This is a genomic window from Gammaproteobacteria bacterium (assembly GCA_041395725.1).
Lineage (GTDB): Bacteria > Pseudomonadota > Gammaproteobacteria > Pseudomonadales > Pseudohongiellaceae > NORP240.
In genome coordinates this window covers 3,523,187-3,638,529 of sequence record JAWKZW010000001.1, presented here as the reverse complement: position 1 = coordinate 3,638,529, position 115,343 = coordinate 3,523,187, and the positions used below count along the sequence as shown (strand labels likewise).

108 protein-coding genes, 7 tRNA genes and 1 pseudogene (2 of these 116 running past the window's edge) are annotated in these 115,343 nt (G+C 55.8%); 38 read left to right on the top strand and 78 right to left on the bottom strand.

The genetic code is table 11. The features are described from left to right. On the top strand, nt 1–105 hold the end of the coding sequence (mfd, locus tag R3F50_16070; protein ID MEZ5491811.1) for a transcription-repair coupling factor. It extends 3,372 nt beyond the left edge of the window; only the last 105 of its 3,477 coding nucleotides appear in the window; its start codon lies beyond the left edge, outside the window; its stop codon occupies nt 103–105. 32 nt (nt 106–137) lie between these two features. Further along, nucleotides 138–1,118, top strand: a complete 981-nt coding sequence (locus R3F50_16065) for a CsiV family protein (protein MEZ5491810.1) — start codon at nt 138–140, stop codon at nt 1,116–1,118. 44 nt (nt 1,119–1,162) lie between these two features. Here R3F50_16065 and R3F50_16060 read toward each other — a convergent pair whose 3' ends face one another. Beyond that, entirely contained in the window at nt 1,163–1,999 is an 837-nt protein-coding gene (locus tag R3F50_16060; GenBank protein MEZ5491809.1) for an S-methyl-5'-thioinosine phosphorylase, read from the bottom strand. Between the two features lie 220 nt (nt 2,000–2,219). Here R3F50_16060 and R3F50_16055 point away from each other — a divergent pair, with 220 nt between their 5' ends. Beyond that, a complete protein-coding gene (locus tag R3F50_16055) occupies nt 2,220–3,164 on the top strand; it encodes an FkbM family methyltransferase (protein MEZ5491808.1) in 945 nt (314 codons plus the stop codon). A 979-nt stretch (nt 3,165–4,143) separates the two neighbouring features. Here R3F50_16055 and R3F50_16050 read toward each other — a convergent pair. The 4 genes from R3F50_16050 to R3F50_16035 all read right to left on the bottom strand — a co-directional run bounded on the left by R3F50_16050 (nt 4,144) and on the right by R3F50_16035 (nt 7,916). Then, entirely contained in the window at nt 4,144–6,312 is a 2,169-nt protein-coding gene (locus R3F50_16050; protein MEZ5491807.1) for a molybdopterin cofactor-binding domain-containing protein, read from the bottom strand. After that, nucleotides 6,312–6,785, bottom strand: a complete 474-nt coding sequence (locus tag R3F50_16045; GenBank protein ID MEZ5491806.1) for a (2Fe-2S)-binding protein — start codon at nt 6,783–6,785, stop codon at nt 6,312–6,314. The genes R3F50_16050 and R3F50_16045 overlap by 1 nt, the downstream gene beginning before the upstream one ends. A gap of 178 nt (nt 6,786–6,963) precedes the next feature. Beyond that, on the bottom strand, nt 6,964–7,221 hold the full coding sequence (locus R3F50_16040; GenBank protein ID MEZ5491805.1) for a hypothetical protein: 258 nt from the start codon (nt 7,219–7,221) through the stop codon (nt 6,964–6,966). 443 nt (nt 7,222–7,664) lie between these two features. Beyond that, entirely contained in the window at nt 7,665–7,916 is a 252-nt protein-coding gene (locus R3F50_16035; GenBank protein ID MEZ5491804.1) for a hypothetical protein, read from the bottom strand. Nucleotides 7,917–8,126: 210 nt separating this feature from the next. Between R3F50_16035 and R3F50_16030 the strand changes: the two genes are divergently transcribed. Continuing rightward, nucleotides 8,127–8,543 (top strand): helix-turn-helix domain-containing protein, encoded by a 417-nt coding sequence (locus tag R3F50_16030; GenBank protein MEZ5491803.1) that lies wholly within the window; start codon nt 8,127–8,129, stop codon nt 8,541–8,543. 1 nt (nt 8,544) lies between these two features. Continuing rightward, a complete protein-coding gene (locus tag R3F50_16025; protein MEZ5491802.1) occupies nt 8,545–9,405 on the top strand; it encodes an alpha/beta hydrolase in 861 nt (286 codons plus the stop codon). Nucleotides 9,406–9,677: 272 nt separating this feature from the next. Here the strand turns inward: R3F50_16025 and R3F50_16020 are convergent. Continuing rightward, a tRNA-Arg gene (locus R3F50_16020) sits at nt 9,678–9,754 on the bottom strand. Nucleotide 9,755: 1 nt separating this feature from the next. On the opposite strand from R3F50_16020, the gene R3F50_16015 reads away from it, so the two are divergent. After that, the gene (locus R3F50_16015; protein MEZ5491801.1) at nt 9,756–9,932 is read left to right on the top strand and encodes a hypothetical protein; all 177 of its coding nucleotides are present in this window, start codon (nt 9,756–9,758) and stop codon (nt 9,930–9,932) included. Nucleotides 9,933–9,970: 38 nt separating this feature from the next. Here the strand turns inward: R3F50_16015 and R3F50_16010 are convergent, their stop codons facing one another. The 5 genes from R3F50_16010 to R3F50_15990 all read right to left on the bottom strand — a co-directional run bounded on the left by R3F50_16010 (nt 9,971) and on the right by R3F50_15990 (nt 13,735). Then, entirely contained in the window at nt 9,971–10,228 is a 258-nt protein-coding gene (locus R3F50_16010) for a hypothetical protein (protein ID MEZ5491800.1), read from the bottom strand. A gap of 89 nt (nt 10,229–10,317) precedes the next feature. After that, a tRNA-His gene (locus tag R3F50_16005) sits at nt 10,318–10,393 on the bottom strand. Between the two features lie 17 nt (nt 10,394–10,410). After that, nucleotides 10,411–10,487, bottom strand: a tRNA-Pro gene (locus tag R3F50_16000). Nucleotides 10,488–10,553: 66 nt separating this feature from the next. Beyond that, entirely contained in the window at nt 10,554–11,957 is a 1,404-nt protein-coding gene (gene cysS, locus R3F50_15995) for a cysteine--tRNA ligase (protein ID MEZ5491799.1), read from the bottom strand. An 8-nt stretch (nt 11,958–11,965) separates the two neighbouring features. Continuing rightward, the gene (locus R3F50_15990; GenBank protein MEZ5491798.1) at nt 11,966–13,735 is read right to left on the bottom strand and encodes a glutamine--tRNA ligase/YqeY domain fusion protein; all 1,770 of its coding nucleotides are present in this window, start codon (nt 13,733–13,735) and stop codon (nt 11,966–11,968) included. Between the two features lie 157 nt (nt 13,736–13,892). Here R3F50_15990 and R3F50_15985 point away from each other — a divergent pair, with 157 nt between their 5' ends. After that, on the top strand, nt 13,893–14,396 hold the full coding sequence (locus tag R3F50_15985) for a peptidylprolyl isomerase (protein ID MEZ5491797.1): 504 nt from the start codon (nt 13,893–13,895) through the stop codon (nt 14,394–14,396). Nucleotides 14,397–14,414: 18 nt separating this feature from the next. Beyond that, the gene (locus R3F50_15980) at nt 14,415–15,134 is read left to right on the top strand and encodes a UDP-2,3-diacylglucosamine diphosphatase (protein MEZ5491796.1); all 720 of its coding nucleotides are present in this window, start codon (nt 14,415–14,417) and stop codon (nt 15,132–15,134) included. Between the two features lie 29 nt (nt 15,135–15,163). On the opposite strand, the gene R3F50_15975 is transcribed toward R3F50_15980, so the two are convergent. Next, nucleotides 15,164–15,631, bottom strand: coding sequence for a DUF1289 domain-containing protein (locus R3F50_15975; protein MEZ5491795.1), 468 nt, complete (start codon nt 15,629–15,631; stop codon nt 15,164–15,166). 306 nt (nt 15,632–15,937) lie between these two features. Here R3F50_15975 and acnB point away from each other — a divergent pair, with 306 nt between their 5' ends. Beyond that, on the top strand, nt 15,938–18,532 hold the full coding sequence (acnB, locus tag R3F50_15970) for a bifunctional aconitate hydratase 2/2-methylisocitrate dehydratase (protein MEZ5491794.1): 2,595 nt from the start codon (nt 15,938–15,940) through the stop codon (nt 18,530–18,532). A gap of 82 nt (nt 18,533–18,614) precedes the next feature. Here the strand turns inward: acnB and pepN are convergent, their stop codons facing one another. The 5 genes from pepN to R3F50_15945 all read right to left on the bottom strand — a co-directional run bounded on the left by pepN (nt 18,615) and on the right by R3F50_15945 (nt 24,462). After that, nucleotides 18,615–21,317 (bottom strand): aminopeptidase N, encoded by a 2,703-nt coding sequence (gene pepN / locus R3F50_15965; GenBank protein MEZ5491793.1) that lies wholly within the window; start codon nt 21,315–21,317, stop codon nt 18,615–18,617. Nucleotides 21,318–21,411: 94 nt separating this feature from the next. Next, the gene (locus R3F50_15960; protein ID MEZ5491792.1) at nt 21,412–22,248 is read right to left on the bottom strand and encodes a DUF2797 domain-containing protein; all 837 of its coding nucleotides are present in this window, start codon (nt 22,246–22,248) and stop codon (nt 21,412–21,414) included. A gap of 51 nt (nt 22,249–22,299) precedes the next feature. Continuing rightward, nucleotides 22,300–22,602: a DUF1315 family protein gene (locus R3F50_15955; protein MEZ5491791.1), complete on the bottom strand. Its 303-nt coding sequence runs from the start codon at nt 22,600–22,602 to the stop codon at nt 22,300–22,302. A gap of 98 nt (nt 22,603–22,700) precedes the next feature. Then, nucleotides 22,701–23,579, bottom strand: coding sequence for a rhomboid family intramembrane serine protease (locus R3F50_15950; GenBank protein MEZ5491790.1), 879 nt, complete (start codon nt 23,577–23,579; stop codon nt 22,701–22,703). Further along, a complete protein-coding gene (locus R3F50_15945; GenBank protein ID MEZ5491789.1) occupies nt 23,572–24,462 on the bottom strand; it encodes an NAD(+) kinase in 891 nt (296 codons plus the stop codon). Before R3F50_15945 ends, R3F50_15950 begins: the two co-directional genes overlap by 8 nt. Before the next feature lie 169 nt (nt 24,463–24,631). Between R3F50_15945 and R3F50_15940 the strand changes: the two genes are divergently transcribed. Beyond that, on the top strand, nt 24,632–25,639 hold the full coding sequence (locus R3F50_15940; protein ID MEZ5491788.1) for an NAD-dependent epimerase: 1,008 nt from the start codon (nt 24,632–24,634) through the stop codon (nt 25,637–25,639). A 167-nt stretch (nt 25,640–25,806) separates the two neighbouring features. Here the strand turns inward: R3F50_15940 and R3F50_15935 are convergent, their stop codons facing one another. The 3 genes from R3F50_15935 to R3F50_15925 form a co-directional block, all read right to left on the bottom strand. Further along, a complete protein-coding gene (locus R3F50_15935; GenBank protein ID MEZ5491787.1) occupies nt 25,807–26,733 on the bottom strand; it encodes a pyridoxal-phosphate dependent enzyme in 927 nt (308 codons plus the stop codon). Between the two features lie 40 nt (nt 26,734–26,773). Continuing rightward, nucleotides 26,774–26,850, bottom strand: a tRNA-Asp gene (locus tag R3F50_15930). Nucleotides 26,851–26,915: 65 nt separating this feature from the next. Further along, a tRNA-Val gene (locus R3F50_15925) sits at nt 26,916–26,991 on the bottom strand. 976 nt (nt 26,992–27,967) lie between these two features. Here R3F50_15925 and queD point away from each other — a divergent pair. After that, complete coding sequence (gene queD / locus R3F50_15920; protein MEZ5491786.1) at nt 27,968–28,324, top strand: 6-carboxytetrahydropterin synthase QueD; 357 nt, start codon at nt 27,968–27,970, stop codon at nt 28,322–28,324. A 6-nt stretch (nt 28,325–28,330) separates the two neighbouring features. Here queD and ung read toward each other — a convergent pair whose 3' ends face one another. The 3 genes from ung to prfB all read right to left on the bottom strand — a co-directional run bounded on the left by ung (nt 28,331) and on the right by prfB (nt 31,630). Beyond that, the gene (gene ung / locus R3F50_15915) at nt 28,331–29,032 is read right to left on the bottom strand and encodes a uracil-DNA glycosylase (GenBank protein ID MEZ5491785.1); all 702 of its coding nucleotides are present in this window, start codon (nt 29,030–29,032) and stop codon (nt 28,331–28,333) included. Nucleotides 29,033–29,040: 8 nt separating this feature from the next. Next, nucleotides 29,041–30,525, bottom strand: a complete 1,485-nt coding sequence (gene lysS / locus R3F50_15910; protein MEZ5491784.1) for a lysine--tRNA ligase — start codon at nt 30,523–30,525, stop codon at nt 29,041–29,043. Nucleotides 30,526–30,534: 9 nt separating this feature from the next. Beyond that, nucleotides 30,535–31,630 (bottom strand): peptide chain release factor 2 gene (gene prfB / locus R3F50_15905; GenBank protein MEZ5491783.1). Its coding sequence is split into 2 segments (ribosomal slippage): nt 30,535–31,557 and nt 31,559–31,630, totalling 1,095 coding nucleotides; the frame shifts between segments, so codons are not numbered across the junction. A gap of 361 nt (nt 31,631–31,991) precedes the next feature. Here prfB and mnmC point away from each other — a divergent pair. Beyond that, on the top strand, nt 31,992–34,019 hold the full coding sequence (gene mnmC / locus R3F50_15900; GenBank protein ID MEZ5491782.1) for a bifunctional tRNA (5-methylaminomethyl-2-thiouridine)(34)-methyltransferase MnmD/FAD-dependent 5-carboxymethylaminomethyl-2-thiouridine(34) oxidoreductase MnmC: 2,028 nt from the start codon (nt 31,992–31,994) through the stop codon (nt 34,017–34,019). Here the strand turns inward: mnmC and R3F50_15895 are convergent. After that, nucleotides 33,994–35,292 (bottom strand): M18 family aminopeptidase, encoded by a 1,299-nt coding sequence (locus tag R3F50_15895; protein MEZ5491781.1) that lies wholly within the window; start codon nt 35,290–35,292, stop codon nt 33,994–33,996. The genes mnmC and R3F50_15895 overlap by 26 nt on opposite strands. 36 nt (nt 35,293–35,328) lie before the next feature. Continuing rightward, a complete protein-coding gene (locus R3F50_15890) occupies nt 35,329–36,024 on the bottom strand; it encodes an FKBP-type peptidyl-prolyl cis-trans isomerase (GenBank protein MEZ5491780.1) in 696 nt (231 codons plus the stop codon). A 273-nt stretch (nt 36,025–36,297) separates the two neighbouring features. On the opposite strand from R3F50_15890, the gene R3F50_15885 reads away from it, so the two are divergent. Together R3F50_15885 and R3F50_15880 are read left to right on the top strand one after the other, a co-directional pair. Next, nucleotides 36,298–36,801 (top strand): leucine-rich repeat domain-containing protein, encoded by a 504-nt coding sequence (locus R3F50_15885; GenBank protein ID MEZ5491779.1) that lies wholly within the window; start codon nt 36,298–36,300, stop codon nt 36,799–36,801. A 119-nt stretch (nt 36,802–36,920) separates the two neighbouring features. Continuing rightward, nucleotides 36,921–37,550 (top strand): hypothetical protein, encoded by a 630-nt coding sequence (locus R3F50_15880; protein MEZ5491778.1) that lies wholly within the window; start codon nt 36,921–36,923, stop codon nt 37,548–37,550. Here R3F50_15880 and R3F50_15875 read toward each other — a convergent pair. From R3F50_15875 to R3F50_15850, 6 genes are all read right to left on the bottom strand, one after another. Then, nucleotides 37,544–38,143: a tRNA-(ms[2]io[6]A)-hydroxylase gene (locus tag R3F50_15875; protein ID MEZ5491777.1), complete on the bottom strand. Its 600-nt coding sequence runs from the start codon at nt 38,141–38,143 to the stop codon at nt 37,544–37,546. The genes R3F50_15880 and R3F50_15875 overlap by 7 nt on opposite strands. Nucleotides 38,144–38,148: 5 nt before the next feature. Then, on the bottom strand, nt 38,149–39,534 hold the full coding sequence (gene rmuC / locus R3F50_15870; GenBank protein ID MEZ5491776.1) for a DNA recombination protein RmuC: 1,386 nt from the start codon (nt 39,532–39,534) through the stop codon (nt 38,149–38,151). Between the two features lie 154 nt (nt 39,535–39,688). Next, complete coding sequence (gene bamC, locus R3F50_15865; GenBank protein MEZ5491775.1) at nt 39,689–40,750, bottom strand: outer membrane protein assembly factor BamC; 1,062 nt, start codon at nt 40,748–40,750, stop codon at nt 39,689–39,691. Nucleotides 40,751–40,761: 11 nt separating this feature from the next. Continuing rightward, complete coding sequence (gene dapA / locus R3F50_15860) at nt 40,762–41,643, bottom strand: 4-hydroxy-tetrahydrodipicolinate synthase (GenBank protein MEZ5491774.1); 882 nt, start codon at nt 41,641–41,643, stop codon at nt 40,762–40,764. Nucleotides 41,644–41,809: 166 nt separating this feature from the next. Beyond that, a complete protein-coding gene (locus R3F50_15855; protein MEZ5491773.1) occupies nt 41,810–42,892 on the bottom strand; it encodes an AI-2E family transporter in 1,083 nt (360 codons plus the stop codon). A gap of 30 nt (nt 42,893–42,922) precedes the next feature. Beyond that, on the bottom strand, nt 42,923–43,159 hold the full coding sequence (locus R3F50_15850) for a sulfurtransferase TusA family protein (GenBank protein ID MEZ5491772.1): 237 nt from the start codon (nt 43,157–43,159) through the stop codon (nt 42,923–42,925). A 208-nt stretch (nt 43,160–43,367) separates the two neighbouring features. Here R3F50_15850 and R3F50_15845 point away from each other — a divergent pair, with 208 nt between their 5' ends. Further along, entirely contained in the window at nt 43,368–44,819 is a 1,452-nt protein-coding gene (locus R3F50_15845) for a M48 family metalloprotease (GenBank protein MEZ5491771.1), read from the top strand. A gap of 139 nt (nt 44,820–44,958) precedes the next feature. Here the strand turns inward: R3F50_15845 and nadA are convergent, their stop codons facing one another. From nadA to R3F50_15755, 18 genes are all read right to left on the bottom strand, one after another. Then, nucleotides 44,959–46,029, bottom strand: a complete 1,071-nt coding sequence (gene nadA, locus R3F50_15840; protein MEZ5491770.1) for a quinolinate synthase NadA — start codon at nt 46,027–46,029, stop codon at nt 44,959–44,961. Nucleotides 46,030–46,161: 132 nt separating this feature from the next. Then, the gene (locus R3F50_15835) at nt 46,162–46,812 is read right to left on the bottom strand and encodes an SOS response-associated peptidase (GenBank protein MEZ5491769.1); all 651 of its coding nucleotides are present in this window, start codon (nt 46,810–46,812) and stop codon (nt 46,162–46,164) included. A gap of 27 nt (nt 46,813–46,839) precedes the next feature. Continuing rightward, a complete protein-coding gene (locus R3F50_15830; GenBank protein MEZ5491768.1) occupies nt 46,840–47,775 on the bottom strand; it encodes a dienelactone hydrolase family protein in 936 nt (311 codons plus the stop codon). A 166-nt stretch (nt 47,776–47,941) separates the two neighbouring features. After that, nucleotides 47,942–48,016: transfer RNA gene (locus R3F50_15825), tRNA-Lys, on the bottom strand. A 113-nt stretch (nt 48,017–48,129) separates the two neighbouring features. Beyond that, nucleotides 48,130–48,816 (bottom strand): 7-cyano-7-deazaguanine synthase QueC, encoded by a 687-nt coding sequence (queC, locus tag R3F50_15820; protein MEZ5491767.1) that lies wholly within the window; start codon nt 48,814–48,816, stop codon nt 48,130–48,132. Between the two features lie 2 nt (nt 48,817–48,818). Further along, the gene (gene queE / locus R3F50_15815; GenBank protein ID MEZ5491766.1) at nt 48,819–49,469 is read right to left on the bottom strand and encodes a 7-carboxy-7-deazaguanine synthase QueE; all 651 of its coding nucleotides are present in this window, start codon (nt 49,467–49,469) and stop codon (nt 48,819–48,821) included. Nucleotides 49,470–49,532: 63 nt separating this feature from the next. Beyond that, entirely contained in the window at nt 49,533–50,444 is a 912-nt protein-coding gene (ybgF, locus tag R3F50_15810; GenBank protein MEZ5491765.1) for a tol-pal system protein YbgF, read from the bottom strand. 22 nt (nt 50,445–50,466) lie between these two features. Further along, on the bottom strand, nt 50,467–50,988 hold the full coding sequence (gene pal / locus R3F50_15805; GenBank protein ID MEZ5491764.1) for a peptidoglycan-associated lipoprotein Pal: 522 nt from the start codon (nt 50,986–50,988) through the stop codon (nt 50,467–50,469). A gap of 100 nt (nt 50,989–51,088) precedes the next feature. Next, a complete protein-coding gene (gene tolB, locus R3F50_15800; protein MEZ5491763.1) occupies nt 51,089–52,399 on the bottom strand; it encodes a Tol-Pal system beta propeller repeat protein TolB in 1,311 nt (436 codons plus the stop codon). Further along, nucleotides 52,399–53,277, bottom strand: coding sequence for a cell envelope integrity protein TolA (gene tolA, locus R3F50_15795; GenBank protein ID MEZ5491762.1), 879 nt, complete (start codon nt 53,275–53,277; stop codon nt 52,399–52,401). Before tolA ends, tolB begins: the two co-directional genes overlap by 1 nt. Before the next feature lie 20 nt (nt 53,278–53,297). After that, nucleotides 53,298–53,735 (bottom strand): ExbD/TolR family protein, encoded by a 438-nt coding sequence (locus tag R3F50_15790; GenBank protein MEZ5491761.1) that lies wholly within the window; start codon nt 53,733–53,735, stop codon nt 53,298–53,300. Between the two features lie 56 nt (nt 53,736–53,791). Beyond that, nucleotides 53,792–54,478, bottom strand: coding sequence for a protein TolQ (gene tolQ, locus R3F50_15785; protein ID MEZ5491760.1), 687 nt, complete (start codon nt 54,476–54,478; stop codon nt 53,792–53,794). Between the two features lie 232 nt (nt 54,479–54,710). Continuing rightward, a complete protein-coding gene (gene ruvB, locus R3F50_15780) occupies nt 54,711–55,742 on the bottom strand; it encodes a Holliday junction branch migration DNA helicase RuvB (GenBank protein MEZ5491759.1) in 1,032 nt (343 codons plus the stop codon). 2 nt (nt 55,743–55,744) lie between these two features. Then, on the bottom strand, nt 55,745–56,362 hold the full coding sequence (gene ruvA, locus R3F50_15775; protein ID MEZ5491758.1) for a Holliday junction branch migration protein RuvA: 618 nt from the start codon (nt 56,360–56,362) through the stop codon (nt 55,745–55,747). A gap of 30 nt (nt 56,363–56,392) precedes the next feature. Further along, nucleotides 56,393–56,914, bottom strand: coding sequence for a crossover junction endodeoxyribonuclease RuvC (gene ruvC / locus R3F50_15770; GenBank protein MEZ5491757.1), 522 nt, complete (start codon nt 56,912–56,914; stop codon nt 56,393–56,395). A 21-nt stretch (nt 56,915–56,935) separates the two neighbouring features. After that, on the bottom strand, nt 56,936–57,688 hold the full coding sequence (locus R3F50_15765; GenBank protein ID MEZ5491756.1) for a YebC/PmpR family DNA-binding transcriptional regulator: 753 nt from the start codon (nt 57,686–57,688) through the stop codon (nt 56,936–56,938). A 29-nt stretch (nt 57,689–57,717) separates the two neighbouring features. After that, entirely contained in the window at nt 57,718–59,487 is a 1,770-nt protein-coding gene (gene aspS, locus R3F50_15760) for an aspartate--tRNA ligase (protein ID MEZ5491755.1), read from the bottom strand. Between the two features lie 47 nt (nt 59,488–59,534). After that, nucleotides 59,535–59,879 carry a zinc ribbon domain-containing protein gene (locus R3F50_15755; protein MEZ5491754.1) on the bottom strand — a complete coding sequence of 115 codons (345 nt, stop codon included), beginning with the start codon at nt 59,877–59,879 and terminating at the stop codon, nt 59,535–59,537. Between the two features lie 706 nt (nt 59,880–60,585). Here R3F50_15755 and R3F50_15750 point away from each other — a divergent pair. Together R3F50_15750 and R3F50_15745 are read left to right on the top strand one after the other, a co-directional pair. After that, complete coding sequence (locus R3F50_15750) at nt 60,586–60,978, top strand: HU family DNA-binding protein (protein ID MEZ5491753.1); 393 nt, start codon at nt 60,586–60,588, stop codon at nt 60,976–60,978. Nucleotides 60,979–61,085: 107 nt separating this feature from the next. Continuing rightward, entirely contained in the window at nt 61,086–62,828 is a 1,743-nt protein-coding gene (locus R3F50_15745) for a proline--tRNA ligase (protein ID MEZ5491752.1), read from the top strand. A 90-nt stretch (nt 62,829–62,918) separates the two neighbouring features. Here R3F50_15745 and R3F50_15740 read toward each other — a convergent pair whose 3' ends face one another. Further along, nucleotides 62,919–63,200: an acylphosphatase gene (locus tag R3F50_15740; protein MEZ5491751.1), complete on the bottom strand. Its 282-nt coding sequence runs from the start codon at nt 63,198–63,200 to the stop codon at nt 62,919–62,921. Between the two features lie 105 nt (nt 63,201–63,305). On the opposite strand from R3F50_15740, the gene R3F50_15735 reads away from it, so the two are divergent. The 4 genes from R3F50_15735 to R3F50_15720 are packed head-to-tail and all read left to right on the top strand — an operon-like array spanning nt 63,306 to nt 66,028. After that, nucleotides 63,306–64,643, top strand: a complete 1,338-nt coding sequence (locus R3F50_15735; GenBank protein ID MEZ5491750.1) for a YihY/virulence factor BrkB family protein — start codon at nt 63,306–63,308, stop codon at nt 64,641–64,643. A gap of 12 nt (nt 64,644–64,655) precedes the next feature. Continuing rightward, nucleotides 64,656–65,015 carry an arsenate reductase (glutaredoxin) gene (gene arsC / locus R3F50_15730; protein MEZ5491749.1) on the top strand — a complete coding sequence of 120 codons (360 nt, stop codon included), beginning with the start codon at nt 64,656–64,658 and terminating at the stop codon, nt 65,013–65,015. Beyond that, on the top strand, nt 65,016–65,615 hold the full coding sequence (gene wrbA, locus R3F50_15725; protein MEZ5491748.1) for an NAD(P)H:quinone oxidoreductase: 600 nt from the start codon (nt 65,016–65,018) through the stop codon (nt 65,613–65,615). It abuts the gene before it with no gap. 38 nt (nt 65,616–65,653) lie between these two features. Further along, on the top strand, nt 65,654–66,028 hold the full coding sequence (locus R3F50_15720) for a DUF2069 domain-containing protein (protein MEZ5491747.1): 375 nt from the start codon (nt 65,654–65,656) through the stop codon (nt 66,026–66,028). Between the two features lies 1 nt (nt 66,029). Here R3F50_15720 and hda read toward each other — a convergent pair whose 3' ends face one another. Further along, nucleotides 66,030–66,737 (bottom strand): DnaA regulatory inactivator Hda, encoded by a 708-nt coding sequence (hda, locus tag R3F50_15715; protein MEZ5491746.1) that lies wholly within the window; start codon nt 66,735–66,737, stop codon nt 66,030–66,032. Between the two features lies 1 nt (nt 66,738). Continuing rightward, nucleotides 66,739–67,872, bottom strand: coding sequence for a DUF2066 domain-containing protein (locus tag R3F50_15710; GenBank protein MEZ5491745.1), 1,134 nt, complete (start codon nt 67,870–67,872; stop codon nt 66,739–66,741). 164 nt (nt 67,873–68,036) lie between these two features. On the opposite strand from R3F50_15710, the gene purM reads away from it, so the two are divergent. The 3 genes from purM to R3F50_15695 are packed head-to-tail and all read left to right on the top strand — an operon-like array spanning nt 68,037 to nt 70,519. Next, on the top strand, nt 68,037–69,107 hold the full coding sequence (gene purM, locus R3F50_15705; GenBank protein ID MEZ5491744.1) for a phosphoribosylformylglycinamidine cyclo-ligase: 1,071 nt from the start codon (nt 68,037–68,039) through the stop codon (nt 69,105–69,107). Between the two features lie 15 nt (nt 69,108–69,122). Then, nucleotides 69,123–69,767, top strand: coding sequence for a phosphoribosylglycinamide formyltransferase (gene purN / locus R3F50_15700; GenBank protein MEZ5491743.1), 645 nt, complete (start codon nt 69,123–69,125; stop codon nt 69,765–69,767). Between the two features lie 2 nt (nt 69,768–69,769). Then, nucleotides 69,770–70,519, top strand: a complete 750-nt coding sequence (locus R3F50_15695; protein MEZ5491742.1) for a DUF3108 domain-containing protein — start codon at nt 69,770–69,772, stop codon at nt 70,517–70,519. Here R3F50_15695 and R3F50_15690 read toward each other — a convergent pair. Beyond that, a complete protein-coding gene (locus R3F50_15690) occupies nt 70,495–72,090 on the bottom strand; it encodes a sigma-54 dependent transcriptional regulator (GenBank protein MEZ5491741.1) in 1,596 nt (531 codons plus the stop codon). The genes R3F50_15695 and R3F50_15690 overlap by 25 nt on opposite strands. 244 nt (nt 72,091–72,334) lie before the next feature. Between R3F50_15690 and R3F50_15685 the strand changes: the two genes are divergently transcribed. The 3 genes from R3F50_15685 (at nt 72,335) to R3F50_15675 (ending at nt 74,417) form a co-directional block, all read left to right on the top strand. Next, nucleotides 72,335–73,318 (top strand): hypothetical protein, encoded by a 984-nt coding sequence (locus R3F50_15685; GenBank protein ID MEZ5491740.1) that lies wholly within the window; start codon nt 72,335–72,337, stop codon nt 73,316–73,318. A gap of 104 nt (nt 73,319–73,422) precedes the next feature. Further along, complete coding sequence (locus R3F50_15680; GenBank protein ID MEZ5491739.1) at nt 73,423–73,905, top strand: thioesterase family protein; 483 nt, start codon at nt 73,423–73,425, stop codon at nt 73,903–73,905. A 179-nt stretch (nt 73,906–74,084) separates the two neighbouring features. After that, nucleotides 74,085–74,417, top strand: a complete 333-nt coding sequence (locus R3F50_15675) for a flagellar biosynthesis anti-sigma factor FlgM (GenBank protein ID MEZ5491738.1) — start codon at nt 74,085–74,087, stop codon at nt 74,415–74,417. Here R3F50_15675 and R3F50_15670 read toward each other — a convergent pair. Continuing rightward, nucleotides 74,399–75,040, bottom strand: a complete 642-nt coding sequence (locus tag R3F50_15670; GenBank protein MEZ5491737.1) for a TIGR04282 family arsenosugar biosynthesis glycosyltransferase — start codon at nt 75,038–75,040, stop codon at nt 74,399–74,401. The two genes, R3F50_15675 and R3F50_15670, sit on opposite strands and share 19 nt — an antisense overlap. A 14-nt stretch (nt 75,041–75,054) precedes the next feature. Further along, nucleotides 75,055–75,756, bottom strand: a complete 702-nt coding sequence (locus R3F50_15665) for a TIGR04283 family arsenosugar biosynthesis glycosyltransferase (GenBank protein ID MEZ5491736.1) — start codon at nt 75,754–75,756, stop codon at nt 75,055–75,057. A 633-nt stretch (nt 75,757–76,389) separates the two neighbouring features. Here R3F50_15665 and R3F50_15660 point away from each other — a divergent pair. Beyond that, on the top strand, nt 76,390–76,617 hold the full coding sequence (locus R3F50_15660) for a hypothetical protein (GenBank protein ID MEZ5491735.1): 228 nt from the start codon (nt 76,390–76,392) through the stop codon (nt 76,615–76,617). A 78-nt stretch (nt 76,618–76,695) separates the two neighbouring features. Continuing rightward, nucleotides 76,696–76,914, top strand: coding sequence for a DUF2007 domain-containing protein (locus R3F50_15655; protein MEZ5491734.1), 219 nt, complete (start codon nt 76,696–76,698; stop codon nt 76,912–76,914). A 14-nt stretch (nt 76,915–76,928) separates the two neighbouring features. Here R3F50_15655 and R3F50_15650 read toward each other — a convergent pair whose 3' ends face one another. From R3F50_15650 to R3F50_15635, 4 genes are read right to left on the bottom strand one after another with little or no spacing between them, the layout of a single operon-like run. Next, nucleotides 76,929–77,222 (bottom strand): DUF3240 family protein, encoded by a 294-nt coding sequence (locus R3F50_15650; protein ID MEZ5491733.1) that lies wholly within the window; start codon nt 77,220–77,222, stop codon nt 76,929–76,931. Next, nucleotides 77,219–80,302 (bottom strand): CusA/CzcA family heavy metal efflux RND transporter, encoded by a 3,084-nt coding sequence (locus R3F50_15645; protein MEZ5491732.1) that lies wholly within the window; start codon nt 80,300–80,302, stop codon nt 77,219–77,221. The genes R3F50_15650 and R3F50_15645 overlap by 4 nt, the downstream gene beginning before the upstream one ends. 12 nt (nt 80,303–80,314) lie before the next feature. After that, the gene (locus R3F50_15640) at nt 80,315–81,397 is read right to left on the bottom strand and encodes an efflux RND transporter periplasmic adaptor subunit (GenBank protein MEZ5491731.1); all 1,083 of its coding nucleotides are present in this window, start codon (nt 81,395–81,397) and stop codon (nt 80,315–80,317) included. Next, nucleotides 81,394–82,614, bottom strand: a complete 1,221-nt coding sequence (locus R3F50_15635; GenBank protein MEZ5491730.1) for a TolC family protein — start codon at nt 82,612–82,614, stop codon at nt 81,394–81,396. Before R3F50_15635 ends, R3F50_15640 begins: the two co-directional genes overlap by 4 nt. A gap of 562 nt (nt 82,615–83,176) precedes the next feature. Here R3F50_15635 and R3F50_15630 point away from each other — a divergent pair. Together R3F50_15630 and R3F50_15625 are read left to right on the top strand one after the other, a co-directional pair. After that, the gene (locus R3F50_15630; GenBank protein ID MEZ5491729.1) at nt 83,177–84,205 is read left to right on the top strand and encodes a hypothetical protein; all 1,029 of its coding nucleotides are present in this window, start codon (nt 83,177–83,179) and stop codon (nt 84,203–84,205) included. A 176-nt stretch (nt 84,206–84,381) separates the two neighbouring features. After that, nucleotides 84,382–86,016 (top strand): long-chain fatty acid--CoA ligase, encoded by a 1,635-nt coding sequence (locus R3F50_15625; protein ID MEZ5491728.1) that lies wholly within the window; start codon nt 84,382–84,384, stop codon nt 86,014–86,016. Nucleotides 86,017–86,319: 303 nt separating this feature from the next. On the opposite strand, the gene R3F50_15620 is transcribed toward R3F50_15625, so the two are convergent. The 6 genes from R3F50_15620 to R3F50_15595 form a co-directional block, all read right to left on the bottom strand. Further along, complete coding sequence (locus tag R3F50_15620) at nt 86,320–87,582, bottom strand: hemolysin family protein (protein MEZ5491727.1); 1,263 nt, start codon at nt 87,580–87,582, stop codon at nt 86,320–86,322. Next, nucleotides 87,575–88,939: a hemolysin family protein gene (locus R3F50_15615; GenBank protein MEZ5491726.1), complete on the bottom strand. Its 1,365-nt coding sequence runs from the start codon at nt 88,937–88,939 to the stop codon at nt 87,575–87,577. Before R3F50_15615 ends, R3F50_15620 begins: the two co-directional genes overlap by 8 nt. Before the next feature lie 39 nt (nt 88,940–88,978). Next, complete coding sequence (locus R3F50_15610; protein ID MEZ5491725.1) at nt 88,979–90,001, bottom strand: hypothetical protein; 1,023 nt, start codon at nt 89,999–90,001, stop codon at nt 88,979–88,981. Between the two features lie 9 nt (nt 90,002–90,010). Beyond that, the gene (locus R3F50_15605) at nt 90,011–91,171 is read right to left on the bottom strand and encodes an acyl-CoA dehydrogenase family protein (GenBank protein MEZ5491724.1); all 1,161 of its coding nucleotides are present in this window, start codon (nt 91,169–91,171) and stop codon (nt 90,011–90,013) included. 44 nt (nt 91,172–91,215) lie between these two features. After that, nucleotides 91,216–92,403 (bottom strand): acetyl-CoA C-acyltransferase, encoded by a 1,188-nt coding sequence (locus tag R3F50_15600; GenBank protein ID MEZ5491723.1) that lies wholly within the window; start codon nt 92,401–92,403, stop codon nt 91,216–91,218. A 110-nt stretch (nt 92,404–92,513) separates the two neighbouring features. Next, entirely contained in the window at nt 92,514–93,284 is a 771-nt protein-coding gene (locus tag R3F50_15595) for an SDR family NAD(P)-dependent oxidoreductase (GenBank protein ID MEZ5491722.1), read from the bottom strand. A 254-nt stretch (nt 93,285–93,538) separates the two neighbouring features. Here R3F50_15595 and R3F50_15590 point away from each other — a divergent pair, with 254 nt between their 5' ends. Further along, nucleotides 93,539–94,672 (top strand): CaiB/BaiF CoA-transferase family protein, encoded by a 1,134-nt coding sequence (locus tag R3F50_15590; protein MEZ5491721.1) that lies wholly within the window; start codon nt 93,539–93,541, stop codon nt 94,670–94,672. A 159-nt stretch (nt 94,673–94,831) separates the two neighbouring features. Next, nucleotides 94,832–95,272, top strand: coding sequence for an isoprenylcysteine carboxylmethyltransferase family protein (locus tag R3F50_15585; GenBank protein MEZ5491720.1), 441 nt, complete (start codon nt 94,832–94,834; stop codon nt 95,270–95,272). Between the two features lie 49 nt (nt 95,273–95,321). On the opposite strand, the gene R3F50_15580 is transcribed toward R3F50_15585, so the two are convergent. Then, the gene (locus tag R3F50_15580; protein ID MEZ5491719.1) at nt 95,322–95,810 is read right to left on the bottom strand and encodes a macro domain-containing protein; all 489 of its coding nucleotides are present in this window, start codon (nt 95,808–95,810) and stop codon (nt 95,322–95,324) included. 289 nt (nt 95,811–96,099) lie between these two features. Here R3F50_15580 and R3F50_15575 point away from each other — a divergent pair, with 289 nt between their 5' ends. Continuing rightward, nucleotides 96,100–96,462 carry a glycine zipper family protein gene (locus R3F50_15575; GenBank protein ID MEZ5491718.1) on the top strand — a complete coding sequence of 121 codons (363 nt, stop codon included), beginning with the start codon at nt 96,100–96,102 and terminating at the stop codon, nt 96,460–96,462. A 40-nt stretch (nt 96,463–96,502) separates the two neighbouring features. Here the strand turns inward: R3F50_15575 and R3F50_15570 are convergent, their stop codons facing one another. Beyond that, a complete protein-coding gene (locus R3F50_15570; protein MEZ5491717.1) occupies nt 96,503–96,724 on the bottom strand; it encodes a hypothetical protein in 222 nt (73 codons plus the stop codon). Nucleotides 96,725–96,957: 233 nt separating this feature from the next. On the opposite strand from R3F50_15570, the gene R3F50_15565 reads away from it, so the two are divergent. The 3 genes from R3F50_15565 (at nt 96,958) to R3F50_15555 (ending at nt 101,261) form a co-directional block, all read left to right on the top strand. Continuing rightward, nucleotides 96,958–97,950 (top strand): ketoacyl-ACP synthase III, encoded by a 993-nt coding sequence (locus tag R3F50_15565; GenBank protein MEZ5491716.1) that lies wholly within the window; start codon nt 96,958–96,960, stop codon nt 97,948–97,950. 60 nt (nt 97,951–98,010) lie between these two features. After that, on the top strand, nt 98,011–98,985 hold the full coding sequence (locus R3F50_15560) for a helix-turn-helix domain-containing protein (protein MEZ5491715.1): 975 nt from the start codon (nt 98,011–98,013) through the stop codon (nt 98,983–98,985). Nucleotides 98,986–100,553: 1,568 nt separating this feature from the next. Further along, complete coding sequence (locus R3F50_15555) at nt 100,554–101,261, top strand: phosphoadenylyl-sulfate reductase (protein MEZ5491714.1); 708 nt, start codon at nt 100,554–100,556, stop codon at nt 101,259–101,261. A 279-nt stretch (nt 101,262–101,540) separates the two neighbouring features. Here R3F50_15555 and R3F50_15550 read toward each other — a convergent pair whose 3' ends face one another. Both R3F50_15550 and R3F50_15545 read right to left on the bottom strand, forming a co-directional pair. Then, nucleotides 101,541–106,007, bottom strand: a complete 4,467-nt coding sequence (locus R3F50_15550; GenBank protein MEZ5491713.1) for a pre-peptidase C-terminal domain-containing protein — start codon at nt 106,005–106,007, stop codon at nt 101,541–101,543. Nucleotides 106,008–106,542: 535 nt separating this feature from the next. After that, nucleotides 106,543–106,779: pseudogene (locus tag R3F50_15545) on the bottom strand (IS91 family transposase). A gap of 317 nt (nt 106,780–107,096) precedes the next feature. Here R3F50_15545 and R3F50_15540 point away from each other — a divergent pair. Beyond that, nucleotides 107,097–107,384 carry a hypothetical protein gene (locus tag R3F50_15540; GenBank protein MEZ5491712.1) on the top strand — a complete coding sequence of 96 codons (288 nt, stop codon included), beginning with the start codon at nt 107,097–107,099 and terminating at the stop codon, nt 107,382–107,384. Nucleotides 107,385–108,133: 749 nt separating this feature from the next. On the opposite strand, the gene R3F50_15535 is transcribed toward R3F50_15540, so the two are convergent. From R3F50_15535 to thrS, 9 genes are all read right to left on the bottom strand, one after another. After that, nucleotides 108,134–108,210 (bottom strand) — tRNA-Pro (locus tag R3F50_15535). Between the two features lie 214 nt (nt 108,211–108,424). Then, entirely contained in the window at nt 108,425–108,784 is a 360-nt protein-coding gene (locus tag R3F50_15530) for a MerR family transcriptional regulator (GenBank protein MEZ5491711.1), read from the bottom strand. Beyond that, nucleotides 108,765–109,073: an integration host factor subunit alpha gene (gene ihfA / locus R3F50_15525; GenBank protein ID MEZ5491710.1), complete on the bottom strand. Its 309-nt coding sequence runs from the start codon at nt 109,071–109,073 to the stop codon at nt 108,765–108,767. Before ihfA ends, R3F50_15530 begins: the two co-directional genes overlap by 20 nt. A gap of 14 nt (nt 109,074–109,087) precedes the next feature. After that, complete coding sequence (gene pheT, locus R3F50_15520) at nt 109,088–111,478, bottom strand: phenylalanine--tRNA ligase subunit beta (GenBank protein MEZ5491709.1); 2,391 nt, start codon at nt 111,476–111,478, stop codon at nt 109,088–109,090. A gap of 11 nt (nt 111,479–111,489) precedes the next feature. Then, a complete protein-coding gene (gene pheS / locus R3F50_15515) occupies nt 111,490–112,506 on the bottom strand; it encodes a phenylalanine--tRNA ligase subunit alpha (GenBank protein MEZ5491708.1) in 1,017 nt (338 codons plus the stop codon). A 25-nt stretch (nt 112,507–112,531) separates the two neighbouring features. Continuing rightward, nucleotides 112,532–112,891 carry a 50S ribosomal protein L20 gene (rplT, locus tag R3F50_15510; GenBank protein MEZ5491707.1) on the bottom strand — a complete coding sequence of 120 codons (360 nt, stop codon included), beginning with the start codon at nt 112,889–112,891 and terminating at the stop codon, nt 112,532–112,534. Nucleotides 112,892–112,918: 27 nt separating this feature from the next. After that, a complete protein-coding gene (gene rpmI / locus R3F50_15505) occupies nt 112,919–113,113 on the bottom strand; it encodes a 50S ribosomal protein L35 (protein MEZ5491706.1) in 195 nt (64 codons plus the stop codon). Nucleotides 113,114–113,236: 123 nt separating this feature from the next. Next, entirely contained in the window at nt 113,237–113,764 is a 528-nt protein-coding gene (infC, locus tag R3F50_15500) for a translation initiation factor IF-3 (protein ID MEZ5491705.1), read from the bottom strand. Between the two features lie 87 nt (nt 113,765–113,851). Continuing rightward, nucleotides 113,852–115,343, bottom strand: partial view of a threonine--tRNA ligase gene (gene thrS / locus R3F50_15495; protein ID MEZ5491704.1) — the 3' portion only. It continues 440 nt past the right edge of the window; the window shows 1,492 of its 1,932 coding nt (coding positions 441–1,932); its start codon lies off the right edge, out of view; its stop codon occupies nt 113,852–113,854.

The window sequence follows — 115,343 nt, the reverse complement described above, 5'->3', positions numbered from 1 at the left end:
CAGCTGCTGTTTTCTCACGAGGCCCCGGACAATGCTGCGCAGCGACTGGACTTCATTGCTGCCATTCTGGGTCGCTTCCGGGTTTCCGACCAGCCGGCGGCCTGAATCACACACCTCCATCACAATGATTTGCCGACATGCCAGAAGCCAGTAATTCAAAGTCATTATTCCGGGTCGTGATGGTTAAAATCTGTCAGCGATTACCACTGATCAGCCTGCTTTTACCGGCGGTTCTGGCGCTATCGGGGTCCGCCACCCTGGCCGCCTCCTATGACGGCTTTCGCTGGTTTCAGGTGGAAATCAGCATTTTTTCCAATGAATACCCGGAGTACCGCAACGCCGAACTGTGGTCGCCGGCGAGTCTGAATCTTAGCTACCCACAACGCAGCCGGGAATTTGCAAGACTGGCGAATTTCTTTCAGGTTGAGAATTTTGAGCAGCGGGTGCTTGGCATAACCGGCAGTGAGGAATTCAGCACCGAACTGATAGAAGGCATTGCTGAGCCCGGAACAGAATCACTCCCTCCCGAAACGGGCCCTTTCCCGCACCGGCCAGCTGCCGATCTGCGGCTGCCAGACTTCGAACGGGACCCCTACCTTCTGCTGCCGCGCGAGCTCAGCAATTTCCAGACCACCAATGCCAGGCTGGAAAGCTCCGCCAACAATCGCCTGCTGTTCACCGGCCTCTGGCGACAACCGGTGGTGGGAACTGGCAGCGCAACAGCGCTGATTGTTCGCGGCGGTCGGCAATACGGTGAACATTTTGAACTGGAGGGTAACCTCACCATCCGCTTTAATCAGAATGAAGACCGCGTGGTGATCGATACTGATCTATGGCTGACTGAATTTACCGCACCTGGAACTGGTGACAGCCGCTGGCAGTTACCACCCGCCCCACCAGGCAGACCGGCAACTGAAACTGCAAACGGGATTAATGCATTCGGCATCAGCCGCATAATTCAAATGCGCCAGAGTCGGGATATGCGCAGTAACGAGTTTCACTATCTGGATCATCCAGCGCTGGGCCTGGTGATCAGCGTGCAACCTTATGATCTGCCTCCGCCCCTATCCCTGCCGGCCCCGCTGGCAGCCGACCCTCCTCAGAGTGTGGATCAGTAACCCCTGACCGGTTTGGAAGTTGAAATCTGAGGTCCGACCCGATCTCAAATTTCCGTGCGTTCCCGGTACAGTCGCACAAACACCTGCAATATATTTTTGACCTCGATAATGCCCCTGGACAAGGTATTGTTAATAGCCTCCATGGTAATAGGCATTTCCTCAAGCCCAGCGGCCCGGTTTACGGAGAGTGCCAGGCAGGCATACTGCAGCCCCAGCTCACGGGCCAGTGCCGCCTCCGGCATACCTGTCATGCCTACCATGTCGCAACCGTCCCGGCGCAGGCGGTTGATCTCCGCGGCGGTTTCAAGTCTAGGCCCCTGCACGCAGCCATAGACTCCGCGGGTCAAAGGCAATTTGTTCTCGTCTTCATCCATCTCAAGTTGTTCCTGCTCCACGGCAATAACCAGCAGATGCCGCAGACGCTTGCTGTACGGATGCGTGAAATCAATGTGCACGACCTCTTCCAGGTTTTCCTCGTAAAAGGTGTGGTCACGCCCGTACGTGTAGTCAATCAACTGATCGGGAATGGCCAGCGTACCTGGTGACAACTGGGGATTGATCCCGCCCACGGCATTTACAGCGACTATATCATTCACCCCGTGTTCTTTCAGGGCCCAGAGATTGGCCCGGTAGTTGATCCGGTGAGGTGGGAGGTGATGTTGCGCGCCATGGCGGGGCAGAAAGGCAACCGGGTACCCTTCCAGAAACCCATTCAGGATCTCCACCTCGCTATCCGCAAAAGGTGTCCGGTAGGTTGCCGAACTGACACTTGTCAAACTGTCTAACCGGGATAAACCCGAACCACCTATTACTGCCAGCAAAACGTTATCCCTCTTGAATTCCCTGATGGAACCAGCTGCCGACCCCGGAAGCGATTGCACAAACAGGCTGCCGGAGCCCACTGTCAGCCGCAACATAAACCAGCCACGGCACAATGGCAATTGCAATCAGCAGTGAGCTTGACCCAGTGCAATCAAGCCGGACTTCACTAGACCTCGCTCACCAAGGTGAGGCTGAAGGGGTTTGTTCGCACGGGATTCTTTAATAACAGTAACCGGCTATAATCACCCTCCGTTACCGCTAAAAAAGAACACCAAGACGATGCGCCTTGCCACTTCTCTCTGCAAGTTTCTCTGGAATCAGCCCTGGTTCAAGCCCGAATACGGACGCTCTGTCTACAAAATAATCTGCTCGGGTGACGAAGCCCCGGACGCACCGTTCGAAAAGGACTTTTTCGGGCTTCGCTATGCCGGCAATCTGCGCAATACCATCGACTTCAGCGTGTTCTATTACGGCGCCTTCGAGAAGCCATTGCTGTTTTTCCTGCGGGACTGTCTGGCCGCTATTCACAAACCACCGACGGTGTTCTGCGATATCGGCGCCAATATCGGCCAGCACGCACTGTTCATGTCACTGCTCGCCGAACAGGTTCACGCCTTCGAACCCTACGATAAAGTGCGTGAAAAACTGCAGCGACAGATCGCGCTTAATAACCTGACCAACCTGCAGGTCCACGCAGTGGGGTTGAGTGACCAGCCCCAGAGACTGCCCTTTTATGCGCCAACCGGGCGTAACGAGGGAATTGGCTCCTTCGACGCCGGTACCACACAAAAAGGCAATAAGAGTATTGGCGAATTGGCCCTGGAGCGTGGTGATGATTTTTTCCAGGCCCATGCGATTGAATCCGTAGACCTGATCAAGATTGATGTGGAAGGATTCGAAAAATCAGTCTTGGCCGGATTGCAGCTTACCCTGGGAAGCCAGCGCCCCGTCGTCGTCTGCGAGATCACCTACGGAGCCGATCTGTCTATTCAGTCCCTGCAGGAACTCGAGGCACTGTTTCCGCCGGATTACCGGTTTTTCACTTTCGACGTGAGAAAGGCCGATGGCAGCAAAGCCCGCCGCAAGGATGCCAGAGCGAGGCAAAGTGGCGAATATCAGCTGATACCATTCGATTTTCGCTTTCAGAAAGGCCAGGACGACATTATCGCCTGTCCGGCAGAACAGCTGGAACGATTGCCAACAAGCAACAGTCAGCAGGCCTGAATGAGAGAGTAACGAACCTCGGATTAATTGCTGCAATGAACTGGCAATTAAACAGAGATGCTTAAGCTATTTCGGGGAAATCAAGCAGATAAAATAATGCCCAGGTCACGAGGCAAGATGAATTACGGCCTGAGCAGATCGTACTTCACTTCACCTCTAAGCCTGCAACTTTGACCTGGGCATTGATCACTCAAGATGTCCGTAGAGTGATTTGTAGCACGAGGAGTGATACTACGGGTACAGAGTCTACGGGGGCAGGCCCGGGCCGTATTGATCTACATCAGAATCTGGATAATAAAGCTGGATCACTTGAGAGTCGGGTCGCGCGGCTGTCAACCCGTTCTTTTCAGAGGAAGTGGTACGCCTCAGAGGAAGTGGTACGCCGAGAGAATTTGAACCTGTAACCCTCGGCTTAGAAGGCCGGTTGTGCTGATTTGCGCGCTCGATTGATCCGCCTTTTGCTGTTCTCAGAATGAATAGCTGACCCACTTCCTGCTGCTGATTCTCTGCACCAGAGGCCTATTCCAGTGGTCATACTTAGTCAGAGGCTCCCTGAATGCAATTACCGGGTCAGGTTGCGCTGCAACGAGGTAATGAAGAGCGTCCACCTGATTCCGATAAGCCAGTTCATTTTGTATAGTTGCAAACTGAGTGGTTGGATCCCAACCCGCACGAGGAAATGGTAGTAGTTTGACAGCAAAGCCAATGCGCGACATTGGCTTCCGATCTACTGTAAATACTTTACGAAACGACTAAGGATATCCTGCTTATCGATGCGATGTTAAAAGACATACCGCGCCTTCAGGCCTCGACCGGCAAAATGGTGACATCCCAGATCTATGAAGTCGTCCGGTCCTTGGCATACCCCCATAGAGCAATATTGCAGAGCCTGCCGCATTGCTCGATTTTGATTCGCCAGCCTGCCTTGAATGATGTCAGTGCGTTTAGTTGTTAAATAATCAGTGTCCCCTGCGGGCGGTTAAACGCTCTTAAGCGGCAATCGGGTATAGGTCTTGCCCGTTGCAGCAGCCAGGGCATTGGCAACGGCTGGCGCAATGGGCGGCGTCCCCGGTTCGCCAACCCCGGTCGGTGGCAGGTCTGAGTCGATAAAATAAACCTCCACCTCCGGCATCTCACCCATTCTCAAGACCTGATAGTCATGGAAATTGCTCTGGTCCACCAGACCGTCAGTCAGGGTCAACTCGTCGCCCAGCGCCGCCGACAGGCCCAGCGCGACAGCGCCTTCCACCTGGGCTCTGACAATATCCGGGTTGACCACGGTGCCGCAGTCGATAACTGCCACAACGCGATCCACCTTGAATCGCTCACCGGACACCGACACGTCAACAATTTCTGCCACGCTGGACCCGAACGAAGAATGCACTGCCACCCCCCTGCCGGTGTTGGCAGGAACTGCCCTGCCCCAGCCGGCCTTTTCCGCCGCCAGTTTGAGCACCGCGGTTTCCTTGGGGTTGTGCTGCAACAGAGCCAGCCGGTAATCGACCGGGTCGACGCCTGCTTTGCGGGCCAGCAGGTCAATAAACACCTCCTTGCTGAATGCAGTATGGGTATTGCCCACCGATCGCCACCACTGCACCGGCACACCAACCTTCGGTGAGTGCAACTCAACCAGTCTGTGCGGCACATGATAGGCAAGCTCGACGAGCCCTTCCACCGACGACACGTCGACTCCTTCCACAACGGACATCTCCGCCAGCGGCGTTCCTTCCATGATCGACTGCCCTGCCAGTCTGGCCTTGAAGGCCTGCGGTTTTCCGTCTGGACCGAGTGCGGCGGTCAGCTTATGCATGAATGCCGGGCGGTAAAAACCGCCGCGGATATCGTCCTCGCGGGACCACACCAGCTTCACGGGCACGCCCGGGTGCTGCCTGGCGATATTGACCGTTTCCACGATGTAATCGGAAAACGGGTTGGCCCGCCGTCCGAAACCACCACCGGCAAACAGTGTGTGGATCACCACATCCTCCGGCCGGCCGCCGATCATTTCGGCGACCACCATCTGGTCGATGGTCTGAAACTGGCATCCATACCAGAGTTCGGCACTGTTGCCGTTTATCTGTGCGACGCAATTCATGGGTTCCATGGGGGCATGAGAGAGATAGGGAAACTCAAAACTGGCCTCCAGGTAGTCACCGGCCGCTGCCAGTATCGCATCGGCATTGCCTTCCTGCTCTGCCACCGTTCCCGAAGTTTCAAGCAAGGATGCATATTGCTCCCGCAACTCCTTGCTGCCGCGCATTTCCGCGTTACTGTCGTCCCATTCAATAGTCAGAGCTTCCCGCCCCTTGCTGGCCGTCCAGTAATCCCGTGCTACCACCGCAACGCCGGAATCAATTTCAAAAACCGCCTGAACACCCTGTACCGCCAGCGCGGCAGAGGCATCGAAGCTTCGAACTTTGCCGCCGAATCTGGGTGAGTGTGCGACTACCGCGGTCAGCATACCCGGCAACTGCACGTCCTGGGTGTAAAGCGCTGTGCCCCGGTTCTTGCCGATATCCTTGCGCGGCAGATCGGGGTTACCGATATAGATGAATTCGGTCGGGCTCTTCAAAACCAGCGAATCGACCGGGGGAGCCGTCTGAGCGGCCGCCGCAGCGGCCAGCTCACCAAAGGTCGCTGAATGCGGTCCGTGGCGCACTACGCCGGCGCTCACACTGATATCGGCAACCGGCACACTCCAGCGCTGCGCCGCTGCCGCCACCAGCAGGGCACGGGCCGCGGCACCCGCTTCACGCATCTGCTGGTAACTGTTGGCCATGCCGGTGCTGCCACCGGTGGCCTGCAGTCCCATACCAAGATTGGCGTATTTTTCAGTGTCTGCCGGAGCGTGTTCGCAGACAATCTGAGCCCAGTCCGCATCCATTTCCTCGGCGACACAGGTTGCCAGCCCGGTATAGATTCCCTGCCCCATCTCAAGATGCTTGATCAACACCTTGACCTGGTTATCGGAAGTGACGCTGACGAAGGCATTGTAGGTCAGTTCGGCCGCCCCGGACTGCTGGGCCAGCGCGGCTCGTGGCTCGAGGTGCAGGCCGATCACCAGCCCGGCGCCGCCCAGTCCCGCCAGCTTGAGAAACTGTCGCCTGGCCGGTGCATGGGGTTGCAGAGTTTTCTGAAATTTACCCATTACGCCACCTCCCCGGCATTGATCGCCCCGGCAGCCCGCCTGATGCCGGCCTTGATACGGGAATAAGTTCCACAACGACAGATATTGCCGGACATGGCCGACTCAATCTGTTCTTCGGTGGGATTAGGGTTCTGCTCGAGCAGGGCCGCTGCCGACATGATCTGCCCTGACTGGCAATAACCGCATTGTGGCGCCTGAACCTCGACCCAGGCATCCTGCACCGCTCGCGCCGCAGGGCTGCTGAGACCCTCGATGGTAGTGATCTGTCGGCCGGCGGCGGCGGAAACCGGTAACACGCAGCTGCGCGAGGCTTCCCCGTCAATATGCACGGTACAGGCACCGCACTGCGCCATTCCGCACCCGAACTTGGTGCCGGTCAACCCCAGGTGATCGCGAACCACCCACAGCAGCGGGGTATCGCCATCGACGTCGACCTGGTAGGTCTGACCGTTAACGTTTAGTGAATAAGACATGAACACTCCTGAGCAAACAAAAATGAAAACTGCTTGTTGAAATCCCTGCTTTGCTGACTTCTCTGGATTGGCCTGCGAATATAGCAAAATCATTGAAAGGTTTCATGAATATCACAGAGAACCCGGGGCTCCTAACGCTCGAAACAGGCGTACCCGTTGAGGCTGGCGGAAGAGGGATCTACCACTGATTTTGGCAGAGCGGCTGAAATCCGGCCCGGCAGTACCGTTTTCTCAGCGGTGGGACGAAATTACTCCAGCTAGTTCTGGGGGGATACTCCACGTAGCTCAGTACACCGAAGATACTGTCGCTCCGGAATTTCCGGGCAAATTCGAAGCCACCCTCCTCGCTGTCCTTCACGCTGTCCTTCACGCTGACAACGTTGGTAACGCCATACAGGTTATGCAGATCACCAAGCGTCTCCCGCCAGGCTCCCACCAGGGATACCGCCAGGTGATATTTCTCACCTGCCGGTCCGGACGTTCATTAAGGCATCTGCTTATCAGGACGCATTAAGGCTATCCCCGATCCTTGATTGTTTCCAGTTTCGTGAGCGGTGAAACCTGTGTAGCAGCCAGATTTCTGAGGAATCCGATAGCTTTCGCTCGCCAATTCCCTACCAATTCCCTTTCGTCACTGGCTGAGGTTGCTACCAGGCCGCAAACACCCCGGCAAACGCTCCAGCCCCCAATCACAGATTGGGGGCATTCAGTTGCGCCGAAAGCTGGCGCTTTCAACCACGCTTATCCCACCCCTTGGCAGACTTTAATTTTCCGTTGCCTCTTGCTGGTAAGTCAGGCCCCATCAAACAACCTGATCTGCGGCGGCTGTGCCTGGGGTGACAGGTGCCTTCTTTACCCTATGTTCCAGAATATGTCGGATCACCCACCGGGTCTTCCAGGCAGGCAGTTATCCTTGCCGGATCCAGGCACTTCTCGCAGGTTTCGATGTCGATTTCGATCACCCGCTTCACTCGCTGGGCCCAGATTATTGCCAGGAGTGGCATGTATGCCGTTTTTGCAGGAACAAAAACCGGTTATGGCAGCGTGGCGCTCGGCTGGCGGCCTTTCATCCAGGTCGGTTGCTGCCAGCTTTTTCTTGCTGCCCTTGCCCTTCCCTGCTGATGTGATCATTGCCCGGTGTTTACTGTTGCTCGCCCGTTGTCAGCGTGCAAACAGTCTGACACCAGGACCTGTTGAGGCCCGATTTTAGTCCCGGGAGGGACCCGGACATTCCTTATTATTCTCCATTAATCCCTATTATTCCTTATTATTTCTATTTTTATTGATTTATAGAGTTTTATAGGTAATTATACGGAGTATTCGAGACAGGAAAAGACGACTATGACCCTCTATACCACGCAACAGGTTGCCGATCTGCTGGATCTGCACGTCAAAACAGTACGCGGTTACGTGAAGGACGGCAGACTGCGTAGCACCCGGATCGGCAAGCAATACCGGATCGCACGTAAGGATCTTGAGGCGTTCCTGGGCAGGTCCCTCGACGCCAGTCCCACCAAGCTGACACCACGGGCGGAAGTTTCCAGCATTGTGGAGTTGGACGGGATCGGTAACGAAGCGGCCAGCCGACTGGCCAACCTGCTGATGACGGCAGCGCAAGGACATCGGGATGATGCGCCGTTGCGCGTGGAAACCCTGTTCGATACGGAACGCAATCGCCTCAAACTGATCGTCATAGGCAGCCTGGATGCCACCGTGACTGTGCTGCAGATGATCGATCGCCTGACCAGGGAACCCTGATATGAAACCAATTTACCGCTCTCCGCAAGGCCGGGAACTGATCCTGTCACGCTACGAGGAATTTCTGCGTGCCTGGCCCGGGCCCTTTGAACGCCTCGCCATTGAGACCCGACAGGGAAAGACAGCGGTTCTCCGCTGCGGTGACCAACACAAACCGGCATTGGTTCTGCTACACGGTTCCATGAGCAATTCGCTGATCTGGATGAACGACGCGGCACGCTGGCAACAACACTTTCAACTGTTCGCCATCGATATCATAGGCGAGCCCGGGTGCAGTGCCGAATCGCGCCCCGATCTTCACAGCGACGCCTATGCCGAATGGCTGGATGACCTGCTCGACACGCTGGGACTAACGTCGGCCAGTCTCGTGGGAATCTCACTGGGCGGCTGGCTGGCGCTGGATTATGCCAGCCGCAGGCCGGGACGGGTCGAGCGCATGGTGGTGATGTGTCCGGCCGGTATCGGCAGACAGAAACACAGTCTCGTTTTCAAAGCCATGTTCTTATTATTGCTAGGTTCCTGGGGAAAACGCCGTCTGCGGTCACTGGTAACAGGGGCGGACCACCAGCCAACTGAGCAGGGCTTACAGAAATACCTGGATTATCAGTCGTTGATTCAAAAGCACTTCAGACCCCGAGTGGTCCGTTTCAAGCGGTTCAGTGATGACGCTCTGCGGGCAATCACCGCTCCGACACTGTTGATCGCCGGCGGACAGGATGCCTTCTTCGATTTCACCGACACCAGGGAGCGCCTGGCGCAACTGGACTGCCGGATCGATGTGGCGTATCAGGAACAGCTGGGGCACATGATTGTCAATCAGACCGAACCGATCCTCAGCTTCCTGTTAACAGACGCACAATGAAAGCCAAAGACTTGCGGCGACGGCGTGGATAATGACATTCGTCGGAACAGGTGCCGACTCCAACCTGATGGCGCGCGTAGTGGAGAAGCCCAGGTAGAATTCAACGAGGAGATACAGCGCGGCGGAGGCGTAGCGTTACTTCTCAGCGATGCGCGTGAGCATTATAGATTTCCCCCTTTGCGCACGAATCGAAGGGGGCTGATCTGACTGTATTAGGAAGACATCAGAAAAAGATGCATCTCGCACCAACTAACGATGCAGCCTACTGGATATGGTACGCCCGACAGGACTTGAACCTGTAACCCTCGGCTTAGAAGGCCGATGCTCTATCCGGTTGAGCTACGGGCGCAGTGTTTAAAATTAAAACTCAGTTAGCGGAAAACCCGCCTTTCTTTCTTCGCATCGTCTTTTTATCGGCCGATGCCCGTTCCAGCCACCGAGCACAGCTCGATGGCGTTCGCCCGGCACTCAAAGCTCTCGCTTTGAAAACCCGCCGGCTCACCCGGATGAGCCAAGGTCTCTTTTGAGCAGCGCGGTATTTTACACGAAAGTCCCCGGGTTGGGACTATAAAGGCCGATTGTCTCGATCAGGACCGTAGGTGTGGTGGGAGTGGGGCACGCCGCTGCAACCGATGCCGGTGTACATCCCGGCCAGGAACAGGGCAAGTTTGCGGCGCAGGCGCATCATCAAACCGCCCGCCTTCTCCTGCTTGTCAGTTGCTTCACCCACGTTAATCTCGGTGAAAACGACCCGCTTTCCATCTACCGTGGGAACCCGCTTATCACCTGAGTCTACGCTAATCTTGTCCACAGGAACTGGCATGTTACATCCCCTCCTTTAAACAGAGAGACTCATCTTAACCGCAGTAAGTAGACAGTGCCAAGCAGGCGATAGACGGGGAAGAAAAGAAATGGGGTGACCGACGGGGGTCGAACCCGCGACAACCGGAGTCACAGTCCGGGGCTCTACCAACTGAGCTACGGTCACCAGTATGAAGAATTGATTGGTCGGGGTAGAGAGATTTGAACTCCCGACATCTTGCTCCCAAAGCAAGCGCGCTACCAGACTGCGCTATACCCCGATTCGGTACATCAATTTCAGGAGGCAGGGATAATACTCATGAGTCCCCGGACAGTCAATGATTGATTTAGCGCTCGATACGCCAGCTGCTGCCGTCAGCGGAGTCCTCCACCACCACGTTCAAGCGACTCAATTCGTCCCGGATAGCGTCCGCTTTGCCCCAATCTTTGGAGGCTCTGGCCTGCCGTCGTTGGTCCAGCAGGGAATCGATATAAGCTGGGTCAACCTCCGCAGAGACGCTGCCCTGCAGAAACTCAGCCGGCGGCGACTGCAGGATTCCCAGCACATCACCGAGGCGTATCAGTAACTCCGCAAGCTGAGCGGCCTGTTCTGGATCATTATCCTTGCGACGATTGATCTCTCTGGCGATGTCGAACAGCACCTTGATACCTTCTGCGGTATTGAAATCGTCATCCATCGCGGCATAGAAGGCTTTTTCAAAGCGTCCATTTACCAGGGACTTCACACTGCTGGTATCGATGTCTTTCAAAGCCGAATACAACCGCTCCAGAGAGCTGGCGGCCTGCTTGAGATTCTGTTCCGAATAATTGATCGGACTGCGGTAATGACTTGAGATCAGCAGGTACCTGACCACCTCCGCATCGTAATTTTTCAGCACTTCCCGGATGGTGAAAAAATTGCCCAGTGACTTGGACATCTTCTCATCATCCACCCGCAGTGGCCCGTTGTGCATCCAGATGTTGGCAAATTTCTGACCGTTGGCGGCTTCTGACTGGGCGATTTCATTCTCGTGATGCGGGAACATCAGGTCAGAACCTCCCCCGTGAATATCAAAATGCTCCCCCAGGCAGCTGTTCGACATGGCCGAGCACTCGATATGCCAGCCCGGGCGCCCATAACCCCAGGGGGAGTCCCACCCGACCTCACCGTCCCCGGATGCTTTCCAGAGGGCAAAATCACGCGGATCACGCTTTAACTCCCCCACTTCCACCCTGGCGCCGGCCAGGAGGTCTTCCGGGTTTTTCTTGGACAATGCCCCGTAGGACGCGAAGCTATCAACGTCGAAATACACATCTCCGTTATGAGCCCGGTAGGCACTCTCTCGCTCGATGAGCTTCTCGATCATGGCAATGATTTCGGAAATATGTTCTGTGGCGCGAGGCTCGATATCCGGCGGCAAAATTCCCAGGGCACGTTCATCTTCATGCATGGCCTTGATGAAGCGGGCGGTCAGGTCGGAAAACAGCTCCCCGTTCTCCCTTGCCCGCTGCAGGATCTTGTCGTCGATATCGGTAATATTGCGCACGTAAGTCACCTCAAAGCCCCTTGCCCGCAGGTAGCGGACGATAACGTCGAAGGCTACCAGCATGCGGGCATGGCCCAGGTGACTGTAGTCATAGGTAGTGATACCACAGACATAGATTCGCAGCCGGCCCGGATCAATAGGCTCCAGCACCTCTTTGCGCTGAGTCAGGGTGTTGTAAATCCTGATTTCCACGTTTTTCAGCATCAAAACCACTACCCTCCGCCACCAGAACTCCAGGAGTCACGCAGGGTAATGGTCCGATTAAAAACCAGGGCCTCACCCAACGAATCCAGTTTATCAAGGCAGAAATACCCTTCCCTCTCGAACTGAAAACCGGCATCGGTTTGCGCAGAAATTACCGATGGTTCCACAATGCACCCTTCGAGCTCGGTCAGTGATTCCGGATTCAGTCCATCCCGGTAATCCTCAACTGATTTATCCTCGGGGTTTTCGACCAGAAACAGCCGCTCGTACAATCTGACCTTCACCGGCAGACCGGCACTGGCCGAAACCCAGTGGATGACACCCTTGACCTTCCTTCCCTCCGGCTTCCTGCCCAGCGTCTCAGAATCAATCGAGCAGACCAGCTCAGTGATTTCGCCGTTCTCGCTTTTTATCACTTCATCACACCTGATGACGTAGGATCCACGCAGCCGCACCTCACCACCCGGTGTCAGACGTTTGAATCCAGGCGGGGGCTGCTCTTCAAAATCGCTTCGATCGATATAAATCTCTCTGGTAAAGGGCACTTCTCTGCTCCCCATTCCCTCATCCTTTGGATGGCTGGCCATGGTGAGCATGGTTTCCAGATTTTCGTCCACATTGCTCAGAGTCACCTTTAAAGGTGCCAGGACGCACATGACTCGCGGCGCGTTTCTGTCCAGATCCTCCCGGATGCAATGCTCAAACATACTCAGGTCGACAACACTTTCACTACGCGCAACCCCTACCATTTCGCAGAAATTCCGGATCGCCGCAGCTGTCACTCCGCGACGACGCAGGCCCGCCAGGGTGTTCATACGTGGATCGTCCCAGCCACTGACAACCCCGGTCTCGACCATGTCCTTGAGGTTGCGTTTACCACCCATGGTGTAATCGATACGCAGCTTGGCGAATTCGGTCTGCTCGGGAAGAACATACTCACCTGTCGTGTCGGCAAGGTCGCTGGCCTTGCGGATCGACTCAAGCTCAAGATTCTGCAGAATCCAGTTGTACAGAGGCCGATGGTCTTCAAACTCCAGCGTGCATAGCGAGTGGGTTATCCCCTCGATGGCATCGGACAGGCAGTGCGTGTAGTCATACGTGGGGTAGATGCACCATTTGTCCCCGGTCTGATGATGTGTCACATGACGAATCCGGTACAGAACCGGATCCCGCATGTTGATATTCGGCGACGCCATGTCGATCCTGGCCCGCAGGCTGTACTCCCCATCGGTAAACTCGCCCTGTCGCATCCGCTCGAACAGGGCCAGGTTTTCCTCTACCGCACGATCACGATCCGGGCTGTCACGACCAGGTTCAGTCAATGTCCCACGATATTCTCGCGCCTGATGTGGGCTCAGGCTGCAGACGTAGGCCTTACCGGACCCGATCAACTGCAGGGCGAACTGGTACAGCTTTTCAAAGTAATTCGAGGCGTAGCGCACCTCACCATGCCATTGAAAGCCCAGCCAGAGAATATTTTCCTTGATCGCATCCACGTACTCCTGACTTTCCTTGGCGGGATTCGTATCATCGAAGCGCAGATTGCAGTGGCCGCCGTATTCTTCGGCCAGCGAAAAATTAAGACAGATAGACTTGGCATGCCCGATATGCAGATAGCCGTTGGGCTCCGGCGGGAAACGGGTATGCACTCTCCCTCCGTACTTGCCGGATGAAAGATCATGCTCGATCAAGTGCCTGATGAAATTGGACGGCGATTTCGGGCTTTTCGAGGGGAGCTGGGAGTCTTGGGTTTTGTTGCCGGATTCGGACGAAGCCATGTGGACTTGTACTTCCTCATGATGTTCAAAAAACGTATTATAGCCTCTTCCCACACTTCCTATAAGGCCAGGATCAGCAGTTTTTGCAGATCCGCCGATTGCCCGAAGGATTCCGTAACTTTCCCACCATCACGTGGGCTGTCAGGCAGGAATAAGCATGATTGAAATGAAAACCAGTCTCGGGACTCTGATCCTGGAAATTGATTTTGAGCGGGCACCCGTTTCAGCCCGGAACTTCCAGGATTACGTTGAAGCCGGCTTCTACGATGGCACGATTTTCCACCGGGTGATCGATAACTTCATGATCCAGGGCGGTGGGTTCGAGCCGGGCATGAAGCAGAAAGCGACCAACAGCACGATTGAGAACGAGGCAGACAACGGCCTGACCAACAAGGTTGGCACCATCGCCATGGCCCGCACTATGGATCCACACTCGGCAACGGCCCAGTTTTTTATCAACATCAACGACAACGATTTCCTGAATCATCGCGACAAATCACCCCAGGGCTGGGGCTACGCCGTTTTTGGCAAAGTTGTCGAAGGTATGGATGTGGTCGATAAAATCAGACAATGCCAGACCGGCAGCACCATGGGTCACCAGGATGTCCCCGTTGAAGACGTGATCATCGAATCGGCCCGGGTTGTTGAAGCTGACACGTAAGCAATCACGGACACTACCTTGCTGCTAATCTCAGACCTGCACCTTGAAGCCGGCCGTCCCGATATCAGTGACGCACTGGTCGGCTTCCTCCGCCACAAGGCCGTCAGCGCACCGCGCCTCTACATCCTCGGAGACCTGTTCGAAGTATGGCTGGGGGACGATACCAGCGACCCCTTGGCGGAACGGGTCGCCGCGGAATTTCGGCGCCTGACCAGTCAGGGCGTGGAATTGTTCATCATGCACGGCAACCGGGATTTTCTGTTGGGAGCTGATTATGCCAGCCGCTGCGGCGCCTCGCTCCTGACTGAACCGGCAGTTCTGACGGTCGGAAACAGACGCATCGCACTACTTCACGGCGACGTACTCTGCACCCGGGACACCGAATACCTGCAATTCCGCAAGCTGGTAAGAGACCCCGCCTGGCAGCAGCAGTTTCTGGCCCAGCCACTGGCTCAGCGTCAGGCGTTCGCCCGCCAGGCGCGACAGCAAAGCCAACAGACAACTTCCAGCACTGCCGCGGAGATCATGGATGTTACACCAGCAGCCGTCACTGATCTGTTCCAGGCGTTAAAGGTCGACGTCATTATTCATGGTCACACCCATCGACCCGCGGTGCACGACTGCGGCCCACAGAGTCAGCGTGTGGTGCTCGGTGATTGGGATAAAGTGGGCTGGTACGGTGAGATCGGCCCTCAGGGCGACGTGTCACTGCACCAGTTTCCCCTTACCAGGAACTGAACTTCAAACTGGCTTTCCCACTGCTGCGTTCAATTGCAGTCGAGAGACTGCCAGCGGGAATCGGCCAGATAGCGGGTAAAGTGAGCTTCGCATAGAATCAGGATTTCCCGGTCGATCTGCTCACTGAGCTCCTGCAGGCTGAAGTGACTGTATTCCGGGCGGGTTCTGAGCCCGAATTCCTCCAGTGACAGCAGGTGGGCGGGGGCACGCTTCAACAGGTTATGAACCCAGCAATAGGGCGAGAGACTGTCGTCGAAGGGAACCCGCTGATTTCTCAACCCCTGTCTGAGCCGCTCCTCAGAGATCAGTTCCAGCCGGTTTTCGATAATCTGCACATTGAGCTTCTCGACCCGCCCCAGCACCGCCAGTTTTTCCTCGTCACTGTAGGCATTCCAATTGATAACCTCGAAAGCATAGCGCTTGCAACCCCGGCAGATGGGGTCACCGACTGATGTCGTGGAACAGATACCTATACAGGGAGTACGTATTTTTTTCATAAGACCTGGCGACTTTATGCTCAATCTGGAAATCGTAACTGGGTGCAGGAACTTTAACAACCGGCACCGGCTGGCCGGATTGCCTCCGCTCAGCTTACGCGGTGTGGCCTCAACTGGATTTATTACCTCAAATCCAGTAAAATTCCGGCCGGTTTAGTCGGCATGGCGCCGCTCTGATGCCTCCTCAGCTAGCCGTCATTTTATCCTCCGCCAGCGTCTTGTTTCTGCTCCGACAGCGGTGGCTCTGAAACTCATCAGCTGCGCCATAGAATCACTCAAGCTTGTCCACTATTCGAGGAAATTTCAGTGCTAGAAGCCTACAGACAACATGTCGCCGAACGTGCCGAACAAGGTATCGTTCCCAAACCCCTCAATGCCGAGCAGGTCGCCGGACTGATAGAGCTCCTCAAAAGCCCGCCCGCCGGGGATGAGGAGTTTATCCTTGACCTGATCAGCAACCGGGTACCACCCGGCGTCGATGAGGCAGCCTATGTGAAAGCCGGCTTCCTGACCGCCCTGGCAAAAGGCGATGCGTCCTCCCCGCTGATCGACAGAAAACAGGCTATCAAGCTGCTCGGCACCATGGTTGGGGGTTACAACATCGCGACCCTGGTGGAACTGTTGGAGGATGAGGAACTGGGTGCCCTGGCGGCGGACGAGCTTTGCCATACACTGTTGATGTTCGATGCGTTCCACGATGTGGACGCCAAAGCCAAAGCCGGCAATGCCAATGCCAGGCGGGTCATGCAAAGCTGGGCGGATGCACAGTGGTTTACCGACCGCAAAGAGCTGCCGGCAATCATCACTGTGGCGGTTTACAAAGTGCCTGGCGAAACGAATACCGATGACCTGTCTCCAGCGCAGGACGCCTGGTCCAGACCCGATATTCCGCTGCACGCCAAGGCCATGTACAAGAATCCCCGGGAGGGCGTGACCGATGCCGAACAGCAGATCAATGCGCTGAAAGAAACCGGCTTCCCGGTGGCTCTGGTAGGGGACGTGATGGGCACGGGCTCCTCCCGCAAATCAGCCACCAATTCGGTGCTCTGGTACATCGGCGATGACATTCCCCATGTCCCCAACAAGCGGGCAGGCGGCGTCTGTATCGCCAACAAGATCGCGCCGATCTTCTTCAACACCATGGAAGACGCCGGCGCCCTGCCCTTTGAGTGTGACGTTGATAATCTGAATACCGGTGACATCATCGACATCCACGTTTATGACGGCCGGGTTACACGCCACGACAGCGATGAACTGCTGGCCGAATTTTCCCTTAAAACAGATGTACTGCTCGACGAAGTACGCGCCGGAGGCCGAATCCCTCTTATTATCGGCCGCGGTCTGACCCAGCGGGCCAGGGAGAGTCTCGGGCTGCCGCCATCGGCTGTCTTCCGGGTGCCGATCAGCGGCGAAGAATCCAGCAAGGGCTTTACCCTGGCCCAGAAAATGGTCGGCCGTGCCTGCGGCGTCGATGGCGTTCGGCCTGGCAGTTACTGCGAACCCCGCATGACTACCGTGGGCAGCCAGGACACCACCGGCCCCATGACCCGGGACGAGCTGAAAGATCTTGCCTGCCTGGGCTTTTCTGCCGATCTGGTAATGCAATCCTTCTGCCATACGGCGGCCTACCCGAAGCCGGTGGATATCGAGACTCAGCACACCCTGCCAGATTTCATTCATACCCGTGGCGGTGTCTCGCTTCGACCGGGAGATGGCATTATCCATTCCTGGCTCAACCGCATGCTGTTGCCGGATACCGTCGGGACCGGCGGTGACTCACACACCCGTTTTCCTATTGGCATCTCGTTCCCGGCGGGTTCTGGCCTGGTGGCCTTTGCCGCCGCTACCGGTGTGATGCCACTGGATATGCCCGAATCCGTGCTGGTTCGTTTCAAGGGTGAAATGCAGCCGGGGATTACCCTGCGCGACCTGGTTAACGCTATCCCCTATGCAGCTCTGCAATCAGGCGACCTTACTATCGCTAAAAAAGGTAAGAAGAATATTTTTTCCGGACGGATACTGGAAATCGAAGGCTTACCGGATCTCAAGGTTGAACAGGCCTTTGAAATTTCGGATGCGTCCGCCGAACGTTCGGCTGGTGGCTGTACTATCAGGCTCAACAAAGAACCGATCATCGAGTACTTCAAGTCCAACATCACTCTGCTGCGCTGGATGATCTCCCAGGGCTACCAGGACGCGAGAACATTAGAGCGACGGGCCCAGGCTATGGAAGAGTGGCTTGAGAACCCGCAGCTGCTCGAGCCGGATCCCGATGCAGAGTACTTCAAAGTGATCGAAATCAATCTCAATGAAATCAAGGAGCCGCTGCTGGCCTGCCCCAACGACCCGGATGATGTAAAACCCCTTTCGGAAGTACAGGGCACCAGCATCGATGAAGTTTTCATCGGCTCCTGTATGACCAATATCGGGCACTTCCGGGCCGCCAGTGAAGTCCTTAAACAGGTAGAGGGAGGTTTGCCAACGCGCCTGTGGGTTGCGCCCCCAACCCGGATGGACGAGCACCAGCTTACGGAGGAAGGTATCTACAATATCTTCGGCGTCTCAGGGGCACGGACCGAAATGCCGGGCTGCTCTCTGTGCATGGGTAATCAGGCGCGCGTAGCGCCCAATTCGACCGTTGTCTCCACTTCGACCAGGAACTTTCCAAATCGTCTCGGCCAGGGTGCCAATGTCTATCTGGCGTCATCTGAACTGGCTGCCGTCTGCGCGGCATTAGGCAAAATACCCACCATGGAAGAGTATCTGGCCTTCATGCAGGATATCGATACCATGGCTGACAACATTTACCGCTATCTTAATTTCAACGAGATTGCGGATTACATGAAGGCAGCTGAACAGGCTAAGAACATTCCCGTGACCAACATACAGGTTATGGCCTGAACGTCAGTTTTGACCAATAAAACGAACAAGGAGGCGGGCCGATCGGCCCGCCTCCCTTGCTCCATATAAAAGTGCTGACGACTCAGGCAGTGCTCTTATCCACCACTTCGAATACGTCCTTCGACAAATCGGACTCTGCCTTTATCCGCTGCAGCTGCTCCTGCATCAGGGCCTGACGCTGGGCATCGAATTTCTTCCAGCGGGTTAACGGTGCAAGGAGGCGGGAGGCTATCTGAGGGTTCAGCTTGTCCAGCAACAGCACCTGATCGGCCAGAAACCGATAGCCACTGCCGTCGCGGTTATGAAAATTAACATGATTCGCCCCACAGAATGCGCCAATCACTGAGCGCACCTTGTTAGGGTTTCGGATCGAGAATTTTTCATGCTCGAGCAAACGCTTGACCCTGTCCAGATTCCCTGCCGCCGGACAGGTTGCCTGAATCATGAACCACTGGTCCATAACCAATGGCTCTTCAGACCATTGCTGATGAAAATCGTTAATGACACGACCCCTGAGCCCGGACTCGACCAGACTGGAATGATCCAGCAATCGCAACGCGGCGTGCTGATCGGTCATGTTGTGCGCTTCCTGGAATTGTCGGTGACATGACTCGATGGCCGACCCCTGACCGGTCCTGAGCAGATAGCCCAGCGCCAGATTTTTCAGGCTGCGCCTGGCAACCGACTGGGCATCAACCGAAAATATCCCGCTCTCCCGATTGGCCTCATACACCTGCTCAAATTGAACTGCCAGTTGTCGCGCCAGATTGTTACAGAGAAATTCCCTCGCCCCATGGATGGCATCGACGTCGGCCTGCTCTGCCAGTTCAATGAGGTAGCTCTCGGAGGGCAGAGTCAGCAACTGCGCCACCATCGCCTTGTCCAGTTGCGGGTCATCCAGCGTAGCCTGCAGTACACCGGCGAAGGCCTGAGTCAGAATGGCAGGAAAATTCTCTTCATTCAATGCAGCGCCCTGAGCAACAAAGTCTTCGATAATTCGTACCGACAACTGCTGAGAGGCATTCCAGCGATTAAAACCATCACTGTCATTGACCATCAGAAAATAAAAATCTTCCAGCGAATATTTGAACTGTAAGCGTACCGGCGCACTGAACCCCCGCAGCAGCGAAGGGACTGGCTCCGACTCAATGCCGACAAAGGTGAAAGTCTCCTCGGGCCGCGTTATATCGAGCACGCGGTCAACTGCGCCCTCATCAGACTGCTCGTGCTCGAGAATCAGGGGTATCTGCCCGCCGTCGGCATCCAGCAACCCCATCCGCAGAGGGATGTGGAAAGGTTCTTTTTGAGACTGACCAGGCGTGGCCGGACAGCTTTGCCGCACAGTAAGAGAATAACTTTTCTTTGCAGAATCGTAGTGGGATTCCACAGCGACAACCGGAGTTCCTGCCTGGGTGTACCAGTTGCGGAACTGAGTCAGGTCGATCCCGCTGGCGTCTTCCATCGCCTTCACGAAATCTTCGGTGGTAACGGCCTGTCCGTCATGACGCTCGAAGTAGAGATCCGAGCCCTGCCGGAACTTATCCGGTCCGAGAATGTGACTAATCATTCTAACAACTTCGGCACCTTTCTCGTAAATTGTCAGCGTATAGAAATTGGATATCTCCATATAGGACGCCGGTCGAATGGGATGTGACATCGGCCCTGCATCTTCGGCAAACTGAGCGGTTCTGAGCAGGGTCACATCTTCTATTCGTTTGACAGTGCGCGAACCCATGTCGGCGGAAAATTCGGAATCCCTGAATACCGTAAAGCCTTCCTTGAGACTCAGTTGAAACCAGTCGCGACAGGTCACTCTATTCCCGGACCAGTTGTGAAAATACTCGTGGGCCACCACTGCCTCCACCCGCTGAAACGCTGCATCGGTCGTGGTTGCCGGATTGGCAAGCACGCAGGAGGTGTTGAAGATGTTGAGCCCCTTGTTTTCCATGGCGCCCATATTGAAGGCGTCAACGGCAACGATCATAAAAATATCCAGATCGTATTCCCTGCCGTAAACCTCCTCATCCCAGCGCATGGCATTTTTCAGAGAACGCATGGCATGGTCGCACTTATCGAGATCCTTGGCTTCGACAAAGATGCGCAACTGAACCTCCCGCCCGCTGGCGGTGATAAAGCTGTCCTCGATATGTTCGAGGCGTCCGGCCACCAGGGCAAACAGATAACTGGGCTTCCTGAACGGGTCATACCAGGTAACCCAATGACGGGCAGGATCTGCTTCGTCCTGGCCGCTCGCGACCTGATTTCCATTGGACAGCAGCACCGGGTATCTGTCCCGCTCAGCGACAATGGTAGTGGTAAAAACACTCATCACATCGGGACGATCCGGGTAATAGGTAATCCGTCGAAATCCCTCGGCTTCACATTGAGTGCAGAACATGCCGCCGGAACGGTAAAGCCCCTCCAGCGCGGTGTTTTTCTGCGGCTCTATGCGGGTATGGCAGGTAAGGAAAAATTCGGCCCGACTTCCATCTAACAGCTTCATCAGATTAGGTATAGTCAGCGTTTCAGCGTCTAACAAATACTCCTGCTCCGATAGAGGACGACCGTTCAAGTACAGCTTTTCCAGCTGCAACTGCTGGCCCTGCAATACCAGCGATTCTTCCCTGTAACTTTCTCCTTCCTGCTCATTAGCGCGCATGGTCAGTTGCGCGATCACCAGCGCATGCTCTTCGAAGAGCTCAAAGCGCAAATCGGTTCTGTCCACCAGGAATGCCGGTGGACGATAGTCCTTCAGGTGTACGGTTCTTGCCTGGGAATCTCTCATGACGAATTCACTCACTTCTCATTACGGGCCCGTGCTGCCTCAGCAGCACACCTGCGCAAGCCCTGCGGGCCTACGCCTGTGCCGGGTGTACTAATCAATTTCTCTTGACGCGAAGTTCAATACAGTAACCACCGAACCTCCGCAGATTTATAACTCCGGTGTCAAAAATAAGGTACTGGCCCTTGATACCGGTAAGCCTTCCGCCGACCACTGCTTCTTTGTCAAAGCTGAGGCTGGGGATCTTCTCAGGTATCTCTTGAACCGGGTAATTAATGGTCAACGCTTCCACGCCGTTGAGAACGCTGATGCCGAAAAAGCCGAAGCGGTCGTGCATCTCCTGCAGATCCTCCTGGCATTCGGCCAGCAGGCGTTCCTTTTCCGCATCCAGATCAAGCAGTTCACCATCTGATTTCAACATGGCACGCCAGTTGGTTTTGTCGGTGATATGCTGCTTGAACATGACCTCCAGCAAACCTGATTGCAGCCTGCTTCGGACCCGGAGTATCGGTAGCGCCTGAATAGCACCCTGATCTATCCAGCGCGTGGGTATCTGGGTTGCCCGCGTAATGCCCACCTTGATAGCCGATGAATTTGCCAGGTAGACAACATGATCCTGCATGCAGAACTGTTCGCCCCACTCCGGTTCGCGACAGGTCCCCTGCTGGAAGTGACATTTTTCCGGATGAATAATACAGGAATCACATTGTGCCAACGTTTGAAAGCAGGGGTAGCAGTATCCCTGGTTGAAGCTTTTCTTTGTCTCTCTGCCGCAATGCACGCAATGGATCTGACCATTGAATACCAGCGTCAGCTCCTTGCCAAGCAGTGGGTTGGCCGGCACTTCCTCATCGCCAAGCCTGATCCGATAGGACACCGGATCCTCCAGCCTGCTGCGCATCTTTCGCAGCGTGCCTTTACCTAAGGTTTCCATAGGTACGTTTCCAACTTGCCGACTTCCGCAACCAGCTGTCCGATCAGAAAATCAGGTTTCATCGGTGCCATTGCCCTCCCCCGCTGTCCGATCGGAGGCGATGGTTTCAATGCCTGTCGCACAGGCGCTCTTATTCGCAGGCTTCGGACGGATATACCCGGTCCTCTGATCGACCGGCACCTTCCTGTGCTCGTAGGCGATGACAGCCTGCAGGCAGTGCTCAAGCTGTTGACTGCTGAGCAGTTGGCCGTTCTCCCACTTGCCCAACTCTATGGCAGTCTTTAACCTGGCATAGATTTCTGGCGTTATACCCTCGATCAAAGCCTCCAGGCTGTCAGGTTTTTTCTCCAGCATAAACTCCATTCCTGAACCTTCAAGTAATTCGAAGTAACTCGATGACGCTGACTTAATCTGGCAGCGACCAGGCTCCCCTGCTGACAGGCGGTCCCGCTCTAGGTCTGACGCCCGTTACCAACCCGGCTGGCAAGCAATACGCACAGGCCGCCAAACAGGCCGGCGAGGAGACCGCCCAGATGTGCCGCGGAAGCAATCCAGGACGAGGCCAGCACCTCCATCAGTACCAGCGCGACCAGAAAGACGACAAACAGCGATTCATTGACCTGCAGTCGTTTGCCGGGTACGAAATTGTGCAGTATCCAGGCATACCCTACCAGACCGTATACAACGCCGGACATGCCGCCAAAGTTGGAGGCTCCGCCGGAAAGATACTGGGCTGTGTTGCCGACAAACGCCGCCGCAACCACCAGCACCAGAAAAATCCAGCTGGACTGAATGACCTCCAGCTGCCTGCCAAAGTACCACAGCCAAAGCAGGTTAAAAACGATATGCAGACTGCCAAAGTGCAGAAATATTGGCGCCAGGGTCTGGAGAAACAGCACAGGGTTGTTTATCGCACCCAGCAGGCTGAGAAGATCGGTGGCGGGCAAGGCCGGATAAAACAGAAAGTCCATGCGGTATACAGCGGCACCCATCTGAGTTACCGCGGCGACAATCAGACAGATCAGGGTAAGCAATGAACTGACGGGGGCTGTAAATATCACCCGTAACACTCGATAGAGCCAGCTGTTTTCAACCGCTTCACCCCTACCGTCATGACCCGCGGCTGGTTTGGCGGCAGTTTTGATCTGCAGTTGGCCGCTGAGAAATTTCTGTACCAGTTCCCGGACCGGATCAACCTGGTATTCATCCCTGACGAAGATGACCTGCCTGCCCGATTCCTCGATTATTCGGTGTGGTATGCCCTGTTGCCGGAGATAACGACTGAGGTCACGCAGGTTTTCGTCGATGCTGACGTCGAGAACCCTAATCATCCTTGCGTTCCAGCCGGCTGCCCCAACCCAGCTTGCTTCGATAGGCCTGATAGACGCTGTGGTCAGGCGGATGTATCAGCCGCAGCACCTTGGATTTTTTTCTCACGATCAACTGATCGCCGGCATGGGCGGAAAATTTTACTTCGCCGTCGCAACTGACCTGGGGCAGTATGGAATCATTCTCGCCGATGACCAGCCGGATTTCACAATCACCGGCGACCACGATCGGCCGACTGCTGAGAGAATGCGGACAGATAGGTACCAGCGCGATGGCGTCGAGGTCAGGATGCATAATCGGCCCGCCCGCTGACATGGCATAAGCGGTGGAGCCGGTGGGCGTGGCAACGATCAGCCCATCGGATTCCTGACTGTAAACGAAACGGTCATCGACAAACAATTCAAACTCGATCATCTGAGCCGCCTTGCCCGGATGCAGAACCACGTCGTTCAGAGCGCAGCCAAGGTGCTGTCGCTCACCGTTATGCAGGACCTCGAGCTGCAGCAGAAAGCGTGACTCCACGCTGTACTCACCGGCCAGCACCTGCGACAGTCGAAGCTCGATCTCTTCCGGCAACACATCGGTCAGAAACCCTAACCTACCCCGATTGACACCGATGACCGGCACGTTTTCCGACGCAATACTCTGGGCGGCATTGAGCATACTGCCGTCTCCGCCCACCACAATTACCAGGTCGCAGTGCCGAGAAAGTGCCTCGCGACTGGACACCTGCTGCCCGTGGTCCGGTACCAGCTTGCCAGTGGCATCATCCAGAATGATCTCAACATCCCGGGCTTTGAGAAACGCCAGCAGGCGCCGCAGGGAATCTACGACGCCCGCATGCCCCGGACGCCCGATCAGGCCGATTTTCCTGAATTGCGACATGTCCCGTCCTTCATGATTCGCGTGAGCGCAGTATAGCACGGCATCTGCGTCGCCAACTCCGCCGTTCCAGTGAATGGTACCTATTCCACGGAAATACCCTGCCGATAGAGGTATCATTCAGACCAATAAAGCTCTACCACCGCACAGGATTAACAGGAGATTTCCAACAATGAAGGTACTGGTCACCGGAACCGCTGGCTTTATCGGCCACGCCCTTGCACGCCGGCTGTTGCAGCGTGGTGACGAAGTCATCGGCGTCGACAATCTCAATGACTACTACGATGTGCAACTCAAGAAAGACCGCCTTGCTCGCTTGACCGATCATCAGGCTTTTACCGATTGCCGCCTGGATCTGGAGGATGCTGAAGGTATCCGGTCACTTTTTAAGCAGCAGCAACCCCAGCGGGTTGTCAATCTTGCCGCCCAGGCCGGAGTCCGCTACTCACTTACCCACCCCCAGGCCTACGTGAGCGCCAATCTTGCCGGCTTCGTCAATATCCTGGAGGGCTGCCGCCACAATGGTGTTGAGCACCTGGTTTACGCCTCCAGCAGCTCCGTCTACGGCGCCAACACAAACATGCCGTTTTCCGTCCATCACAACGTCGATCATCCGGTAAGCCTTTACGCCGCCAGTAAGAAAGCCAACGAACTGATGGCCCATACCTACAGCCACCTGTTCAATCTGCCCACCACGGGCCTGCGGTTCTTCACCGTTTACGGGCCATGGGGCCGGCCCGACATGGCGCTGTTTCTGTTTACACGCAACATCCTGGCCGGTAAACCCATTGATGTATTCAATCATGGTAACCACCTGCGGGATTTCACCTTCATAGACGATATCGTCGAGGGCGTCATCAGGACACTCGACCGGGTTGCCGAGCCGGATCCGGATTGGTCCGGCGACAATCCCGACCCGGCAACCGCGGCGGCACCCTACCGGGTCTACAACATCGGCAGCAACAACCCCATCAAACTGATGAGCTACATCGAAACCCTGGAGAAGTGCCTGGGCAGGACCGCCATCAAGAACATGCTGCCTCTGCAACCGGGTGACGTGCCGGCCACCTATGCCGATGTCAGTGATCTGGTCAGAGATATGGGCTATCAGCCCGATACGCCAATCGAAGAGGGCATTGCGGCATTCGTGGCATGGTATCTCGACTACTACGGACACTAGCCCGGACGGACGGCACCTCGAATACGCGGGCTGGCCGCGCAGAATTTAAAAGCTTCAAAAAATTTTTAATTAAATCATTTATCTTATTGATTTATATTTAATTTAAAGAAATTTAAAACGCACCGCGCAGGCCCTGCAAAGGGGAGCTTTTCGACCCGGGTCGCAGTTCAGGCCTCCCCCGGATAGGTTCCACCGGTGTGGAGACAGATTACCCGACTGCCCGCCGGAATAACTCCCCTCGCGACCAGGTCGTAAAGCGCAAACAGGAGCTTGCCCGTGTATACCGGCTCCAGAGGGATTCCCGTCCGGTCGGCGAACTCCGTTATAAACGCCAGCAGACGGGCATCCTGGCGGGCATAGCCACCGAAGTGATATTCCTGCGCGATCTGCCAGTCCGGGTACCTGATTCCATTGTCCAACCAGGCCGTCACTGAATCCGTGAGAAACCCTGCACCCTTCAGTACCGCAACCCCCAGCAGGTCAGCAGCCAGTCCGCTTCTTTGCACCCCGCGAATCAGTCCCGCCAGAGTGGCTCCGGTGCCACAGGCCAGCGCAACCAGGTTTCTACCACTGTCTGTACCGGGAATAGAAGCCTGCAGGTGAGGTGATAACAAGTCGACGATGCTTTCACAGCCCGCAACACCTTCGGCATTGCTGCCGCCCTCAGGGATCAAATAGAACTCGCCAAACCTTTCGTGCAGAGATTCAATGAACCCGGCATGCTCTTTAAGTCGGTACTCCGCGCGGCTCACAGGACAGAGAATCATTCCCTGCTCCCGGGCAAAGGCGAGCACCGGGTTCAGTGGCTCGGGCGCTTCCCCTCTGACCACGCCAATACTGCGAAATCCGAACTGACTGGCCGCCGCTGCCAGAGCGCGCAGGTGGTTGGAATAGGCGCCACCGAAACTGAGCAGGGTGTGGTGTCCGGATTTTCGAGCGGCCTGCAGGTTCAGCTTCAACTTGAACCACTTATTGCCGTTAATGCGCGGGTGAATGGCGTCCAGGCGCAGCACGTCCAGACTGACCCCGTGTTGTTCGAGGAGCGGATCTTTGATGGAGTCCAGTGCCGGATTGGCTGGTAGAGACTCTAGCATGAGGAATGGCGGTGTGGGGTTGTTTCAGGTGTTTGAAAAGTGGCGGACCGGACGGGACTCGAACCCGCGACCTCCGGCGTGACAGGCCGGCATTCTAACCAGCTGAACTACCGGTCCGCATTTCCTTTCAAAGAACTCTTACCAGATACCAAGAGTTCTGCCCTTGTTCAAAGAGCCCCGATTGGTGGGTGGTGAGGGATTTGAACCCCCGACATTCGCCTTGTAAGGGCGACGCTCTCCCAACTGAGCTAACCACCCGCTGCAAAGGGAGAGCGCATTTTACCGACTTGCGGGTTTATGTCAATAAATCTTGGCGTTATGAAGCGCCTTAATCTGGATGTTTTGCCGAATTACTGTGCGTTTATGAGGGTGATTGGCAGATTTTTGAGCGGGGGCAGACTTGAGGTACGGGTTTTGGCTTTTGGGGGGGACTGGGACGAGCGATGCGGCTTCGAGCGGCGTGGCCGGCAGGGGCTTCTGCGTGCTGCGGACCGCGCCCGTCCCGGGTGCCTTCACTCTGAAAAATGCCCTGGTAAACGGTCATTTTTCGCCGTTCAGCGCTGGTCCTTGATTGCAGCCCGCAGAAGCCCCTGCCGGCCACGCCTTGATACTAGATGGCTCCCACTATTCTGCGACTTCGAAGGAGACCGAAGTAATCGTGAATTACCGAATTCGCAGTGGTGTCGAACAAGACGCGGGAAATGAATGTGGTTCGCTGATCGGCAATAGAGTCAAAGAAAAACTGTCGCGTTTTTGCATGAATACATATTGCTTCAAATCTCGCACCGAGCGCCACCCCGGGGGAAGCTGTCGACGGAGCGATCAAAACGCAGCACCGACTGACCGAGTGAGACCGTTTTTCAGGGCTCACGACCGAGGGAGGGAATCCCGGAGGGATGCGCGTTGCTCCGTCGGCAGCTTCCCCCGGGGTGGCGCGGCCTCGGAAAAAGCTTTGCAAAGTACTACAAAAAACTAAAACAAGAACCAGATTCCCTCCCGTTAGGGCGTTCCAGAACACACCTCATGGGGAGGAACAGACTCAGATTGCAACGCTTCCCGGCGACAAAAAACCAAAAGAATACGACATCACCGTCTCAGTAAAGCCGACTCCGCCGCAGGCATCCGGCATCTCTGCAAATCAAATCATAACCTGTTGATAAACCTATACATCTGCAACCCACGCAGGTAGTATGGCGCGTCTTGAACGCTGCCAAGCTCTAACCTGACTGAGACCATGAAAATCTACAAGGAATTTACCTTCGAAGCCGCCCATCGCCTTCCCAACGTGCCTGCAGGCCACAAATGTGCCCGCCTGCACGGCCATTCGTTTCAGGTGCGCATTATTGTAGCGGGGCCGGTAGGCGAAGAGTCCGGCTGGGTGATGGATTTCGCTGATATCAAAAGCGCCTTCAAACCCGTCTGGGAACAGCTTGATCACTATTACCTCAACGAAATAGAAGGACTCGAAAACCCGACCAGCGAAAACCTGGCCCGCTGGATCTGGCAGCGATTAAAACCCTCCCTGCCCCAGCTGGATGAAATAGAAATCCGCGAAACCTGTACCAGCGGCTGCCGTTATCGGGGCGATTAAAATCCGTCAGGACTGTGGCGGCAGGGCCCAGTCAATTGGCTGCTGGCCATGGGCTTTCAGATAGGCATTGGCCCTTGAGAAGTGTCGACAGCCAAAGAAACCCCGGTGGGCAGACAGGGGGGAAGGATGGGGCGCTTTCAGGACCAGGTGCCGGGAGGGATCGATGATGCTGCCCTTGCGCTGGGCATAGCTCCCCCATAGAAGAAATACCACGTTCTCTTTTAAGGCATTAACCCGTTCTATCAACGCATCAGTAAAAGCTTCCCAGCCCTTCCCCTCGTGGGAGGCAGCCTTGCCCGCTTCCACGGTGAGCACGGCATTCAGGAGCAGGACGCCCTGCCCGGCCCAGTGGGACAGGCAGCCATGGGGAGAGCGATCGATTCCCAGGTCCGCCTGCAGTTCCTTGAATATATTCTGCAGGGACGGCGGCACAGCCACCCCCGGATTCACCGAGAAGCAAAGCCCATGAGCCTGCCCGGCGCCGTGATAAGGATCCTGGCCGAGAATCACCACCTTCACTTTGTCGAACGGCGTGGAATTCAGGGCATTAAAGATCAGCGGCCCCGGTGGATAAACAGTCCTGCCCTGGCGCTTCTGCTCCGTAAGAAACTCCCGCAGGGCCTGCATGTAAGGTTGCTGGAACTCGTCCAGCAGCAACTTCTTCCACGACTCGTGCACTTTCACCCTGGAGCCGTCGAAGTCTGACATGACCGCCACTAGTCGTCCTGCTGAGGACGCATGTGAGGGAACAGCAGAACATCCCGAATGGAAGGCGAATCCGTGAACAGCATGACCAGCCGATCAACACCAATACCCTCACCGGCAGTCGGAGGCATGCCGTATTCCAGCGCAGTAATATAATCGTCATCAAAGTGCATGGCCTCATGATCGCCGGCATCCTTGCGCGCCACCTGGGCGTGAAAACGCTCGGCCTGGTCTTCTGCGTCATTCAATTCGGAGAAACCGTTGGCCATCTCCCTGCCCCCGACTATGAGCTCGAAACGGTCGGTGACGTCCGGATTCTCATCACTGCGCCGTGCCAACGGAGACACTTCGGTAGGATAGGACGTGATGAAGGTCGGCTGGTCCAGCTTGTGTTCAACCTGCTCCTCAAATATCTCCATCACGACCTTACCGACTCCCATCTCATCGTCGACAGCGATACCGAAACGTTGCGCCACGGCGACAGCACCTTCGCGACTGCTCAGGTCATCCTCGCTGACATCCGGGCAGTGCCTGAGGATTGCCTCGTGTACTGTCAGCCTGGCAAACGGCCTCGACAGATCATACTCCGAGCCCTGATAGGAGATGGCTGGAGTGCCAATCACTTCAACCGCCAGGCGTCGGAACAGGTCCTCAGTCAAATCCATCAGATCACGGTAATCGGCATAGGCCTGGTAGAACTCCAGCATGGTGAATTCCGGGTTGTGACGGGTGGACAGCCCTTCGTTACGAAAACTCCGGTTGATTTCGTAAACCCGCTCGAATCCTCCCACCACCAGGCGCTTTAGAAACAGTTCCGGGGCCACCCGCAGATACATCTCCTGATCGAGCGCGTTATGATGGGTAACGAATGGTCTGGCCGTGGCGCCGCCAGGAATGATATGCATCATGGGTGTTTCAACTTCCATGAAACCATGCCCGTTGAAATACTCACGCAGAAAGCCCACGATTCTGGAGCGCGTGGTGAAAACCTTTCTGGACTGTTCGTTTACTATCAGATCCACATAGCGTTGCCGGTACCGAAGTTCCGTGTCGGTAAGCCCCTTGTATTTATCTGGCAGTGGTCGCAGTGACTTGGTCAACAATGTGAATCTGTCCACCCGGACCGTCAGCTCACCCTTGCCGGTTCGAAACACACTGCCCTGGGCACCGATAATATCCCCAAGATCCAGTAGTTTCAGTTCCGCCGCCTGTTCTTCCGACAGGGTTTTGTTGCTCATATAAAGCTGCACGATGCCGGTATGATCCTGGATTACCACAAAGGGGCCGCGCATGCGGATGACCCGGCCGGCGACCCGCGCAACATGATCGATGGCTTCCAGTTGTTCACGATCCTTGTCGCCGAACTGGTTGTCCAGGTCCACGGCGACGATGTCTCGGCGAAAGTCATTGGGAAAGGCGTTGCGCCTTTCTCTTATACTGGCCAGTTTCTCGCGCCGCAGACTGATCAGTTTGTTGTCGTCCAGGTGTTCCGTCATTCTTGTTGCCTATAATCCCATTTTCAGACTTGCTTCTATGAACCTGTCCAGTTTGCCGTCCAGCACTGAACCGGTGTTGGTATCTTCCACCCCGGTCCGGAGATCCTTGATACGGGACTGATCGAGCACATAAGAGCGAATCTGGCTTCCCCACCCGATGTCCGCCTTGGAGTCCTCGATCGACTGCATGTTTTCCTTCCGTTTCAGCTCTTCCATTTCGTAAAGCTTGGCCTTCAGCTGCTTGATCGCCATGTCCCTGTTCTTGTGTTGAGAGCGCTGACTCTGACACTGCACGACGATCCCGGAGGGCTCATGGGTCAGCCGGATCGCCGAGTCGGTTTTGTTGACATGCTGCCCGCCAGCACCGCTGGAACGATAGGTATCCACCCGCACATCGGACATATCCAGATCAATCTCGATGTCATCTTCTATCTCTGGCGAGACAAAAACCGAAGCAAACGATGTATGGCGCCTGTTTCCTGAGTCAAACGGTGATTTACGAACCAGTCGGTGCACGCCGGTTTCCGTTCGCAGCCAGCCGAAGGCGTATTCGCCACGCACATAAACCGTGGCACTCTTGATACCTGCGACCTCGCCGGCGGAAACCTCAACCAGCTCGACATCGAAACCTTTGTCTTCACCCCAGCGCAAATACATGCGCAACAGCATTTCCGCCCAGTCCTGGGCCTCGGTGCCACCGGAACCCGCCTGAATATCCAGGTAGGCATTTGCCGCGTCCATCTCCCCGGCAAACATACGACGGAACTCGAGCTTTTCCAGCTGTTGGCCCAGAGAGTCAAGATCCTTGACTGACTCCTGCAGAAGTTCCGGATCATTCTCCTCGTTGGCGAGTTTCAACAGCTCCTCGATATCCGCCAGTCCGGTGTCCAGTACATCAATTGTTCTGACTACCAGTTCCAGGTCAGACCGTTCCTTTCCCAGCGCCTGGGCATTCTCCGGGTTATCCCAGACTGATGACTCGCCTAGCTCCAGCTCCACCTCGGCAAGCCGGTCCTTCTTCTCAGCGTAGTCAAAGAAACCCCCTGAGAGAATCTGTTCTTTCGCGGTAGTCTTTGACCAGTGCCAACTGTGTGTTGATTTCCATGGGTGACAATCCTGTAAAGCGATGAGGCGTGAGGCGAACAAGGCGGCATTTTACCGTATTAGGGATGATAATCTACTGCTGCGTCACGCGCGCCAGGCTAAGCCCTGTCCACAGCCCGGCCAAAAGAATTACCGGCTGTGTTATTGTTCAGGGAAGCTTTGATTAATTACCACGATGTCCGGCCTCCGGGCGGGGTCGGTCGGGCGCCACAGCGAAGTTGTCGCGCTTGGCAAGGGAACAGCCCTTCTCTGCACGCGACGCCTCTCAGCAGCGCCCGGCAGATTTCCGCGGAGCGTTGTAGTGATTAATCAGAGGCTCCTTAGAATTTCCGCCGTCAACCCCAGCCCTGGAGCTACCGCCTTTGCACGATCTGAAAAACGCCAGGCTGGCCTGGCTGGAAGACGGGTCTCCGTTCTCGACTCAATTCAAGGATATCTATTTTTCCAGCCAGGGAGCCCTGCAGGAAAGCCAGCACGTGTTTATAGCCGCGAACCGGCTGGCGCAGAGATGGGCCGCACAAGCCGACTCTGCGCGGCCGTTTTCCGTGGTCGAACTGGGATTCGGGGCCGGACTCAATTTCCTGCTGTGTTGGCAGTTACTCGAACAGCTCAATCGACAGGGCCTTCGGCTGCACTACCTGGCATTCGAAAAGCACCCCCTGACCCGGGCCGACCTCAACAGGGCTCTTGCCAACTGGCCCGAGCTGTCTCCCTTAAGCAGTCAGCTGCTGGCAGTCTATGTCGACCACACCAGCGGCCTGCACAGATATCAGCTTACTGACAATCTGATCCTTGATCTCTACCTGGGTGACGCGATCACCGGCCTCAATGAGATTCTGGGCAGCGCGCCCGGCAGCGTAGACTGCTGGTTCATGGATGGCTTTTCACCGACCAGGAATCCCGATCTGTGGGATCCCCCGCTGGTGGCCCGGATGTGGCAATACAGCCGCCCCGGTGCCACGGCCAGCTCCTACAGCGTCGCCGGCCAGGTCCGTCGTAATCTGCAATCCGCCGGGTTCTTGATTGAAAAGCTGCCCGGCTTCGGTAACAAACGGGAGATGTTGCTGGCCAGCAGACCGGACAGTGCCGGCCTGCCAATGGATTCTCGTGCCGAACCTCCTGCATCAACGTTACGGGCTCGTTCACCCAGGCCGACAATCAACCGGGCAACGGTGATTGGGGCAGGCCTTGCCGGATGCAGCACCGCCTACAGCCTTGCCCGCAAAGGGTGGCAGGTAACCCTTATTGATGAGGCAGCGCAGATAGCCACTGGTGCGTCGGGTAATCCCCAGGCCGTGCTGCAGCCTCGTCTGGCAGCAAGCCGGGATTTTCAGTCCCGTTTCTACCTGCACGCCCTGTTGTACGCACACAGGCAATTTACCACGCTGCAGCAACAGCAGGAGCTTAACTGGCACCCCTGCGGCGTACTGCGGTTGCCACAGCAGGGCCGTAAAGGCCTCGAGAAACTGCTTAAACAACCTGGTGAGTATTACAGTGAGCGAGTGTTATCGCGAGTGAGTCAGCAACAGGCCAGTAAGCTGGTCGGTTTACCGGTCAACGGGGAAGCCCTGTGGATCCCTCATGGCGGCTGGCTGGAGCCTGGCCGTCTCTGTCAGGCTTATCTCACAGCCATCCCGGAGACCCATCTGACACTGGTCACCGGCAAGCGCGTCACGGGTCTGGAATCGACAGGATCCGGTTGGCGTGTTACAGGCAGCCAGGGAGTGCTTTCGGAGTCGAACGTAGTGGTCATCGCCAACAGCTATCAGGCCCGGAATCTGGCCCAAACCGCCACCCTTCCCCTGGATCCAGTCGCCGGACAGATCAGTCGCCTGACGGCAACCCCGCAAAGCGGGCGCTTGAAGTCAGTCGTCGTGGCGGAAAAATATATCTGCCCGGCAACGGACGGAATGCATAGCCTGGGCGCCAGTTACGCCCCGCAACCGGTAAATCTGACCAGCAGCGCGGTGGCAGACCAGGAAAACCTCCGCGGTGTGAATGCCGCACTTGCCCAATTGCCACTGTCCGGAATCTGTGGTGCGAGAGTGTCGGTAAGATGCAGTGCCAGTGATTACTTCCCCATCGCAGGTGCGGTACCCGATCTTGATGAGTGCATCCGGGTGTTCGGCCCATTGAGCCGAGACGCCAGTGCCAGGATCGATGCTGAACCCACTTGCTTACCTGGCCTGTTTGTTAACGTTGCTCACGGCTCCTATGGTCTGACCTCCTGTCCGCTGACGGCGGAACTGATAGCCAGCCAGGCCAATGGCGAATCTCCCCCGCTGCCGGCGGCACTAGTCGAGAGCCTGAGTCCCGCCCGTTTTATCCTTCGTGATCTGAAACGCCAGCGGGATCCCGACCGGCTCAATCGCGATCAAAGAACGCCCTGACGACCCGGAACAATCGTTCTCCGTCGTCTGCACCGGCCAGTTCCCTGATGGAATGCATGGCAAAAGTGGGAACGCCGATGTCAACCGTCGCAATACCGGTCTCGGCCGCTGTGATTGGCCCGATAGTGCTGCCACAGGCCAGGTCACTGCGCATAACAAAGGCCTGGGACTTCACCCCTGTTTTGTCACAGTATGCGCGAAACCTTGCTACCGACTCGGTATTGCTGGCATAGCGCTGACTGGCATTGACTTTGACCACCGGCCCGCCATTGAGGACCGGCCCGTGGGCCGGGTCGTGAAGATCGGCATAGTTGGGGTGGATACCGTGGGCATTGTCGATTGAGAATAGCAGAGAGTTTCTAAACACCCGCTCTAAAGCCTCCGTGTCCGAGGATTCCGCGCTGACCAGCCTTTGCAGCACTGATTTCAGAAACGGCCCCTGGGCACCCGATGCCGAGCCACTGCCGACTTCCTCATGATCGTTACAGACCATGACCGAGGTGTGGGTTCCCCCGCTGGCCAGCAGACTGCGGGTTATGAGGTAGCAACTGAGAAGATTGTCCAATCGGGCGCTGGCAATGAACTGATCCTGCAAACCGATAATGGCGGGTGGCTGAGTATCATAGAAAAACAGTTCATGGGACATAACGCGCCTGGCGTCAGGATGTCCGGCTTCCGAACGCAGGTATTCCAACAGATAGGCCTCGAAACTCACCGCTGTCTCGCCTTCCTGGCGCAACAGCACCGGCGGAAGATGTTTCTGAGCGTCGATGCTGCGATTGCTGTTGGCTTCTCGGTCCAAGTGGATAGCGAGACTGGGTATCGTTGCCACCGGCCGCCGCATATCCACCAGGCAGGTATTCAAATCTCCGGTCTCGTCAAGGAAAGAGACCTTGCCGGCCACGGAAAGGTCTCTGTCAAACCAGGGATTCAGCAGCGCGCCGCCGTAGACTTCAACACCCAGTTGCAGGTAGCCCTGTGAATGACGCTCGGCCACGGGCTTTACTTTGAGGCAGGGGCTATCGGTGTGAGCACCGGCCAGATGAATGCCCTCTTCCAGCAGCGACTGCTGGCCGAAGCGGAAAGCAATCAGAGAGCCGTCCCGCCTGACCAGGTAGTTCCCACCCCGATGGAGGTCCCAGCGGTTCCTTTCATCAAGGATCTGGAACCCCTCATCCTGCAGGAGTGAAACCATGGCTTCGACGGCATGAAATGGAGTCGGCGCCCGCCCAATGAAGGCCAGCAGCCCCTCATTGAATGCCTGCTTGTTCATCTGCTTTGTGCCCTCAGCATGCAGCCGGGATAAGACTTAGCGAACTTCCAGCAGTTCCACGTCGAATATCAGCGTGGAGAACGGTGGAATTGCGCCCGGAATACCCTGCTCGCCGTACGCGAGTGTGTAAGGTATGAACAGGCGCCATTTGTCACCTTCTTTCATCAATTGCAGCGCTTCGGTCCAGCCTGCGATCACCTGGTTCAGCGCGAACTGTGCAGGCTCGCCCCGCTCGACGGAACTGTCAAAAACCGACCCGTCGACCAGGGTACCGTGATAGTGTGCCAGCACCGAATCGGCGATGGTGGGCGATGTCGCTCCATTGGCACCGGATTCCAGGATCTGGTATTGCAGCCCGGAGTCCAGGACCACTACCTGATCATTTTCCGCGTTGGCGGCCAGAAACTCTTCACCGGATTGCCGTGCGGCTTCCATCTGCGCCGTCTGCTGCGCAGCCATACGCTGCTGGAAGGTTTGAATAGCGGCCATCATTTCTTCAGGGCTCAGTTGCTCCTGGCCATTAACCAGATCGCTCACACCCCGCATGAATGCATTGAAATCGAGACCGTCGAGCAAGCCCTGTTGCATCAGGCTCTGCCCGATGTTGACTCCTATGCTGTAAGCGATCCGGGCGTCTTCATCCTGCAGATCCACATCCTGGGCGTGACCGAAACCTGCCAGACTCGAAGCGGCCAGCAGTGTAGCAATCCGAAGTGTTTTAACCATATTCATAAAAAGATTCCTTGCCCTTGCAATGGGGCGGGTGTAATGAGCCGTATGCACAGAGGCGGCATACTACCCGCCCTGAGCACGAATTGCCAGTGCCCGCCGAAGACCTGATTCACAGATCGGGTCGCTATTTTCCCCCGCCAGGATGGGATATTATCCCGTCCCGCCCAGGCAATTTCAGGCACATTCATGGTTCAAGAAAGCATGCCCGCAGCACCCGGTGCAGACCCAGGCGCACCCGCGCGTAAAAGCAGAAAAGCGACTGGATATTCCTGGTTGCTGTATTCGATACAGGTTGTGGCCGTTACCGCACTCCTGGCAGGCTGTACCCGTCAGTTCGCCATTACGGTCAATGAGAAGTCGGTCTACGATCCGCGCCTGCCGGAAAATGCCCGGCAGGTATCAGATCCGGATCTGCAGGGCTGTATCAATCTCGCATTACGCCAATCGGGCGTAACAGATCCAGCCAACCTCACCGTGCTGTCCTGTGCTGCCGCACAGGTAGAGGATCTGCGCGGCATCGCGCAACTGGCCAGTCTCCGTTTTCTGGATCTGACCCGGAACGCCATTACCGATCTGCAGCCCCTTGCCTCGCTGCCCCGCCTGAGCGGTCTCAGCCTGGCCGACAACGCTATCACCGATATTTCGCCATTACTCGCTATTAACAGTCTGACGGCTGTGGTCCTGAGCGGAAACACGCAAATTCCCTGCTCGCAACTGGATCGCCTGGAACAACGCCTGGGCCATAACCTCACCCGACCAGCCAGTTGTCAGGATTAACCGGCCGCTCGCGGCACGGGGTTTATCAGTGCTAGGATAGCTGGTAGAGTGAATCTGGTTGAAAGCCTGGCTATTCGCCCCCACATGATGAGCATGACAAGCAGTGAAAGGGTAATGACATGATTTTTGCTTCCGGGCACAGCATTTTCTGGCGACTGACCGACGAAACCGGAGAAGGCAGTGACGTTGTCAGTATCGTACTGTCCAATCAGAGCCGGCGGGAAATCGCCGAAGTGGAAATCGAAACGGACATTATTTCGCCCCCTCACAAGTCTGTGCAGCCGGATCAACCGGTCGATATCGAATGGAACAACTCGGATCTGGATCTGTTTATCACCCTGCTCCGCAATACCCTCGGAGAGAACGACAGCAGCGAGGAATATGAGCAGATTGAACTGGATCTGACCGACGAATCCGTGTTGCGCATCATGCACATCGTGGCCGCCGCCAGATTTGCCACACCTTATCCGGCCGACGGGGTTATTAAGCGTTCCCACGCGACTTTTGGCGGTAGCGCTGAAATAAAAGTTGGGGAAAGAGTCAGCCTGGACACCATCGATGGATTCAAGCCTGCCGTCATCGTATCACTGGACGAAGACATCAGCTGTGTACTGCTGGACCAGATCACCGCACCCAGTGGCGACAATATCCAGCTTGATCGCCATGACCTGGTGGTGGTGGAGAAAGAGTGGGTGCTGCCTGGCAGTCTCACAACCACCCAGCCGAGTTTTGCCGATACCATTCACTGAAGGGCGGGAACGCCGCTGTGAAAACGCAGCTGCGTGTCACTGGAAAGCACCAGGTCAGCCTCTATTGAGAGAAAAAAGTCCAGCCTCGCTTCAATGTCCTCTTTCGCGTACTTTCGCGCCAGCCGCAGGTAGTCCTGAAAATGCCGGGCCTCCGATCTGACCAGCCCCCGGTAAAATTTGGCCAGCACGCCATCCAACCTCGGAATCAGCTTTTCAAAACGCTCACAGGAGCGCGCTTCCACGAGAGCACCGATTATCAGAATATCCACCAGACCACCTTGCTCGTCGTGCTGGATATACTGGCGCAGACTGGCAGCATACCGGGAGGGACCAAGGCGTCGATAGCTGATCTGTCGTTCGGTCAATAATTCCACTACCTGCTGAAAATGCAGCAGTTCCTCTCTGGCAAGACGAGACATGACAGTCAGCAGCTCCGCCTTGTCCACATGACGATACAACAGGTTCATGGCCGTGGCCGCGGCCTTCTTTTCGCAGTTGGCGTGATCGATAAGCAGCGTATCCAGATTGACGACCGCGGCATCAACCCAGGACTGAGGTGTCGGGCAGGGCAGAAAGGAATGTATCTCGTCCATCCGTGTTACTCCCCGCCCCCGTCTGAGACAACCTCAGAGGTACCCGGCAAAGCATCCTGCTGCATCTCGAGATCGGCCGCCTGCAGGACTTCTTTGCTGTGCTGCTTGGATGTCTTCGCACCCAGCGCCTTGAGTTTTTCGACCCTGCCAATCAGATTGCCGCGACCGCCCAGTAATTTGTTATGGGCCAGATCATAGCTTCGGCGCGTAGCGTCGATCTTTCCACCGATGTCCTCCAGATCCTCCACAAACCCGACAAATTTGTCGTACAGCGCACCGGCCCGGCTGGCAATTTCCAGCGCATTCTGGTTTTGCTGTGCCATGCGCCAGATATTCTGCACGGTCCGCAGAGTAGTCAGCAGGGTTGATGGGCCGACTATGATAATGTTCTTTTCAAACGCGCTCATGAATAACTCGGAATCCTGCTGCGCAGCTACGGAAAACGCTGCTTCGATCGGCATGAACAACAGAATAAAATCCAGCGTTTTGACCCCGGCCAGATTCTGGTAATCCTTGCTGGCAAGCAGCTTCACGTGATTGCGAATCGACTGGATATGCTGCTGCAGAAGGTCCGCCTTCCTGCCCGGCTCATCCTCATTGCAATAGGCCTCGTAGGCTTTCAGGGAGACCTTGGCGTCGATAATAATATCCTTTGACCCCGGCATGTGAACGATGACATCCGGCTGGCTGCGGCTACCATCTGCAGCTTTCAGACTGACCTGTATCTCGTACTCCCGGCCCTTCACCAGCCCGGACTTTTCCAGAATGGATTCCAGGATCATCTCACCCCAGGTACCCTGGGTCTTGTTGTCACCCTTAAGTGCATTGGTGAGATTGACGGCGTCCTCGCTCAGACGTGTATTGAGCTCCTGCAGAGCCTTGACTTCCCGTGCCAGGGAAAAACGCTCCTTGGATTCCTTGTCATAGGTCTCTTCCACCCGTTTCTCAAAATGCTGAATCTTTTCCTGCAAAGGCTTCAGAATCTGTGCAATGTTTTCCTGATTGCTGACAGTAAAGCGCTTGCTCTTGTCCTCCAGGATTTCGTTAGCCAACTCTTTGAACTGCAGGCTCATCTGCTCTCTCGCCCCTTCCAGTAAGGCGAATTTCTCTGCAAACCGCTGTTGTTCTGAAGAGAGTTCCGACTGCAGTCTGGCTATCTGCTCGCGTAGCCCTGTATTGGTCTGTCCGAGTACCGACGATTGTTCGTCCAGCGTACGAATCTCGCCCTGCAAGGTGCGCAATTCCTCTTCCTTACCCTGCAGACGTTCTGACAATGCGGCAATCTGCCGTTCCCGCTGATTGAGATTTCTGCTTACCAGCAGATAGGTGATCAGTCCAGCAACCGCGGCTGCAGACATGGCAACCAGCAGATAAGGGAGAAGTTCCAGCATGTTGATTATGCTCCGGTCCTGTCAAAAGGATGCTGTAGAGAGTTGCAGAAATTGCCTGATGGAAAACTGCCGCCCGGAGCGGCGAAAACCGGCAGGCCCGTCCAGCATTTCTGCCCTGACCAGGCAGCCCCGGAACAGTGCGTTCCGGACTCGATCAGAGGTTGGCGAGGATGGACCGCAAGAGGTCGGTTTCCATCCCGGTGAGAGACTCCTGCCCAATCGGCTGCGCCGTCACTCTCACCAGATCACGGCTTGCATCAAGACTGATCCGAAACAGCTGATTCGTAGACTCCTCTCCATCCTCACCGCCGAATACCCGGGACAGAAAGCCGCCGGAATCTTCTTCCGCAGCTGCCCCGGAAAACTCCACCTGGAAAACTGAATTCTCCCGGTCCCGTTCGACGATAGTGAGATTTGCTTCGCCTAGCGCCTGGGCCACCTGCCCCCAGGCCCGATTCAGGCTCACACTCAGCTCAAGCACCGGACCCAGGCCACGATCCTCGATAAGATTTGCCTTGCTGTCCCCGGAAAGGCTGCCGGCCAGCAGGCTGGACGATGAGGAACTGTAAATGTCAGTCCGGTCAGCCAGATACTGGGAAATCTCCTGCAACAGACCATACTCCCGGTCCTCTGACTCAGACAGCTGTGGCCAGATGACCAGCTCGGTGCCCACCGATGAATCAGGACGGGAGATCTGCACCAGAGACACTTCCGAGCTGCCGCTATGGATCCCCGGCTCGATGCGAAGCCGGTATTTTTCTCTTTCATCGGCGCTGACCGGAGAGCGGAGCCAGACTGTCTCCATGACCCCGTCGACCGGATTTTCATATTCCAGCTCGGTCCCCTGTTGCGTCCAGAAATCCCTTATCCGCGGCCATACCTGGCCAGGCGCTGCCGCAATGACGATCCAGTTCTCTCCGGAAAAGCGGCGAATAACCACCCCTTCCGGTCGATTGGTATCCAGCGGTTTGGGGCGTGGAATAGTACCAACCAGATCCTCGGCACCTGGGACTACCTCTTCGGGAACGACATAAAGCTGGTCGAGCGTATAACTGTCCAGGCTGTCTGGTACCCGGATTTCCGGCACCACCGGTGCCACTAGATAATCGCCTTTGCGATCACGAAAATACCCCTCGTCTCCGGTGAGATAGGAGCAGGAAAACTGCGTCAGGGCCACAATCACCAGGACAGGTATTTTTCCAGTTTGAGCTCGCATTGTCAGAATCATCACTCCAGTTCTATGCCCGCTGCCAGCAGCGCTTCAGTTACTTGGTCATGAAATTTTTCGTTTAGTTCCACCAGGGGGAGACGAATGCCGCGTTCGATCATTCCCATCCGATACAATGCCCATTTGACGGGTACCGGATTGGACTCCAGAAACAGCCGTTCGTTCAGCAGAGTAACGCGATCATTCAGTGCCCTGGCAGTCTCCCGATCGCCGGCCATGGCCGCTGCACACAGACTGCTCATGATGGCCGGAGCGACATTGGCGGTGACCGAAATATTCCCACTGGCGCCACCCAGCATCAGCTCCATGGCGATGGGATCGTCGCCGCTGTAAACGCTCAGGCTGTCGCCGCACCGCTTGATCAGCTCCAGACCTCTGGCAACGCTGCCCGATGCCTCTTTGATACCAACGATGTTCGCCAACGGTGCCAGCCGCTCAACTGTTTCAGGCGCAAGATCGCACCCTGTCCGGCCCGGCACGTTATACAGGATCTGTGGAATTTCGACGGTTTCAGCTATGGTGCGGAAGTGCTGGTAGAGCCCTTCCTGGCTGGGCTTGTTGTAATAGGGTGTCACCAGCAGGCAGGCGTCAGCGCCGTGCAGCCTGGCCGACTCGGTGAAAAACAGGGCTTCTTCTGTTGAATTTGACCCGGTGCCAGCGATCACCGGCACGCGACCGGCGACTGTCTTGACGCAATGCTCCACCAGGCTGCAGTGTTCCTGCACTGTAAGCGTGGCAGATTCTCCGGTTGTACCTACCACGACAATCGAGTCGGTACCCGATTCGATATGCCATTGCAGCAGACGATCAAATGCGGGAAGGTCGATTTCCCCACCCGCATGCATCGGTGTAACAATGGCGACAATGCTGCCTTTGATTATTTCCTGGCTACTCACCTTACCCCCGTAGTCCTGTTTTCCTGTGGCCACGTAACCCTGCGCCGACCGGCCCCGGCTACCACAGTGACCTCTTGCCGGTTACCTACCCCACCAGTTTGCCGCCAGACTTCAGGGCATCCTGACTTACAGAATTCCCGTCAACAGCCTGTCAGACCGTGTCAGGGTCTTCGGCAGCGAGCGATTGTACCTTCGATGGCCAGGCATTGATAATAGCCTTGACGAAGGTCGCCAGCGGGATGGCGAAGAACACGCCGGCCAGACCCCAGACGCCGCCGAAAACCAGCACCGCGGCGATGACTGCTATAGGGTGCAGGTTATTGGTTTCGGAAAATATAATCGGGGCGAGCACATTGCCATCGAGTATCTGAATAACCATGTATGCCACCGCGACAGTATAGAACTCCCCGCCTATTCCCCACTGCACATAGGCTACCGCCAGGACCGGCAGCGTAACAACGGTAGCACCGATGTAAGGAATGACGACAGACAGTCCGACCAGCACCGACAACAGCAGCGCGTAGTCTATACCGATCAGTGTGAGCACCACGTAGGTACCCACCCCCACCAGAAAGATCTCCAGCACTTTACCGCGGATGTAGTTGGACAATTGCAGATCCATCTCCTGCCAGATTTTAATCATCAGGGGACGGTTCCGGGGCAGAAAATTAGTCGCCCAGCGTATCAGCTGCTCACGGTCTTTCAGTACAAAGAACACCAGGATCGGCACCAGGACTACGAATATCACCAGCGTCACCACCCGGGGAATGCTGGCGATGGAATAAGACACCACCGTCTGGCCCAGCACCGTGAGTTCCCCCCGGGCGCTCCTGACCAGCTCATCCACCTGTTGCTGGGTGAACAGATTGGGGTACGACTCCGGCAGCAGCATCAACGACTCCTGCCACTGGCTGATGAGGCGGGGCAGTTCGTTCAGCAAGCGGCTGAGCTGATTCCAGACCGCCGGCAGAATGACCAGCAGCAAGCCGAGAAACGCGCCAACGAAAACCATGTAAATGAGACCAAAGGAAGCGAGCCGGGGAACCCCCAGCGCCGTCAGCCGGGCAATGGGTCCCTGCATCAGATAAGCGAGAATAATTGCCGCAAACAAGGGCGCCAGATCGTCACCGAACAGGTAGAGGATCAGCAGCGCCACAGCCAGCAGGATGAGCAGAATCAGGGATTCGTCATCGTGGAAATAGCGTTGGTAAAAATCGTGCAGCAGCTTGCGCATCAGCGGTCTGTCATTTCAGATGGGATTCCGTCAACCTTTCCTGATCCAGTAATAATAACTTTGATCATCCTTTTTGAAGTCCAGTATCTGGTGGTCACTCTGTTCGACGAACAGGTGGAAGTCCTTCTCGGACCCGGGGTCAGTGGCTGTTACCTTGAGTATCTGGTCGCTGGAAAGACCATTCAGCGCCAGCTTGGCCTTCAGCAATGGCATCGGGCACTGTAAATTGCTGACATCCAGCTCCAAGTCTGCTTCGTATTCTGACATAGGGGTAGTTTACCAATCCTTGCCCCGCTGTGCCCAGCTTATCGCAACGCGAGGGGGCTTTTACGAGGATTTCAGACCGGGAACCGTGTCAGAACCGGCAAATCCGCCATAAGTGATTGATTGACGCAAAAAAACGACCATTTCACTTAACGCCCTGACGGAATTTTTCTATGATAGTGACGGTCAACTAGACTTGATGAGTATGCTTATGCGCAGATCCGCCAGTTTCAGCCTCGCCTTGCTGCTAGCCGCCCTGCTGGCGACCCCGGCTAACGGGCAGAATGCCCTGCCCAGCCTGGGCGACCGGATATCCGGGTACGTTACCATGGAAGAGGAACACCGACTCGGGCGCCAGTTTCTACGCTCTCTGCGGCGCTCGACACCGACCATTTCCGATCCGCTGCTGAATAATTACCTGGAAAACCTGTCCTACCGGCTGGCGTCAAGAAGCGAGCTGCGGGACCACCGGCTTGCCTTCATCATTGTCGACAGCGAAATACTGAATGCCTTTGCGGTTCCCGGTGGTGTAATAGGCGTCAACACCGGCCTGTTCCTGAACGCGGAAACCGAGGGAGAATTTGCCTCGGTCATTGCTCACGAGCTGGCGCACGTGAGTCAGCGCCATTTTGCCCGCCGGATCGAACAGGCCGAGACCGCGCGAGTCCCTCAGATGGCCGCCCTGCTTGCGAGCATCGTGGTCATGGCCACTTCGGATGCACAACACGGGCAGGCAGCGCTGATGGCAACCCAGGGCCGGGCTATCGAGAACCAGCTTCGCTTCAGCCGCAGCAATGAGGCGGAAGCCGACCGGGTCGGCATCAAGACCCTGTTCGATGCAGGCTACGACCCTTACACCATGCCGGCACTCTTTCAGCGCCTGGCTTCCGCCAACCGCTACGGTACCCGACCACCGGAATTTCTGTTATCGCACCCGGTAACGGAGTCCCGTATTGCCGACAGCCGCGGACGGGCCTCACGCTACCCCCAGCGTCCCTATCCCGAGCATCTGGAATATCTCCTGATGCGCGCCCGGGTGGTCACCCATTACGCGCCGAACAAGGAAGACGCCATCATTGAATATCAGCGCCTGCTTCAGGCGGCGACCACGGAGGTCGCACAGGATGGCGCCCAGTACGGACTGGCTATGGCTTATTCGGAAGCCGGTAACAACCGCATGGCAATCGACACGCTCACACCCCTGCTCGACAAGGATCCAAATCGCATCAGTTATGCAGTGACGCTGGCGGAGTTCCTGACAGCTCAGAACGAAGCCGGTCAAGCGCTGAATTTCTTGCAGCGACATCTGACCATCAACCCGGGCAATCACCCGCTTACCATGGCCTATGCCGATGCCCTGATCGAGTCACGACAGTATCAGGAAGCTACCCGACTGCTTGAAGATCACGCCAAGACCCGCCCGGAAGACTATTCGCTCTGGTATCTGATTGCGGAAACTCAGGGGCAGGCTGGCAACATCAGCAAAGTCCACCAGGCCCGGGCCGAGTATTACGTGCTGATCGGGGATTTTCGCAGGGCAAGAGAGCAACTGCAGTTTGCCTTGAGCATCGAATCGGAAAAACCCTCCAATGGTGCCGTAGTCGCCGCGGTACGGCAACGGATCAGGGATATCCAGGCTCTCGAGGCAGAGTTGGCGGGTTAAGCGCCAGCCGGATGAGAATCAGCTGGCTGAAAGCCTGCTGGCCATGAGCCGGCTGAGCCCACGGAAACCACTGTCTTACTATGAGCGGGCTGCCTGCCAGTCATAAGCCTCGATCGACTCGATCAGAAAGCGAATCGATTCAGGCCCCTGCACGGGGCGACAGCTGTTGTTCCTTGGCGAAATCAAGCATGCGCTGCAAAGGTCGCATGGCCCGCTCCCCCAGCACCCGGTCCACCAACACTTCCTGGCTCCCGTCTCTCAGGGCGTCGTGCAGTCGTGGCAGTGAATTCATCGCCATCCAGGGGCAGTGCGCACAACTGCGGCAGGTAGCGCCGGTGCCCACGGTAGGTGCCGCGATAAACGTCGTATCCGGCACCAGTTGCCGCATACGGTGAAATATTCCCTTGTCTGTGGCGACGATAAAAATGTCATTGGGCAATTGTTGCGCGGCCTTGATCATCTGCGACGTGGAGCCGACGAAGTCAGCGATTTCAAGCACCGCTTTCGGGGATTCCGGGTGGGCCAGCACCGCTGCCTGCGGGTAAAGCTTGCGCATGTCCTGTAAGCCGCGAAACTTGAATTCCTCGTGCACAATACAGGCACCATCCCACAGTAGCATGTCGGCACCGGTTTTCTCGCGAATATATGAACCTAGATGTTTGTCCGGCGCCCAGATAATCTTCTCCCCCTGATCCACCAGATGCTCCACTACGTCCAGACCGATGCTGGAAGTCACGACCCAGTCTGAACGCGCCTTAACGGCAGCCGAGGTATTGGCGTAAACCACTACGGTACGGTCCGGATTGGCATCGCAAAAAGCGGAAAACTGATCGATGGGGCAGGCAATGTCCAGTGAACAGGTTGCCTCCAATGTGGGCATGAGTACCTTTTTATCCGGCGCCAGGATCTTGGCTGTCTCGCCCATGAAGCGCACCCCCACGACCACCAGGATATCGGCATCGGCCTCACTGCCAAAGCGGGCCATTTCCAGGGAATCACCAACGAAGCCGCCGGTTTCGTCCGCCAGATCCTGTAACACACCATCAGTGTAGTAATGGGCCACGATCACTGCATTGCGGGCTTTCAGCAATGCCTTGATCTTGTCGCGATAGGCCTCGGCGGCGGCGGCATCTAGCGGTGCTGATATATTGACTGCATCCAGATGCTTCCGGACCAGCTCTCGGTCAGCGGCGTATTCTGTAACACCCATTGCTGCTTTCACCCTAAGACGTGGATAGGCTGGAGATCATAACACAGACAGGCAATCCCGGATCTGCCAACCCGGTAACCTGTTGTCGAATACTTCGCCCGCGTCAGGGCCAGCCAGGACTTGCAACGACTCCTAGGGCCCGTTCAACTCGACCGCCTGCACCAGGTCGTCTCCTTCATTTCTGGCATTATTGACCCGCCTGCTCACCGGAAAACTCTGAATCCCCAGCGTCACAGGTTTTTCCAACAGACTGCGCCCGGATTCAACTTCCATCCCCAACCAGTCACGGCCATCTTCAAGTGACAGAGTGACCGGCATGCGTGGGTGAATAACCACCAGGTCTTCTCGTGCCGGGCGGGTCAGCAAGGTGCAGGAGGCCGGTATGGCATCACGACACGGTTCATAAAGCCCGGCAAACAGCAAAGGCTGACCATCGGTACGGCAGATAAAATAAGGTTGTTTCCCGGACTTGTCGGTTTTCCACTCGAAGTAGCCAAGTGCCGGAATAAGGCACCGGTTCCCCTGTCGCCAGGCATGGCGGAAGGCAGGTTTTTGAGCGACAGTTTCCAGGCGCGCGTTAAAGGTCGCGTACTTGCTTGAGGCTTCTTCAGACCAGGGGGGGATCAGTCCCCAGCGCAGGCCCAGACCGCCTGTGTGAGTGAACCCGGCGATCAGCTGACCGGGAGCGACATTATGACTTTCCGGGACCTGCTCTGGCCAGTCCCCTAACAGGGCGGACCAGTCCAGCATGGATTTCACGTGGTTAGAATAACGCCCACACATGGACTGGTCCGAAAACGAGCCGCTCAATCAGCGACTGGCGTCAAAACGGGAAAATTTACCCTCGTAATCCCCTGCCTCGCCACCATAGATGACGGCCTCGTACTGGGGCTGGGAATCCAGGTGAAACTTGAGAAACGCCATGGCATAGCGTCCCATTGTGACAAGATCCTGGCCACTGCTGGTGGCCATCATGTGATCACCTTCGGCGAACTCCATGTACACCCTGCTGGTGGAGTCCGCGATCGCGTCATACAGTAACCTGGCATGCTGTGCGGGTGGAGCGATGCTGTCTTCTGCGGTGGCCATGATAAGTGTCGGCACATTCAAGCTGGCTAAGTCGCCCCTGAAGGACTGGCCCAGTTCACAACAGTACGGCAGGAGCGGGATAACAGCACCAACGCCGTCACTACCCAACTCGCTGGCAGCCTGCAGGGCGGCGCCGCCCCCGAGGGAATGACCCATGATGGCGATCTTGCCGGTATCGATACGGCCTGCGATAGGGCTGTCCGACTCGGTGTTCTCATTACGCAGAAACTCCGCCGCCGTCATCAGCGCCTGCTTTCTGGCTTCCAGGTTATCCTCCGGTGTATTGGTGTTCATGATCAGTACCGCGTAACCAAAGGAAGCCAGCATCGGCCCCCACCATTCGTAGTTTTCCGCCGCTCCCCGATAACCGGGCACAACCGCCACTGCCCCGATGGGTGGCGCAAAGCTCAGAGTCAGCGGGTAAAAAATTGTGGCATCCGCGAATTCGTCAACCCGGGGCTGCGGATCATAGGTGCGTACTTCATACAGCCTTTCACCGAACATGCGGGAAATTTCAGCGGCAATCTGCCTGCCGTCAGGCCGGTAGCGGCCCTGAGTGTTGTCCTGCGCCAGGACTGACTGGCCAGCCAGCAACACTGTCAGTGCCACCAGCGCAGCGAAAGGTTTGATTACGGTATTGATCTGAGTTTTGAGCATAGTGGTTCACCTTTTGTATTACTGTTGTTCGGTAAACATCAACCCGCAACGGGCCGAAAAGCCAAGCTTAGCGGTATCCGGCACATCCGCCAAGAGTAAAAACCGGATCAGTTATCTTCAGGCAACAAAAAGGGGCTGGCTGATTGAATCAGCCAGCCCCTCAGACTGGTGGGTCGTGATGGATTCGAACCATCGACCAATTGGTTAAAAGCCAACTGCTCTACCACTGAGCTAACGACCCAGGAAAGGGCGGTATACTACTATCAAATCAGAAAAACTCAAGTAGTCTGTAAGGGTAATCGAGAGCCTCGTGGAAAAAAATCCTGAGGCAGTAAAAACTTCGGGCAGCCAGGGTCATTCCTGATAGCAGGTAGGATCCTCCAGACCGGCATCGAGGAATCCTTTGCGGCGGAAACGGCAGCTGTCACACCGGCCACAGGCACGCCCTTCCGGATCGGCCTGGTAACAGGAGACTGTCAGTCCGTAGTCCAGACCCAGGTCTGTTCCCAGGCGCAGAATCTGCGCCTTGCTCTTGGCAATCAACGGGGTCTCAATTACCAGAGACTCCCCTTCTATTGCTGCTCGGGTCGCCAGATTCGCCATGGCCTGGAATGCCTGGATAAATTCCGGTCGGCAATCAGGGTAACCGGAATAGTCCAGGGCATTGACACCGATGAACAGCGTATTGGCTGCGGATACTTCTGCCAGAGCCAGACCGTAGGACAGGAATATCGTGTTTCTCGCCGGCACATAGGTGATCGGGATTCCGGCGCTTTCCTGCTCCGGCACGGCGAGGCTTTGATCCGTCAGCGCCGACCCGCCCAGCGCTCCGATATCGAGCCTGATAACCCGGTGTTCCTCCACACCCAGCGCTGCCGCCACTCGGCTTGCAGCGGCCAGTTCGCTGATCGCCCGCTGACCGTAATCAAAACTGAGAGCCGTGCAGCGATACCCCTGTTCCCGCGCGATAGCGAGACAGGTGGAGGAGTCTACTCCGCCGGACAACAGTACCACGGCACGGTTTTCACGCTGGGTCGTCATAATCAATGTCCCGGTAAGTCTCCCCAGATCAGTTTGTGAAGCTGAAGCTGCAGGCGCACAGCCAGACCGTCCTGGAGTATCCATTCAGCCAGGTCGCGGGCCGGCAGCTGCCCATGCACCGGAGACAGAAGAACTTCCGCAACCCGGTCCTGCAGGTCATATTGTTGAATCTTAGCCCGTGCCCAACGGTAATCCTGCTGGTCACAGATGACGAACTTCACTTCATCGATCGGCTTTAAGAACCCGATATTCTCTTCCAGATTACGGTGGGACTCTCCGGAAGCCGGCGTCTTGAGATCAAGAATCACCACGACCCTGGAATCGATGGCTTTGATGGGCATGGCGCCGCCGGTTTCCACGCTCACCCGGTAGCCCTGCTCACAGAGCGCCTCGAGCAGTTCCAGACACTCTGGTTGCGCCAGGGGTTCGCCGCCGGTAACGGTCACATGGCTGCAGCGATAATCCGCTACACGGTCCAGTATTTCTGCCACCGGCCTGATTTGTCCACCACTGAATGCGTAGGCCGTATCGCAGTACTGGCAGCGCAAGGGGCAGCCGGTCAGCCGCACAAACACGGTCGGAATACCTGCTGTGCTGGTTTCACCCTGTAGCGAGTGAAAAATTTCAGTAATCCGCAGACTGCTGGAGGTCATGAAACAGGTACCGGTCCCGGGTATCGGGTTACTTGCCTTCGGGCATAGCAGGATTAATGTGGATCAGTTGAGGGAACGCAAGCGGGTATCAGCGAGATTGGCAACACCGGTGTTCGGGTAACTGCGCAAGATCTGCTGTAACAGACGCCTGGCACGCTGGGTATCTCCCATGCCTTCGTAGGCAACCGCCTGGCCGTACATGGCGTCGGGGACCTTGGCATCATCGGGATACTGACTGAGAATCAGCTCATACTCGGCGATAGCCTCATCATACCGTGTCAGGTAAAGGAAAGACTGCCCCTTCCAGTAGTGAGCGTTGGTAGTAAAGCGACCCTGGGGATAGATGCCCAGGTACTGGTCGAATTCAGCGATGGCTCGCTCGAACTGGCTGTTGATCGCCGAATCGTATGCCATCTGGTAAAGCTGCTGCTCGGTGAGGACCGCTGGCTCCAACACCGGCCTGGTGCTGCCTGTACGAGGTATAACGCCCGGCGCTGAAGCCGCGGCACTGCCGGCACCAACACCGGAATTGTCGACCAGACCGCGCCTTGGCATTGAGGGGTCCGACACGGCAGAACCCCCAGTCACCTGCACAGGAGCACTAGCAACTGCGCCGTTTGAAACAGTGTCAGAAGGAAGAGCCGGGATCGTCAGGTCTGGAGCGCCACTGCCTGGCGCACTCAGGGTGCCGGCGCCACTGGCGAGAGACTGCTCCAGGTTTCTGAGTCGATTGTCCGTGTCCGTGTAGCGATCCAGTGACTCCCGCTGCAATTTGCGAATCTCGTAACCCTGCTCTTCCACCAGCGCTCTGAGCGCCTGCACTTCCGCCTGAAGATTACGATTCTGTTCCAGCAGCAACAGCATTGCATCATTACTGCCGCCACTAACCCCCTGCCCGTGCACCCCCAGGCTCCAGACTGTCAGAACAACCAGTAAGCCCAGGCGGGCGGGTATGGAACAATGCTGCCTATTCATAGCGGCCTTTTCATAGCTGGAGTTATCGATCAATGATCTCTACGCGCCGGTTGGCCTGGTAGGCCTGTTCCGTGGTACCGCTGCGGGCAGGTCGTTCTTCACCGTAGCTGACGGTTTCGATCTGGGAACGGGATGCCCCATTCACAATAAGGAAATCCCGGATCCCATTGGCCCTTCTCTCACCAAGTGCCAGGTTGTACTCTCTGGTGCCGCGCTCGTCTGCGTGGCCTTCCAGGCGTACCCGCTTGTTTGGGTCAGAGGCCAGATCCCTGGCATGAAACGTCAGGGTCGCCCGATCTGCAGGCCTGAACTCCGACACGTCAAAGTCGAAATAGAAAACCCGTGTGCGCAGCGCCTGCTCCCGGGCTATCTGTTCAGCACTCGGCTGGCTGGGCGTAGAACCGGTGTTTGTCGAGGCTGGAGGGCGGCTATCCGCGACCTCACCGGCACTATCGTCTGCCTCGCCCGACGAGCGGCAGGCACCCAGCACCAGCAACGAGGCCAGTAGTCCGATTTTAAAAAAATATGAAGTTTGCTTTCCCACTGATTTCGTCCTCCAAAGACACCTGGTATTTTTATCTGAACAGTTTCTGAACGTTCGAGACTTCCCGCTTCCGCGCTTCAACCGCCTGAAATTCAACCGCCTAATTGAAGAAAGGAGACCACGCTGGTTCGCGCACGTCTCCCTGCGAGGATGGTAAACGGAACTTAACTTGCCCGTCAATGGACACGGCGTCGAGTACGCCTCTGCCATTGAACTTGGTGGCATAGATAATCATGCTGCCGTTAGGCGCGATGCTGGGCGATTCGTCCAGACTGGTATCGGTCAGGGTGATCACCCGCAGGGTCTCGATATTCAGAATCGCAATGCTGTAGGAGTTACTCTGGCGGGTCTGTCTGCGCACGTGCACCAGATTGACTCCGTCCGGTAAAAATCTGCCCTTGGCGCAATAGAAGCAATCGTAGGTCAGTCGTTCCACATCCCAGGAATCTGCTCCTACATCAATCTGGTAAATCTGGGGCTGCCCGGTCCGATCTGACATGAATACCAGGGACCGCCCGTCACTACTCCAGCTTGGCTCTGTTTCCACTGCCAGGTGATCGGTCACCCGGATCAGCTCATTGGTTCTGAGATCCTGAACGTAGATATCGGGACTGCCATCTTTGGACAGCACCATGGCCAGCCTGGTGCCATCGGGTGACCAGACCGGAGAGCTGTTGATATTGGGGTAGTTGGTGATCTGTCTTCGTTCGCCGGTGGCGATTGTCTGTATATAGATGCGTGGCAGATCTGTTTCGAAAGACACATAAGCCACCTGGCTGCCATCCGGCGACCAGCTGGGGGACATAATAGGTTCACTGGAACTCAGCAGCACCTGGGCCCGTCGGCCGTCGTAATCGGATTTCTCCAGGCGGAACCGCATCTCGCCGGGTGCCAGGGTCTCTGCAACCACATAGAGTATCTGGGTAGTAAAGGCCCCTCTGATGCCCGTCACCTGTTCGAAAACCACATTGCTGATCTCGTGACCGATATCCCGCAGCTGCGCCACACTGCCGGTGAGAATCTCACCGGCCAGTTTGATTTCCCGGTTTACATCGAAAAACTCGTACTGCACCTGGACCAGCTGGCTGGACGAAGTGCGACTGATCTTCCCGATCAGCAGATAATCCTGGGCCAGAATGCGCCAGTCTCTGAAATAGACTTCACTCTCCTGCGAGGGCAGGCTCAGCATGTTGGAGCGGGACAGGGGCAGAAACTCGCCAACCTGCTGCAGGTCGTTGGCCACAATATCAGCGATATCCTCACTCAGCGCCCCACTCCCCTCCCAGGCAAACGGGATCACGGCTATCGGCACCGGGTTGTCAACGCCCTGAGTTATCTGAATATTCAGCTCGGCCAGGGCCAGCTGGCTGTAACAGGCCAGGATTACAAACAAAATTTTGGCTTTCATCATCAGTTCAACAAGTCCTCGGGTCTGAATGTCAGCAACAGACTCCTGAAATTCGCATTAAAGAGATTGATCGGCATACCCTGTAATTCCTGGAATCTGCCGACCCGGTAAATCGCAGTCTCGGCTGCGCGATCGAAAGCATAGTCACCACTGGACTGAACCAGTTCTACATCGAGAATATCCCCGGTCGGAACCATCTGAATGCGAAAGACAACCGTCATGCCATTGCGGGCGCTCGGGGGTCTCGACCAGTTACGCTGGATAAGATTGTGAATCACACCGGTGTAGGCCATCACCATTTCCTGCTCGGTGCGCGCCACTTCTGCGGCCGAAGCCGCAGCAGCTTCGGCTGCGGCGCGCTGTTGAGCAAGTTCCTGTTGTCGCAGCCTTTCGGCGGCCGCCGCTTCTTCGCGGCGCTGCCGGTCCAGTTCTTCCTGGCGGCGCCGCTCAGCGGCAACTGCTGCTTCGTTTTCCCGACGCTGCCTGTCCAGTTCAGCCTGACGCTGCCGCTCTGACTCGGCGGCTGCTTCGGCCTGTCGGCGCTCCTCCTCTTCCTGACGCCTGCGCTCCGCTGCCGCCGCTTCCTCCCGGCGCTGGCGCGCCAGATCGTCCTGACGTCGTTGCTCCGCCGCCGCGGCGGCCTCGGAGGCGGCGGCCCGCTCCCGCTGAACCCGCTCATTCCGCAGCTGTGGGTTCTCATCCAGCGTAAACGCGCGAATGGACGGCTGGACAATTTCAGGGTTCGCCGGTGGTCGTGTGATGCCGGAATAAACCAGCGCCGCCAGCACCATAAAATGCAGGGCGAGGGCTACAACCAGCGACACCGGATAGCCATTATAGACATCCATGCTGAGAGGAAATCTGAAACGCGGTCCCACCATCTCCACGATTTACTCTCCCGTCACAGGCTTTGCAGGGGTTGAGTAATAAAATTAGGGTTGGCTACACCGGCATTCTGCAGCGTGGTTATCAGCGCGATCATGGTGCCCCAGCTGGCGTTGGTATCACCCTCGATCATAACCTGGATGCCGGGATTAGCACCGATCACCTGCGCTACCTGTTGAGCGATGGTCTCAAGGGTCACCGGTTCACGATTCTCCGTGGTGGCGCCCAGGCTGATGTAGTATTCCTGCTGCTCGGTGATAGAAATCACCAGGGTTTCCTGGTTTTCGTCTATGTCCAGCGGCTCATTGTTAGCCTGAGGCAGGTCCACGTCAATACCCTGGTTCAGTAACGGGGCAGTCACCATGAATACCACCAGCAGCACCAGCATCACGTCAATGTAGGGAACCACATTGATGTCGCTCATGGGCTTGCGTTTTTTCCGAATAATATCCATTTTTGCTCAACAGATTGATTCTGTACCGGGGTCCACTGACACCAACCAGGCGACCATCAGCCGCTGTAAAGCTGGCGATGGAGGATGCTGGAAAATTCGTCGGCGAAGGTGCTGTAGGAACCGGTGATCGATTCTACGTTCGCCGCATAGCGGTTATAGGACACCACCGCAGGTATTGCCGCAAACAGCCCGATAGCGGTCACAATCAGCGCTTCGGCAATACCCGGAGCCACCGCCTGCAATGTCGTCTGACTCTGAGTGGCCAGCCCCAGAAAGGCGTTCATGATACCAATGACAGTACCGAATAGCCCGATATAGGGGCTCACTGAGCCAACCGTTGCCAGAAATGGCAGATGCTTCTCGAGCTTTTCCTCTTCCCTGGAATAGGCCACCCGCATGGCCCGCTGTGCGCCGTCCATAACGGCTTCCTTGGCAACGTCATTCTTCTGACGCAGACGCATGAACTCTTTAAACCCGGCGCGGAATATATTCTCCAGCCCGACAACCGGCTGATTATCCTTCTGCATCTGACTGCCTTCCTTATAGAGCTGGCTCAGATCAATGCCCGACCAGAAGCGCTGTTCGAAGCTGAACACGCCCTTTGACGCTGAGGACAACACCATCCAGCGCTGAACGATCATCACCCAGGAAACAATGGAAAGCAGCAGCAAAACATAAATAACCAGCTGTACTTCGAAGCTGGCGCCGAAAATCAATTCCACAGGACTAATTGATTCATTCACTGCTTGTTCTCCAACTGGCCCGTTCAATCAACCACGGGCAGACAAATAGCCGACTCGTAACACAACCCTTGCGAAAACCAAGAGACTATCCTGTTAGTTCGGCAGAAAACTCAAATAGTTTGGTAAAACCCTATTAAATACGACAATTGTAACGCTCACGGGGGTGAATGCTGATCAGGAGATGACTAATTATGGCGCAATTGTGACGCCTGGGAACCTGGCACTGCCAACTTCATTCCTGCTCGAACAGATCCTTTGCCGATCTGGGCGGCTTGATTCCGAAGTGGGAATAGGCGTGCTGGGTGACCATGCGTCCCCGCGGCGTGCGCATGATAAACCCCTGCTGGATCAGAAACGGTTCGACCACGTCTTCCAGCGTTTCCCTTTCCTCACTCAGTGCGGCAGCAAGACTGTCTATGCCCACCGGTCCACCAGCGAACTTTTCTATCAGGGTGAGCAACAGGCGTCTGTCCATCTGGTCGAAACCGCTTCGGTCTATGCTCAACATATCAAGCGCCCTGTCCGCATAGTGACGATTGATTGAGCCCTCCCCCTTCACCTCTGAATAATCACGCACCCGCCGCAACAGGCGGTTGGCGATCCTGGGCGTGCCGCGGCTGCGTCTGGCGATTTCCAGGGCGCCCTCAGGTTCAATGGCCGTGCCAAGAATACCCGCCGAGCGGGTGACAATCCGGCTGAGCTCTTCCACGCTGTAGAATTCCAGGCGCTGAATGATGCCGAATCGATCCCGCAGCGGCGAGGTCAACAGCCCGGCCCGGGTTGTTGCTCCTACCAGCGTGAAAGCCGGCAGGTCCAGCTTGATAGAACGCGCTGCGGGCCCCTCACCTATCATGATATCCAGCTGATAGTCTTCCATGGCCGGATAGAGAATTTCTTCGATGGCTGGATTGAGTCGGTGTATCTCGTCAATAAACAGCACATCCCCCTCATCCAGGTTGGTGAGCATGGCAGCCAGATCACCAGCTTTTTCCAGCACCGGCCCGGAAGTGGTTTTTATGGATACGTTCAACTCGTTGGCGATTATATTTGCCAGCGTGGTCTTGCCGAGACCAGGGGGGCCGAATACCAGGGTATGATCCAGCGCTTCTGCCCGGTTACGGGCGGCATTGATAAAAATATCCAGTTGGTCCTTTACTTCCTGCTGGCCGATATAATCCTGCAGGTAAAGTGGCCGGATGGCGCGGTCCACCCGCTCTTCGTTGCCCTGTGGTGCGGCATCTATCAACCGATCTTCGTCGTGTATCATCAAGCCATACTCTTCAATGCCAGCCGAATTAACGATCCACTGTCCGGTATGTCCGCGTTTTCCTTCAATACCCGGGCTATGGTGCGGCTGGCTTCAGCGGGTTTATAACCCAGGCTGACCAGGGCGGTTTCCGCTTCACTGGCAATCCGCACCTCTTCTCGACCTGACGCCGCTTCAAGACTGCCCGCCCCTGCTCCTGATGCCGTGGGGCCCCACTCTGCCAGTCGGTCCCGCATCTCGATAATCAGCCTTTCGGCGGTCTTCTTGCCCACTCCAGGCATTCTCACCAGCGAGGCGACGTCATTGGCATTCACGGTACGTACAAACTCATCGACCGCCATCCCGGAGAGTATTGCCAGGGCCAGTTTGGGCCCCACCCCACTTACCTTGACCAGCGCCCGGAACAGTTTTTTCTCAGCCAGCTCCATGAACCCATAGAGCGTCTGAGCGTCCTCCCGCACCGCCAGATGCGTGTGCAGCACCAGTCCCTGTCCGACTTCCGGCAGCTGATAAAGCGTGCTCATGGGCACGCTGATTTCGTATCCGATACCGTTGACATCGACCAGGATCTCAGTCAACTGCTTGTCTATCAGGGTTCCGCGAATTCTACCTATCACAATATCAGTGTCCCGGGATGCGCCAGGTCCCTAGATTTTCAGACGCTTGTTGCTGTAACGCCTGGCGCCGGCAATGCGCACCAGATTGGCCTGGGTGTTGGCGTGACAGATGGCAATTGCCAGGGCATCCGCCGCATCCTCCTGCAGTGTCTGGGATATACCCAACAGCACCTTTACCATGTGCTGCACCTGCGGCTTTTCCGCCGCACCGCGGCCGACGAGAGCCTGCTTGACCTTCCTGGCCGAATATTCCTCCAGGGGCAACTGATGCTGCATACAGGCAATAATAGCGCTGCCGCGGGCCTGGCCAAGCTTCAGCGCGGAGGCGGCATTGCGCCCCATGAACACCTCTTCGATAGCGGCCTGCTGGGGGCAGTATCGCTCGATCACTTCATTCAGGCCGACGAAAATCTGCTGCAGACGCTCTGGCAGGGGACCGGCGTCGGTTTTTATGAACCCACAGCCGACATAGGCAAGTCGGTTACCATTTGCATTAACCAGGCCGTAACCGGTAACCCGAGAACCTGGATCTATCCCCAGGATCAGTGCCATGTAAAGACCATGACCAGGAAGTCAGCCGTCTGACAGCTGACCCATGACCTCGTCCGAAATATTCGCATTGGTATAGACATTCTGAACATCATCAAGGTCTTCCAGATGCTCGACCAGTTTCAGCAGAGACTGGGCGGCTTCAAGATCCAGGTCCAGCTCATTGGCCGCCAGCATGGTGACCTCGGCACTGGCAGGCTGCAATCCTTTTTCGGCCAATGCGTCTTTTACTGCACCGAAAGTTTCCAGTGTGGTCATCACATCGACACTGCCATCGTCATTGGTCACCACGTCGTGGGCGCCGGCTTCCAGAGCCACATCCAGCAGCTCTTCTTCATCACTGCCCGGGGGAAAAGAAACCACGCCGGTGCGTTCAAACATATAAGATACTGAACCTGACGTTCCCAAACTGCCCCCGAATTTGGAAAATCCGTGTCGCACTTCTGCCACTGTGCGGTTTTTATTGTCGGTGAGGGTCTCAACCAGCACAGCGATACCACCGGGCCCATAGCCTTCGTAAACCAGCTCCTCGAGATTATCACTTTCGGCGGTGCCGGCGCCTCTGGCGATGGCGCGGTCGATGGTGTCCCGTGTCATGTTCGCAGCCAGAGCCTTGTCCATGACAGCTCGCAGGCGCGGGTTATCCGCTACAGCGCCCCCACCCATCTTGGCTGCCACTGTGAGTTCCCGGATTATCTTGGTGAATATCTTGCCCCGCTTGGCGTCCTGTCCCGCTTTGCGGTGCTTGATATTCGCCCATTTGCTATGCCCGGCCATAACTTACTCCACCCTCCAGTCGGTTGCTGTTATTCCTTCACCCGCTCCCTTACCCGGATGCTGAGCTCCTTCAACTGCTCACTCGACACCTGTCCGGGCGCATCCGTCAACAGGCAGGCAGCCGACTGGGTCTTAGGGAAGGCTATCACCTCGCGAATCGATGTGGCCCCGGTCATCAACATAATCAACCGGTCCAGCCCGAAGGCTATTCCACCATGGGGTGGACAGCCAAATCTCAGCGCATCCAGCAGAAATCCGAATTTTTCCCTGGCTTCTTCTTTACCGATGCCAAGAACCTTGAACACAACCTGCTGGGTCTCCGGCACATTGATACGAATTGACCCTCCGCCCAGCTCGGTGCCGTTCAATACCATGTCATAGGCCCGTGACAGGGCTGACGCAGGATTGGCTGCCAGTTCCTCGGTACTGCAGGAAGGAGAGGTGAACGGATGATGAAGCGGCGTCAGGTTGCCAGCGCTGTCTTTTTCGAACATGGGAAAATCGATTACCCACAAGGGTGCCCACCCGGCAGCAACCTGGCCGAGATCGTGACCAACCCGGACCCGCAGGGCCCCGATTGCCTCGTTGACCACATTGGCCTTATCGGCGCCAAAGAACACGATGTCGCCATCCGCCGCGTTGAGACGCTGCATCAACTCCCGGACAGTATCCTCCGGCATGAATTTAATAATCGGTGACTGGAGACCTTCCAGACCCGCTGCCACCTCGTTGACCTTGATCCAGGCCAGCCCCTTGGCGCCGTAAATGCCCACAAATTTGGTGTAATCGTCGATTTCCTTGCGGCTCAGCTTGGCGCCGCCAGGCACCAGCATGGCCACAACACGGCTCTCAGGGTCCTTGGCCGGCGCACTGAACACCTTGAAATCCACTGCCTGCATCAGATCGGAAATATCAACCAGTTCCAGCGCGATGCGCAGATCCGGCTTATCAGACCCATAACGAAGCATGGCTTCCTCGTAGGTCATGCGGGGAAACTCACCCAGATCCACATCCAGATGTGCCTTGAACACCTGCCTGATCATTTCCTCCGTCACCGTCATGATCTGGTCCTCGTTCATGAACGAGGTTTCGATATCCACCTGAGTAAATTCCGGTTGTCGATCGGCTCGCAGATCCTCGTCCCGAAAACACTTGGCGATCTGGTAGTAGCGATCCATCCCTGCTGCCATCAGAATCTGCTTGAACAGCTGCGGTGACTGGGGCAGGGCAAAAAACCGCCCCTCATGGGTCCTGCTGGGAACCAGGTAATCCCGCGCCCCTTCGGGAGTGGCCCGGGTAAGAATCGGAGTTTCAATATCGAGAAACCCGTTGTGATCGAGAAAATTACGAATACTGCTGGTTACCCTGGAACGGAATCGCAGTTTCTCGACCATCTCGGGGCGACGCAGATCAATATAGCGGTAACGCAACCTGATGTCCTCGTGAACATCCACGTGAGCATCCAGCTGAATGGGTGGGGTCTGAGCGGCATTCAGTACCGTTAACTCTTTTCCCAGCACTTCGATTCTGCCCGTGGGCATGTCCGGGTTGACCGTCCCTTCAGGACGCTCTCTGACGCGCCCTTTGACCTGGACCACGAATTCACTTCTAACCCCTTCAGCAACGGCAAAGCTGTCACGGGTATCGGGGTCAAAGACGACCTGGGTAATACCGTCTCGATCACGCAAATCAAGAAAAATGACGCCACCGTGATCCCGTCGCCTGTGCACCCAGCCGCAGAGGCTTACCTCCTCTCCCACCTGAGTTTCATTGAGTTCTCCACAATAATGACTGCGCATCGTCTATCCGTCCTGTTCCTGATTTGTCCACTTCAGCTGACTGGCTTTTACTGTTTACTGGTTGTCCCGGTCTGCCCGCTCGTAGCGGCGGCCTTTTTATCGCCGCCGGTTTTTGACTCCGCCTTCGGTTGCTGTTTCGCGGCGTCATTGCCCGACTCAGACTTGCTGGCAGGGGCCGAATCGCCACTATCGGCGAGGTGTTTCTTATTACCCTTCTTGAAATCCGTTTCATACCACCCGCCGCCTTTGAGGCGAAAGCTGGCGGCCGATACCAGTTTCTGCAATCCATCTTCCTGACACGATGGACAATGCACCAGCGGATCCTCACTCATCCTCTGCAGAACCTCCAACTGGTGACCACATTTGGAGCATCGATACTCATAAATTGGCATAACGCTGTCTCACCATTTTGACTCATCGGCCGAGTCTCGTCCGTCTACAGAAACTCGCGCCTGGGATAAAAAAATGCATAAAACACAGTGCCTGAACACAAATAGAGCTAACAGCCAGGCCCCGGATCAAAGGCGCTGGATTATACCCCAATAAGTAAAGCCCCGGCATATTTCTTTTACCGGAAAACCCTGCCGGGCGGGGGATTCGCAATGACAGCCTGGGAGCAGGAAAGGCAGTAACCCGCGTAACGCTCGCCCGGTATGCACGCGTGCGGCACGCCCAGGCCAGCACCTTGCACTGGATTTGCAATCAATGCCTGATAATTGTGCAGGCACTCAGATTTTTGCGCCTGCAGCAAAGGTGGTATTTCAATTCAGCAAACAGTTCGGCGCCGCGAGCGACTTCTTTGAAGTTCAGTCTTGACTTTTTAAAAAGCCAAAGGTTCATGTCCAGCATGGCTTTTTTGCAAAAAACACCGGTTTTTTCAGTCTGAAATTAACATTATTACTTGCTTGCCGTTTATGAATGATTTATAAATGTCGACCCTGTGGAAGGCAGTATTTTTTGCTGACCCACGCAATGACTTAACTCATCCAGGGCGAATAACTTTAGACGATATTCAGTCGCGCTTTCCCGGCAGGGTCGACCGAAGAATTGTTAAAGAACACTGTTTGTTTTCATCTATCAAGAGAAAGAGATTCCACTATGGCTGTCAAAAAAGCACCTTCTAAAAAAGCCGCAGCGAAAAAATCAGCTGCCGCAGCGCCACGACGAGCTCCTGCTGTAGCAAAGAAATACACCAAGACTGAAATTCTGAATGAAATTGCTCAGAATACCGACCTCTCCAAGAAACAGGTTTCTGCCGTACTTGATGAACTGAGCACCGTCATAGAGCGCCACATTCGCAAGCGTGCGGTTGGTGAATTCACTCTGCCCGGCCTGCTTAAAATCAAGTCTGTCGTACGCCCGGCGCGCCCTGCCCGCAAGAACGTCCCCAACCCGTTCAAGCCCGGCGAAACAATGGATATCCCGCGTAAAGCAGCGTCAACACGGGTTAAAGTTCTGCCTCTGAAAAAGCTGAAAGAATTCGCCCAGTAAGGGTTCAATCCACTCAATGGCATTGATGGTACCGTCTGTAAAGTACCATTTTGCCCGAGTCACAAAGGCAGCCCAGAGGGCTGCCTTTCTGTTTTGAGGACAGCATAATGCGCGCTACCCATTACCTGATTGCCACCGTGAAAGAGACACCCGCCGACGCGGAAATCATCAGCCACCAACTGATGTTAAGGGCCGGCCTGATACGCAAGCTGGCAAGTGGAATGTATACCTGGCTGCCCATGGGCTGGCGCGTCCTGCAAAAGGTAACGCACATCATCCGCGACGAAATGGACAAGGCAGGCGCCATGGAGGTCTCCATGCCTGTCGTTCAATCAGCCGATCTGTGGCAGGAGTCGGGGCGTTGGGAAGTCATGGGTCCTGAATTGTTACGCTTCGTGGATCGTCACGAAAGGGAATTCTGCCTTGGGCCGACCCACGAAGAAGTCATCACCGACCTGGTACGGAACGAGTTCAACAGCTATAAGCAGCTGCCTGCCACTTTTTACCAGATTCAGACCAAGTTTCGTGACGAGCGCCGCCCCCGCTTCGGTGTAATGCGAGCGCGGGAATTTCTCATGAAAGATGCCTACTCGTTCCATATTGACCAGGAGTCCCTTGACTCCACCTATCAGCAGATGTACCAGGTCTATTGCAACATCTTTGACCGCCTTGGTTTTGAGTACCGGGCGGTGCTGGCAGACTCTGGAAACATCGGCGGCGCCCTGTCACATGAATTTCATGTGCTGGCCGACTCGGGCGAAGATCAGATAGTTTTTTCTGCCACAGGCGACTACGCCGCCAATATTGAAATGGCCGAGGGGACCCCTGCGCTACCAGCCGATACGCCGGAAGGCAATCTGACTGCCGAGCTGGTGGAAACCGGAGATGCTCACTCGATTGAAGAATTAGCACAACGTCTGCAGCGTTCAGCCCGGGGCATGCTGAAAACGCTGGTTGTCCATGGCGCCGATCTGGGTGAGAAAGATAACCCCGCACCCCTGGTGGCCCTGGTGTTACGGGGAGACCAGGAGCTGAATGAGACCAAGGCCGCGAAAATTCCGGAAATTCGCTCACCGCTCTGTTTCGCTAGCGATGAGGAGATCGAGCTGGCCATCGGCTGTAAACCTGGCAATCTGGGCCCCCTGCGCAAGGATATTCTCACCCTGGCCGATCACAGCGTGAGCGCCATGCAGAACTTCGTCTGCGGGGCAAACCAGGCCGGGCGACACCTGGTCAATGCCAATTGGCAGACTGACTGCCACTTCGATCGCAGCGCGGATCTGCGTTCAATTCAGGAAGGCGATTTTACCCTGGATGGCAGTTCCAACCTGTCGATCAAGCGTGGCATCGAGGTGGGACACATATTCCAACTGGGCACCAAGTACAGCGAGGCCATGAAAGCCGATGTGCTGGACGAAAACGGCCGCAGCGCCACCATGACCATGGGTTGCTATGGCATCGGAGTGACCCGGATCGTAGCGGCCTGTATTGAACAGCGCCATGACGACAGGGGCATTATCTGGCCGGAAAATATTGCACCGTTTCAGCTCGTGGTGATTCCCATAGACGCGCATAAATCAGAACAGGTCACCAGCATTTCGGAGCGCATCTACCAGCAGGCTGCGGAGTCCGGCATCGAAGTTCTGCTTGATGACCGTGACAAGAAAATCAGCGCCGGGGTAAAGTTTGCCGATGCTGAGCTGATCGGATTCCCGCATCGTGTGGTGATTTCTCCCCGCTCGCTTGCGGATGGGGTAGTCGAATATAAAAATCGCACCGATCCTGACAAACACATGGTGCCGGTGGAAGACTTTCTGGATTACATCCGGGAGCGAGCAGGAAAGGTTTGAAACTGCAATTCTCGTCACAACGATCGGGCAGTGACTGATCTGCCTCCTGCGGGGGCCTTTCCAGTCGCTGGTGGCAGCCCCCGGCAGAAATCACTCCCGCACAACAAACCCCTGCCCGGGTGCTGAGTTGACAGGCTGCAGACTCAACTCATCAACCCTCGCCAGGCGGGGGCCCCGGCGCAGCCAGTCCTGCATGTTCGCCAGCCTGGCAGCTGGCCCGCTGATAAGCAGCTCGACGCGACCGTCAGCCAGGTTTCTGACCCAACCGTCCAGCCCCAGTTCCTGGGCCTTACGTCGGGTCTCGGCGCGAAAAAACACACCCTGGACTCGGCCGGCCACGAAACCATGTAGTGTCAAGTGCGTCTCGTGCATAGCGGATTCCCCGGTTGTAAGTGGGATATGTGCCGCAATACGGCCACTGGTGATGACATCCGGATACCGTATAATGACCTCTCTCTTGCATCCTGACAACCAGACATGGCCTTCGACAAACTACAGATATCCCAACTAAGCCACTCACTGAAGCAGCGGGCTGACCAGTTTCTGTGGGGACAGGATCTGAAGACTATGCCGCTGTGGAGACGCATTCTGGTCAGAAGCGCGCAGATCCTGTTCGCCATCGGCCGAGACATGTCGGAGGGACAGTTGAGCCTGCGGGCCATGAGCCTGGTGTACTCCACAGTGCTTGGATTCATTCCCACTCTGGCACTGATCTTTGCGGTACTGAAAAGCCTGGGCGTGCATAACGCCATGGAACCCGCACTGAATACGCTGCTGGATGCACTGGGAGACCGCCGCGAAGAAGTAGTCAGTCAGATAATCGACTTTGTTGACAATATTCAGGTGGGCGTCATCGGCATTACCAGCATGGGAGTGCTGATCTACCTGGTGCTGGAGATGATGCGCAAGATTGAATCGTGCTTCAACTACATCTGGAATGTCAGTCAGGGGCGATCCCTGTCCAGCCGCATCAGCGAGTACTTGTTTGCCGTAATAGTGAGCCCCCTGCTGATCTTCATTTCAATCAGCATCACCTCCTCGTTCAATACGGTGTTTGTCACCAACTACCTGGACCGACTGGCCTTTGGTGGACTGATTATCAGCTTGTTTGCCTTTCTGTTTCCGTTACTCTTTATGTCACTGGCGTTCGCCTTTGCCTATAGCTTCCTGCCCAACACCAAGGTGCGCTTCTCCTCCGCATTCATCGGCGGAATCGTAACCACTATCAGCTGGAAATTGATGGGGGCGATCTTCAGTAACTTTTTGATCGGCGCGGCACGGGAGTCTATCTATCTGGCATTTGCCACCGTCTTGGTAGTCATGATTTTCGCCTATGTAGGCTGGCTGGTCGCACTATTGGGAGCGGATATTGCCTACTACCATCAGCATCCCGGTAAAACCCGAACCGGTCGCAAGCCTCTGCCCATGAGCATCAACCAACAGGAACAGTTGACCCTGGCGGTGGCTGCCCTGGTGATCCACCGCTTCCAGAACCGCAAATCCCCCCTCAGTGACGAGGCAATCGCCACCCGCCTGGGAATCGGACAACTGGTCAGTGAACGTATTCTTCGCCATCTTGTACAGACTGGTTTGCTGGCACGGACCGGTGATGATCCACCCCGCTACCTGCCCGCCGTCAGCGTAGAGGATTGCACCTTATACGAAATCTGGCGCAGTCTGAGGTCTGCCCAGGCCGGCGATTTACAGGAGAACTGCCAGCTGCCTGAATATCAGCAGGTACAGGAATTCCTCCGCAAGGTTGACCTGGTTGCCGAACAGCAACTGGGCAGTCAAAAATTTGTTGACAGCGCTTAGAGAACAAACCTTATGACCACTGTGACGCTTTATCACAACCCGGACTGCTCCAAGTCCAGAGCCGTCCTGGCACTCCTGGAGCAGAATGACATCGAGCCGGAAGTTATCTATTACATGGATAACCCACCTGACGTACAGACCCTGAAGAGTCTGCTGAATAAACTTGGCCTGAATGTCCGTGATGTACTGCGCCGAAGCGAACCCGAATTCGAGCAACTGGGGTTGGATGACAGCAGCCTGGCGGACGCCATAATACTGGATCTGCTGGCTGAGCATCCGGTACTGTTGCAAAGACCGATAGTCATCGCGGACAGCAAAGCTATTATCGGCAGACCACCGGAAGCCGTGTTACCGTTTATCGAGGAGCTGTAAATGGACTCGCCCTACGTGCTGGTACTCTACTACAGCCGCCATGGCGCTACGGCAGAGATGGCCAGGCTTATCGCCCGGGGTGTCGAACAGGTGCCGAACGTCGAGGCCAGAATCCGGACCGTGCCAGCCGTATCCCCCAACAACGAAGCCACTGAAGCCGCCATTCCGGAGCAGGGCGCGATCTACTGCAGCGAAGAGGATCTGCGTGATTGTGCGGGGCTGATAATGGGAAGTCCGACACGGTTCGGAAACATGGCGGCGCCCCTGAAATACTTCCTGGATTCCAGCGGCGGCCTCTGGGTTTCCGGCGCGTTGATCAACAAACCTGCGGCCGTATTCACCTCCACCTCCTCCTTACACGGGGGCCAGGAAAGCACTCTGCTCTCCATGCTGAACCCCCTGCTGCATCACGGCATGATCGTTTGCGGGCTTCCCTTTACACACCCGGAACTTAACAACACGACGGGAGGGGGTACGCCCTATGGCCCAAGTCATCACGCCGGCCCGGACAGTAATCTAACAGTCAGCGAAGTGGAGACCCGGCTGTGCCTGGCCATGGGCAGGCGTATTGCTGAACTGGCCATTAAGCTGGGTAACTGAACAGTTATCAAACCGTCAACCACCAACCTGAAGGTATCATGTCAATTTCTTTTTCTCCAACCCGGGACAACTGCCGCTTTCTCGTCCTCACCGGATACTACGGTTTAATCCTGAGCCTGTTCTTCAACAGCCTCGCAATGACGACCGGACTGACCATAACGACCCTGGTGATCTGGCTGATTCAGACAGCGCCATTGTTGATCTTCGCTCGCGGTCTGCATCACTCCCGTGTGCGCGCCTATGTCTGGCTGAGTTTTGTTGTACTGATGTATTTCATACATGGCGTACTCGCTGCCTTCACGCCCGGCAAACTGCTCATTGGTCTCGTTGAAACGGCCTTCTGCTGTCTGCTGTTCGTGGCACTGATCGTATTTATCCGGGTTAACCGCCCACCAGCGGGGGCTGACTCCTGATTTACCAGCCCATAACTTCCTTGACCAGTGGGACGGTAATCCGTCTTTTAAGCGCCAGTGACTGACTGTCCAGCTCCTGCAGCAATGACACCAGGGCGCCAGTGCTGCGGCTATGGCGTTGCAATACATAGTTCACAACTGCATCGGGAAGCTCAATACCCAGGCGCCCTGCCCGTTCCTTGAGGAGCTGCGATCTCTCGCTGTCTGTCAATTCATGCAGTTGAAACACCACGCCGGACTGTAACCGGGACTGCAAATCCGGCAGGCCCAGCGTCAGGTTCGCAGGCGCCGAATCTGCCGCAAGAACCAGACGCAGCTCACCATCCCGGGCCCTGTTGTATAAATGGAACAGCGCCTGCTCCCACTCTGCCTGGCCGGTTATTTTTCCCACATCATCGATACACACCAGATCGAGATCCTCCAGCCCCTCGAGCATTGCCGGTGCGAGCTGCTCGAGGCGGGAAAGCGGCAGGTAAATCGGCACACCGCCGGCGCTGGCGACTTCATGGCAGAGAGCCTGCAGAAGGTGGGTCTTGCCGGTTTCCGGATTCCCCCACAGAAAAGAAAGCGGCTCCGTGGATCGAATCACCCGCGTGCGTAAAAAATGCAGTACCTGGGTGTCCTTGCTGCTGGGCAGGAAATTCTGCAGAGTCGCGGCATTATCCAACTGAAAAACCAGCGGCAGCTGCCGCGCCCTGTCACGCCCCATGTCAGTGCATCCAGCGATAGGTTAATACCGGCCGGCCTTCAATACCACTCTGATCCAGAGGGGTCAGATTACGGTCCAGGCTGAGCAATTCAGACAGTTGCCCCCGGCTGCCCTGCAGTGACAGATTAAGCTCCAGCACCTCACCTTGCAGGGCTGCAACAGTCACGGTGTCTACCAGCACCAACTCCTCCAGGTAGGTGACAAGTTCCCCGTAGGCAGCAAGGCCATTAATGCCTTCAATGCGCAGCCGCGCCACATCCCGGTTGACGCCGGTCTGCGTTATCGCGAAATGTCGCGCCAGATCATTGGTAATTCTATTCAATGGCGCCGAAATATAGCTGGCCAGCTCCGTGTCCAGGCTATCGAAAACCTGCACCTGATCCTGGAACTGAAACTGCCACATTCCCACCAGGTCCCCACTGGCGGAAAACAGCAGCCGCCCTGCCAGGATACTGTCCGGTGCATAGCGTGCGCTGGCAGCGGCTATCGCCTGCTCATCCAGGGCCCAGAGTTGATCAGCACTGAGATTACGACGATCTTCAAAATCCAGCACCGGAAAGATGATGGGTAATCCCCGCTGCTGCGCGAACTGTTGCATCAGGCGGATAATCCCGGGGTCGCTGTCCGCGCTGAGCAGGCTGCGCTCACCCGCGTCGTTCTGTAATGCCATCCACACCAGCACACTGGGCCGATTGCTGTCCCATACCGGAATGGCGGCCTGTGCCAGCAACTGGTCGATGAGCCCGCGGGCGAAACTGACATTGAGTAGCTCCTGTTCCACAGAAATCGGCTGCCCGGGTGACACCGTGTCATCTGGCACAGGAGTGGAGTCGTCCGGCATCACCAGGCGGGATTCCGTCCGGTAGGCGATAGCCTCCACATAGTTCGCTGCAGTCTCCAGCGCTCGATCAATGCTGGGGTTTTCCAGCCAGCGGTTCTCCCCTGACACCTTGACAATTACAGCCGCCAGGGCTTCACGGAATGCACGACTCCGCTCCAGGTCACTTTGATTCGCCACGGCGACCTCGTACGTGTACAGGCCGGTGACCGGAAGTGCCGAAAGCGATGCCGGCATGCCCAGGCAGGCCAGCAGGAATAAAAGCAGAGCTACTTGATTGTATTGAGGAAGTTTCATGGCCACCAATGATACTTTAAATTCCCGGCAGATAGCACAGCTCCGTTTCAGCTGAGGTTAAGCGGGTAATTGCTAGCGTCAGACAAGACGCACTCTCTCACAACTGGTAAACTGACGGCTCTTCAGTGACCCGCTTGCCGATACGAAACACCAGGTATTTATTTATGGTTGACCAGATCAAAACTCCTGCTCAGAAATCTCAGGCAGGCAGCCTCAGTTACCGGGACGCCGGTGTCGATATCGACGCCGGTAACGCCCTGGTCGAAAAAATCAAGGGCATTACCGAACGCACCCGGCGCAAAGAAGTTCTGTCAGGACTGGGCGGATTTGGCGGCCTGTTCGCGCTGCCCGAAGGCTATCGTCAACCGGTGCTGGTTTCGGCTACCGACGGTGTCGGCACCAAGTTGAAACTGGCCATGGAACTGGGCCAGCACCAAAGCATCGGAATCGATCTGGTGGCCATGTGTGTCAATGACCTTATCGTCTCCGGCGCCGAGCCGCTTTTTTTCCTCGATTATTACGCCACCGGCAAGCTTGATGTGCAACTGGCTGCCGATGTGGTCAGTGGCATCGGCCAGGGCTGTGAGCTGGCGGGGTGCGCACTGATCGGCGGAGAGACGGCTGAGATGCCCGGCATGTACTCCGGCAGCGACTATGACCTGGCCGGTTTCGCAGTCGGCATTGTTGAGAAAGAGGAAATTATTGACCACAGTCGGGTAAATTGCGGGGATGTACTTATTGGTCTGTTATCGTCAGGCCCACACTCCAACGGCTACTCGCTGATCAGAAAGATTATCGAACGGGCCAATGCCGACCTGGCTCAACCGCTCGAAGAGACCACCCTGGGGCAGGCTTTGCTGACCCCCACCGAGATCTATGTTGCCGCGATACAGGAGCTGTCCCGCCACGTGCGCATCAATGCGCTGGCACACATCACCGGCGGGGGTATTACGGAAAATTTACCGCGCGTTCTCCCTGACGATGCCTGCGCCCGCATCGACCTCTCCAGCTGGCAGATGCCGGCGGTTTTTGAATGGTTACAGAAAAATGGCAATGTCAGCGAGCAGGAAATGCTGCGTACTTTCAATTGCGGCGTCGGCATGATCATCGCAGTTGCTGAACAGGAAAGCGAAACCGCCATGGGGATACTGCAGGACCGCAATCGGGGCGCCGTTGTGATCGGCAGAATTGAGGCGGGAAGCAACGCCGATGCCCCCGTGGTCTTTGTCCGCTAACCAGCAGGAGCAAGCGTGATGGAAAAACCCTGTTCGGTCGTTGTACTGATCAGCGGCAACGGAAGTAATCTGCAGGCATTGATCGATGCCAGTCAGACTGAGAATTTCCAGGTTACCGCAGTGATCAGCAACAACCCGGAAGCATTCGGCTTACAGCGCGCCGCCAATGCCGGGATACCGACGATTACCATTGATCACCGTGACTTTACCGACCGGATCTCCTTTGATCGTGCTCTCATCGCCAGACTGGAGGAACTGAACCCGGATCTGATCGTGCTGGCAGGGTTCATGCGGATACTGTCCGAAGAATTTGTCCGCCGCTTTGCGCACCGCATTCTCAACATCCACCCGTCCCTGCTACCCCTGTACCCAGGCACCAACACCCATCAGCGGGCGCTGGATGCCGGCGATCAGGAGCATGGCGCGTCCGTGCACTTCGTTACTGAAGAACTGGATGGCGGACCGGTAATCGCCCACGCCGCCGTTCCCGTCAGCCATGATGACACCGCCGCTTCACTGCAACAGCGGGTGCATGTCGAGGAGCACCGCATCTATCCCCAGGTTGTTGCACTGTTCGCCGCCGGCCGCCTGAAAATGCACGATGGCAAGGCCTGGCTGGACAACAGGGAATTGCCGCGCAACGGCATTCGTCTGGAGTGAAAATGTCCCTCACTTCACGCTGTCAATCTGCCGTGTTGCCCGCCTCCCTGGTGGTGATTCTGTTGCTGGCCTCAACCACCGTGGCGCAGGAACCGCTGACTTACGAAGCCGTGTATGCGGCCAGATCCTCCGGCCTGTCCGCTACCGCCGAGCGTCGACTTACGAGACTGGAAAACGGTCACTACCTGCTTAACCAGAGCATGGAGGTCAGAGTTCTGGGGGCACGCCTGGGGACCGTGGAGGAAACCAGCCAGCTGCACTACGTCGGCGATACCCTGGTACCCGATGCCTACACATACAACCAGTCCGGCATCTCCAGCCGCAAAGAGAGCGTTGAGTTCAATTGGCAGGAGGGCACGGCAGTAAGCAGGGACGATGATGAGGAGTGGCAGCTGGATTTGACTTCAGGCGTGGTGGACAATCTGAGCTTCCAGTTACTGCTGCGCCAGAAGCTTGGCATGCCAGGCAACGACACCGTCGAAATCCGGATGGTGGACAAGGACGAGGTCGAAACCCACCTCTACCGCGTCACTGGTTCCGAAATCGTGGAAACCAGACTGGGCAGGCTTGACACTATCAAGGTTGAGCGAATCAGGGCAGCGGGCAGCAACCGGCACACGACCTTCTGGCTGGCCCGGGACTGGCATCTGTTACTGGTGAAGTTCCTGCAGGAAAGCGGATCCGGGTCGGATACGGAACTGTTACTGGTAGAGGCCGTAGTGGATGGTCAGGAAGTTACACCGCTGCCCTGAGCGCCCCGGTTTTCCGATTCTTCCTCTCTTTCATCCCCGTTATTTTCGGCAGGCTGCCATCCTTCGGCACGCTGATCTTCTGCATCATCCGGTTCGGGCCCGCTCTCAATTTCCGCACCGTCTTCAGCTTTTTTAGGTAAGTTGTATTTGCGCAGTTTTTCCACCAGGGTGGTGCGTCGCATATGGAGACGGCTGGCCGCTCGAGCCACGACTCCACTACTGTCTTCCAACGCCTTGCTGATCAGATCCTTTTCCAGGCTGGCCAGGTATTCTTTGAGATCCAGTCCGCCCAGCGGCAGAGGCACAGATTCTGCGACCTCCTGCTGCTGATCCTGTTCCGCCGGGCTGCCCTGTGCCGGCTCCGCGCCTTCTGTCTCCTCCCGCCGTCCACTGTCACGCAAGTGTGCAGGCAAATCTTTCTCACCCACGATGCCATGGGGGTACAGTATTGCCATTCGCTCCACCAGATTGGCCAGTTCCCTGACGTTACCTGGCCAATGATAATGGGTAAGCGCTGCAATAGCCGCGGAATTAAACCGGACTGACCCGCGGTTCTCACTCTCCATGGTGGAAATGAGTTCGTTAAGCAGTAGCGGAATATCTTCCCTGCGCTCACGCAATGGTGGCATCTCAATGGGAAAGACGTTAATTCGATAGTAGAGATCCTGTCGGAATTCGCCCTTTTCGATCATGGCTTCCAGGTTCTGGTGAGTGGCAGCGATGATACGCACGTCCGTCGAGATGGTTTTGATACCACCGACTCTCTCAAAACTTCGCTCCTGCAGGACGCGCAGAAGCTTTACCTGCATGCTCAGCGGCATATCCCCGATTTCGTCGAGGAACAGCGTGCCACCGTTCGCCAGCTCAAAACGCCCCTCCCTGGAAGAGGTAGCCCCCGTAAAGGCTCCCTTTTCATGACCGAACAGTTCACTTTCCAGCAGTTCTCTTGGAATAGCGCCACAGTTGATGGGCACGAACGGTTCTTCGGCACGGGGAGAGTTCAAGTGGAGATTGCGGGCTATTACTTCCTTGCCAGTCCCTGATTCCCCGGTTACCAGAACCGTCACTTCCTTGCTTGCCACCTGCCCCATAAGCTGGCGCACTTGTTGCACGCCGGCGCTGTTACCGACCAGGCTGCGAAACATGTTGTAGTCGCGAACACCCCCCAGATCCCGCAGCCGATTGAAATTGTCGCGAAACACTCTGGCCTGGTGCAACGCATCCAGCAGTGGCTGGTAGGTCAGGGGAAAACTGAGCTCCCCCGTAACGTGCTTGTAAGACTGCCCCTCCTCCAGGTTGGCCAGGCGACCTTCGCCGAGCAACACAATCGGCAGGCCACGGTCCCACTGAGTCAACTGCTGCAACAGTTCGGCCAGAGTAAGCTCCTGGCATCGCCCCACCATGACCAGGCTGAACCTGGCCGGTGCGGTGTAATCACTGCCGCGGGATGCCAGCCAGCCCCGACTGTTTCCTGCGATCATTGACTCGCCGAGAAAACCGAGAATCACTTCCAGGTCGCGTCGTGACCTGTCGTCATCATCAATCAACAGAATATTGTTATGCTCAGCCAATGGTTTTGTCCGATTATTACTTTGATGAAATCTGATCAGGATGTCTCGTTGGGCGGCCTTGATAAACCAGGCGGCCAGGCTCTCCAACACGCCTGGAGTGAACAGGAGCTTAACAAATTATTTACGCGCATGCTCCACCCATCTGGCCCTGCAGGCATTTCTGTAAACCACCCCCGAATCGGCTACAATAGTGCCCAGTTGCAGGCATAGATTGAACCAGCCTGATGTAAACAGAGGAACAAACATGAAAACCGGATTATTAGCTGCTGCCGTGGCATTCGCCGCCTCATCTGCACTGTTCGCTGCCGATGATTACCAGGTGCCAAAAACCGAGTGGGGACACCCTGACGTGCAGGGCGTATGGAACTTTGCCTCCAATGTACCCATGAACCGACCACGGCAGTTTGGTGACCGCGAATACATGACGGTAGAGGAAGCCGCTGCCCTGGCAGCCGCTTCCGAGCGGCAGTACGACGCCATAAACTCCCAGGGCGTCGGTGGCTATAACACTTTTTGGGTAGAGAGCGCGGGCCGCGGTGACAATCTGCGCACTTCGCTGATCACGTACCCGGAAAATGGCCAGCTGCCACCCACGGTGGAAGGCGCAGTAATTCAGATCGGCGGACTCGGCCCTGACTTCAAAGGTACCCGACCAGTGCTGACGGCGGTCGGTGGCATCGGCAAAGACGGCCCTGAGGACCGCGGCACTTCGGAGCGCTGTATACAGGGATTCAACGCGGGGCCGCCCTTCACCCCCAGCATGTATAACAACAATGTGCAGATCTTTCAGAATCGCGACACTGTGGTTCTCATGACCGAGATGATCCATGACGCGCGTATTGTGCCCCTGGACGGGCGTCCACACCTGGACGACGACCTGCGTTTCTGGTCCGGTGATTCCCGGGGCTACTGGGACGGAGACACGCTGGTAGTGGAAACCCGCAACTTCAATAACCTCACCCAGAGTTTCAGTGTGTTTGGAAATTCCGCCGGCAAGACCCTTACCGAGCGGTTTACCCGGCGTGATGATTACACCCTGGACTATGAGTTCACGGTCGACGACCCAAGCACTTTTACCGATCGTATCGAGGCCAGAATTCCAATGGCCAAGGTGGACGGCCTGATGTACGAATACGCCTGCCACGAAGGGAATTATGGCATGGTGAACATCCTGCGCGGTGAACGAATTGACGAACAGCGTGCCCGGGAAGCCGAAGGCGGCCGCTAGAACCCCGGCTGGAAGCAGAGCGGTCGTAATCCCGCCGGTCTTTCAGAATACGGCAGCCTCAGCGCTGACCAACTCAATGCAGGTGGTTGTTCCCAGGAGTCCTGGTGAGCAACCACCCCTGCGGCGGGACCACTGCCATGCTCTATGAATGGGACTTCCCCTCCCCCTTTACCCTCGACATCGAAGTCCGGCAATCCGACATTGATGGTATGGGGCACGCCAACAATGCCAGTTATGTAGTCTGGTGTGAACGTTGCGCCTGGCGGCATTCCGAGTCCCTCGGCCTGTCCGTGCAGGATTACCAGCGACTCGACCGCGGCGTGGCAATCCAGCATGCCGAATATGACTATTTTCTGCCAAGCTTTATTCACGACCAGTTGATCGCGGCCACCTGGCTGGTTGGTTGTGACGGTAAGCTGCGGCTGGAACGGCGCTTTCAGATGGTAAACAGACAGACCGGGACAACCGTCCTGCGCGGGAGCTGGAGGCTTGTCTCAGTAGTCCTGAGTACCGGTAAGGTTACCAGACTTCCTCCTCTGTTCGTGGATACCTATTTACCGGCTGTGATAGAGAATCTGACAGATTGAGTCAGCTTCCCCGGCAGGATCCCGTCAATTTCTTACGAGCGGCCTGTGATCCAGATCACGCTCTGGTCAAGTGCTTTAAAGATATGAATTTAACAGTCGTTATAAGTGGAACCCGGCACGGACAACCGTGACAGCAGCAGGCCAGCCTGAATAAAGCCGGCCTTACAAAAGACAGTGCAGTGGATAAATTCGATTCGCAGTCCAAGAACAAGAAAACAACCCGTGACCGCGAAGCAGACAAGGTGACGTCTCTGCCATTGCAAAAAAAAGCGGACAGGCCCGCGCTCAAACAACCGACAGCACCCGATAGCCTGCACGATGAAGAGCTGCAGAAGGATCTTGAATTGTTAGCGAAAATGAGAGAAAGGATCGATCAGTTACCGGATATCGACACCGCCCGAATCGTGCAGCTTCATGAGCGCATCATCCGGGGCGAATACAATATCGACACCAAAAGCCTGGCGAAAAAACTAGGCCAGTTTGAGTCAGACCTTCACGACCCGTCCAGCTGAAAATCCAGCGGCGGCTCCAGCTCCGCCAGTCTGGCAAGATCATCAGCCCGGTCCACGTCCCAACGGGCTGGCAGCCTGCTGAAGGGCAGGCCCAAGCCCTCCAGTCTTTCCAGAGTAAGCTGCAATACCTTATCGGTACCCCACGGCATATCGACAAACAGTTCCCTGACGCTGCGCGTCAGCCCCAATAACACGTACCCGCCGTCTTCTGCAGGGCCAATAACCACCTGTGACCCAGCCCGCAACAGGCGCGAAGCCTCCCGTAGATAATCGACATCGACGGAAGGACAATCTGTGCCGACCAGCAGCACTGAAGCCGAGCCGACCAGTGATGCCTCCGCTGCAGCCCACATGCGTTCCCCCAGGTCATGCCCCCGCTGCTGCCGAAGCGGGACGGGCAGCTTCATCCCGGTCAATAATGGGTTATGCGGATCGCCGCTGACCCAGACTTCCCACGGCGCCAGGTTCGCGTCCTGCAATTTCTTAGCCTGGTAACGAAGCATGGCGCAATGCAACTGAAAAGCCTGTTCAACTCCGATGGCATCATGCAGCCGGGTTTTCACCCGCCCATAAACAGGCTCTTTGGCGAACAGGAGGATCCGGGATTCAGGAAATTCATACATTGCAAAGCATCCGCTCAGGAGCCGTGATGATCATATTTTTTAGCCAGATACTCGGGGTTTACACCCAGGAAATACAGCAGCCTGAGCCACCACATCAAAAGAATCGTTCGCACTGTACCGTGCTTTTCCCATCGGCGGCTTGAAGTAGTCGCCTTGTGCCTGATACGGGCCGGCCAACTGAGACGGCGCAGCAACTTGCTGAGCGCCACATCTTCCATTAGCGGGATCGGCGGGTAGCCACCAATCTGCCGGAATGCCTGGGCAGTCACAAACAGAGACTGGTCGCCGGTCACAACGCCAGTAAGGTGCGAGCGCAGGTTGATCATTTTTTCAATGAGCCGGAATCCTGCCTGTCGGCCGCTCAAGCGCACGTCGAACCTGCCCCAGACCGCCCCGGACTGCTGCAGGCAGACGGCGATCAGATCGATGGCCTGTTCAGGCAGGCAGGTGTCGGCGTGCAGAAACAACAGCACATCGCCGCTGGCAAGCTCGGCGCCTCGATTCATCTGCAAGGCGCGACCCCGCTCGGCAACAGTAAAAAAATCCGCCTGCCCCTCCTGTACCTCAGCCGTACCATCACTGCTGCCACCATCGACAACGATTACCTCATGTCCTTGTTTCCGGTAATCCTGCAGCCTCTGCAGTTGCCTCAGCAAGGAATCGGAATCATTAAACACCGGAGTTATTATGCTTATTTTCAATAGGATACATGCCACTTTTAATAATCGTTATGTGCCGCCAGGCACGCTCGGGTGAGAAATTCACGGGGAGCTGATCTGCGCAGTCAGCTGCTGCCGACCTGCTGGGCTTTGCAAACCCTGACCCTTCATGCTGCCTGGCCTGCCTTACCTGGTTACCGCAATTGAGCACCTATCCCTCTGATTCTTCTGATTCTTCTGGACATCCAAAGCTGGCTTCCAATCGTACTCACCAGTAGTCATAGTTTATGACTGGCAGCGTAGTGGTGCAGACCAGCCTCACTCTCGCAAGTTGTAGTCTCTCTGTCCCGCCTCTATCGGCGAATTAAGCTCTGGTTAAGCGATAATGGACTACTTTACCCGAGGTCGCACTGCTGAGTCATTGCTCGATACCGGCATTCAATCGTCGCTGCTCTGACAGTCCGGTGCCGAGGACGTTGGGCCTCTATGCGCAGACCTGCCCGATTACGCAGCCGTAACAGTCAAGTTTAGCGCATAACAATCTTGTAATATGAAGACTGATGGTTTTAAATACGCGGCCGATAGCAGCCGTATACAGAGGGTCACACCCGCCGTCGAATCAGTATTGCGCGGCAGGGCAGTAGTTGCTGCAACTGCCCATTCGCTTCGAGCAAGTGAGATATTCAGACTATGAAGGCTGAGAATTTTTATATCATAGCTACGTCACCGGAAGAGCCGAGCTTGCAGGTCAATATTTCAGGCCCCTACCTGACCAGACAAGCGGCTCAGGCCGACCTGTCGGCGGCAATTGACGAAGCAGCCACCATCGATCCCAGTGCCAGGCACTATGTTTACAGCATTTCGAAGATTCAATGTCGCAAGCCTGGCGTCATTCAACATATGGCCAGCCACGCCTGATCCGGACCCTGCCCGGAACCCAAATATCTGAGCCCCGGAATACCGCCCACCCGGCAAAAATGTAGTAGCCTGCACCCCATGAAAGTTGTCTTCAATGCCAATAATCCCCTGGAAGCGCACCTGTTGGTGGGTCTACTCAAGCAGGCAGGCATAGAGGGGACAATCAACGGCGAATTCCTGCATGGCGCCATGGGCGAGCTGCCAGCCTTTGGGCTGGTGACAGTGCTGGTGTTCGAGCGGGACTTTCGGGAAGCAGCGGAAATCGTCGCCGACTGGCAGCAGTCCATGCTGGCCTGAAGCCTGGATATCCGCTACTCGATCCGGCCCACGTTTGAGACAGTCTGCTGCCAGTAGACAATGTCCCTGCCTACAGCGGTTCCAAGCTGAGCAAGGATGTCGGGCACATAAGTCTCATCAACCAGCATCTCAAACTGCAGGCGCTTGCGGCGACCGCTTACCTGTTCTGCCAGGGAAAGATTTTCGTGCACGCCATGACCCCGCACACGATAGGACGTAAACCCAACGACCCCTTCCCGACCAAGCAGGTAATCCACCATATCCTCTTCCAGTTCAGGGTGAATATTCAATACCAGCAATGTCTTCATACCGTTGCCTCTCCCTGCCGGCTGTGGAATTTGTTATAGATGATTGGCAGTAGAAACAACGTCAGACCGGTCGAACTGATGAGACCGCCAATCACCACGATCGCCAGGGGCTTCTGTATTTCCGAGCCGGGCCCGGTCGCCAGCAACAGGGGTACCAGTCCAATGGCGCAGATCGAGGCAGTCATCATGACCGGTCGCAGTCGCCGCGCAGCTCCCTCGCGCACAACATCGGCTACGCTCAAGCCCTTGGCCAACAGATAATTAAAATGAGACATCAGCACGACACCATTAAGAACAGCTATCCCCAGCAAGGCGATAAAACCAACCGATGCCGGCACCGACAGGAACTCACCGGTCAGCCATAGCGCAATGAGCCCGCCGGTCAGGGCGAAGGGAATATTGGAAAGTATGATCAATGTCTGCTTTACAGACCGGAAGGTTAAAAATAACAGGAAAGCAATCAGCAACAGCGCCACAGGCACGACCAGGGCCAGTCTGGCCGCCGCTCGCTGCTGATTCTCAAACTCGCCACCCCACTCCAGCGTATAGCCCTCCGGCAGGTCGACATTGGCTGCAACAATCTGCTTGGCCTCATCGACAAACCCCACCAGATCCCGGTTTTCAACGTTGGTTCTTACGACCGCGAATCGCTGCCCGGATTCACGAGAAATGCTTACCGGCCCCTCGACACGGCGGATGTCTGCGATTTCTGAAAGCGGTACATTTCCACCGTCGTCCAGGCCGATAAACTGGTTACTCATCTGATTGAGACCGTCACCCTGCAATTTTGCGTAGCGCAGCATCAGCGGCACCCGGGCCGCCTGCTCAATCACTGTTCCCACTCGCAAGCCTTCTATCTGGGACCGTAGACGCGACTGCAGGTCATCGGCATTGATCCCCAGCATGCCACTTCGCTGTCTGTCCACTGTCACCTGCAGGTACTGAGCACCCTCGTTCAAAGTCGCGATCGTATCCACACTACCTGCTACCTGAGCAATCTGTTCAGCTATGAGCTGGGCATAGGTATTCAGCTGTTCCAATTCCGGGCCGAACAGCTTGATCGCCACATCTCCTCTGGAGCCGGTCAGCATTTCTGACACACGCATATCGATAGGCTGGGTGAAGCCGTAGTTGAGACCGATGAATTCATCCATGATCACTCGCAACCGTTCCTCCAGCTCGGCCTTGTTGCGAACTGTCCATTCAGCCGGTGGCTTCAGTTGCAGAAACATGTCTGTTTCGTTCAGCCCCATGGGATCCATACCAATTTCATCGGAACCGCTTCTGGACACTACCCTGATTATTTCCGGCACCTCCTCTAACAAAGCACGCTCCACCCGCTGCACCATGCGCGTGGTGCTTTCAAGGTTAATCGACGGAATGAATTCCAGTTGAATGATGATGTCGCCCTCATCCATGGTAGGCATGAAGGTTTTTCCCACCAACGGGAAAATAGCCCCGGTAACAACCAGTAACACGGCCGCAACACCCAGTACATAACGTGGTTTCTGCAGCGCCCATTCCAGCGCGGGCCGATAGAGCCGCAACAGGTTCCTGCTCAGCCAGGGTTCATCGTGGCTGGCGGATTTGATAAAGAATGAAGCAATTACCGGGATTACCGTGAGCGAAAGCACCAGGGAGCCAAGCAGAGCGAAAACAATTGTCAGGGTTACCGGACCAAACAGTTTACCTTCCAGGCCCTCCAGGGTCAGCAGTGGCAGGAAGACGATGATAATAATCAGGATGCCGGAGGTTACCGGCACTGCGACGTCCTTTACTGCCCGATAAATAATGTGCAGACGCGGCAGCCGGCGCGTTGCCTCATCATCTTTTGCCAACGAAGCGACAATGTTCTCCACAACAACGATCGACGAGTCCACCAGCATTCCGATGGCGATGACCAGACCGCCAAGGCTCATCAGGTTGGCACTCATGCCCATGAAGCCCATCATCAGGAATGTAAACAGCGCCGCAAAGGGCAATACTGCCGCCGCCGTCAGGGCGGCGCGAACATTGCCCAGAAACAGGCCCAGAAGAATCACCACCAGCACGACCGCCTCGATCAGCGCCCTTGAAACCGTACTGACCGCGCCCTCGATCAGCACACTGCGATCATAGAAAATTTCAGTGGTGGTGCCGGGTGGCAGCGTTGCCTCGATCTCCTCCAGCTTGTTTCTCACGCCGGTCACAACCTCCCTGGCATTGGCGCCCCGCAATCCTATCACCAGTCCCTGCACCACCTCAGAGCCACCATCAGCTGTCACCGAGCCATAGCGCTCCATGGAGCCCAGGGAAATATCCGCCACTTCGAATAATGGAATTTTCTCGCCCAGGTTGTTTTCAACCTGGATGTTGCCAATGTCCGCCAGGCTCCCGATTGCCCCCGCCACTCTTACCAGCATGGCCTCCTCACCCTGGTCGATCCGGCCTGCCCCGTCGTTCTTATTATTACTCTGCAGTGCGGCGACAATCCTATCGTTGTGCACGTTCAGCCTAGCCATTGCATCGGGTCGGGGAATAACCTCGTAGGTCTTTACGAATCCTCCCAGAGCATTCACATCAGCGACGCCAGGTACCGTTCTAAGTGCCGGTCTTAATGTCCAGTCCACCAGAAAACGCTTTTCCTCCAGGGTCAGCGTGTCGCTTTCGACGGTGAACATGAACATGTCACCAAGCGGTGTACTCATGGGAGCCAGGCCACCACTGATATCTCCGGGCAGATCCTCCCATACATTATTCACCCGTTCAGCAACCTGCTGCCTGGCCCAGTAAATGTCAGTACCCTCTTCGAAATCCAGGGTTATGGAACTCAATGCGTACTTCGAGATCGATCGCAGAATGGTTTTGCGTGGAATCCCCAGCACTTCCACTTCGATAGGCTGAGTGATCAGTGACTCAACCTCCTCTGGGGTCATACCAGGAGCCTTGATAATAATTTTTACCTGGGTGGGCGAAATATCAGGAAAGGCATCAATGGGCAGTTCCAGCAAAGCGCGCCCGCCAAAACCCACCAGCAGCAGGGCGACCAGCAAGGTCATCAGGCGCTGGCTCAGAGCATATTGTATAAGATTCGCTAACATGATTATTGACCGCTATTCGTCCTGTCCCAAACCCAGCTGAACGCCCTTCAGCACCGATGCACCCTGAATGACCAGTTGGTCACCGACCCGAAGCTGAGGCCCGGCTACGTAATTACTTCCGGCTGGCTCCAGATCCAGCACCCGTGCCTCCACGCCGTCTACGGTCCTGACGAACACCACGGTGTTATCACCGCTGTGAACCACCGCATCGCCCGGCACCAGCATTCCTGCCTCGGAAGCCGGCAGGATCAGATTCAGGACCTGCCCCGGCAGATAATCTACTGGCTGATTGAATTCAGCCAGCACTTCTATTGTCTGGGTTGTTTCATGTACTGAAAAATCCCGATAGCGCAAGGTTACCGATGCTGAGACACTGGAAAGATTCAACACTCGGCCAGGCTGCAGCCTGTCAGCATACCGGGCTGGCACTCTGGCTCGCAGCCAGGGCTGGGCACCACTGCCCAGAGAGGCGACTACCTGATATTTCTCGGCTGTTTGTCCGGCATTTATTGACCGGGCGGTTAACGTGCCACCAATTGGAGCGCGCAAGGTAAACAACCCGAAATCCTCCGGAGAATCCATCAGCCTGGCCAGAGACTGGTCGTTGTGACCACCCCTGGCCAGAATGCCGGTCAGGCTGTTCAACGCTGTGCGCACCTGGGACAGGTCATGTTCAGCCTCCTCGAGACGTTGCCTGGCTACTATGCCTTTCTCATAGAGTTGTCGGTTACGTTCCACCATATACTCGGCCAGTTCGATCTCCGAGTAGGCAGCCAGCCAGCGGTTCTGTAAGTCCACCACTTCCTGGCTGCGCAGAGTGGCCAGCAACTGGCCGATTCCCACGGTTTCCCCGGGTACCGCATGCCACCGCTCCAGCGTGCCCTGAAAAGGCACAACCACGTCAGAAGCTGATTCTGGAGAATTAATCACCGTGGCCGGATAGCGATTTCCGGACTGGCGATCAAGATTAGTCACTGGCGCAAATACTATGCCCAGCCTTGCAATGTCTTCCTCGCTGAGGGGAATAAAACCCTGTGCCTGTGCCAGCGCATTGCAAAGCAACAACATTGACACCACCAGTTGATTGACTCTCATGGTAAAACTCCGATTATCTGATTGTATTCAGAACTGATCCGCTGACGTCGAAGGCGCAGCGTTTCCAGATCCATGCGCGCCTGCGTGGCCTGCTGCTGGGCGATGACAACCTGCGTCAGATCGATTTCCCCGACTTCAAAGGCCGCAATGCTCATCTCATAACGCTGCGCCGTAATTGCCACCTGCTCTACCCCGAGCTGCACAGATTCGCCGAGCAGGGCCAACTCCTGATCGATCTGAGCTCGCCGCTGCTCCAGTTGCCGCCGCGTTTCAATTAACGTCACTTCGGCGTCCACCTCATCACTCCGCGCCAGACCGACACTCGCGGCAGTGGCCGGGCTTTTCCCGATTGGGACACTGACCGAGACAGCAAGGCTGTCAATATAAGGTTGAAGTCGATCCCCCCGCTCGCGCCTCACCCCCAGACTCAAGGCTGGTCGACCACTGGCTTGATGCCTTGCCAGATTCACTTTGGCTGACGCGATCGCCAACTGCGTCTGGAGAAAATGCAGGGTCGGGTGGGACTGGGGAATGGCGACAGCTGGCTCAATGACCTCGACGAGCCGGGCAGCCGGTCTCATTGCCAGACCTGTCAATACGGCATAAGCCTGCTCGGCACTGGCGAGCCGGGTCCGCGCCTGTATCACAGCCTGTTGCCGCTGCAGTCGCAGCGTGCGGGCCTGCAGCACATCACTCTGTGCGCTCGCTCCTGCCTCTGCCATGTCTGTCGTAATCGTAACCAGGCGTTGCGCTTCAGAGTCCGCCTGGCGTGCGATGTCCAGCAATGACTCCGCGGCAGCCAGTTCCGCAAGCACTGCTCTAACCTGACCGGCAACCATCAGCCGTAAGTGTCCCTGCCAGGCCTCCAGCCGCTCCTGGTGACGATCCCCAAGCGTTGCTGTGTCGTCTCTCTCGCCAGGTCGCCACAAGTTAAAACTGACACCCGACTCGATTTCCCGCAATCCGACATCGTCCAGGGGGGAATCATCATAATAGCTGAGTTGCAGACTGGGCCGACTCGAGACCCAGCTATTGCCGAGCGCATCGTAGGCTTCTGCTGTAGCTCGAAGATTGGCCTCGCTCCTGGCTGCCGGTGCGTTGCCGAGGGCTGCTTCAAGAACCGTTTCAAAGGCCAGCGCTTCGCTGACCACGAGTGAGCCTCTGGAGAGACTCACCTCCTCCTGCGCTACCGCTGCACCGGCAGTAAACTGGGACACCGCAACTATTACCAATAGCCAACAGCGTAAACCGAGTCTATAACTGCGTCTGATAAATTCCGCCAGCACCTGAATCCCTCTCTGTTTCCTGGTTAATCTTATCTTCACTGTGTATTCTGCCAGAATTCTGCAGGCCTATTCTTATGACAGGCTTAAATTTGCCTTACAGATCTCTGTTACTTTGAGACTGATCAATATACGGGCTGTCTGAACGCGTGAAGGCTGACTGTCAATGTGAATGCAACGCATTCCTGCAACCCTGCAACAGAGAGTGGATGTTTGAACTGGCGCTGCAGCATCGGTGGAAGCGGGACACCTGGGACCAGGAGCCCGGAATGGGCTGGTCTGGCGGTTTGCCAGCAGGATAAACCTTGTCAATGAATCGATGGGCAGCCACTATTTATGCCCTAACCTCTCTATACTGACTACTCCCTGGCGAAAGGTCAAAAACAAAATGTCAGTGGCCTGTTAGTTTTCCCCGTGAATCCCGCTATAATCTAGCCCGACCACAAACCCCGACGCAATACCTTCCAGGTGTTGACTACATGAAGAGGTTTTCAAGATGAAAAAATCACATTATCTGCTCTCTGGCGCCATCATCTGTACACTCGGAGGGAACTGCCTGGCCCAGGAGTACGACGCGCCGAAGACCTCCTGGGGAGTGCCTGATCTGCAGGGCTATTGGCGGCACAATACTGTCATGCCTTTTGAAAGACCACAGGCCATGGGGACCAAACAATCCTATACGGAAGAGGAGGCGCTGCTTTTAGAGCGCGAGGCACAGCGACAGGTGGAAGAGGATAACGAGCCGCTCGACCCGAACCGCCCCGCACCCGAAGCCAAACCTTTACCACCGGTTGGCAATTACGATCTGTTCTGGACCGACCGCGGCATGTTTCTACCCACGATAGATGGCGAATTCAGAACCTCCGCAATCATTGACCCACCTGACGGCCGGGTCCCGCCCCGGGTGGAAGGCTTTCAGGAACGCATGAGACAAGTCTATGCCAGCCTGCCAGACCGCAATGACGGTCCGGAAGGCCGTAGCCTGGGAGAACGTTGCCTGCTCTCCTTTGGCAATAATTCCGGCCCGGTTATGACGCCGGTCATGTACAACAGCCACATGCAGATTGTGCAATCTCCCGGTTACGTCACCATCACCGTAGAGATGGTACACGACGCCCGCATAATCAGGATTGCCGATAAACACTCCACGGTGGCAGAGGCGCACCAGAAATGGATGGGTGATTCCATCGGACGCTGGGAAGGCGACACGCTGGTGGTGGAGACTCGGCATTACAACCCAAGCCAGAACTACCGGGGCGCCCCGGTGGAGAATCTCACGGTTATTGAGACTTTCCGTCGCGAGTCCCCCCGTAAGATTATCTATGGCTTCACAGTTGATGACCCGTCTGTTTACAGCGCACAATTTTCTGGCGAGTATGCATTGACCGCCATGGACGAGCCCATTTTTGAATACGCCTGCCACGAAGGAAACTACGGTCTGCCCGGCATACTGGCTGGCGCCCGGCGCCTGGAAGTGCTGGGTGAAGTGAATAACGAGCGAACCGACGGCTCAGACATCCAATAAAGCGGTCGCGCACCCGCTGAAACCGACCGGCACAGCTGCAGAGAGCTGTCCGACAGAAGCACCCGGGGCCCCGGGTGCTTCGTTTCAATTCACTCAAAACCACGCCAATTGAATCCGCCCGCCAGAATCGGCTATGCTCCCTGTCTCTCTTTCGGAAACAGCACAGGAACTCAAGAATGACAATGCAGAACACCCCGCTCCTCATGTCCCGGATTCTGGGCCGAGGTGCCATGCTTGATCCCGAAGTCGAAGTCGTCACCATGATGAAAGATGGTACCCATCGGCAGACTGTTAAACAGACATGGGACAGAGCCAATCAACTGGCCCACGCTCTGAATGAACTGGGTATTGGAATCGGCGACCGGGTCGCCAGCTTTATGTGGAACAACTACCGCCATCTTGAGCTTTACCAGGCAGTACCGTCCATGGGTGCTGTTCTCCACACCCTGAACATCAGACTTTCACCGACCGATCTGGAATACATCATCAACCATGCCGCCGATAAGGTTATTTTCGTCGATGAGGACCTGCTGCCGCTGCTGGAACCTCTCAAGGGGAAGATACCCTCGGTAGAGAAACTGATAATCTGCCGCTACGGTGATGACGGCCAGAGCAGCTACGAAAATCAGCTTGATTATGAAGATTTTATAAATGGCAAGGGAACCGTTTTCGCCTGGCCCGAGATCGATGAAACCTCACCCATGGGGCTCTGCTATACAAGTGGTACAACAGGCAAACCCAAAGGCGTCATGTACACCAACCGTTCTACCTACCTGCATACTCTGGCCGAGTCCCTGACCGACTCCATCGGCTTGTCCTCCCTGGACTCCCTGTGCGGTATCGTACCGATGTTCCACGCCATGGGCTGGGGATTGCCTTTCTGTGCTTCCATGCTGGGCTGCAAACAGGTGATGCCGCATCGATTCATGATCCCTGATGCATTCCTGAAGCTGATGCATGAAGAAGAGGTCACTATTTCTGCCGGTGTACCCACCATCTGGCAGGGCGTCAAGGCGGCACTGGAAGCAAACCCTGGCAAATACGACCTGTCTAAACTCTCCCGTCTTACCTGTGGCGGTTCTGCGCCACCAGTTTCACTGATGCGCTGGTATTGGGACCAGTACCAGGTGGAAATGATCCAGGGCTGGGGCATGACTGAAACCAACCCCCTTGGCACCCTGTCTCGCAAAGTAGCAAAACGCTCCCATGTAGCCCTTTCCGAGGACCAGCAATTTGAGAATATCGCTAAAGCCGGCCTGCCGATGCCGGGGCTGGAGATAGAGATCTTCGACGAGGAATGGAACCCGCTACCCCACGACGGCGAATCGGTCGGTGAATTGTGTATTCGTGGCCCATGGATCGCCTCAGCCTATTACAACGACCCTCAGCCAGACAAATTTCATGATGGCTGGCTGGTTACCGGCGATGTCGCCAAAATAGACCCTGAGCAATACATTATCATCTCCGACCGCTCCAAAGATCTGATCAAGTCCGGGGGTGAATGGATATCGTCGGTAGACCTGGAAAATCACATCGTGGCCCTTAAGGGGGTCGCCCAGGCAGCGGTCGTGGCCCAGCCTCACCCTAAATGGGATGAGAGGCCCGTTGCCCTGGTGATCCTCGAAACGGGTGCTCAGGTGAGCAAGGAACAGATTCTTGACCATTGCAGCAGCCTGTTTGCCAAGTGGCAATTGCCAGACGACGTGCTCTATGTTGACGGTATCCCGCTCACGTCAACCGGCAAGATTGACAAAAAAGTCATCCGTGCCAGACTGGAGCAGGAAGACTATAAGCTGCCCGATCTGAGATAGAAGGAATATTGACGCAACAGCTGAATATAAATAAGGGGCCAGTTGGCCCCTTATGCTCCTGCTCCAGCTCCCGCCTCTGAACTTTTCTCTTCTTCTTTTTCTTTCCCTTTCCTTTTTTCCCGCCCGGGTACACGACAACGCGCAACTGTCTGTTCAGCAACTCCGACCCGACGCTGCACTGCCCGTTCAATTGACCGCTTCTGCGCCGAGAAATTCTGGCTTAACAGCTGCCCCCCGGGACTAAACCCTGTGACAATTGACAGGATGTTGGTCAGAGGCTTTTTAGAGCATTGAACAGCCCCCCTAAAGGGGCTCAATACGAATCCGGGACGGCGCCCTGGAGGACCCTTCCTCCACGACAAACCGGTAGCCAAAGGCCTCGACAGTGTCCCCCTTCCCAGGGATGCGGCCAAGATGACCGGTCAGAAACCCACCCAGGGTATGAAACTCTCCCGCAGGCAGTTCAAGATCCAGCAACTCAGCCGTATCTACCAGGCGCGCCTGGGCATCCATCAGAATAACGCCCTGCCCGAGTCTCGTGATTTCCGGCGGCTGACCCCACCCTCCCGGTCCGAGATGAACTCCTCGGGCTACCTCGCCCAATAGAATCATCATCAGGTCCTCCACCGTTACAATCCCGGCAGCGGAGCCAAATTCATCAACCACGACCGCCATTCTGTCCTTTCGGGCCAGCAGCACGGGCATCAGATCGTCCAGTCTCTCAATAGGAGAGGTAAAATGCGGCTGCACTCTGAAATCTGTGACCTGTCTGCTAATGAAATCAGGCTCCAATTCATCCCAGATCGACCACACCGCGATGCCGGTGATATTGCTGATATTACCCTCGAACAACGGGATCCTGCGGTGCCCGCTAGTGCGGCTTGCAGCCAGCAGTTTCTTAAGTGACGACTGACTGGCCGCTCCGGTCACCCGCGCCAGCGGTACCATTGCCTCACCCACAGTCATACCCGAGAGCCTGACAGCGCGCTGAATTCGATCCCGATCCAACACCGGCAGTTCATCCGACTGATCTGCGCTGTCCAGCATCAGACGCAGACGCTGGCGGGTGATAAAGGGGCTCGGCGCACTGGCAACAGGGCCAACCAGCCTGGAAATCTGTTTTCCCACCCAGCCAAAGCAGAGCGAAACGGGCAACAGTGCCAGTCGTATAACAGTCAGGACACCGGAAACACGGGGCGCTATGGCATCAGCGTATTGCTGGTAGACTGACTTGGGAACTATCTCACCGAAAATGAGCATCATGGGCGTGAGCAGCAGGATGGCGTACAGTTCTCCTCCCGGGCCAGCAACTCCGATCATAGTGGCGGTACCCAGCACTGTAAGACTCATGGTGGAAATATTGGTGCCGATGAGCGTTGTCGCCAGAGTTATCTCGGGCCTCTCGAACAGTTTGAGAACCCGTTTAGCCCCGCGATCACCGCGCTCCGCCCTGCTCCTTAGCTTCAGCTTGTCGCAACTGACCAGTGCAATTTCGGAGCCGGAAAAAAACCCCTGCGCCAGCAGGAGCCCCAGCATTACCGGTAAGATAGTCAATATTTCAGCCATTATCATCGAGCTCCTGAGAAGCTGATTCACGTAACAGTCGAACCCGCGAGATTCGCAGGTTTTCCATTTCCATCACCTCCAGGGTATAGCCCTCAATATCGATACGATCACCGACTTTGGGTACTACACCAAAATTCCGCAACGCCGTCCCGGCGATGGTTGTCATCATCTTTTCCGGAATATCCATTCCAGTAATATCGCGTATTTCCGACAGTGGAGTACTCGCCTCTATTTCGTAACCTCCCTCCACTTCTTTGATCTCATTCACATTAATAACAGGCTCGCTATAGACCCCGTTAAACAGAAACCGGGTGACATCATCCAGGGTAACAATCCCATCTACGCCCCCGAATTCATTGACCACCAGCGCCGCTCGAGCATCGTGCTCAGAAAAGAAATCGAGCATCTCATCAATCTCCTTGACAGGCGGCACCGCAAGCGGCGGATGCAATTCGGGAATCTTGAGACCAGCATTCCCGCCCGCTGGCATTTCTGTCGTCACTGAAGATTCAGCCACAGCGATAAAATCCTCGACATAGAGGAAGCCTACGATATTGTCCCGATGCCCGGTAAATACCGGCACGCGCGGGTGGCGAGCCCGGAGGAACGCAGCGCGCAACTCATCAGGTTCCAATTCACCGTCCAGAAACTCAACCTGCGGTCGCGGAGTCATGATCTCTCTGACTTGAGTAGCGCCGGCACTTAGCAGGCTGTGAACCAGGGTACGTTCAGTCGCTGTAATCTCGCCGGTTTCAACACCCTCTTCGATCAGGGATCGAAGTTCCTCGATATAGAGAATGTTTTCACGCGCTCGCTCCGGACCGATTAAAAGAGTCGTAATCTGGTCAGCCACCGCCCTGACCCCATTGGCCAGAGGACGGACGATCCTCATCCACAGACTGACAGGCCTGGCGACCAGACGCGTGCTGACCCAGACCGGATTGCTGACCGCCAGGGTCTTGGGGGTCACCTCGCCAAACAGGAGAATCAGGGGAATCATAATCAGGGTAGCCAGCAGAGCGCCAGCTTCAACACCCGTCAGTTTCACCAGAATGGCTGTCATGTTCGCGGCAGCGGCTATGTTCACCAGTTCGTTGCCGCAGAGAATCGATACGATCAGACGCCGGGGTTGCTCAAGCAGGTTCTGCAGAGAATCGGCAGCAGGGTGCCTGGCTCTGGCGAGCTTCTGCAGATCGTAACGTGTCAGGGAAAAAAGCGCCGTCTCGGAGCCCGAAAAAAAGGCTGACGCCATGAACAGAAACACCTGCAGCAGAAGACGCCAGAGTATATCCAGTTGCAGTATCCGCGGAGCGTCCGCCAGCAGCCCGCTTAGATATGCCGCTACCTCAGTAAACACCTGAAATACTCATCCTAAGGCTGATGCTGAAACTCCCGTTCAGTTTGTTGGCGCGTAGTCGGCACCTTCGACTTCAGCGCGCCTGGCCCCGGCGAGGATGCCGGGCAGTGCGTAATTGCCTTCGTGACAGGCATACTCAAATACCTGATCTTCCGTGCGGTTCATCGGCAACTCGCCACTCCAGCTTTGCGTGTAATTTTCGTCATCGCTCACGGTGAACTGATACAGAATGACGTCCTCACTGACGCGGGTAAAACGTTCCGTCACCTGCATTTCTGTGGAGCCGTAGAATCGATGCTCCAGAGATGAGCGTAAACCCTGCTGGGGATGAAAATTGGTCGTCTCGACAATCAGCGTATCCCCCTCCCAATGACCGATTGAATCCCCCGACCAGGGGTTGAAGGAAAACGCCGGAAACTCCGCATTCAGCCTGATAATACGGGCGTCGTGATTCATTTCCGCCAGCAGCACAACGTAGTCACGGGTCTGTACAATTTCTGTGAGGTTGTTATAGAGCACCGGTAACTTGGGCGGCCCCCCGGTGGAACCGAAACCGACCACACATCGCTCTCCCAGCGGACGTACTTCAGGCCCGTCATAGCTTTCCCGTCGCGTCATGGCCGCCTGGAAGTTTTCCCTCCCCTGGGCGCTGTAGGGAAGCTGACCGTCAGCGGGATCGACCAGTATGGAAGTCCGGATTTCTCCGTCAACAACCGCCAGCCTTTCACCCGGGTCCATCCAGAATGTATTGTAACCGCCTACGTTACGGCCGGCGCTGGGCGCTTCCCGGCTCGGATCGCTGGGAGCCAGACTGGCCTCATTACGTGCTGCCACCAGGGCCTCAATCCGGGCCGCGTCCTCGGAAGAAATGACCAGCCTACCGTCAAACCGAGCGGCCCGCTCAAGATTAGTCTGGGTAGCAATCGACCACGTGCCCTGCAGGTCGGGCACGCCCCATTCGGTGCGAGGCAACTGGAAATCCTCCGCCGCCTGCAGCACCGGCACGGTGGCAACCACTATGACACCGAGGCCAAACCTGACTTTTCCGTAACTATTCATCATAGCGCCTCCTCAAATTTCCCGGGCAATCAGCAGCTTCATAATCTCATTGCTGCCACCGTATATTTTCTGAATGCGACTGTCAGCATACATTCTGGCTATGGGGTATTCGAGCATGTAACCGTAGCCGCCAAAAAACTGCAGGCATTCGTCGATGATCTCCACCTCTTTCTGGGTAGTCCACCATTTCGCCATGGCGGCGGTCGTCGGATCCAGCTTGCCCTCTGCCAGTTTCATTGCACAGTCATCCACGAAAGTCCTGGCTATACGCGCTTCAGTATAGCGTTCCGCGAGGCGGAACTGGGTATTCTGAAAGTCCAGGATGCGCTTACCAAACGCCTTGCGCTCCTTCACGTATTCACTGGTCAGTTGCAGGGCTTTCTCCATCATGATGCAGGCACTGGACGCAATGATCAGACGCTCCTGGGGCAGCTGCTCCATCAACTGCACAAACCCCTTACCTTCCTGCTGCCCCAACAGAAAAGAACCTGGAACTCTAACCTGATCGAAGAATACTTCCGATGTATCCTGGGCCTTCATGCCTATCTTTTCCAGGTTTCTTCCTCTGGAGAATCCACCGTCTCTCTCCACGGAATCAGTTTCCACCATAATCAGCGAGGTGCCTTTCGCACCGGCTTCCGGATCAGTCTTGACCACAACGCAGATCAGGTTTGCCGTCTGCCCATTCGTGAGAAATGTTTTTTGACCTGAGATTACATAATCATCCCCGTCCTTACGGGCACTGGTAACAACCCCCTGGAGATCCGACCCTGTTCCAGGTTCGGTCATGGCTATCGCAGCCACCAAATCACCGGTAGCCATTCCTGGCAGCCATCTGCGCTTCTGTTCTTCGGTACCATAATGCAGGATATAGGGCGCCACGATACCGGAATGCACGGAATTGCCGAAACCGACCACCCCCGCCCGACCCAGCTCTTCGGCGATAACCATTTCATGGCGAAAGTCCCCGCCGCTGCCGCCAAACTCTGCAGGAATGGAAGCACAGAGGATCCCGGCCTCGCCAGCCTTGTACCAGGCATCACGGTCCACAACCCCCTGCTTTTCCCATTTTGGCATCAAGGGTACAAATTCCTTCGCATAAAATTTCGCGACCGAATCCCTTAGAAGCGACAGCTCTTCATTCATCCAGGGTGAGGTATAGCCTTCGAACATCGCATTCATTCCTGCAGCATTGATTTAGTCAACAGCCGGCCATTTCAGGCAGGCAGTGCATTCATTCGCTCAATCAACATGGCATTAGCAGTTCCACCACCTTCGCAGATGGCTACCAGCCCGTAGCGCCCCTGACGTCTTTCGAGCTCATGCACCAGCGTCGTCATCAGCTTGGCGCCTGTGCCGCCCAGAGGATGCCCAAGGGCCTGGGCGCCGCCATTTACATTGAGCCGGTCCGGATCCGCGTTGAGCGCCCTGGCCCAGGCCAGGGGCACGGAGCCAAAGGCTTCGTTAACTTCAAAAAGATCGATGTCATCGACACTTATCCCCGCCCGCTCCAGCACTTTTTGTGTGGCCGGGATCGGCCCCTCAAGCATTATGACCGGATCTGACCCCACCACTGCCATGGTGTGTATTCTGGCGCGCACCTGCAGACCATACTTTCTGACTGCCGCGGCATTGGCAACCATCACAGCCGCTGCACCATCACTGATCTGGCTGGCGGTGCCGGCAGTTATCACGCCGCCCTCACGCAAAGGCTTGAGCCCTTGCAAAGCCTGCAGCGATGGGTTGAAACGAATGCCCTCGTCAATTCTGTGCACATCCGGTTTACCGTCCTCCAGCACGATGTCCACCGGTACCACCTCACGCTCGAAATAGCCGTTACTGGTGGCTGCGGCCGCCAGCAGGTGACTGCGGCAGGCAAAGTTATCCAACTCGTCGCGGGTTACAGCGTATTTGGCTGCCAGCAGTTCCGCGCCATCAAACTGGCTGAACTGGATACCCGGGTATTGCTGTTCCAGTCTCGCGCCTTTGGGGACTCCGCGACCGTGTGCCAGGCCATCCTTGACATTGGAGCCGATTTCAACCGTACTCATCGCCTCAACGCCACCACAGATCACCAGGTCCTGGGTGCCAGACATAACCGCCTGGGCGCCGAACTGAATAGCCTGCAGGGAGGAGCCGCATTGACGGTCTACCGTTGTGCCAGGTACTTCCAGTGCCAGCGCGGATGCCATGGACACATTGCGACCGCAATTGCTGGCCTGGGCGCCGATCTGTGAAACAACCCCCCAGATAACGTCATCAACCTGGTCCGGCGGAGCGCCGGTACGTTCCAGCAGCTCATCCACTACCAGAGCACCAAGATCAATAGGGTGAATGTGACTCAATCTGCCGTTCTTCCTGCCGGTTGCGGTGCGGACCGCTCCGACTATATAGGCTTCGTTCATGCTGTTCTCCAACAAGATTCAGTGCACCTTTTTTCAACTTCATGCGGCCCCGCGGACCAACAGGAGCGCTCAGGAACATACCTTTCAGCGCTGGCAACTTGGCGATAGTGCTAAATTGCCGGCATGCGAATTCCCGCATCCAGCCTGATCACTTCAGCGTTGAGGTATTCACATTCGACAATATGGGCTGCCGTCTGTGCGAATTGCTCCGGCTTGCCAAGGGTTTTGGGAAAGAGCGTTATAGCCTCCAGACCCTTGCGCACTTCATCCGGTAACTTACCCAGCATCGGCGTCTCAAAAATACCCGGCGCGATCGTCATGACACGAATGCCCTGCCTGCACAAATCCCTGGCAACCGGAAGAGTCATGGCGATAATGCCACCTTTTGAAGCGGCGTAGGCTGCCTGGCCTGTCTGCCCGTCGTAGCCAGCCACCGAGGCGACATTGATTATCACACCCCGCTCACCCGCCGTGGTTTGCGGCTCATTGTGCTGCATGACCTCTGCGCACAGTCGCAGCACGTTAAATGTCCCCACCAGGTTGACCCGCACGACGGCGGCAAATCTGTCCAGCGGCATAGGGCCATCCTTGCCGACAGTTCTGCTTGCCCCGCCAATACCCGCACAATTAACATTGATGTGAATGGTGCCAAACAGTTCCCTGGCTCTGGCTATAGCCTTCGCCACGCTCTGCTCGTCCGCTACATCGCCTGCTGCCCAGCCGGCCTTTTCCCCCAGCTCTGCGGCCAGTTCCCTGGCACGGTCTGCATCAAGATCAAACAGCAACACATTAGCCCCCGCCTCGACAAAATGCTTTGCCGTTGCCATCCCCAGTCCGGAGCCGGCACCGCTGATGAAAGCGGTCTTGTTAGTGAGTTCCATATCCTCCCCCTCAAATTCTCATAACCGTGTCCAACTTCAGGCTGACCCCCTTGCCTGCCACCCTGATGCGTCTGCTTCCCGATTGCAGAATGCACCTGTTCAAGGTGAAGCAAGGCGTGAATTCGGGACCGGCCTGCCTGGAATTTGCTGAGATTAGCATAGAAACAGACCCCATTGAGACGCTTTTGAACAAGCCAGAAAATTACCCTACTATCCGCTCAGCCGAACCACTTTATGATGACGGGGAAAACACCATGGGACCATTGCAGGGAATACGGGTGCTGGAAGTCGCCAGTATCGGGCCAGGACCATTCTGCGCCATGATGCTCTCGGACATGGGAGCGGAAGTCATTCGTATTGACCGCAAGGATCTGGCGGGTACCGGTGATCCCCGGCTCAGCCTGAACCGCGGAAGAAAATCTCTGGCTCTCGACCTGAAGCACCCTGCTGCCATTGCAACGGTCCTCAGCATGGTGGCGAAAGCCGATCTGTTGATCGAGGGATTCCGGCCCGGGGTCATGGAAAGGCTGGGGCTGGGGCCGGAACCCTGCCTGGCTCGAAATCCCAGACTTATTTTCGGTCGCATGACCGGCTGGGGACAAACCGGGCCGTTAGCGCAGGCTGCCGGCCACGACATCAACTACATCTCCCTGGCTGGCGCTTTACATGCCATGGGCAACAGCGACCGCCCCCCCTCTCCGCCCCTTAATCTGGTTGGTGATTTTGGTGGTGGCGCCATGTACCTGCTGGCCGGACTGCTGGCTGCCTATATCGAGGCGCAACAATCCGGCCACGGCCAGGTGGTTGATGCCGCCATGACCGACGGAACCGCAAGCCTGCTTACTGCATTTTACGGCTTACGCGCCATGGGGCGCTGGACCGACAAGCGCGCCAGCAACTATCTCGATGGCGGCGCCCACTATTACGGCTGCTACACCTGCGCGGATGGCAAATTTCTGTCAATCGGCTCCATCGAACCCAAGTTCTATGCTCTACTGTTGGAAAAGCTGGGTATCGACGACGAGGAATTCCAGGCGCAGAACGATGCCGCCGCCTGGCCCGACCTGCGCGGCAGGCTGGAAAAAGTTTTTCAGACCCGCAATCGCGACGACTGGTGCCAGCTGCTGGAAAACACCGATGTCTGTTTTGCCCCAGTCTTGACGATGGAGGAGGCCCCCAGCCATCCCCACAACGCAGCCAGAAAAACGTTTGTGGAAGTTGACGGCGTCGTGCAGCCTGCACCGGCGCCCCGCTTCAGCCGCACACCGGGCTCTATACAGGGACCTGCGGCAACGGTCGGCCAGCATAGTGAGGAAATTTTGTCCGCCTGGGGGTTCGACAGCGAAGAGATCGAACGTCTGCGAAAGTCTGGTGCAGTTCAGGCGTAACTCTCTGACAGAACCAGCGTCTAAATTACCGGGGTCTTAATTCCCTGTGTCTTAATTCCCTGTGCCTTAAATTAGAGAAGCGACCAGTTTTTCCAGATCTGGCTGACCGTCTAAGCGACCGGACCGCCGGGGCGCCTGGACATGAACAGGGGAACCGTTATGAGCCTGAACCCGCCACGCCTGTATCAGGGTTGTATCTTAGCCATGGTGGTAATTTATGTACTGCTGCCGTCAACCCGGTTAGTGTTTTTTCCTGCCAACCTGCTGGGTCTGCCGGTATTTCTGGGTGGTGCCTGGCTGGCCGTAGTAGCCAAACGCCAGTTTCAGAAAAGCCGGACTCCGCTGTCTGTTAATGCCACTTCCGAAACCTTGCATACCAGCGGAGTTTATCGCCTTTCGCGCAACCCCATGTACCTGGGGATTACTATCGGCCTGTCGGGGCTGGCCCTGCTATTGAGCGCCTGGCCAAACTTGCTCTTTCCTGTCCTGTTTATTCTAGTGATGGACCGCTTCTTTGTTCAACAGGAGGAAAAATCCCTGCAGGAGCACTTCGGGCAGTCCTACAGGGATTATCAGCGGCAGGTCAGACGCTGGATCTGAGCAGGACCCGATCCATCGCCGTCCGGTACGGCTCGTAAGCCGCTTAAGTTCAGATCCCGGGTTCGCTGGCTTGTTGGCCGGCATGAAACACCGTGTAAACAAAGATCGGAATGTCCAGATCACCAAGCTGCGAAGCTATCAGAGGTTTCACCTCTTCCCAGTCCAGTCCACCTACGCCGGTCGCCAGCCTGGGCAATGCCAGGGATGTGAGGTTTTCTTTTTCGACCAGCTTCTTCAGGGAGCGTAAGGCATGATTAACATTGGAAACTGTTGCTTTGCCAGGTTTGCCGCCATCGTACCCGCCTTCCTGGGTAATAAGGTTGATTACCCGAACGTTTTCCGGCCCGCCCCACAGCCATGCATCACCGGGCTTAGGACGCTGCTGATGGCACCAGTGATGGTAATCCTTGTGCATAGCCGGATAGCGCTCATGAAGCGACAAGGCCAGCCCCTGGTTCATCGGATCATTAAATGCAACCCCGTGAGCAATGGCGTGAGCACCGCTTAAAAGAATGTCGCCTTCCACTTCATGAATCATTTATCAGTTTCTCCACTATCACTTTAGGTATTCACTACACCTTTCCGCGCAGCCGAATGGCGTCGCGGGGGTAATGATACATAACATACTAGCGCCAACGCCATCCTGGTCGATTGATCGACGTCAGACCTGGTGAAGGTTGCGAGCTTCGAACACCCGGACCTGACCAAAGTTTGCATTTTTACCCGGTTAATGGCCGGTTAAGGTCGGACTGCTAAACTGGTGCCCTGTCAACCTGACGTCTCAGAATGCGTTAAACCGGCAATGTTTCTGTTTTTGGAGAATCTGAATGAAAAATCTAACCTTGTCTCTGCTTACCCTGACCCTGGCAATCGGCTGCAGAGCCACCGATGACCGGCCGATCGTTGACATGCGCGGAGTCAACCAGGCGCAATATTACACGGACCTGTCTGAATGTCAGGCCTATGCCGACGAAGTGGAAGCCGGGCGGCAGGTGGCAAGAGGCGCAGTAGGCGGTGCTGTTGTCGGTGGCGCAGTGGGTGCCGCAGTGGGCAACAGTGATACAGCGCAGCGCACCGCAGGAGCCGGCGCGATACTCGGCGCGTCACGAAGTGCCCGGGGCGCCATGACCGAACGGGAACGGGTAATCCGCAACTGCCTGCGGGGCCGGGGCTATCGGGTTTTAAACTGAAAAACAGTTGATCTTCCTTAACCGGTCAGATCAGGCCTGACTAACCACCCAGCACGGTGAAAAGCACAGCTTGTGGCTCTTCCTGCCCGCTGCAACACTCGCCAGAAGCGATTATTGAAGAACCTGCCCGGCAGCCTTCCAACAGGCAGGATAACCTTTCATTCCATTGCCGGGCCTTCCGGCTCTCTATATTGCCCTGCCGCGGCAAAGTATCGTCCAGCACCAGCGTCTGACAGCCGGTCATCTCGGCTAAGTGACTCATCAGTCAATTAACTGGAAACCACCAGTCAACTCCAGCCAGAAGCCCCTACCACCTATATTCCCCTTTAACAGGCTGGTTTTGCCAGCACGGGGCGATTTTTCTACCGAACTCACGTTATTTATTAATGAATATATGAACCAGTCCGATATTTTGACAAGTGTTTCAGAATCTAATCGTTATTGGGCCAATCCCATTGGCAACATCGGTTTCCAGTGCCTTCAAGGTGACTTAACATGCAATCAGCACAGATCTATTCAGTGGGTTCCGAGCTGGCCGAATCGACCATTCTGACCCGGGATATTCTTGATCAGGCACGATTTGAAGATTGCACGCTGGTGGAGAAAAGCCTCGGCATCTCGGAGGTCCGGCAGGCACCGGATTCTTCAAGGCCATCGGACCTGGCCATACCGGCGGCACGCAAGGCCCTGCAGGAGAGCACGCTGAACCCCCGGGATGTCGACGCGGTAATCTACTGTGGCATCGAGCGCGATTGCTCAGAACCGGCCACTGCCCACATTATCGCCTCGGCGCTGGGACTGCGCCCGTCCATCTGTTTCGACGTTGCCAATGCCTGTCACGGTTTTGTCAGCGGTATCCATGTGGCCAACGCCATGATTCGAACCGGCGATATCCGCCACGCCGTGGTTGTTACAGCCGAATTGTCCAGCAAGGTGACGCGCAGAGTTGTAGACCTGTTCCGCTCCAATAAGCTCGGGCCAGCAGATATAAGAACCCATGTCGGCGCATTTACTGTGGGGGATGCCGGCGGGGCCATGGTCCTTGGGCCCGCTGATGAGGGCAAAGGGATTCGACAGATAAAATCCGGTGCTGTCAGCGACCATCACCAGCTGTGCTCCTATAAAATTGATCGGGGCAATCTTTCTTTTGTCATGGACATGGGCAGAATCAGTGCGGTAACTCTGAAGTTGGTTAAGGATCTGATCGATCCGGCTTATGAGGCCCTGGGCTGGACGCCCGATGACGTGGATCAGTTTATTCCCCACCAGGTCGGAGAGCGACCTTTCCGTAAAACTCTTGAGATAGTGGGCGTTGGAGAAGAGAAATCGATAGCAACCTACCCCAGACTTGGCAATCTGGCTTCTGCGACAATTCCGGTCTGTTACGACCTGATGCAGAAGCAGGGCCGTCTCAAGCCTGGTACCAACCTCCTGATCGGCTCTTCCGGAAGCGGTATCGCCGCAACGTTTATGGGGCTTTCGCTCTAGAGCTCCGCTCTGTAGGAAGCTTCCTGATAGCCGAATGTAGCGATTGGCATTTTGTGGAGATTGCGCATAGAATCCTATCCCACAAATAACAAGATAGATTTCTTCCTTAATGCCATGAACCCTGACATCGCTGTTTACCTGGGCACCTTTGCCGCCATTGCATTCGCACTGAAAAGCGCGATTCTATTTAACATTGAGATTAAAAACCGGGCCTCCCAAGCTTTCGTAGTTGTCTGTCTTTGTTTCGTGCTGCAGAACGCCGCCGAGTTTCTGGGCTATTTCACCTACCTGAAATCTAACAGCCTGGGTGAATTTTTTATTCATTTCTACATGATCTCGCTTTTTTATACATTTACGTCAGTTGCTGTTTTCGCCCTGGCCCTTACTAATTCTGCCTGGTTCCGTCAGGGCCGCCTGGCTCTGTACCTGGCCGCGACGCTGCTTACGCTGACCTACATGAGCAATCAGGTGGTAACCGGATTTCAGTTTATCGGCTGGTCGGTCATCACAGAACCCGGTCCTCTCTACTGGGTCGCCATGGGCTTTGTCCTGCTCTGTGGTGCATTCGCCGTAGCGCATCTCCTCTACCATTACCGCAACAATACCGACCTGGAAGTCCGGCAGAACGCCCGGGTAACCCTGCAGGCTCTCTCACCGGTCATGGCCGTGGCGGTAGGTGTACTCGGCCTGCGGCTTCTGGGGTTTAACTCCTCGTCGGTGATCAGCTTGCCGATTGCCACGCTGCTATTTCTTTACATGATGCTACTGCATACCAATGGCAACCTGTTCTGGCTGTCCACCAAACTGAAGTCCCTGCTGGCGATCATGAAAATGGATCGTAATGCACCACTGGAAGTGATATTCAGGGAAATTGAAAAAATCAGAATTCAGGAGGCGCTCAAACTTACAGACGGACAACAAAAAACCGCCGCCGAAATTCTCGGAGTTCCCCCTTCAACCCTGAACAAGCGTCTCAGCAAATACAACATAGACGCTGAGCAGTACAAAAAACAGACCGCTGCCGAGCCGCTGTAGCAGCTCAAATAAACCCACAAGCTTTGTCGCCCGGCACGCCCTTGCGCAGACTGTTGTAGCGACACCCATCCGACAACCCATTGCAATCTGTTTCCGCGCCCATTCGCCACCTAAAGTACTCCAGTAGCAGGGATCGCTATCGGGTTACAAGGACGTAACCACCCCCCCTGAGGCTTTTATCCCGAACGCCTATAGCCAGCCCAGGAATCCTATCGACTGCAAACGATGACGCTATTAAGGCAATCTCGCACATTTTGCTTATAACATGCTGAAATATTTATTTTTTACAGCCTATCTCCAGCCCAGAGTGCAGTGGCAGTTACGTGCTAAAAATATTTTCGCAGGGCCCCAGCTATGGGTCGGAAGCCGGCTAAACAAACTTTCTGTTCCTGATGCTGTCTGGTGCCTGTCAGCAACCGGCCCGATTGACTGCGCCTTCGAAGAGGCGGCCATGCAGCAAATAGAATCACCAGGGGTAAGGCTGATACCCCTGAAGGGCACTGAAGAAACCTGGCAAGCGAAATTCCGGCCGGCTTCTCAGAAATACACACAGGCATCAGAAAACTCCTAGAGCATCAATCAGCGACCTTATCCACAGTATGTTGCGTGCAATGCACAGATTCGTGGATTATCATTCGAAATCAATGAAGCATCCCATACCACTGCAATTTATCCTCCTGACAGCTTGCCTGGCTATGGCAGGATGCGCCTCAAGCCCGGACGTCGTTCAGGTGGGAGCCGACACCTATCTGATCGAAAAAACAGCCAGAACAATTCGTTTGGGACTCGACGGCTTGACAACTGCAGCCCAACAGGACGCCTCCGCTTATTGTGAAAGCTACGGGTCTTCTGCAGAAATATTGGAGCAGGCCGAATCCGACCGGCCCTACATTCCGGGGAATTTTCCCCGGGTTGAAGTCAGATTTCGCTGCATTCCGTGGCAGTAAGGGGATTAGAATCCCCCAGAAATGCTGTCACGTTGCCCTGGCGTTTCGATTTGCACAATCGCATGCCCCACCCTGTTTAACTCACCCACTTTCATCATGACTGCACCGTTCAGGTGATCCAGCGCCCGCCTTGGCTGCGAAGGGCTGAGGGCGACTTGCGAGAAAATACAGAGGCTTCCCGGATTTTTTACCACCAATCACCGGCATGTCAGCATAACGCGTGAAACTCTCACAATTATCCCTGGTCGGTTTTGCCAGGCTATTTCGGTAGTGGGTTGATTGTGCTGATCTGCAGAGCCGCATCATCCAGCTCTGAATGTTTTTTATATTACCCTCTCAAGCCCGCTGGAGCTGCTGGATACCTGGACCCTGTTGACGGTCAACAATGCGATGTCAGAACGTCGAGAAGCGGGTCAATCAAGCAAGGACTCAAACAGCAGAATATTATTGGCAGTTTTATTTCCTCTGTCAGCAGAAGTGCTTTTTCCACAGTGAATTTGGTGGAATATCAATTTCTTCATATAACTAAATTGAATTATATATTTATTTTTTATTCTTTTGAGTTAATTCTGATATGCGCTAAGCTCCGCAGTCCAGTATATTTAGGGGGCTTCAAAGATGATGGCAAGTACCGACAACGTCTTGTCCAGCAATAGCAGTGCCGGACTCAACGCCGATGAGATTGCAGCGCTGAACGCGAATTATGCCCCACTGAAATTCGATGAGCGGATCCGTCGGCTGTACCAGGACTTTCCCGCAGATAAAGTGCTGGTCACTTCGTCATTTGCCGCTACCTCGGCCTATTTTTTACATATCATTGCAAGTATCCGCCCCGATCAACCAATCAGCTTCGTTGACACTGGTTTTCATTTCCCTCAGACCCTTGCCTATAGAGATGAGTTGATCAACCGGTTTAACCTCAAAGTCCAGGACCTGCGTGGTGACGATTACCAGCATGAGTGGAGTGTAAAGAACAAACTTTACGAATCTGACCCGGACTATTGTTGTTCCATAAACAAGGTACAACCTCTTGAGTCCATCAAGCTCAACTACCACGTCTGGGTCTCCAGCCTGATGCGCTGGCAGACGGATCACCGCTCGCGACTGGAAGTCTTTGAAGAACGGCGGGGGATTATCAAATTCAATCCCATGATGGATGTCTCCAGGGAAGAGCGGGACGCCTACATCGCCGAGCACAACCTGCCCTTTCATCCATTGGTGTCAGAGGGGTTTTCTTCTATAGGATGTACCCATTGCACCGTACCCGGAGAAGGCAGGAGTGGACGTTGGGCCGGTAAGCCAAAGACAGAGTGCGGTTTACATTACTGATTGGGATGCCGGCAGTGTAACTCGGTTGCGACGATCATATTACCCTGACTTGATCATATTACCCTGACTTACTGACCAGCAGCGTGTTGAATTGCATGGTCAATTGACCCACTACCAACCCTATTAGCATTGAATAGTTGAACCACTAAGTACTAATGGTTTGGAGTGATTCAGATAGATTTGAAGGGTCAAATTTAAATGCAATTGCTGGGGTCAAAATTGCCTGCAAATCAACAGTGAAAGTAAAGAAAGTCGAAAACAGTTGGTCATCCTGACAGGTCAGATAACGAAATATTCAACGCCGGTTACCGCCAGCATGTCCAGGCCGACATTGTCATGGTTAAGCGGGTGTTCCATGGCCTCCAGGGTCAGGCCCAGGCTGGAGTAGGTGTCGTTTTCCAGCAGGGCGACATACGTGTCGATGGCATGGGCATCGGGTTCGACGCCCACCAGGTTGGTGTACAACAGGCTGATCAGCGCGACATCGTCGGTATCCGGACCCAGCACGGCCTGCATGCCAAGCTCTGTAAGCTCGGCGAGACCCAAGCCGGAATTGTCCAGCAGGTCCAGGCCGATACCGAGAAATTCGCGGTTGTACCAGTTGTTGCCACCCAGTAGTACCCCCAGCAGTTTGACCACATCGCCGGCGTTGCCGTCCAGATCGAAGGCCAGGGCGATGTCATCGAACAGCACGCGTTCGATGCCCGAGTGGTGATCGCTGCCGTGCAGGCCGGTGCCGTCGACGACGGTGGCCTGACTGTCCTCCGGGCTCACGGTAAAGTCAGCCGACTGTCCTGCGTAGACCACGGCGTCGATGCCCGACCCGCCCGTGTAGCTGTCATTGCCGGGTCCGTCGATGAAGACGTCATTGCCGGCACCCAGATCCACGTAGTCATCGCCGTCACCGGCAGCGACGGTATCATTGGTGGGTTGTACCGATACCACCTGTATCTGGTTGTCGCCATCCAGAAAATCGCGACGCCAGTCGCTGACCACCAGGTCAACGTCTTGCGGGGTTTCATACCGCAGCGAGGTCAATACGGCAAAATTCCCAGTGAGAAAGGCGATTTCATCCACGGTACCCTTAACATTGAACAGGTCGTCGGGACTGTTTTTCTGGAAGTTTCCGGAAAACCTCACCAGTCGACTGCTGTCCGTGGACGTATCGACAAAGTAGATCGTGTTCTCATCGGCGCTGACTACAGCGCCAAGCAGTTCTTTCTGATCGATGCCGGCGGACAGGTTCAGGCCGGTGACATCACTGTAGGTGTACACGCTGCCCGAAAAACCTGCGGTGATGGCCCTGACCAGGCTTCCGGTACCGGCCTGCAGCATGGCGACAGTAGCTGCATATGGACTGGCGTCCGGATTGGCGGAAAGCGCCCCGACCAGACTTGACGAACCGGATACCTGGTAGTTGTCCGCGGAAGAAAAATCAACCTCGTAGCCCAGGTCGGCAAAAGCGGCGATGGTAAGAATGCTCAGCGGCATTGGCGGGCTGTTGGTGTAGCCGGTCATCAATTCATTGGCGAAAATATCCTCTTCCCAGTGACCCAGTGCCGTGCCGGCTCCGCCGCCATCCTCCAGGGGAACCCGGTCCACCGTGCTGTCGCCAATCAGGTCCGCGTAGGCCGCGACGGCGGACTCCCCGATAAAGCTGAAGCCATCGATCAACCCAAGCTGCTGAAACGTGTGGCTGTTGAATCCCAGCACGTGAGCCATCTCGTGCAGGATGGTCTCCACGATGATGCCCTGCTTTTCCAGATCGGCGAAATCGGCGACGTCAAAAAACATGGCGCCCTGGTAGGGCAGGGCATTTTCCGGCCGTACCCGTTCGGGACCGGCATAGCCCAGGGTTCCCCCGAGCCCGTCTATGGCCACGACGCTTGCGCTGATGATGATATCGTCGATCAGTTCACCGGTTCCCGGGTGGATAACATCCGCCACGTCGCCGGTAATTACCTGGGCCCAGCGGAGCAGAGCCTGTTCAAAATACGGCAGGTAGTGCAGGTCACCGTCGAAATCGATCACCAGGTTGTATTCTGATGTTGAAATGGTGGGCGAGACATCGGCAACGGTAAGATTGTAGGTACCGATGCCAAGCTCGTAGGCACCGGCCTCAAGGAAGTACGTGCCGGTTTCCGCTACGGTAAACTCCAGCCTGCTGTTCAGCGATTCACCGCCATCGTCATTCGCGGTGCCCAGTATCAGCTCCCCCGCCATATCGTAAATACCGTAGAACAGCGGGTCCGGCAAAGTGCCTGCCGACGTGGGACGGCCCTCCAGGTCGATCCGGTAAGTGCGCCCGCCCTGGAGTTCGATGGCAAACCAGTCCCGGTCTTCCGCCGTTTCGATTTCCCCCTTGGCAATCTCCCCGATGACGACAGTACCGGCAGTGGACGTGGTAATGCCGTAGTCGTCAACGGCCCCTTCCACGTCCACGATGCTGAGCTGGTAGGTGCCGGTTCTACCACTGAATGCACCTGCCTCCAGGTAGTAGGTCCCGTTCACCGGGGCGGTGAACACCGTCCTGCTGTTCAACTGCTGGCCGCCATCGTCATTGCCGGTACTGGCGATGAACACCTGGTTGGCGTCGTAGATGCCGATAAACAGCGGATCGGACAGGGTGCCGGCGGAGGTCGAACTGCCTTCCTGATCGATCCGGTATGTTCGTCCACCTTTCAGTTCAACGGCAAACCAGTCCGTATCCTGCGTGGTCTCGATTTCGCCCAGGGCAACCTTGCCCGGTGTGATCAGGCCCGCGGTGGATGCGGTGTTGCCGAAATCATCGACAACGTTGTCGATGTCCACAATGCCGAGTCGGTACGAACCCGTGGAACCGGCATACGCCCCCGCCGCCAGAAAATAAGTACCGGTCTGCGGGGCGGAGAATTCGATGCGGCTGTTCAGCAGCTCACCGCCGTCGTCATCGAGGCTCCCGGGTATGACGTTCTGTGCTGCATCGTAGACCCCGAAAAAAATCGGGTCCGACAGCGTGCCCGCCGACGTGGAACTGCCTTCCAGGTCGATCCGGTACCTTCGGCCCTGGATCAAGTCGACGGCAAACCAGTCCTGGTCAAGGGTTGGGTCAATAACGCCTTCCACGAAGCCACCAACATTCAGTGTGCCGGCCGTGGCTGCGGAATCACCGACGTCATCCAGTCCCGTGGCCAATCCATCCACCTCCAGCACGTAGTCTGACCTGGCACCTTCCCAGGGAGTGACCAGCAGGAAATAAGTCTCGCCAGCCGTCACCTGGTACGTAATGGTTTCGTCAATGGCACCGACATTGGCACTGACGGTGAGCGTTTCTCCGGTGGAATCCCCCAGCACCAGGTCCAGGTCGTCACTCAGCCCGGTGAGGAGAATGGCAAGCTCCCCGCTGCTGGTGGGAACGAGACGGAAAAAATCCGATTCGTCCGTACCGAACCCGGTGGAGCCGATCACCACGCCACCCCCGGGACCTTCTAAGCCGATTACCGGTGCGTCGTCACCAACATCACCCCCGGGCACGGCGACGCCGTTGATGAAGTCTTCTGCCCCGGTGTAACCACCCCCGGAACCGCCGATGGGTCCCTCGACATTCAGCGTGTAGGCTGATGCGGCCTCTTCCCAGGGACTGACCCACAGCAGGTAGGTCTCGCCGGCCGTCACGGCGTAGGTGAGACTTTCGCTGGCAGTGCCGATATTGAAACTGGTCGAGAGAAATTCACCGAACGGGTCGGTCAATAACAGGTCCAGGTCGTCGCTCATCCCGGTAAGAAAAACCGACAGATCACCGCTGGCTGCCGGAACAATACTGAAAAGATCCGACTGGTCCGCCCCGAACCCGGTGGCGCCGGTCACGATGCCACCTTCTGGACCGTCATAGTCGATTACCGGGGCATTATCACCGGCATCGCCTCCGGCAACGGTGATGCCGTTGATCACCTCGTTCACTCCCGGTCCGCCGGCGGATTCCTCTACGGTCAGGGTATAGTCCGACTGAGCATCAATCCACGGGCTGACCAGCAGGAAGTAGGTCTGACCAGCCGCTACTTCGTAGGTGAAGCTTTCGCCGGCCGTGCCGTCCTGAATACTCGAGGTCAGCACCTCACCGTAGACGTCGCCCAGCACCACGTCCAGGTCATCGCTCAGCCCGCTTAGATAGACGGAAATCTGACCGCTGGTCCCGGGGATGAGTCGAAAGAAATCCGACTCGTCTGTCCCGAACCCGGTGGAGCCGGTAACCACGCCACCCCCGGGACCGCCAAAGCGGATTGCCGGGGCATCGTCAACAACATCACCCCCGGGAACGGGAATGCCGTTGATGACATCATCCGCCCCTGTGGCTCCGCCTCCATATCCGCCGCCGGACGTGCCGGTGGGACCCTCCACGGTCAGGGTGTAGTGTGATTCGGCGTCTTCCCAGGGGCTGACCACCAGGAAATAGGTCGCGCCTGCCGACACCTGGTAGGTGATGCTTTCATCGGCCGAGTCAATGTTGATGCTTGAGCTGAGCAGTTCGCCGACGGCGTCACCGAGATGCAGATCCAGGTCGTCATCCAGTCCTGACAGCACGACGGAAAGCTCGCCGCTGGCCGCCGGGACTATGCGAAAGAAATCAGCGTCATCCGTGTCGAACCCGGCGGAGCCGGTAACCACGCCACCCCCGGGACCGTCATAGCCTATTTCCGGGGCGTTGTCACCGACGTCACCGCCTGGCACGGTGACCCCGTTGATACTGTCTTCAATCTGGGTTGACATAGTACTGCCCAGCTTTTTGTTTTCAGGGAAAGGTGTTCTCAAAAGAGAAGCCGGATTGACGTGCAAGCTCCTGTTCATGTCAGCTTTCAGGGCAGCCTGCACCGGGTTTACCGCCTGTGGTCAGCCAAGCCCGGTTGACTTGCCCCTGCTACTGCTGGCAATCCGTGCAGGAGCAGAAAACGCAGTTCAAGATCCCTCGTCAATCTGATAATACAACATCCCCAGGCAAGGCGGTAAGCATCGACCGGTTGAGACAACTGCTGACTCTCACCCGGGTGGACGCTGCGGGCTTAGAGGTAAAACAAAAGATATCTCCAAAGTAGGTTGCTGTCCAGTTTGGTGAGTAGGCGGCACACTGAGAGCCACAATAAGCCCAATACCAGTCAGAGTCTTTGTGAATTCAGCCGCGTTCCAGCAGTAATAAGGCCGTCCTTCGCGCTTATGTACCACATCCACCTCCACCAGGCCGAGAGCTATCCGCCCACCTTCCCTGGCAGGCTGTAATATTCCCTTTTTGTCTTTGTTGTTCAGTGGGTCAGGTTTCGTCAAACAACCCGATCTGCGGCGGGGCGCGCTCGGGCGGACGCTGCGTCTGGGAATCTTCCGACTCCTTCTTCCGCAAATGTTCCAGAATCTGCCGGATCACCGCCGGGTCTTCCACGCAGACAATTATCTTCACCGGACCCTGGCACTGTTCGCAGGTTGCGATTTCGATGTTGAAGACCCGTTTCAGACGCTGGGCCCAGGTCATGGCGGCGTGGCGCTCGGCTGGTATTTTATCTTCCGGGTGTGAGCGGACTATGCACTTGTCTATTTTTGATCCGCTACACCTGAGTAAAATATTCCCGGGAACCTTTCAACATACTGCATACTTACACAGTAATTCCGTGTGGTGATAGTCAACTGGTTAGACCGCGGATTTAAAGGCTGATAGTGAGTGATACCGAGGTTCAGAACCTTGATAACTTCTATGAAAGGGCGCAGCGATTCCTAATTGTTGGGCCTATCTATACGCCTGGGTGTACGCCACAAAGAGCTGCGCTGCAATTACATGGATGCATGCAAATTCAATGAGTTAGGAGACTAAAAATGGCAAAAATAGGTAGGCCGAAAGGCAGCCATGACATAGCCCCAATGATTCGTGGCGCATTCAAGCGGGCAGTCCTTCAGCCAGAAGACAAGGGCACACCGCTTTCTGATTTAATCGCCCAGGAAATAGAGAAGAATGTGTTTGCAGCCCTGCGAGCTATATCCGGATTCATTCCAAGGGAAATGCTAGTTGGTGCTATGGAGGGCGATGAACTTACGGAAAACCTTCAAAGCATCATGAATGAGGCTCCTACGTTGACACATGAGCAAACTAATTCAACTCATTAGGGTGAAGCTTACCCACTCGCTGATAAATCAGAGCTACACGGGCGATACCAAATAGCGTTGGAGTTCCCGGCTCTGGAATACTCATATAGGCAGAGAAGCTATCAATCCTCGAGTTAATTTGTCCGCTTTAACTGAATTGGTTGCTGAATAAACTACTAGTAAACGGTGCATTGAGCGTAAAATCTGCAGCTCCCATAAGGGTATCGTCAGATAGCGCTGGCGTGATTGTATTGAACAAATGGGAATTGAAGGTATTAAGCTGAAAGCCATCGAAAAGAATTTGTTCAGGAAATGACATAGACAATTCCAATTGGGGCACCGTTGTACGTCCCGGGCGAGTTGTCAGGAATCCAGTTGGCGGGTAACTTGCGTTATCAAGTATTACGGTTGATGCACCAACACTGACTTCTCCAAGCCAGCTAACTCTCTAAACACCTGAGCTAGAGTTGGTGGGATTAACATCTGACGAAGCATTAATAATAGTTAGCTCCGCTGAGGAAAAATCACCCACATCGACTGAAGTAATACCGCTCTTGGTGATTTCAATACTTTCACCGCTAAGCTTGTATGTACTCAGCCCGGCGTACACTTGTTGGAAGGGCAGCATGGCCAGAAGAAGCCAATTCTTGGAACGTGCTTATAGGAAGAAGATTTATCTCGAATCTTGTCTGAAGTGCTGTAAATAGGCTGTATATTTATTTTTGTGCCTTTCATCAATGTGAGATTCTCTCATAACCCATTGATTTAGTTGGTCGGGACGACAGGATTTGAACCTGTGACCACTACACCCCCAGTGTAGTGCGCTACCAGACTGCGCTACGCCCCGACGCAGGAGCGCATTGTACCAGAGTCTGCGAATCAGAAAAGGCGTTTACGTAAAGTAAAAGACAGTAATCGTTCCACCCCTGGCTGTCTTAGACCAGACAGGCGGAATTGCAGGTCTGGAGCAAGGACCTGAGTCGGGACATGACAGAGTATCTGAGATAAGAAGAGGTTCAATGGCCGATCGCCGGGCAATCGACCAGTCTGGCCCGGCGCAGTTAGAGACTGGCTACCAGGTTTTCCAGTTCCTTGATGACTACCTTCAACTCACTGGTGTTGATGGCATGCCGGGTGGAATCCTCGTCCTTGTCTTTTCCGGTCAGTTTCTGTCGTGCCCCACCAATGGTGAACCCTTCCTCATAGAGGAGCGACTTGATCTGACGGATAAGAATGACGTCCTGTCTTTGATAGTAACGTCTGTTACCCCGGCGCTTGACCGGCTTGAGCTGAGGGAACTCCTGCTCCCAGTAACGCAGCACATGAGGCTTGACGTCACACAGCTCACCCACCTCGCCGATAGTGAAATACCGTTTTGGCGGGATCGGGGGTAACTGATCGTTATTCTTTACTTCCAGCATATTTCTCTACCCTTGCCTTTAACTTTTGGCCCGGACGAAAGGTCACAACTCGGCGTGCCTGAATTGGAATTTCTTCCCCGGTTTTAGGATTTCGACCAGGACGCTGCTTCTTGTCCCGTAAATCAAAATTCCCATAACCGGAAAGCTTTACCTGCTCGTTGTGCTCAAGCGAAAGACGAATTTCTTCGAAAAACTGCTCGACCAGTTCCTTGGCTTCTCTCTTGTTCAAGCCCAGATCATCAAACAAACGTTCTGCCATCTCGGCTTTTGTCAGCGCACCTTCCGCCATAAACACCCACCCAGCTAGTTTCTCAGTCGTGCTTCGAATTTATCTTCTAGAGCCTTGATACAACAAGCAATTATCTCGTTGACCTCTTCGTCGTTAAGAGTGCGCGAAGGATGCTGCCACGTCAAGCCCAAAGCCAGACTTTTTTGCCCGATTTCGACTGCATCCCCTTGATAAACATCGAATAATCTTAGGTCTGTGAGGAAATCACCGGCATTTTCACGTACTGAGGCGAGAATATCTGCGGCAGAAGTCTCATTATTGACCAAAATTGCCAGATCTCGGCTCACTTCCGGGTACCTGGAGAGTGGTGAAGCGGCCGGAATAAGCCTGCGGACCAGCTCCTTGAGCTCCAACTCAAACAGGAAAACGTTACTATTCAGCCCCATTTCCCGCTTTATTGCTGGATGAATGGCACCGACATGACCAATTAACCCGCCATTGTGCCGCAGCTCCGCGCATTGCCCACTGTGCATGGCCGGGTGCTTCCCGGGCACAAAACTGAACTCCTGCTCTGATCGAGTCAGCGACAACAAAGTTTCTACATCGCCCTTGATGTCATACAGATCAACCAGGTCAGGGTTATTACTCCAGTTGTTTGGCATTCTCCTGCCACTGATAAGTCCCGCAATCCGCTCAGGCTGGCTGAATTCGTCACCCTTAGCCTCGAACGCCTGGCCGGTTTCAAACAATCGCAGGCGCTCCTGCTGCCGGTTCTCGTTGTATTTCAGGGTGGTTATCAGACCCGGTAGCAGGCTCGGTCGCATCACCGACATCTCGGCAGAAATTGGGTTCTGCAACGGAACCCGGTTGCAATTTTCACCGCCCAGCAGCTCAGCAATCCTGGGATCGATAAAACTGTAAGTAACGATTTCCTGGTAACCGAGACTGACCAGGTGCTGCTTTATCCGGCTCAATGGTAAAAGCCCTTCCCGGCGGCCAGTCAGACTCTGCCGTCCCAGACCTCTGCCGGGAGGTATATTGTTGTAGCCGTAAACCCGGGCCAGTTCCTCGATCAGATCAGCCTCAATCTCGATATCAAACCGGTAGGACGGCACGTCAAGCGTAAGAACCTGATCCGACTCTGCCCTGATCCCCAGGCCGAGACGGGTAAGAATGGACTGGATTCGCGCTTCGCTGATCTCTATACCCAGAAAGCGTGGCACGGCATCGTATTCAAGCTTGACCTGGCGTGGCTCCGGCAGGTTACCCAGGGTCTCGGTTACCGGCCCTGCCTCACCGCCGACAATTTCCAGCAACAGTTGGGTTGCCCTTTCGGTAGCCCGCTGTTGCAGTTCATAATCCACACCCCGTTCGTAGCGATGGGAGGCATCCGTATGCAACCCATAGGAACGGGCTCTCCCTGCAACAGCCAGAGGTGAGAAAAAAGCGCACTCGAGAAAAACATCCCGGGTCTGCTCACTGACTGCCGAACTCAGCCCCCCCATAATACCAGCCATGGCGACCGCGCCTGCCTGATCGGCGATGACCAGTGTATCCGGCTTCAGCGTGACCTCTTTACCATCGAGCAAAGTAATTTTTTCGCCCTCGGCCGCCAGCCTGACATCGATGCCACCTTGCAGCTTGCTCAGGTCGAATGCGTGCATGGGCTGGCCCAGTTCAAGCAGCACATAATTAGTTACATCGACCACTGGATCAATGCTGCGCAACCCACTGCGCCGCAATCTTTCCTGCAACCACAGCGGTGAAGTCGCACTGGGATTGATACCCCGAATTACCCGACCAAGATAACGCGGACAGGCATCCACGGCGGTAATCGAGACCGGGAAGGAATCCTGATGGGAGGCTGAAACCGGGTTGAACTCGGGCACGCAAACTTCCGCCTCGTTCAGCACACCGATCTCTCGCGCCAGTCCAGCAATGCTCAGGCAATCCCCTCGATTAGGGGTCAGGTCCAACTCAATACTATTGTCGTCGAGCCGCAGATATTCGCGAAAGTCCGTTCCAACCGGCGCATCGGCCGGCAATTCCAGCAGCCCGTCTGACGACTCTGCCAGCCCAAGCTCTTCAGCCGAACACAACATCCCATTTGAGTCCACGCCACGCAATTTTGCCCGCTTGATCACGAAGGGCTTGTCAGATTCCTGCGCTATTATGCGCGCATCCAGCCGGGCAAAGGGTGCTTTCATGCCCTCCCGTACGTTAGGCGCGCCACAAACCACCTGCGACTCGCCTGCGCCGTCTCTGACCCGACAAATTCTGAGTTTGTCCGCATCGGGATGCTGTTCGACAGACAGCACCTCACCGACCACAATTCCGCTGAACTGATTGGCCACGGGATTTATACGATCCACTTCCAGCCCGGCCATGGTCAACTGCTCGACCAGTTCGTCGGTATCGACCGGCGGATTGACCCACTCACGCACCCATTGTTCGCTGAATATCATTGCCAGCTACCCTATCTGAACTGCTTCAGAAAACGCAGGTCGTTTTCGAAAAATGTGCGCAGGTCACCCACACCGTAGCGTAGCATGGCCAGGCGTTCGACCCCCATACCGAAAGCGAATCCGTTGTATTTCTCTGTGTCTATGCCCGACATTTCCAATACTTTGGGGTGCACCATCCCACAGCCCATCACTTCCAGCCAGCCGGTGTGACTGCAGATTCTACAGCCCTGCTGCCCGCAGCTCACACAACCCATGTCGACCTCCGCAGAGGGCTCCGTGAATGGGAAGTAGGAGGGGCGAAAGCGCACGTCCATATCGGCTTCGAAAAAGGCCCGAAGAAACTCCACTACCGTACCCTTCAGGTCAGTAAAACTGACTTTCTCGTCAATCAGCAAACCTTCCACCTGGTGAAACATGGGCGTATGAGTCAAATCCGAATCACAGCGGTATACCCTGCCTGGACAGATCATGCGGAATGGCGGCTTGCCACTCTCCATGACGTGCACCTGAACTGGCGATGTGTGCGTTCGCAAAACCGTGCCAGGTCTAATATAAAAGGTATCGTGCATGGCACGCGCCGGGTGGTGACTGGGGATATTCAGTGCCTCGAAATTGTGGTAATCATCCTCAATCTCGGGCCCCTCGGCGACATCGTAGCCCGCCGACTCAAAGATGGCGGTGATTCGATCGATAGTCATGGTGACGGGGTGCAGGCCGCCCTGAGACTGTCTGCGCCCGGGTAGTGTAACATCAACTTTTTCGCCAGCCAGCTGCGCCTCTAACAGCGAGGAAGCAAGCTCCTGCTTGCGTGCCTCGATGGTATCCTGGACTTCTCGCTTGGCCCTGTTGATGCTCTCCCCGGCGGCAGGCCGCTCTTCAGCAGGCAATTGGCCGAGGGTCTTGAGTAATGCTGTCAGACTGCCCTTTTTCCCCAGGTATTGCACACGCAAAGCCTCCAGTGTCTTTTCGTCACCGGAGGCTTTGATTGCCTGAAGGGCTTCCGTCAGGAGTGAGCTGGTATCAGCCATACAAATGACCTGCTTATCAGGCAGATCAGGCGGTAAGACTGGCCCTGGCCTGATCCACTACCGCAGCGAATGCTGCCTTGTCATGTACCGCCAGATCAGCCAGTACCCGTCGGTCTATATCGATGTTGGCTTTCTTCAGACCAGCAATCAGCTGGCTGTAGGAAATGCCGTTCTCACGGGCCTGGGCATTGATCCGGGTGATCCAGAGCGCGCGAAAAACCCGCTTCTTAGCCCGGCGATCCCGATAGGCATACTGGCCAGCCTTGGTGACCGCCTGATTCGCGACGCGAAAAATGCGGCTACGGGCTCCGTAATAACCCTTGGCCTGCTTTAATACTTTTTTATGACGGCGATTGGCGACAACGCCTCGCTTTACTCGAGCCATGATTTAATCCTCTTAAGAAATTGTTGATTAGGCGTCACGCAGCATGCGCTTTACAGCCGGGACGTCAGACGGATGAACCGCTGAAGTACCGCGCAGCTGGCGCTTTCGCTTGGTGGTCATCTTAGTGAGGATGTGACTCTTGTAGGCGCTTTTACGCTTGTAGCCCGAGCCGGTCTTTTTAAACCGTTTCGACGCGCCACTGTGAGTTTTCAACTTACTCATTTTCAATACTCCGCATTTGTGAAGCCGGCCCTGTGCACGGATCACTTTTGATTGACATAAACAGGCTGTCAGCGGGACAAAGCCGCTTAATGACTAGATTCCGGTGAGGGATTAGCTAGCTGATCAGCCCTTCTTTTTAACCGGCGTCAGTACCATGACTATCTGCCGGCCTTCCATCTTGGGCTCCTGCTCCACAGTGCCGTACTCGGCCAGATCCTCTTTGATCCGGTCGACCAGCTCCTGGCCAAGATGTTGATGGGCCATTTCCCGACCGCGGAATCGAAGTGATACCTTGGCCTTGTCCCCATCTTCAAGGAAACGTATCAGGTTGCGTAGTTTTACCTGATAATCCCCTTCTTCCGTCCCTGGGCGAAACTTGATTTCCTTTACATGAATTCTGCGCTGCTTCTTTTTGTTCGCTGCTTTCTGCTTCTTGATGTCAAACAGGTACTTCCCGTAATCCATTATCTTGCAGACTGGCGGTTCAGCCTCTGGCGAGATTAACACCAGATCCAGTTTTGCCTCAGTCGAAGCTTCTCTTGCTTCCTCAATGGAAACAATACCTAATTGCTCGCCGTCAGCCGCGATCAGACGAACCTGATCGGCCTCAATGTGTTCATTGATAACGGGCTTTTTGGAACTACCTCTCATAACCGGCGCGAGCGCTCATTCTCCTCTTCTAGTTAAAAATAGCCTCGATACTGACCCCATTTCTGGTTGTCATCTCGAGCTGAACTGTCAGCTTTCTGTTTTCGTTTCATTCCGCCCGTATCGGGCGACATCGGCTTCCAGCTGTTCACTGAATGCCTCAAGGCTCATTACGCCAAGGTCTTCGCCCGATCTGGTTCGAATCGCCAGTGTTCTGGCTTCAACCTCTTTATCGCCAATAACAACCAGGTAGGGAATCTTCTGTAACGTGTGCTCGCGGATTTTAAAGCCGATCTTTTCATTTCTCAAGTCCGAAATGACTCTAAACCCTTTATTTTTCAAGGATTCTTTGACTTCCTCGCAATAAGCGGCCTGCCTGTCGGTAATATTCATGACCACCACCTGCTCCGGTGCCAGCCAGGTAGGCATGGCGCCGGCATAATGTTCGATCAACACGCCGATAAATCGTTCAAAAGAACCAAGGATCGCACGGTGCAGCATCACCGGCACCTGTCGGCTGCCGTCTTCTGCCACGAACTGAGCGCCGAGACGCTCCGGCAGGAAGAAATCCACCTGTATGGTGCCACATTGCTGAACACGTCCCATGCAGTCTTTCAGGGAATACTCGATCTTAGGACCGTAAAAAGCACCCTCTCCCGGCGTAAGCTCCCAGGGCAGGCCAGTTTTGTTCAGCGCCTGCTTCAGGGACTCTTCCGCCCGGTCCCACAATTCATCAGATCCGACTCGCTTTTCCGGTCGCGTGGAAAGACGCAGAATCACGTCGTCGAAGCCGAAATCCCTGTACACCTCGAATAGCAGACCCATGAAATCAGACACTTCCTGCTGGATCTGCCCTTCCGTACAGAAAATATGCCCGTCGTCCTGCACGAAGCTGCGCACCCGCATCAGCCCATGCATGCTGCCAGATGGCTCATAGCGGTGGCAGGAACCGAACTCCGCCAGCCTGAGAGGCAGATCCCGGTAGCTCTTGAGGCCCTGGTTAAACACTTGAATGTGACAGGGGCAGTTCATGGGCTTGATTGCATACATCCGGCTGTCAGATTCTACCGTGAACATCTCCTCGGCAAACTTTGAGGCATGGCCGGATTTTTCCCACAGGCTGAAATCCACCAGCTGCGGGGTTCTGATTTCCTGGTAATTGTTGGCATCCTGAACCTGCTTCATGTAGTTCTGGATAACCTGGTAAACGGTCCAGCCGCGGGGATGCCAGAACGCCATGCCTGGCGCCTCTTCCTGGAAGTGAAACAGCCCTAGCTGTTTACCGAGCTTTCGGTGATCCCGTTTTTCGGCCTCTTCGAGGCGCTGCAGATAGAGCTCCAGATCCTTCTTGGAACCCCACGCGGTGCCATAAATGCGCTGCAACATCTCGTTGCCGGAATCGCCGCGCCAGTAGGCGCCTGCCACCGAAGTCAGCTTGAAGGCCTTGAACTTACCGGTGCTGGGCACATGAGGCCCGCGACAAAGATCCAGAAACTCCCCCTGCCTATAAAAGGACAGCTTTTCGTCACCAGGGATCGATTCGATGATTTCTACCTTGTAGTCCTCACCCATCTTCCTGAAC

Coding starts and splice junctions, on each gene's coding strand:
- R3F50_16065 (MEZ5491810.1), top strand. CDS start 138: ATGCCAGAAGCCAGTAATTCAAAGTCATTATTCCGGGTCGTGATGGTT.
- R3F50_16055 (MEZ5491808.1), top strand. CDS start 2,220: ATGCGCCTTGCCACTTCTCTCTGCAAGTTTCTCTGGAATCAGCCCTGG.
- R3F50_16050 (MEZ5491807.1), bottom strand. CDS start 6,312: ATGGGTAAATTTCAGAAAACTCTGCAACCCCATGCACCGGCCAGGCGA.
- R3F50_16045 (MEZ5491806.1), bottom strand. CDS start 6,785: ATGTCTTATTCACTAAACGTTAACGGTCAGACCTACCAGGTCGACGTC.
- R3F50_16035 (MEZ5491804.1), bottom strand. CDS start 7,916: ATGATCACATCAGCAGGGAAGGGCAAGGGCAGCAAGAAAAAGCTGGCA.
- R3F50_16030 (MEZ5491803.1), top strand. CDS start 8,127: ATGACCCTCTATACCACGCAACAGGTTGCCGATCTGCTGGATCTGCAC.
- R3F50_16025 (MEZ5491802.1), top strand. CDS start 8,545: ATGAAACCAATTTACCGCTCTCCGCAAGGCCGGGAACTGATCCTGTCA.
- R3F50_16010 (MEZ5491800.1), bottom strand. CDS start 10,228: ATGCCAGTTCCTGTGGACAAGATTAGCGTAGACTCAGGTGATAAGCGG.
- cysS (MEZ5491799.1), bottom strand. CDS start 11,957: ATGCTGAAAAACGTGGAAATCAGGATTTACAACACCCTGACTCAGCGC.
- R3F50_15990 (MEZ5491798.1), bottom strand. CDS start 13,735: ATGGCTTCGTCCGAATCCGGCAACAAAACCCAAGACTCCCAGCTCCCC.
- R3F50_15985 (MEZ5491797.1), top strand. CDS start 13,893: ATGATTGAAATGAAAACCAGTCTCGGGACTCTGATCCTGGAAATTGAT.
- R3F50_15975 (MEZ5491795.1), bottom strand. CDS start 15,631: ATGAAAAAAATACGTACTCCCTGTATAGGTATCTGTTCCACGACATCA.
- pepN (MEZ5491793.1), bottom strand. CDS start 21,317: ATGAGAGATTCCCAGGCAAGAACCGTACACCTGAAGGACTATCGTCCA.
- R3F50_15960 (MEZ5491792.1), bottom strand. CDS start 22,248: ATGGAAACCTTAGGTAAAGGCACGCTGCGAAAGATGCGCAGCAGGCTG.
- R3F50_15955 (MEZ5491791.1), bottom strand. CDS start 22,602: ATGCTGGAGAAAAAACCTGACAGCCTGGAGGCTTTGATCGAGGGTATA.
- R3F50_15950 (MEZ5491790.1), bottom strand. CDS start 23,579: ATGATTAGGGTTCTCGACGTCAGCATCGACGAAAACCTGCGTGACCTC.
- R3F50_15945 (MEZ5491789.1), bottom strand. CDS start 24,462: ATGTCGCAATTCAGGAAAATCGGCCTGATCGGGCGTCCGGGGCATGCG.
- R3F50_15940 (MEZ5491788.1), top strand. CDS start 24,632: ATGAAGGTACTGGTCACCGGAACCGCTGGCTTTATCGGCCACGCCCTT.
- R3F50_15935 (MEZ5491787.1), bottom strand. CDS start 26,733: ATGCTAGAGTCTCTACCAGCCAATCCGGCACTGGACTCCATCAAAGAT.
- queD (MEZ5491786.1), top strand. CDS start 27,968: ATGAAAATCTACAAGGAATTTACCTTCGAAGCCGCCCATCGCCTTCCC.
- ung (MEZ5491785.1), bottom strand. CDS start 29,032: ATGTCAGACTTCGACGGCTCCAGGGTGAAAGTGCACGAGTCGTGGAAG.
- lysS (MEZ5491784.1), bottom strand. CDS start 30,525: ATGACGGAACACCTGGACGACAACAAACTGATCAGTCTGCGGCGCGAG.
- R3F50_15895 (MEZ5491781.1), bottom strand. CDS start 35,292: ATGAACAAGCAGGCATTCAATGAGGGGCTGCTGGCCTTCATTGGGCGG.
- R3F50_15890 (MEZ5491780.1), bottom strand. CDS start 36,024: ATGAATATGGTTAAAACACTTCGGATTGCTACACTGCTGGCCGCTTCG.
- R3F50_15880 (MEZ5491778.1), top strand. CDS start 36,921: ATGATTTTTGCTTCCGGGCACAGCATTTTCTGGCGACTGACCGACGAA.
- R3F50_15875 (MEZ5491777.1), bottom strand. CDS start 38,143: ATGGACGAGATACATTCCTTTCTGCCCTGCCCGACACCTCAGTCCTGG.
- rmuC (MEZ5491776.1), bottom strand. CDS start 39,534: ATGCTGGAACTTCTCCCTTATCTGCTGGTTGCCATGTCTGCAGCCGCG.
- bamC (MEZ5491775.1), bottom strand. CDS start 40,750: ATGCGAGCTCAAACTGGAAAAATACCTGTCCTGGTGATTGTGGCCCTG.
- R3F50_15855 (MEZ5491773.1), bottom strand. CDS start 42,892: ATGCGCAAGCTGCTGCACGATTTTTACCAACGCTATTTCCACGATGAC.
- R3F50_15850 (MEZ5491772.1), bottom strand. CDS start 43,159: ATGTCAGAATACGAAGCAGACTTGGAGCTGGATGTCAGCAATTTACAG.
- R3F50_15845 (MEZ5491771.1), top strand. CDS start 43,368: ATGCGCAGATCCGCCAGTTTCAGCCTCGCCTTGCTGCTAGCCGCCCTG.
- nadA (MEZ5491770.1), bottom strand. CDS start 46,029: ATGGGTGTTACAGAATACGCCGCTGACCGAGAGCTGGTCCGGAAGCAT.
- R3F50_15835 (MEZ5491769.1), bottom strand. CDS start 46,812: ATGTGTGGGCGTTATTCTAACCACGTGAAATCCATGCTGGACTGGTCC.
- R3F50_15830 (MEZ5491768.1), bottom strand. CDS start 47,775: ATGCTCAAAACTCAGATCAATACCGTAATCAAACCTTTCGCTGCGCTG.
- queC (MEZ5491767.1), bottom strand. CDS start 48,816: ATGACGACCCAGCGTGAAAACCGTGCCGTGGTACTGTTGTCCGGCGGA.
- queE (MEZ5491766.1), bottom strand. CDS start 49,469: ATGACCTCCAGCAGTCTGCGGATTACTGAAATTTTTCACTCGCTACAG.
- ybgF (MEZ5491765.1), bottom strand. CDS start 50,444: ATGAATAGGCAGCATTGTTCCATACCCGCCCGCCTGGGCTTACTGGTT.
- tolB (MEZ5491763.1), bottom strand. CDS start 52,399: ATGATGAAAGCCAAAATTTTGTTTGTAATCCTGGCCTGTTACAGCCAG.
- tolA (MEZ5491762.1), bottom strand. CDS start 53,277: ATGGTGGGACCGCGTTTCAGATTTCCTCTCAGCATGGATGTCTATAAT.
- R3F50_15790 (MEZ5491761.1), bottom strand. CDS start 53,735: ATGGATATTATTCGGAAAAAACGCAAGCCCATGAGCGACATCAATGTG.
- ruvC (MEZ5491757.1), bottom strand. CDS start 56,914: ATGGCACTGATCCTGGGGATAGATCCAGGTTCTCGGGTTACCGGTTAC.
- R3F50_15765 (MEZ5491756.1), bottom strand. CDS start 57,688: ATGGCCGGGCATAGCAAATGGGCGAATATCAAGCACCGCAAAGCGGGA.
- aspS (MEZ5491755.1), bottom strand. CDS start 59,487: ATGCGCAGTCATTATTGTGGAGAACTCAATGAAACTCAGGTGGGAGAG.
- R3F50_15755 (MEZ5491754.1), bottom strand. CDS start 59,879: ATGCCAATTTATGAGTATCGATGCTCCAAATGTGGTCACCAGTTGGAG.
- R3F50_15750 (MEZ5491753.1), top strand. CDS start 60,586: ATGGCTGTCAAAAAAGCACCTTCTAAAAAAGCCGCAGCGAAAAAATCA.
- R3F50_15745 (MEZ5491752.1), top strand. CDS start 61,086: ATGCGCGCTACCCATTACCTGATTGCCACCGTGAAAGAGACACCCGCC.
- R3F50_15740 (MEZ5491751.1), bottom strand. CDS start 63,200: ATGCACGAGACGCACTTGACACTACATGGTTTCGTGGCCGGCCGAGTC.
- R3F50_15735 (MEZ5491750.1), top strand. CDS start 63,306: ATGGCCTTCGACAAACTACAGATATCCCAACTAAGCCACTCACTGAAG.
- arsC (MEZ5491749.1), top strand. CDS start 64,656: ATGACCACTGTGACGCTTTATCACAACCCGGACTGCTCCAAGTCCAGA.
- wrbA (MEZ5491748.1), top strand. CDS start 65,016: ATGGACTCGCCCTACGTGCTGGTACTCTACTACAGCCGCCATGGCGCT.
- R3F50_15720 (MEZ5491747.1), top strand. CDS start 65,654: ATGTCAATTTCTTTTTCTCCAACCCGGGACAACTGCCGCTTTCTCGTC.
- hda (MEZ5491746.1), bottom strand. CDS start 66,737: ATGGGGCGTGACAGGGCGCGGCAGCTGCCGCTGGTTTTTCAGTTGGAT.
- R3F50_15710 (MEZ5491745.1), bottom strand. CDS start 67,872: ATGAAACTTCCTCAATACAATCAAGTAGCTCTGCTTTTATTCCTGCTG.
- purM (MEZ5491744.1), top strand. CDS start 68,037: ATGGTTGACCAGATCAAAACTCCTGCTCAGAAATCTCAGGCAGGCAGC.
- R3F50_15695 (MEZ5491742.1), top strand. CDS start 69,770: ATGTCCCTCACTTCACGCTGTCAATCTGCCGTGTTGCCCGCCTCCCTG.
- R3F50_15685 (MEZ5491740.1), top strand. CDS start 72,335: ATGAAAACCGGATTATTAGCTGCTGCCGTGGCATTCGCCGCCTCATCT.
- R3F50_15670 (MEZ5491737.1), bottom strand. CDS start 75,040: ATGTATGAATTTCCTGAATCCCGGATCCTCCTGTTCGCCAAAGAGCCT.
- R3F50_15660 (MEZ5491735.1), top strand. CDS start 76,390: ATGAAGGCTGAGAATTTTTATATCATAGCTACGTCACCGGAAGAGCCG.
- R3F50_15655 (MEZ5491734.1), top strand. CDS start 76,696: ATGAAAGTTGTCTTCAATGCCAATAATCCCCTGGAAGCGCACCTGTTG.
- R3F50_15650 (MEZ5491733.1), bottom strand. CDS start 77,222: ATGAAGACATTGCTGGTATTGAATATTCACCCTGAACTGGAAGAGGAT.
- R3F50_15645 (MEZ5491732.1), bottom strand. CDS start 80,302: ATGTTAGCGAATCTTATACAATATGCTCTGAGCCAGCGCCTGATGACC.
- R3F50_15640 (MEZ5491731.1), bottom strand. CDS start 81,397: ATGAGAGTCAATCAACTGGTGGTGTCAATGTTGTTGCTTTGCAATGCG.
- R3F50_15630 (MEZ5491729.1), top strand. CDS start 83,177: ATGAAAAAATCACATTATCTGCTCTCTGGCGCCATCATCTGTACACTC.
- R3F50_15625 (MEZ5491728.1), top strand. CDS start 84,382: ATGACAATGCAGAACACCCCGCTCCTCATGTCCCGGATTCTGGGCCGA.
- R3F50_15620 (MEZ5491727.1), bottom strand. CDS start 87,582: ATGGCTGAAATATTGACTATCTTACCGGTAATGCTGGGGCTCCTGCTG.
- R3F50_15610 (MEZ5491725.1), bottom strand. CDS start 90,001: ATGATGAATAGTTACGGAAAAGTCAGGTTTGGCCTCGGTGTCATAGTG.
- R3F50_15605 (MEZ5491724.1), bottom strand. CDS start 91,171: ATGTTCGAAGGCTATACCTCACCCTGGATGAATGAAGAGCTGTCGCTT.
- R3F50_15600 (MEZ5491723.1), bottom strand. CDS start 92,403: ATGAACGAAGCCTATATAGTCGGAGCGGTCCGCACCGCAACCGGCAGG.
- R3F50_15595 (MEZ5491722.1), bottom strand. CDS start 93,284: ATGGAACTCACTAACAAGACCGCTTTCATCAGCGGTGCCGGCTCCGGA.
- R3F50_15590 (MEZ5491721.1), top strand. CDS start 93,539: ATGGGACCATTGCAGGGAATACGGGTGCTGGAAGTCGCCAGTATCGGG.
- R3F50_15585 (MEZ5491720.1), top strand. CDS start 94,832: ATGAGCCTGAACCCGCCACGCCTGTATCAGGGTTGTATCTTAGCCATG.
- R3F50_15580 (MEZ5491719.1), bottom strand. CDS start 95,810: ATGATTCATGAAGTGGAAGGCGACATTCTTTTAAGCGGTGCTCACGCC.
- R3F50_15575 (MEZ5491718.1), top strand. CDS start 96,100: ATGAAAAATCTAACCTTGTCTCTGCTTACCCTGACCCTGGCAATCGGC.
- R3F50_15570 (MEZ5491717.1), bottom strand. CDS start 96,724: ATGAGTCACTTAGCCGAGATGACCGGCTGTCAGACGCTGGTGCTGGAC.
- R3F50_15565 (MEZ5491716.1), top strand. CDS start 96,958: ATGCAATCAGCACAGATCTATTCAGTGGGTTCCGAGCTGGCCGAATCG.
- R3F50_15555 (MEZ5491714.1), top strand. CDS start 100,554: ATGGCAAGTACCGACAACGTCTTGTCCAGCAATAGCAGTGCCGGACTC.
- R3F50_15550 (MEZ5491713.1), bottom strand. CDS start 106,007: ATGTCAACCCAGATTGAAGACAGTATCAACGGGGTCACCGTGCCAGGC.
- R3F50_15540 (MEZ5491712.1), top strand. CDS start 107,097: ATGGCAAAAATAGGTAGGCCGAAAGGCAGCCATGACATAGCCCCAATG.
- R3F50_15530 (MEZ5491711.1), bottom strand. CDS start 108,784: ATGCTGGAAGTAAAGAATAACGATCAGTTACCCCCGATCCCGCCAAAA.
- ihfA (MEZ5491710.1), bottom strand. CDS start 109,073: ATGGCGGAAGGTGCGCTGACAAAAGCCGAGATGGCAGAACGTTTGTTT.
- pheT (MEZ5491709.1), bottom strand. CDS start 111,478: ATGATATTCAGCGAACAATGGGTGCGTGAGTGGGTCAATCCGCCGGTC.
- pheS (MEZ5491708.1), bottom strand. CDS start 112,506: ATGGCTGATACCAGCTCACTCCTGACGGAAGCCCTTCAGGCAATCAAA.
- rplT (MEZ5491707.1), bottom strand. CDS start 112,891: ATGGCTCGAGTAAAGCGAGGCGTTGTCGCCAATCGCCGTCATAAAAAA.
- rpmI (MEZ5491706.1), bottom strand. CDS start 113,113: ATGAGTAAGTTGAAAACTCACAGTGGCGCGTCGAAACGGTTTAAAAAG.
- infC (MEZ5491705.1), bottom strand. CDS start 113,764: ATGAGAGGTAGTTCCAAAAAGCCCGTTATCAATGAACACATTGAGGCC.